This window comes from Vagococcus fluvialis (assembly GCF_048815235.1).
In the GTDB taxonomy this organism is placed as follows: Bacteria; Bacillota; Bacilli; order Lactobacillales; family Vagococcaceae; genus Vagococcus.
In genome coordinates this window covers 1-113,082 of sequence record NZ_JBMEAO010000011.1, presented here as the reverse complement: position 1 = coordinate 113,082, position 113,082 = coordinate 1, and the positions used below count along the sequence as shown (strand labels likewise).

The 113,082-nt window shown below is 31.7% G+C and carries 108 protein-coding genes, 2 tRNA genes and 1 other annotated feature; of the genes, 83 read left to right on the top strand and 27 right to left on the bottom strand.

Features of this window, described 5'->3' with window-relative positions; genetic code table 11:
- Positions 1-155: 155 nt before the first annotated feature.
- The 3 genes from ACODH8_RS08745 to ACODH8_RS08735 all read right to left on the bottom strand — a co-directional run bounded on the left by ACODH8_RS08745 (position 156) and on the right by ACODH8_RS08735 (position 2,611).
- Complete coding sequence (locus ACODH8_RS08745; RefSeq protein WP_332465093.1) at positions 156-767, bottom strand: TetR/AcrR family transcriptional regulator; 612 nt, start codon at positions 765-767, stop codon at positions 156-158.
- Positions 768-849: 82 nt separating this feature from the next.
- Complete coding sequence (locus tag ACODH8_RS08740) at positions 850-1,530, bottom strand: ABC transporter ATP-binding protein (protein ID WP_332465094.1); 681 nt, start codon at positions 1,528-1,530, stop codon at positions 850-852.
- A gap of 4 nt (positions 1,531-1,534) precedes the next feature.
- Complete coding sequence (locus tag ACODH8_RS08735; protein WP_332465095.1) at positions 1,535-2,611, bottom strand: ABC transporter permease; 1,077 nt, start codon at positions 2,609-2,611, stop codon at positions 1,535-1,537.
- A gap of 248 nt (positions 2,612-2,859) precedes the next feature.
- Between ACODH8_RS08735 and ACODH8_RS08730 the strand changes: the two genes are divergently transcribed.
- Entirely contained in the window at positions 2,860-3,597 is a 738-nt protein-coding gene (locus ACODH8_RS08730; RefSeq protein WP_420517678.1) for an MBL fold metallo-hydrolase, read from the top strand.
- A gap of 11 nt (positions 3,598-3,608) precedes the next feature.
- Positions 3,609-4,616: a lipoate--protein ligase gene (locus ACODH8_RS08725; RefSeq protein ID WP_332465097.1), complete on the top strand. Its 1,008-nt coding sequence runs from the start codon at positions 3,609-3,611 to the stop codon at positions 4,614-4,616.
- 24 nt (positions 4,617-4,640) lie between these two features.
- On the opposite strand, the gene ACODH8_RS08720 is transcribed toward ACODH8_RS08725, so the two are convergent.
- A complete protein-coding gene (locus ACODH8_RS08720) occupies positions 4,641-5,231 on the bottom strand; it encodes an FUSC family protein (protein WP_332465098.1) in 591 nt (196 codons plus the stop codon).
- 12 nt (positions 5,232-5,243) lie between these two features.
- Positions 5,244-5,873: a hypothetical protein gene (locus ACODH8_RS08715; protein ID WP_332465099.1), complete on the bottom strand. Its 630-nt coding sequence runs from the start codon at positions 5,871-5,873 to the stop codon at positions 5,244-5,246.
- A 122-nt stretch (positions 5,874-5,995) separates the two neighbouring features.
- Here ACODH8_RS08715 and ACODH8_RS08710 point away from each other — a divergent pair, with 122 nt between their 5' ends.
- The 14 genes from ACODH8_RS08710 to ACODH8_RS08645 all read left to right on the top strand — a co-directional run bounded on the left by ACODH8_RS08710 (position 5,996) and on the right by ACODH8_RS08645 (position 18,064).
- A complete protein-coding gene (locus ACODH8_RS08710) occupies positions 5,996-6,946 on the top strand; it encodes an aromatic acid exporter family protein (RefSeq protein ID WP_332465100.1) in 951 nt (316 codons plus the stop codon).
- Positions 6,947-7,054: 108 nt separating this feature from the next.
- A complete protein-coding gene (locus ACODH8_RS08705; protein ID WP_332465101.1) occupies positions 7,055-7,609 on the top strand; it encodes a hypothetical protein in 555 nt (184 codons plus the stop codon).
- Between the two features lie 24 nt (positions 7,610-7,633).
- Complete coding sequence (locus ACODH8_RS08700) at positions 7,634-8,380, top strand: M15 family metallopeptidase (RefSeq protein ID WP_332465102.1); 747 nt, start codon at positions 7,634-7,636, stop codon at positions 8,378-8,380.
- 7 nt (positions 8,381-8,387) lie between these two features.
- Positions 8,388-9,020 carry a glycoside hydrolase family 73 protein gene (locus ACODH8_RS08695; protein WP_332465103.1) on the top strand — a complete coding sequence of 211 codons (633 nt, stop codon included), beginning with the start codon at positions 8,388-8,390 and terminating at the stop codon, positions 9,018-9,020.
- 56 nt (positions 9,021-9,076) lie between these two features.
- Positions 9,077-9,769 (top strand): hydrolase, encoded by a 693-nt coding sequence (locus ACODH8_RS08690; protein ID WP_332465104.1) that lies wholly within the window; start codon positions 9,077-9,079, stop codon positions 9,767-9,769.
- A gap of 31 nt (positions 9,770-9,800) precedes the next feature.
- Complete coding sequence (gene lepB, locus ACODH8_RS08685; RefSeq protein ID WP_332465105.1) at positions 9,801-10,583, top strand: signal peptidase I; 783 nt, start codon at positions 9,801-9,803, stop codon at positions 10,581-10,583.
- A gap of 13 nt (positions 10,584-10,596) precedes the next feature.
- On the top strand, positions 10,597-11,394 hold the full coding sequence (locus ACODH8_RS08680) for a bifunctional hydroxymethylpyrimidine kinase/phosphomethylpyrimidine kinase (RefSeq protein ID WP_332465106.1): 798 nt from the start codon (positions 10,597-10,599) through the stop codon (positions 11,392-11,394).
- 89 nt (positions 11,395-11,483) lie between these two features.
- Complete coding sequence (locus ACODH8_RS08675; RefSeq protein ID WP_332465107.1) at positions 11,484-11,867, top strand: DUF1149 family protein; 384 nt, start codon at positions 11,484-11,486, stop codon at positions 11,865-11,867.
- 67 nt (positions 11,868-11,934) lie between these two features.
- The gene (locus ACODH8_RS08670; protein ID WP_332465108.1) at positions 11,935-12,666 is read left to right on the top strand and encodes a metallophosphoesterase family protein; all 732 of its coding nucleotides are present in this window, start codon (positions 11,935-11,937) and stop codon (positions 12,664-12,666) included.
- 30 nt (positions 12,667-12,696) lie between these two features.
- Positions 12,697-14,772 (top strand): hypothetical protein, encoded by a 2,076-nt coding sequence (locus tag ACODH8_RS08665; RefSeq protein ID WP_332465109.1) that lies wholly within the window; start codon positions 12,697-12,699, stop codon positions 14,770-14,772.
- A 3-nt stretch (positions 14,773-14,775) separates the two neighbouring features.
- On the top strand, positions 14,776-16,953 hold the full coding sequence (locus ACODH8_RS08660) for a Tex family protein (protein ID WP_332465110.1): 2,178 nt from the start codon (positions 14,776-14,778) through the stop codon (positions 16,951-16,953).
- The gene (locus tag ACODH8_RS08655; RefSeq protein WP_332465111.1) at positions 16,946-17,386 is read left to right on the top strand and encodes a SprT family protein; all 441 of its coding nucleotides are present in this window, start codon (positions 16,946-16,948) and stop codon (positions 17,384-17,386) included. The genes ACODH8_RS08660 and ACODH8_RS08655 overlap by 8 nt, the downstream gene beginning before the upstream one ends.
- Before the next feature lie 54 nt (positions 17,387-17,440).
- Positions 17,441-17,527, top strand: a tRNA-Leu gene (locus ACODH8_RS08650).
- Positions 17,528-17,704: 177 nt separating this feature from the next.
- Positions 17,705-18,064 (top strand): hypothetical protein, encoded by a 360-nt coding sequence (locus tag ACODH8_RS08645; RefSeq protein ID WP_332465112.1) that lies wholly within the window; start codon positions 17,705-17,707, stop codon positions 18,062-18,064.
- 71 nt (positions 18,065-18,135) lie between these two features.
- Here ACODH8_RS08645 and ACODH8_RS08640 read toward each other — a convergent pair whose 3' ends face one another.
- Complete coding sequence (locus ACODH8_RS08640) at positions 18,136-18,372, bottom strand: PF20097 family protein (protein ID WP_332465113.1); 237 nt, start codon at positions 18,370-18,372, stop codon at positions 18,136-18,138.
- A gap of 223 nt (positions 18,373-18,595) precedes the next feature.
- Here ACODH8_RS08640 and ACODH8_RS08635 point away from each other — a divergent pair, with 223 nt between their 5' ends.
- Genes ACODH8_RS08635 through ACODH8_RS08625 form a run of 3 tightly spaced genes read left to right on the top strand, consistent with a single transcriptional unit; the run spans position 18,596 to position 20,800 of the window.
- A complete protein-coding gene (locus ACODH8_RS08635) occupies positions 18,596-19,423 on the top strand; it encodes a DUF72 domain-containing protein (RefSeq protein WP_332465114.1) in 828 nt (275 codons plus the stop codon).
- An 11-nt stretch (positions 19,424-19,434) separates the two neighbouring features.
- The gene (locus ACODH8_RS08630; protein WP_420517677.1) at positions 19,435-20,277 is read left to right on the top strand and encodes a Cof-type HAD-IIB family hydrolase; all 843 of its coding nucleotides are present in this window, start codon (positions 19,435-19,437) and stop codon (positions 20,275-20,277) included.
- Between the two features lie 16 nt (positions 20,278-20,293).
- On the top strand, positions 20,294-20,800 hold the full coding sequence (locus tag ACODH8_RS08625; RefSeq protein ID WP_420504900.1) for an HAD family hydrolase: 507 nt from the start codon (positions 20,294-20,296) through the stop codon (positions 20,798-20,800).
- Positions 20,801-20,843: 43 nt separating this feature from the next.
- Here ACODH8_RS08625 and ACODH8_RS08620 read toward each other — a convergent pair whose 3' ends face one another.
- A complete protein-coding gene (locus ACODH8_RS08620; protein ID WP_332465117.1) occupies positions 20,844-22,199 on the bottom strand; it encodes an aspartate kinase in 1,356 nt (451 codons plus the stop codon).
- A 324-nt stretch (positions 22,200-22,523) separates the two neighbouring features.
- Between ACODH8_RS08620 and ACODH8_RS08615 the strand changes: the two genes are divergently transcribed.
- The 10 genes from ACODH8_RS08615 to ACODH8_RS08570 all read left to right on the top strand — a co-directional run bounded on the left by ACODH8_RS08615 (position 22,524) and on the right by ACODH8_RS08570 (position 34,689).
- Positions 22,524-24,248, top strand: a complete 1,725-nt coding sequence (locus ACODH8_RS08615; protein WP_332465118.1) for a septation ring formation regulator EzrA — start codon at positions 22,524-22,526, stop codon at positions 24,246-24,248.
- A gap of 290 nt (positions 24,249-24,538) precedes the next feature.
- The gene (locus ACODH8_RS08610) at positions 24,539-25,690 is read left to right on the top strand and encodes a cysteine desulfurase family protein (RefSeq protein WP_332465119.1); all 1,152 of its coding nucleotides are present in this window, start codon (positions 24,539-24,541) and stop codon (positions 25,688-25,690) included.
- Between the two features lie 11 nt (positions 25,691-25,701).
- Entirely contained in the window at positions 25,702-26,919 is a 1,218-nt protein-coding gene (gene thiI, locus ACODH8_RS08605) for a tRNA uracil 4-sulfurtransferase ThiI (RefSeq protein ID WP_332465120.1), read from the top strand.
- A gap of 176 nt (positions 26,920-27,095) precedes the next feature.
- Positions 27,096-27,758: a redox-sensing transcriptional repressor Rex gene (locus tag ACODH8_RS08600; RefSeq protein WP_332465121.1), complete on the top strand. Its 663-nt coding sequence runs from the start codon at positions 27,096-27,098 to the stop codon at positions 27,756-27,758.
- 75 nt (positions 27,759-27,833) lie between these two features.
- A complete protein-coding gene (gene tpx / locus ACODH8_RS08595; protein WP_332465122.1) occupies positions 27,834-28,325 on the top strand; it encodes a thiol peroxidase in 492 nt (163 codons plus the stop codon).
- 42 nt (positions 28,326-28,367) lie between these two features.
- Positions 28,368-28,564 (top strand) — a binding site (T-box leader).
- 59 nt (positions 28,565-28,623) lie between these two features.
- On the top strand, positions 28,624-31,266 hold the full coding sequence (locus ACODH8_RS08590; protein ID WP_332465123.1) for a valine--tRNA ligase: 2,643 nt from the start codon (positions 28,624-28,626) through the stop codon (positions 31,264-31,266).
- Positions 31,267-31,622: 356 nt separating this feature from the next.
- Entirely contained in the window at positions 31,623-32,912 is a 1,290-nt protein-coding gene (locus ACODH8_RS08585; RefSeq protein WP_332465124.1) for a folylpolyglutamate synthase/dihydrofolate synthase family protein, read from the top strand.
- Positions 32,913-33,581 carry an HAD family phosphatase gene (locus tag ACODH8_RS08580; protein WP_332465125.1) on the top strand — a complete coding sequence of 223 codons (669 nt, stop codon included), beginning with the start codon at positions 32,913-32,915 and terminating at the stop codon, positions 33,579-33,581. It begins immediately after the preceding gene.
- 56 nt (positions 33,582-33,637) lie between these two features.
- Positions 33,638-34,312 carry a RadC family protein gene (gene radC / locus ACODH8_RS08575; RefSeq protein WP_332465126.1) on the top strand — a complete coding sequence of 225 codons (675 nt, stop codon included), beginning with the start codon at positions 33,638-33,640 and terminating at the stop codon, positions 34,310-34,312.
- A 176-nt stretch (positions 34,313-34,488) separates the two neighbouring features.
- Positions 34,489-34,689: a cold-shock protein gene (locus tag ACODH8_RS08570; protein WP_332465127.1), complete on the top strand. Its 201-nt coding sequence runs from the start codon at positions 34,489-34,491 to the stop codon at positions 34,687-34,689.
- Positions 34,690-34,770: 81 nt separating this feature from the next.
- Here the strand turns inward: ACODH8_RS08570 and ACODH8_RS08565 are convergent, their stop codons facing one another.
- The 5 genes from ACODH8_RS08565 to ACODH8_RS08545 form a co-directional block, all read right to left on the bottom strand.
- Positions 34,771-37,311, bottom strand: coding sequence for a phosphatidylglycerol lysyltransferase domain-containing protein (locus tag ACODH8_RS08565; RefSeq protein WP_332465128.1), 2,541 nt, complete (start codon positions 37,309-37,311; stop codon positions 34,771-34,773).
- Between the two features lie 153 nt (positions 37,312-37,464).
- The gene (rnjA, locus tag ACODH8_RS08560) at positions 37,465-39,138 is read right to left on the bottom strand and encodes a ribonuclease J1 (RefSeq protein ID WP_332465129.1); all 1,674 of its coding nucleotides are present in this window, start codon (positions 39,136-39,138) and stop codon (positions 37,465-37,467) included.
- A gap of 2 nt (positions 39,139-39,140) precedes the next feature.
- The gene (locus ACODH8_RS08555) at positions 39,141-39,356 is read right to left on the bottom strand and encodes a DNA-directed RNA polymerase subunit epsilon (RefSeq protein WP_332465130.1); all 216 of its coding nucleotides are present in this window, start codon (positions 39,354-39,356) and stop codon (positions 39,141-39,143) included.
- A 299-nt stretch (positions 39,357-39,655) separates the two neighbouring features.
- On the bottom strand, positions 39,656-39,928 hold the full coding sequence (locus tag ACODH8_RS08550; protein ID WP_332465131.1) for a GNAT family N-acetyltransferase: 273 nt from the start codon (positions 39,926-39,928) through the stop codon (positions 39,656-39,658).
- A gap of 3 nt (positions 39,929-39,931) precedes the next feature.
- Positions 39,932-40,195, bottom strand: a complete 264-nt coding sequence (locus ACODH8_RS08545; protein ID WP_420504909.1) for a (4Fe-4S)-binding protein — start codon at positions 40,193-40,195, stop codon at positions 39,932-39,934.
- A gap of 217 nt (positions 40,196-40,412) precedes the next feature.
- On the opposite strand from ACODH8_RS08545, the gene ACODH8_RS08540 reads away from it, so the two are divergent.
- Both ACODH8_RS08540 and ACODH8_RS08535 read left to right on the top strand, forming a co-directional pair.
- Positions 40,413-42,143 carry an ABC transporter ATP-binding protein gene (locus tag ACODH8_RS08540; protein ID WP_332465133.1) on the top strand — a complete coding sequence of 577 codons (1,731 nt, stop codon included), beginning with the start codon at positions 40,413-40,415 and terminating at the stop codon, positions 42,141-42,143.
- Complete coding sequence (locus ACODH8_RS08535; protein WP_332465134.1) at positions 42,140-43,900, top strand: ABC transporter ATP-binding protein; 1,761 nt, start codon at positions 42,140-42,142, stop codon at positions 43,898-43,900. The genes ACODH8_RS08540 and ACODH8_RS08535 overlap by 4 nt, the downstream gene beginning before the upstream one ends.
- A gap of 55 nt (positions 43,901-43,955) precedes the next feature.
- Here the strand turns inward: ACODH8_RS08535 and ACODH8_RS08530 are convergent, their stop codons facing one another.
- Positions 43,956-45,596, bottom strand: a complete 1,641-nt coding sequence (locus tag ACODH8_RS08530; RefSeq protein ID WP_332465135.1) for a PucR family transcriptional regulator — start codon at positions 45,594-45,596, stop codon at positions 43,956-43,958.
- A 169-nt stretch (positions 45,597-45,765) separates the two neighbouring features.
- On the opposite strand from ACODH8_RS08530, the gene argF reads away from it, so the two are divergent.
- The 7 genes from argF to ACODH8_RS08495 all read left to right on the top strand — a co-directional run bounded on the left by argF (position 45,766) and on the right by ACODH8_RS08495 (position 52,901).
- Positions 45,766-46,704 carry an ornithine carbamoyltransferase gene (gene argF / locus ACODH8_RS08525; protein ID WP_332465136.1) on the top strand — a complete coding sequence of 313 codons (939 nt, stop codon included), beginning with the start codon at positions 45,766-45,768 and terminating at the stop codon, positions 46,702-46,704.
- A gap of 18 nt (positions 46,705-46,722) precedes the next feature.
- Entirely contained in the window at positions 46,723-47,664 is a 942-nt protein-coding gene (arcC, locus tag ACODH8_RS08520) for a carbamate kinase (RefSeq protein ID WP_332465137.1), read from the top strand.
- Position 47,665: 1 nt separating this feature from the next.
- Positions 47,666-49,171, top strand: coding sequence for a YfcC family protein (locus ACODH8_RS08515; RefSeq protein ID WP_332465226.1), 1,506 nt, complete (start codon positions 47,666-47,668; stop codon positions 49,169-49,171).
- Positions 49,172-49,198: 27 nt separating this feature from the next.
- A complete protein-coding gene (locus tag ACODH8_RS08510; RefSeq protein ID WP_332465138.1) occupies positions 49,199-50,053 on the top strand; it encodes a dimethylarginine dimethylaminohydrolase family protein in 855 nt (284 codons plus the stop codon).
- 31 nt (positions 50,054-50,084) lie between these two features.
- Positions 50,085-51,071, top strand: coding sequence for an NAD(P)-dependent oxidoreductase (locus tag ACODH8_RS08505; RefSeq protein ID WP_332465139.1), 987 nt, complete (start codon positions 50,085-50,087; stop codon positions 51,069-51,071).
- Positions 51,072-51,243: 172 nt separating this feature from the next.
- Entirely contained in the window at positions 51,244-51,696 is a 453-nt protein-coding gene (locus ACODH8_RS08500; RefSeq protein ID WP_332465140.1) for a MarR family winged helix-turn-helix transcriptional regulator, read from the top strand.
- Between the two features lie 32 nt (positions 51,697-51,728).
- Positions 51,729-52,901: a cation:proton antiporter gene (locus tag ACODH8_RS08495; protein ID WP_332465141.1), complete on the top strand. Its 1,173-nt coding sequence runs from the start codon at positions 51,729-51,731 to the stop codon at positions 52,899-52,901.
- Positions 52,902-52,963: 62 nt separating this feature from the next.
- Here the strand turns inward: ACODH8_RS08495 and ACODH8_RS08490 are convergent, their stop codons facing one another.
- Together ACODH8_RS08490 and ACODH8_RS08485 are read right to left on the bottom strand one after the other, a co-directional pair.
- Positions 52,964-53,725, bottom strand: a complete 762-nt coding sequence (locus ACODH8_RS08490) for a class I SAM-dependent methyltransferase (RefSeq protein WP_332465142.1) — start codon at positions 53,723-53,725, stop codon at positions 52,964-52,966.
- Positions 53,726-53,745: 20 nt separating this feature from the next.
- On the bottom strand, positions 53,746-54,192 hold the full coding sequence (locus ACODH8_RS08485) for a DUF4829 domain-containing protein (RefSeq protein WP_420517676.1): 447 nt from the start codon (positions 54,190-54,192) through the stop codon (positions 53,746-53,748).
- A gap of 121 nt (positions 54,193-54,313) precedes the next feature.
- Between ACODH8_RS08485 and sfsA the strand changes: the two genes are divergently transcribed.
- The 11 genes from sfsA to ACODH8_RS08430 all read left to right on the top strand — a co-directional run bounded on the left by sfsA (position 54,314) and on the right by ACODH8_RS08430 (position 62,849).
- On the top strand, positions 54,314-55,021 hold the full coding sequence (gene sfsA, locus ACODH8_RS08480; RefSeq protein WP_332465144.1) for a DNA/RNA nuclease SfsA: 708 nt from the start codon (positions 54,314-54,316) through the stop codon (positions 55,019-55,021).
- A gap of 21 nt (positions 55,022-55,042) precedes the next feature.
- On the top strand, positions 55,043-56,338 hold the full coding sequence (locus ACODH8_RS08475) for a DEAD/DEAH box helicase (protein WP_332465145.1): 1,296 nt from the start codon (positions 55,043-55,045) through the stop codon (positions 56,336-56,338).
- A 17-nt stretch (positions 56,339-56,355) separates the two neighbouring features.
- Positions 56,356-59,031, top strand: coding sequence for a sigma 54-interacting transcriptional regulator (locus ACODH8_RS08470; protein ID WP_332465146.1), 2,676 nt, complete (start codon positions 56,356-56,358; stop codon positions 59,029-59,031).
- Between the two features lie 153 nt (positions 59,032-59,184).
- A complete protein-coding gene (locus tag ACODH8_RS08465) occupies positions 59,185-59,385 on the top strand; it encodes a hypothetical protein (RefSeq protein ID WP_332465147.1) in 201 nt (66 codons plus the stop codon).
- A gap of 262 nt (positions 59,386-59,647) precedes the next feature.
- On the top strand, positions 59,648-61,033 hold the full coding sequence (locus ACODH8_RS08460) for a PTS sugar transporter subunit IIC (protein ID WP_332465148.1): 1,386 nt from the start codon (positions 59,648-59,650) through the stop codon (positions 61,031-61,033).
- A gap of 17 nt (positions 61,034-61,050) precedes the next feature.
- Positions 61,051-61,272: a hypothetical protein gene (locus ACODH8_RS08455; protein ID WP_420517675.1), complete on the top strand. Its 222-nt coding sequence runs from the start codon at positions 61,051-61,053 to the stop codon at positions 61,270-61,272.
- Positions 61,273-61,297: 25 nt separating this feature from the next.
- Positions 61,298-61,480, top strand: a complete 183-nt coding sequence (locus ACODH8_RS08450; RefSeq protein WP_332465150.1) for a DUF3188 domain-containing protein — start codon at positions 61,298-61,300, stop codon at positions 61,478-61,480.
- Complete coding sequence (locus tag ACODH8_RS08445) at positions 61,467-61,880, top strand: DUF3284 domain-containing protein (RefSeq protein WP_420504921.1); 414 nt, start codon at positions 61,467-61,469, stop codon at positions 61,878-61,880. The genes ACODH8_RS08450 and ACODH8_RS08445 overlap by 14 nt, the downstream gene beginning before the upstream one ends.
- Before the next feature lie 145 nt (positions 61,881-62,025).
- Positions 62,026-62,346: a PTS sugar transporter subunit IIB gene (locus ACODH8_RS08440; RefSeq protein ID WP_420504922.1), complete on the top strand. Its 321-nt coding sequence runs from the start codon at positions 62,026-62,028 to the stop codon at positions 62,344-62,346.
- 31 nt (positions 62,347-62,377) lie between these two features.
- A complete protein-coding gene (locus ACODH8_RS08435; protein ID WP_332465153.1) occupies positions 62,378-62,695 on the top strand; it encodes a PTS lactose/cellobiose transporter subunit IIA in 318 nt (105 codons plus the stop codon).
- Between the two features lie 82 nt (positions 62,696-62,777).
- Positions 62,778-62,849: transfer RNA gene (locus tag ACODH8_RS08430), tRNA-Arg, on the top strand.
- Positions 62,850-62,943: 94 nt separating this feature from the next.
- Here the strand turns inward: ACODH8_RS08430 and ACODH8_RS08425 are convergent.
- A complete protein-coding gene (locus tag ACODH8_RS08425; RefSeq protein WP_420517674.1) occupies positions 62,944-64,182 on the bottom strand; it encodes an aminopeptidase in 1,239 nt (412 codons plus the stop codon).
- A 240-nt stretch (positions 64,183-64,422) separates the two neighbouring features.
- On the opposite strand from ACODH8_RS08425, the gene ACODH8_RS08420 reads away from it, so the two are divergent.
- Complete coding sequence (locus ACODH8_RS08420) at positions 64,423-64,992, top strand: TetR/AcrR family transcriptional regulator (protein WP_420517673.1); 570 nt, start codon at positions 64,423-64,425, stop codon at positions 64,990-64,992.
- Positions 64,993-65,134: 142 nt separating this feature from the next.
- Here ACODH8_RS08420 and ACODH8_RS08415 read toward each other — a convergent pair whose 3' ends face one another.
- Positions 65,135-65,584 carry a flavodoxin gene (locus tag ACODH8_RS08415; RefSeq protein ID WP_332465199.1) on the bottom strand — a complete coding sequence of 150 codons (450 nt, stop codon included), beginning with the start codon at positions 65,582-65,584 and terminating at the stop codon, positions 65,135-65,137.
- A gap of 151 nt (positions 65,585-65,735) precedes the next feature.
- On the opposite strand from ACODH8_RS08415, the gene map reads away from it, so the two are divergent.
- Both map and ACODH8_RS08405 read left to right on the top strand, forming a co-directional pair.
- Positions 65,736-66,485 carry a type I methionyl aminopeptidase gene (gene map / locus ACODH8_RS08410; RefSeq protein WP_332465200.1) on the top strand — a complete coding sequence of 250 codons (750 nt, stop codon included), beginning with the start codon at positions 65,736-65,738 and terminating at the stop codon, positions 66,483-66,485.
- 15 nt (positions 66,486-66,500) lie between these two features.
- Positions 66,501-67,433 (top strand): YihY/virulence factor BrkB family protein, encoded by a 933-nt coding sequence (locus ACODH8_RS08405; protein ID WP_420517672.1) that lies wholly within the window; start codon positions 66,501-66,503, stop codon positions 67,431-67,433.
- 19 nt (positions 67,434-67,452) lie between these two features.
- On the opposite strand, the gene ACODH8_RS08400 is transcribed toward ACODH8_RS08405, so the two are convergent.
- The 3 genes from ACODH8_RS08400 to ACODH8_RS08390 all read right to left on the bottom strand — a co-directional run bounded on the left by ACODH8_RS08400 (position 67,453) and on the right by ACODH8_RS08390 (position 69,819).
- Positions 67,453-67,923 carry a MarR family winged helix-turn-helix transcriptional regulator gene (locus ACODH8_RS08400; RefSeq protein ID WP_420517671.1) on the bottom strand — a complete coding sequence of 157 codons (471 nt, stop codon included), beginning with the start codon at positions 67,921-67,923 and terminating at the stop codon, positions 67,453-67,455.
- A 15-nt stretch (positions 67,924-67,938) separates the two neighbouring features.
- Positions 67,939-68,565, bottom strand: coding sequence for an NAD(P)H-dependent oxidoreductase (locus tag ACODH8_RS08395; protein ID WP_420504926.1), 627 nt, complete (start codon positions 68,563-68,565; stop codon positions 67,939-67,941).
- 105 nt (positions 68,566-68,670) lie between these two features.
- Complete coding sequence (locus ACODH8_RS08390) at positions 68,671-69,819, bottom strand: glycosyltransferase family 4 protein (protein ID WP_420504928.1); 1,149 nt, start codon at positions 69,817-69,819, stop codon at positions 68,671-68,673.
- A 176-nt stretch (positions 69,820-69,995) separates the two neighbouring features.
- Here ACODH8_RS08390 and ACODH8_RS08385 point away from each other — a divergent pair, with 176 nt between their 5' ends.
- From ACODH8_RS08385 to ACODH8_RS08285, 21 genes are all read left to right on the top strand, one after another.
- The gene (locus ACODH8_RS08385; protein WP_332465204.1) at positions 69,996-71,144 is read left to right on the top strand and encodes an LCP family protein; all 1,149 of its coding nucleotides are present in this window, start codon (positions 69,996-69,998) and stop codon (positions 71,142-71,144) included.
- A gap of 203 nt (positions 71,145-71,347) precedes the next feature.
- Positions 71,348-72,379 (top strand): ABC transporter ATP-binding protein, encoded by a 1,032-nt coding sequence (locus tag ACODH8_RS08380; protein WP_420504966.1) that lies wholly within the window; start codon positions 71,348-71,350, stop codon positions 72,377-72,379.
- 19 nt (positions 72,380-72,398) lie between these two features.
- A complete protein-coding gene (locus ACODH8_RS08375; RefSeq protein WP_420517670.1) occupies positions 72,399-73,484 on the top strand; it encodes a CDP-glycerol glycerophosphotransferase family protein in 1,086 nt (361 codons plus the stop codon).
- Positions 73,485-73,486: 2 nt separating this feature from the next.
- On the top strand, positions 73,487-74,227 hold the full coding sequence (locus ACODH8_RS08370) for a WecB/TagA/CpsF family glycosyltransferase (RefSeq protein WP_420504930.1): 741 nt from the start codon (positions 73,487-73,489) through the stop codon (positions 74,225-74,227).
- 20 nt (positions 74,228-74,247) lie between these two features.
- The gene (locus tag ACODH8_RS08365) at positions 74,248-75,066 is read left to right on the top strand and encodes an ABC transporter permease (RefSeq protein ID WP_332465207.1); all 819 of its coding nucleotides are present in this window, start codon (positions 74,248-74,250) and stop codon (positions 75,064-75,066) included.
- 23 nt (positions 75,067-75,089) lie between these two features.
- Positions 75,090-76,259: a CDP-glycerol glycerophosphotransferase family protein gene (locus ACODH8_RS08360; RefSeq protein WP_420517669.1), complete on the top strand. Its 1,170-nt coding sequence runs from the start codon at positions 75,090-75,092 to the stop codon at positions 76,257-76,259.
- Between the two features lie 31 nt (positions 76,260-76,290).
- Entirely contained in the window at positions 76,291-77,613 is a 1,323-nt protein-coding gene (locus tag ACODH8_RS08355; protein ID WP_420504933.1) for a glycosyltransferase family A protein, read from the top strand.
- On the top strand, positions 77,600-80,359 hold the full coding sequence (locus ACODH8_RS08350; protein WP_420504934.1) for a bifunctional glycosyltransferase/CDP-glycerol:glycerophosphate glycerophosphotransferase: 2,760 nt from the start codon (positions 77,600-77,602) through the stop codon (positions 80,357-80,359). Before ACODH8_RS08355 ends, ACODH8_RS08350 begins: the two co-directional genes overlap by 14 nt.
- A gap of 20 nt (positions 80,360-80,379) precedes the next feature.
- Positions 80,380-81,333, top strand: coding sequence for an NAD-dependent epimerase/dehydratase family protein (locus ACODH8_RS08345; protein WP_332465211.1), 954 nt, complete (start codon positions 80,380-80,382; stop codon positions 81,331-81,333).
- A 174-nt stretch (positions 81,334-81,507) separates the two neighbouring features.
- Positions 81,508-83,913 carry a GW dipeptide domain-containing protein gene (locus tag ACODH8_RS08340; RefSeq protein ID WP_420504935.1) on the top strand — a complete coding sequence of 802 codons (2,406 nt, stop codon included), beginning with the start codon at positions 81,508-81,510 and terminating at the stop codon, positions 83,911-83,913.
- A gap of 31 nt (positions 83,914-83,944) precedes the next feature.
- Positions 83,945-86,317: a GW dipeptide domain-containing protein gene (locus tag ACODH8_RS08335; RefSeq protein ID WP_420504936.1), complete on the top strand. Its 2,373-nt coding sequence runs from the start codon at positions 83,945-83,947 to the stop codon at positions 86,315-86,317.
- 358 nt (positions 86,318-86,675) lie between these two features.
- Positions 86,676-87,611: a YveK family protein gene (locus ACODH8_RS08330; RefSeq protein ID WP_420517668.1), complete on the top strand. Its 936-nt coding sequence runs from the start codon at positions 86,676-86,678 to the stop codon at positions 87,609-87,611.
- A gap of 20 nt (positions 87,612-87,631) precedes the next feature.
- Positions 87,632-88,333 (top strand): CpsD/CapB family tyrosine-protein kinase, encoded by a 702-nt coding sequence (locus tag ACODH8_RS08325; RefSeq protein ID WP_420504939.1) that lies wholly within the window; start codon positions 87,632-87,634, stop codon positions 88,331-88,333.
- A gap of 20 nt (positions 88,334-88,353) precedes the next feature.
- Positions 88,354-89,121, top strand: a complete 768-nt coding sequence (locus tag ACODH8_RS08320; protein WP_420504940.1) for a tyrosine-protein phosphatase — start codon at positions 88,354-88,356, stop codon at positions 89,119-89,121.
- A 67-nt stretch (positions 89,122-89,188) separates the two neighbouring features.
- A complete protein-coding gene (locus ACODH8_RS08315; protein ID WP_420504941.1) occupies positions 89,189-89,779 on the top strand; it encodes an exopolysaccharide biosynthesis polyprenyl glycosylphosphotransferase in 591 nt (196 codons plus the stop codon).
- Between the two features lie 26 nt (positions 89,780-89,805).
- Positions 89,806-90,567, top strand: a complete 762-nt coding sequence (locus tag ACODH8_RS08310) for a glycosyltransferase family 2 protein (protein ID WP_420504944.1) — start codon at positions 89,806-89,808, stop codon at positions 90,565-90,567.
- Between the two features lie 50 nt (positions 90,568-90,617).
- A complete protein-coding gene (locus ACODH8_RS08305; protein WP_420504945.1) occupies positions 90,618-91,760 on the top strand; it encodes a glycosyltransferase family 4 protein in 1,143 nt (380 codons plus the stop codon).
- Positions 91,760-92,887: a glycosyltransferase family 4 protein gene (locus ACODH8_RS08300; RefSeq protein WP_420504946.1), complete on the top strand. Its 1,128-nt coding sequence runs from the start codon at positions 91,760-91,762 to the stop codon at positions 92,885-92,887. The genes ACODH8_RS08305 and ACODH8_RS08300 overlap by 1 nt, the downstream gene beginning before the upstream one ends.
- Before the next feature lie 4 nt (positions 92,888-92,891).
- Complete coding sequence (locus ACODH8_RS08295) at positions 92,892-94,112, top strand: hypothetical protein (protein ID WP_420504947.1); 1,221 nt, start codon at positions 92,892-92,894, stop codon at positions 94,110-94,112.
- A 1-nt stretch (position 94,113) separates the two neighbouring features.
- A complete protein-coding gene (locus ACODH8_RS08290) occupies positions 94,114-95,295 on the top strand; it encodes a lipopolysaccharide biosynthesis protein (RefSeq protein ID WP_420504948.1) in 1,182 nt (393 codons plus the stop codon).
- A gap of 14 nt (positions 95,296-95,309) precedes the next feature.
- Positions 95,310-96,476: a nucleotide sugar dehydrogenase gene (locus tag ACODH8_RS08285; protein ID WP_420504949.1), complete on the top strand. Its 1,167-nt coding sequence runs from the start codon at positions 95,310-95,312 to the stop codon at positions 96,474-96,476.
- A 40-nt stretch (positions 96,477-96,516) separates the two neighbouring features.
- Here the strand turns inward: ACODH8_RS08285 and ACODH8_RS08280 are convergent, their stop codons facing one another.
- The 4 genes from ACODH8_RS08280 to ACODH8_RS08265 all read right to left on the bottom strand — a co-directional run bounded on the left by ACODH8_RS08280 (position 96,517) and on the right by ACODH8_RS08265 (position 98,429).
- Positions 96,517-97,308, bottom strand: a complete 792-nt coding sequence (locus ACODH8_RS08280; RefSeq protein WP_420504950.1) for a GH25 family lysozyme — start codon at positions 97,306-97,308, stop codon at positions 96,517-96,519.
- Between the two features lie 72 nt (positions 97,309-97,380).
- Positions 97,381-97,599: a DUF2922 domain-containing protein gene (locus ACODH8_RS08275; protein ID WP_332466353.1), complete on the bottom strand. Its 219-nt coding sequence runs from the start codon at positions 97,597-97,599 to the stop codon at positions 97,381-97,383.
- A gap of 20 nt (positions 97,600-97,619) precedes the next feature.
- Positions 97,620-97,829 (bottom strand): hypothetical protein, encoded by a 210-nt coding sequence (locus ACODH8_RS08270; RefSeq protein WP_332466352.1) that lies wholly within the window; start codon positions 97,827-97,829, stop codon positions 97,620-97,622.
- 81 nt (positions 97,830-97,910) lie between these two features.
- Positions 97,911-98,429, bottom strand: coding sequence for a sigma-70 family RNA polymerase sigma factor (locus ACODH8_RS08265; protein WP_420504952.1), 519 nt, complete (start codon positions 98,427-98,429; stop codon positions 97,911-97,913).
- Positions 98,430-98,763: 334 nt separating this feature from the next.
- Here ACODH8_RS08265 and ACODH8_RS08260 point away from each other — a divergent pair, with 334 nt between their 5' ends.
- Both ACODH8_RS08260 and tagD read left to right on the top strand, forming a co-directional pair.
- Positions 98,764-99,528: a hypothetical protein gene (locus ACODH8_RS08260; RefSeq protein WP_420504953.1), complete on the top strand. Its 765-nt coding sequence runs from the start codon at positions 98,764-98,766 to the stop codon at positions 99,526-99,528.
- A gap of 81 nt (positions 99,529-99,609) precedes the next feature.
- Positions 99,610-100,011 (top strand): glycerol-3-phosphate cytidylyltransferase, encoded by a 402-nt coding sequence (tagD, locus tag ACODH8_RS08255; protein ID WP_332466349.1) that lies wholly within the window; start codon positions 99,610-99,612, stop codon positions 100,009-100,011.
- 52 nt (positions 100,012-100,063) lie between these two features.
- Here the strand turns inward: tagD and ACODH8_RS08250 are convergent, their stop codons facing one another.
- Positions 100,064-101,530, bottom strand: a complete 1,467-nt coding sequence (locus tag ACODH8_RS08250; protein WP_420504955.1) for a helix-turn-helix domain-containing protein — start codon at positions 101,528-101,530, stop codon at positions 100,064-100,066.
- Positions 101,531-101,850: 320 nt separating this feature from the next.
- Here ACODH8_RS08250 and ACODH8_RS08245 point away from each other — a divergent pair, with 320 nt between their 5' ends.
- From ACODH8_RS08245 to ACODH8_RS08210, 8 genes are all read left to right on the top strand, one after another.
- On the top strand, positions 101,851-102,393 hold the full coding sequence (locus ACODH8_RS08245) for a recombinase family protein (RefSeq protein WP_420504956.1): 543 nt from the start codon (positions 101,851-101,853) through the stop codon (positions 102,391-102,393).
- A gap of 11 nt (positions 102,394-102,404) precedes the next feature.
- Complete coding sequence (locus ACODH8_RS08240; RefSeq protein WP_420517667.1) at positions 102,405-103,469, top strand: WxL protein peptidoglycan domain-containing protein; 1,065 nt, start codon at positions 102,405-102,407, stop codon at positions 103,467-103,469.
- Positions 103,448-104,080, top strand: a complete 633-nt coding sequence (locus ACODH8_RS08235) for a hypothetical protein (protein WP_420517666.1) — start codon at positions 103,448-103,450, stop codon at positions 104,078-104,080. Before ACODH8_RS08240 ends, ACODH8_RS08235 begins: the two co-directional genes overlap by 22 nt.
- A 30-nt stretch (positions 104,081-104,110) precedes the next feature.
- A complete protein-coding gene (locus tag ACODH8_RS08230; protein WP_420517679.1) occupies positions 104,111-105,187 on the top strand; it encodes a DUF916 and DUF3324 domain-containing protein in 1,077 nt (358 codons plus the stop codon).
- Between the two features lie 24 nt (positions 105,188-105,211).
- Positions 105,212-105,541: a hypothetical protein gene (locus ACODH8_RS08225; protein WP_420517665.1), complete on the top strand. Its 330-nt coding sequence runs from the start codon at positions 105,212-105,214 to the stop codon at positions 105,539-105,541.
- A 2-nt stretch (positions 105,542-105,543) separates the two neighbouring features.
- Positions 105,544-105,768 carry a hypothetical protein gene (locus ACODH8_RS08220; RefSeq protein ID WP_420517664.1) on the top strand — a complete coding sequence of 75 codons (225 nt, stop codon included), beginning with the start codon at positions 105,544-105,546 and terminating at the stop codon, positions 105,766-105,768.
- 70 nt (positions 105,769-105,838) lie between these two features.
- On the top strand, positions 105,839-106,615 hold the full coding sequence (locus tag ACODH8_RS08215) for a WxL domain-containing protein (protein WP_420517663.1): 777 nt from the start codon (positions 105,839-105,841) through the stop codon (positions 106,613-106,615).
- A gap of 92 nt (positions 106,616-106,707) precedes the next feature.
- A complete protein-coding gene (locus tag ACODH8_RS08210) occupies positions 106,708-109,674 on the top strand; it encodes a BspA family leucine-rich repeat surface protein (protein ID WP_332466341.1) in 2,967 nt (988 codons plus the stop codon).
- 56 nt (positions 109,675-109,730) lie between these two features.
- Here ACODH8_RS08210 and ACODH8_RS08205 read toward each other — a convergent pair whose 3' ends face one another.
- Positions 109,731-111,230, bottom strand: coding sequence for a helix-turn-helix domain-containing protein (locus tag ACODH8_RS08205; protein ID WP_332466340.1), 1,500 nt, complete (start codon positions 111,228-111,230; stop codon positions 109,731-109,733).
- A gap of 315 nt (positions 111,231-111,545) precedes the next feature.
- A complete protein-coding gene (locus tag ACODH8_RS08200) occupies positions 111,546-112,751 on the bottom strand; it encodes a class C sortase (RefSeq protein ID WP_332466339.1) in 1,206 nt (401 codons plus the stop codon).
- Positions 112,752-113,082: the final 331 nt, after the last annotated feature.

Here is a 113,082-nt window from a genome sequence, read left to right as displayed (position 1 = left end):
AATTGGCTGTAAATCAGAAAAATAAACCAATAGATAACAAAAAAGAATCGGAATCCAAAAATCTTTTTAAGATTTTCGAATTTCGATTCTTTTATTTAAGAACTGTAACTACTTATGTCACAGCCTCCTTTTATTCATTGAAAATTTAATACTATTTATAGCGATGTTTCAGGGGCTACTCCGTGAGTAATCCATTTAACTCGGAAACGATAATCCGTCACTAATTCTTGCGTGGTCCAATCGTTTGCTATGTAGCCAGTCAAGGAGTTCATAACAAGCTCCATGATGAAGAATAAGAAACTTACTGATTCCTCATGAGAGTCAATAATAATATGACTGGCTTTCAAGATATCTGTCCATTGAGTGACAAGTGGAGAGTCACTAGCAAGTGGAAATCTCTTGTAAGCTGATAAGTCATTTGATTCTGTTAAGAGGCGTAAGCTTTTCCAGTACTCGCTAGAGTGATCAAGCTGACTGCACCAAATGAGATATTTCTCGATTCCTATAAAAAATTGATTTTTATCTTGTTGGATATATTTGATAATATCTTGATGGATGACAACAGAATACTTATTAATAATATAGGTATAAGCATCTTCTAAATCTTCAAAATACTTGTAAAAAGCTCCTCGAGACATTTGCATTTTAGAAACAATTTCTGATACTTTTACTTGGCTAACAGGTTGGTCATAAAAAGTATTTAAAAGGATAGTATCAATGGATTCTTTGCGATTATTTGGTAGGTTTAAAAAGGTATCGTTAGGCATAAACGTTAACCCCTTTCTTTTCTCTCGTCTAAATCTTTCAATCTCATTCTATCATATTTCAAAAAACTAGTTAACCTTCTATTTAGAAGTCTTTTGTTTCAATTAGTTCTCCGTCGTGCATTTCAAACACTCTATCACTCCATTTAATCATTCGGTGATCATGAGTTACCATAACTGTTGCTTTTTGCTTTTCATGAGCTTCTTTGACTAATAATTTAACTACTTCGTAAGCGTGCTCTGTGTCAAGACTGGCAGTAGGTTCATCAGCTAAAATTAAATTTGGTTCGTTGTAAAGCGCGCGTCCAATAGCAACACGTTGTCTTTCACCACCAGATAAGTCTCTTGGGTATTTATCTTTTAAATCGTGTATATCAAGAGATTTTAAAAGAGCATCAATTTCAGTTTCTTTCATTTTATGTTTATTGATTTTGTCCACTAAGAAAAATTGTTCTTTGATTGTTAAAAAAGGAATTAAGTTTGAACTTTGTAAAATAAAACCAATTTCTTTAAAGCGTAATTTCGCACGTTCTTTTTCAGAAAGGTTAGTGAATGAAATATCATTAATTTTTATGTCACCACTTGTTGGACGTTGTAAACCACCAGAGATAGTTAGGAAAGTACTTTTTCCAGAACCAGATGGTCCAATGATACTGATAAATTCACCTTGCTTAACATCTAAATTAATTTTTTTTAGTGCACTGATTTCTTGTTTTCCTTGTTGGAATGTTTTCGTGATATCTTCCATTAATAGCATACTTTTCATTTGATTAACCTCCAATAGCTTTCATAGGATCAACTTTTGTGACAGTTCTGATAGAGAAGAGACTTCCAATAATTGTTACAACTAATAATATAACGCTGTAAATTCCCCATAAATTAAGAGCAACTGCAAAAGGCATCGCCTCTGGTAAAATAAAACTTGTTCCATAAGCTAGTGAGAATCCTAATAGAATTCCGATGAATCCAATGATAAAGGATTGTTTAACGATGGAATTAATAATAAATCCGTTTGAGATACCTTGTGCTTTCATAACACCGAATATACTTGTTTTTTGAAGAGTCATAACGTACATGAAAATACCGATGATAGCAGTCACAATAACAAAAAGGAAATAAATCATTGAGTTAAGTGTTAAATTTTGAGCAGCATAACCGGGTAAGCTATTAATGAACTCTGCTGTATCCATTGCTTGTAATTTAGGAGTGGTATCAGATTTAATTGTATTGTTGGTTGTATTTGTCACGATGGCATTGATTGGTTGACCATCTGTACTTGCTTTGAAATCTTTACCATACTTAATTTTTGCAACGTCTTCTAAAGAAGAATAGATAACAGGTGCTACCGTGTAAAATGTTTCTGGCGAGATGCCAACAACAGTCATTTTTATTTTGTCGCTACCCATTTCAATAGTGTCACCAATAGCAAAGCCTTTATTAGCTAAATTTTCTGAAATAATGATTTCATTTGATTTAGAAAACATTTTTCCATCTACTAATTCAGGAAGTAAAAAAGCGTCTCGATTAGTACCAAATAAAGCCACATCTATTTTTTTATCTTTATTATCAATCGCCCCATTATAAATAGAGATGGGTGCTTTTTTATCACTTTTTACATCATCAAGATTTTTTTCAGTTAGTTGCGAAGCTGATAAGTTTTTATTGCTATCTTCAGATAGCATGACAGATTCACTATTCCAATCAACAATGACTTGTCTAAATTCTGTTGCAAGTCCGTTTGCTAATCCAGAGAGCATAAAAACAGCATATGAAATCAAAAGAATGATTCCGATAACTAATGTGTACCTTAATTTTGAATAACTCATTTCTTTTAGTGCTAGAAACATTTTCATTCTCCTTCGTGTCTATTAATTTTATCAAAGTGACGTTTTGTCACTAAAAGAAGTTTACAACAAAAGTGACATTTTGTCACTAATAAAGTTTTGATTTTTATTGAGAACAAAATTGTTTTAATTTAGGTTGTTTTTTTATATAAAAAGTAAAAATAATCAAAAATAAGTTTTTATTATTGAGAAAAAGTAAGAAGAGAAGTAGAGTAGTAGATGAGAAACTATCTATATAAGGATGTGAGGCAGTGGAAATTACAATTCTTGGTTTTTGGGGAGGTTACCCTTATAATAATGAAGGGACTACATCTTTTCTAATTCAATCTGAAGGATATTCTTTATTACTGGATGCAGGTAGCTCAACGTTAATCCAGTTAGAAAAAGTAATTGACCCACTTGAACTAGATGCTGTTATCTTAACTCATTACCACCATGATCATATTGCTGATTTAGGTGCGTTGCAGTATATGAGACAATTAAAGCCAATCGAAAAAATAGAGAAGTTATCTATTTTTGGACATCAAGAAGATGAATATGCTTTTAAAAGACTAACTTTAGAGGGTGTAACAAAAGGTTATTCATATAATCCTGAAAAAGAATTAGAGATTGGACCATTTCAAATTACCTTTTTAAAAACAGTTCATCCAGTTATCTGTTATGCTATGCGAATTGTGGAGAAAAGAACAGGAAAGGTTTTCGTGTTCACAGGGGATACAGGTTATTTCGATGAGCTTATACCTTTTTCAAAAGAAGCAGATGTTCTGATAACTGATACTTATTTTTTAGAAGGACATGAAAATCATCATGCTCATTTAACAAGCAAAGAAACAGGAAATATTGCTAGAGAAGCCAATGTTAAACGCCTTGTTCTGAGTCACTTAAAACAAGATATTGATTTAGAGCTTTTGTTAAGTCAAACTAAAAAATATCTAAATAAAGATATTCCAGTGGAACTTGCAAAAACACAATTAAAAATAATTATTTAGGAGATGTCACTATGATTTTTGTATCTAACGAAGGAATTACAGACCCAAGAATTAACTTAGCCATTGAAACATATTTGGTGCAAGAAATGCCTCTTGAGGAGCCAATTTTGTTATTTTATATTAATGAGCCATCAATCATTATCGGCCGTAATCAAAACACTATTGAAGAAATTAATACTGAGTATGTAGAAAAACAAGGTATCCATGTAGTCAGACGTTTAAGTGGTGGTGGAGCAGTTTACCATGATGAAGGAAATTTAAACTTTAGCTTTATTATGGAAGATGATGGTGAGTCTTTTAGAAACTTCGGTAAAGTAACACAACCGATTATAGACGCTTTACATGATATGGGCGTTGAAGGTGCTGAATTAAAAGGACGTAATGATTTATTAATTGATGGTAAAAAATTCTCAGGAAATGCTATGTATTCAACTAATGGGCGTATGTTTGCTCATGGAACATTAATGTTTGATAGTGACGTAAACGAAGTTGTAAATGCATTGAAAGTAAGAAAAGATAAAATTGAATCTAAAGGAATTAAGTCAATTAGATCTCGCGTTACTAATATCAAACCCTATTTAACAGATACTCATCAACATATGTCTACTGTTGATTTCAGACAAGAAATTTTATTAAAAATCTTTGAAACAGATAAATTAGAAGATGTAAACGTTTATAAATTAACTGAGCACGATTGGGAAAGAATTAATGCCATTTCTGACAAATTATATCGTAATTGGGATTGGAACTATGGTCGTTCACCTGAATTTGATTTAGTTAGAAGACAACGTTTTGCCATTGGCTCAATTGAAGCTAAAATGAATGTTTCTGAAGGAGAGTTAAAAGAAATTAAGTTATTTGGTGATTTCTTTGGCTTAGGTGAAATTAAAGATGTTGAAACTGTCTTAACAGGCATTAAATACGATAAAGAATCAATTACAGAAGCTGTGAAACAAATTGATGTCAAAAAATATTTTGGTAACATTGAACAAGAAGATTTAATTAACTTAATATATTAAAAACAAAAAAAGAGGAAAATCAACTTAGTGATTTTCCTCTTTTTCTTGTTTTTTTAACTGAATTAATTCTTCTTCTAAAAGTTGTAGCTCTTTTTCTTTTCCCTTAATTCTTTCTTCCACTGATTCTTCCTTTGCTTCTAGTGGTGATTTAATCGCAAAGTTCCAAAATACAGCAATGAAAGTACCAATAAACGTATCTACAACACGGTTAAAGGCGTAAAGGTAAGATTCATTTTTTGGAATAGAAAAGGCAATAAAAAGAAAAGTAGCAATACCACCAATAATCCCTGCTTTATTATCAATCCTAATAGAGTAAGTGATAATAATAGCGACGATTAAAGGGATAAATACGAGCTGTCCAATGTCTTCACTAGGAACCAACTGTAAACAAGCATAATAGACGAAAGCGCCAATACCGCCAACAGTATTACCAATAATACGAGATGTCCCAAAATCAATACTTGAAGACAAATCTTCTCTCAGAGCGAAAACAGCAGCAAGAGTTGCAACGATAGGTGTTCCACGATCTGTTAGTTGAAATATCAAGATACAGCACATAACAGCTAGGGAAGTTTTAAAGGTTCTTAAACCTAAATGATATTTTCCCCAATGCATAAAAAATCACCTCTATTTTTTTTGACTAACAGCTTCCTTTTGATAGGTTTTAACTAAATTTAAAGTATAGTTCATGTTACTAATTGCTTCCTCGCCTACCATAGTGACAGAACCATAAGTTCGGTTGATAACTGATCCTTGATCGTCTAAATTATCGACAGGTAGATTGAGATATAATTCTTTTTCTTGCTCAAACCCAGTCTCTAAATACATGGTTAAAGAATCATAATTATTTAAAATAATTTGAAGACTAGAACTAATCAAATTTAGTTTATTATGATCGACATCAACAGCGTTTTTATCACTAATTCGCTGTACTTCTTTTTGAAGTTTAACTAAGTCTTTTTGTCCACTTTGTAATTCTGTTAATAATTCTTCTCTAGAAGAAAAGTTTTTGTATAGCGCGCCTTCGTCATTTACAAATAATCCCACTTCTGGTTCAGTTTCTAAATCTTTTTCAAAAGAAGGGATAATTCTTTCGACTAGGTTTAACAACTCTTTCATCGTATCTTTTTGTTCTTTAATAGTTGTTTCTAAATTTTTAGCTACTGTGAGAGATTCATCAAGTTCTTGAGTAATTCCACAAGCTGAAACAAAAAGAAGAGTTGATATTAAAAGGATTGTCATTTTTAGTTGTTTCATATCAATACCTCCTTATTTCTCTAATGATATACGAAAGCTGGCAATTCTGCTAGTCTAAGTTACTAATAAATGATTGACGATTAGTCAGAAGTGATTTTTAATAGGGAGAAAGAGGTGTTAAAATGAAAATCGGATTGAGAACGATAAAGACTGTTATTGCAGCTACATTGGGAATTATTATTGCTAATTATATAGGTTTAAAGTTTCCTGCAACGGCAGGAATTATTGCTATTTTAAGTGTGACAAATACTAAGACATCCTCCTTTAAAGTGGGTTTTGGTCGTATTATCGCCTTATTTATTGCTATTGGTATTGCTTTTGTTTGCTACCAGTTGTTAGGATATAATCCAATTGCATTTGGTTGCTTTTTACTAGTGTATATTCCAATAGCTGCTAGGTTTAATATGTCTGAGGCGATTCCAGTTAACTCAGTGTTGATCACTCATTTTTTAAATGAAGGCCAAATGACTATGGAGCTAGTTATTAATGCTATTTCCTTATTATTTATAGGCGTAGGATTAGCTTTGTTAGCTAATTTATATATGCCTAATGAGGAACAAGAAATTCAATTAAAAAAAGAATCAGTCGACTCAATGATAAAAGAAATGTTAAAAATGATGACAGAAGTATTTGAAAAACCGAGTTTAATAAGTGATTTAGAAAACTTGTTATTTGTAATTCAAAAGACCGTAGACGAAGGAGAGTTATACGCTAAAAAGCATCAAGATAACCGTTTACTAATAAAAGATTATTACGATATTAGTTATTTTCAAATGAGGCGGATGCAATTAAATGTTTTAACTGATATGGTTGAATTGATCAAAGAGATAGAAGTTGAGGAAGATATGTCTTATGAAGTAGAAAAACTACTTTATGAGATTCAAGATTCTTATAGTGAGTTGAACGACGGTGTTCAATTAAAAGAAAAAGTACAAAATGTGTATCAATATTATGAAACCAAAGCATTACCTAAGACACGAGAAGAGTTTGAAAATAGAGCTAAATTATATCAATTACTAACAGAAATTCAGACGTTTATTGATATAAAAGTTAACTTCAATTTCACAGAATAGAAGTATGTTAAGATTTTGTATGGATAATAGTTAAAAAGATGCTTTTTTTAAGATAAAAGGTTAAAATAAGCGTAACTATAAAAAATCAAATGTTAGGATGTGACTATTATGCATCAAGCAATTGTCAATATTATTTTAGATCAGATAAAAGATCAATTTATCAGCGAAAAAGTTTGTGTCAATTCCTTTTTAGATATAGAAATGTCAGACTGGAATGATTGGAAAAGAGGGATTAGACCGTTACCAAATGAAAAAATGCAGAAGTTAAAGGGCCTTTTTTCAGATTACGAATGGATGCTTATTCAAAAGATAGCTAGACAGGGCGCTTTGTTTCCAGAAAAAAGAAATTATGTCGTTGTTGAATATAAAAGATTAAAATCTATTATTGCAAAAGAATGGATTAAAACAGGTATGGCTAAAGTTGAATTAATTACGGAACAAAGTATACCAAATCATTCAACTAACATTTACCCTAAAAAACATGTGGTTAACTTAAGAATTTATATGAGTTACGGTGAGTGGGGATACGATGATATTCTAGAATTTTGTATGCCTGGAATTATTCAACAACAAATAGCTGATTCCCAAGTTGATTTATTAGAATGGGTCGATGAAAACTTAACAGATACCTATACTGAGCAAGATGGTAAAGAATCAGAATAAATGTAGGAGGTAACTGAGCTTTTTATGGCAAAAAAAATATTTTTATTAATTACCTCATTGTTCATCGTGATGGTTACTATATTTTACAGTAATCATTTTGGGTTATTAAAAAAAGAGGACACTACTAAAACAACAGAAGAAGTAACAATGACTTCCAATGAAAAAGAGACAAAAAATAATTTGCCAGGCGATGTAAACGATTGGCGCTTGTTACTAGTTAATGAGGACAAAGAGATTAAAGAAGAACCAAAAAATTTAAAAGAACTACCTAATGGCTATCAAGTAGATGAAAGAATCTATAATGATTTTTCTGAGCTTATGGATGGTGCTAAAAAAGATGGCATAGAACTGACTGTTATATCTGCTTTTAGATCAGTAGAAGATCAAACAACTGTTTTATCTTCAGAAATTGCGATGTATGAAAGCCAAGGATATAAAACCGAAGAAGCAACAGATTTAGCTATGAAGTATGTTACTAAACCAGGACATAGTGAACATCATACCGGCCTTGCCTTAGATGTTCTAGAGGTTAATTGGTATAATGATGGGAATATGCTAGAAGAAGGATTTGGTGATACTGAGGCTGGAAAATGGCTTGCTAAAAATGCGTGCCATTATGGTTTTGTTATTCGCTATCAAAAGGGAAAAGAAAAACTCACAGGTATTAACTATGAACCGTGGCATATTCGCTATGTAGGTAAAGAAAATGCAGAATATATGACTACTAATAACATCGTATTAGAAGAATATCTGGATCAATTAAAAAAGTAGGTAAATAATGGCAAATCGAAAAAGAACAAAGAAACATGATGCTTTTAGTATCACTAAAATCCCGATTTTTTTAAGTCTGGTAATAATTATTGTCGGTTTTGTTGTGTTTGTTATAAGTTTAAGTGGATTAAGTCAAACTACTGGGAAACCAGAAACTCATTATGAAGAGGATTATACGAATACTGAATTTATTAATAAGTTGGTTCCAGTAGCAAAAGAACTTCATCAAACTTACGGTATCTTACCTAGTATTATTTTGGGTCAAGCTATTCTTGAATCAGACTGGGGAAAAAGCGAGTTAAGTGCTAAATACAATAATTTATTTGGTATTAAATCATTTAGTCCAAATGACGATTCAGTTAAATTAACCACTAAAGAGTATAAAGATGGAAAATGGATAGAAATACAGGCTAATTTTAAAGTGTATGCAAGCTGGGAGGATTGTATGAGGGACCATACCATGTTATTTGTAAATGGTGTAGATTGGGATCCTTATCTTTATCAGGGGGTATTGTTAGCCTCTGATTATAAAACAGCAGCAAAAGCACTACAGGCATCAGGGTATGCAACAGACCCGACGTATGCCAATAAAGTCATTGAAGTCATTGAAACAAACCAATTGTATCAATACGATCAATAAAAGCCATCAACCAACTTGGTTCCTGGCTTTTTATCTATGTAAGGGGGATAAATATAATGAAAAAAGAAAAAGGATTAGCTCCTGAAATAATGACACATTTAAGAAAAGATACGATTCATGTACCAACGGTGATTAGAGATTGTACCGGGATTAGAATTTTTGGTAAGCGTATCAAGTCAATTTGTTATTCAACTGATATTGCTATAATAAGAAATATTGATGCAGATGCAGTAATCGCAGTCTATCCATTTACACCACACCCAACGATTACAAAAGCAATTATTGAAGCGGCGGATATTCCTGTTTTTTCTGGCGTTGGTGGGGGATTGACGCAAGGAAATCGTTCAGTCAATATGAGTATGTTTGCAGAAGCTAATGGTTCACTTGGCGTTGTTGTGAATGCGCCAACATCTAAAGAGACAATTTATGATATTTCTCAAATGATAGACATTCCAATAATTGGAACAATTACGTCAGAATTTACAGATGTGAAAGAAAAGATAGATGCTGGCGTTAGAATTTTAAATGTTAGTGGTGGTAAACACACAGCAAAGATTGTTAGAGAAATTAGAAAAGACTACCCAGATATTCCAATTATGGCAACTGGTGGACCAACTGATGAATCTATTCGCGAAACAATTGAGGCTGGAGCCAATGCGATTACTTACACACCACCTAGTAATGGCCAGTTATTCAGTAAAAAAATGAACGCTTATCGATTGAAAGAAGAAGAAGAAAATCAAGAGTAAAAAAGACTGGTTTATAAGGAGATTTTTAGACGTGGATAAAAAGAAAAAAGAAAAATTGCCAGAAATGGATATGAATAGTAATCCCGTCTGGAATGTCTTATCAGATGGACCAGTACCTGATAAAAAAGAACCAAAGAAGAAAAAAATTAAAATTAAAAAGAAAAAAGAATTAGACGGTATAGATGAGGATATTGATTATTACTTTTCTGTACTAGAAAAAGATGATTTATCTAAAGACCAAGAGAAAAAAGAAAAGAAATCTTTTTTCTCTTGGTATTATTTACTTATAATAACTTTAGTTTTATTAATTCTTAGTTTTTCTACCTTTATTTTGTATCAGTATGACAAGGTGAAGGTTGTGGGAAATCATATGGGGAACACTTTGATTAATGGAACAGAGGTATTGTATAAAGAAGAAACAGGTATTCATCGTTTTAATGTGGTATTGGTTAATCAAGATGGACATCATGAAGCTTTAAGGGTTATTGGAATGCCAGGTGACAAGGTTGAAATGAAGGATGATGCCTTAAAAATTAATGATGCTATTTATGATGAAGTGTATTTAAAAGAAAATTATGTTGATTTTAAATTAAAGAAAAATCAATTAAAAAAAGTTTATACAGAAGATTTTACTGTTTCTTCAATTGGTAAAATAGACAGTCATTATATTCCAGAGAATAGTTATATTCTTTTAGGGGACGACAGACAAAAAGCAAAAGATAGTCGTCAGACTGGTTTCTATACAAGAGATCAAATAGATGGAGTTATCTTGATGAAAATTAAGCCATTCAAGGAATTAGGACCGGTAGAGTGAGCGGAGGTAACAAATGAAAACAGTTTTAACTATAGCAGGATCAGATTCACTAAGTGGTGGGGGGATTCAAGCAGACATGAGGACATACGAAGAGTTTGATGTATGTGGTTTAAATGTGCTGACTTGTATTGTTACAGTGACACCTCAAACAGATAGTGTTAAGATATATGAAGTCCCAACAGAGTTAATAGAAGAGCAATTACAAACTTGCTTCACGCAAAAAATAGACGTGATTAAAATAGGAATGCTAGCAAGTATAGAAGTAGCAACATTAGTAGTTTCTTATCTCAAAAAGTATCCAAAGATTCCAGTAGTACTTGATCCAGTTTTGGCACTTAAGGAAACAGGATTAACGTCAAGTAAGGAAATTATTACCTTTTTTAAAGAAGAATTGATGCCTTTAGCTACAATTACAACACCTAATTTAAAAGAAGCAGAGTTGTTATCTGGTTTAGAAGGCATTTCAACATTAGCTGAAATGGAATTAGCGGCAAAGAAGATTCATAAAACGGGTGTAAAAAATGTTGTGATAAAAGGTGGCCAAAGACTTCCAGGGGAAAAAGCTTATGATGTCTTTTTTGATGGACAAGAAATACAGATACTAACAGAAAAAAAGTTATCAAATGGTTATAATAATGGAGCAGGTTGCACTTTTGCTTCAGCAATAGCATCTTCTATTGCAAGAGGTGAAACGATACTGAACGCCGTTATGAATGGAAAAAAATTTGTTTACGAAGCTATTAAATATGGTATCCCGTTTTTACCTGATTTAGGGAATGTTTATCAAGGTGGAAAAAATAAAACCTTTTAATATTAGATTCCTTTTAAAGACATAATACTGTAAAATGTAGAGGGATAGGTTAATAAAACGAAAAGATAAGATGAAAGAGGATTAATAATATGGAATTAAAAAGACAAGCAGAATTTGTACAAAGTTATCATTTTGATGCATTACCAGAAGAGCACGCAGAAGAAACATCAATTAATGTTAGTATCAATCCTTTTGAGATAAAAGAAGAAATGAATATTGATGCTGAAAATAATTCAGTATTAGGATTAAGAATTGAATTTAAAATTGTTTTAGAAAAAGTAAAAGTAACTGGAGATGTTGCTCAATTTGTACAAGTTGTTGATCGTAAAATTGAAAAAATTGAAGATTTAACAAAAGATGAAGTAAATGAATTAGTTAGACCGCTATTTGTTTTAATTGAACGCTTAACGTATGAAGTAACAGAAATAGCTCTTGATAAACCAGGTGTTCAACTGAATTTTTCTCAAGACTAAACCCCTTTAAATAAAAGTCGATAGGCTGACACTTTTGTGGTTCAGCCTTTTTCATTAGGAGGTAAACATGAAAAAATATTTATTTGTTATAGGAGATGTTCATGGTGAGTATGATTTGTTTACCTCTTTAGTGAAAGAGTATGATAAAGCTTGTCACCAGTTAGTGCTGATTGGTGATTTAATTGACCGTGGTAGCAGGTCGAAAGAGTGTTTACTCTTAGCAAAGGATTTAGTTGAGAATAATCAAGCGGTATGTTTAAAGGGAAATCATGAGGATATCTTTTTAAGATTTTTAAAAGACCCAGAAGAGCGTTTTGATAATTATATACTAAATGGCGGTGGAGAGACGATTGAAAGTTTACTTCACTCAGGTGCTGTTTTAGAGTATTCTCCCACTGAAATCTCACTAATGATTCAATCAAGGTATAAAGAGCTCCTTATATTTTTAGAAAATCTACCATATTTTTATGAATGGGAGAATTTTTTATGTGTTCATGCAGGTGTTAATTTATCTTTAAGTGATTGGACTAAAACAAGCCATAGAGATTTTTTATGGATTAGAAAAGAATTTCATGAAGAAAAGAATAAGACAAATCGAAAGATTATTTTTGGACATACCCCAACTAGATATTTATATCAGGATATGATTAAGACCAGTTTATGGTTGTCTGATAATAAAATAGGGATAGATGGTGGAGCAGTCTATGGTGGTTCGCTTCATGGTGTTATTTTTAATAAAGAGACTATTATTCAAGATATTGAATTAAAGAATAGTCAAGAGTGGAAACCAGCATTTTAATCATTTGATTTAGCGGAAAGGAGTTGTAACATGTCAAAAAATCTTTTTGAAATAAAAAGTCGTATCTTTAAAAAAGAACGTATACGAGATGATAAAAATGATTTAATTATTATTCCTAATAAAAAAACAGTTAGTAATAGGAATCAATTAGAGCTAAGTTGGCATAACATAGCACTGGAAAGTGCTCATTTAACAATAGTAGGTAAAGTATTTTTAAAAGAATGGGAACGTCGTTTTAATCATTATTCTGTAAGTAGATGTTTTATACAAGAGCCAAGAGCTAATCAACATCGTTTGTATTTAAGCTTTCAAGTATCACAAAGTTTAAATAGTAAAGAAATAAAAGAGCTTCTAAGTGCCTCTTCAATCATATTAGAAGAGTGTTTAGTAAAAATAGTTAATAAATTAGGGATTGAAATAGTCGTCCGAGAGGAAGTTTCTTTAAAACAGACAAAAGAAGAGTCGGTGCCTAAAGTTGAAGAAACAGAAGAAGATAAAATTATTAAAAAGCTTCATCAAGATATTGAGGAACAAGAACAACTTTTAGTACAATTAACTGCTAAACAAACAAGCCAACATAAAAGGCCAAAAAATGAAGAAAAATTAAATCAATTAAAAGAACAAGAAATATTTTTTGACCAACAGGAAAAAAAATATTTAGTTGCTGAATTAAATCGAAAAGACGATATGATTAAATCTTTAAAAGAAGATATCAATTCGTTAACACAAGAAGTATCTGAGCTGACGGATGAAATAAAAACGAATAATCAAGTAAATCGTCAATTAGATAAAGCAAATATAAAGCTCAATGACCGTTTAAATGAGCGTAAAATTGATGCTGAACGATTAGAAAAAGTATCTGAATTAGAGACAACTGTAAGAAATTTACATCAAGAAAATAGTGATTATCGTATCAAAATAAACGAAAGTCAAAGTATGACTGAAAAGTATCGTAATCAAGTGAAGCAGTTAAGTCAATCTCTTGAAAATGGGAAAAAAGCTCAAGAAGAATTACTTGAAAAAGCTCAATTTGATTACGAAAAATTGGATAAAAGCTTATTGGAAGCTGAAAAAAAATTAATACTTGAAATTAATGAGCGACAAAAAGCTGAAATCCAGTTAGAAGAACTAAGAGCCAATTTGGCAGTGGCTAAAAGGCAAAATGAAGAACAGGAAAGAAAAAATAATAAACTTGTACTAGATGTGAGTAATCAACTAGAATTACGAGAAAAAGCTATTAACCAAGAAGAGTTAGTTCAACAACAATTAGATGATACCTTAGAAGAGTTAAAAATGAGCGAAGCTACTAACAAAGTATTGAAAGCTGAAATCTATGAACTAGAGTATCAAAAGGAAAAATGGGATCAATTAGATGAGTGGCAAATTAAATATCAAGAACTAGTTGAACAATTTTCTCATTTAGAAACTGAAAGTTTAAGTTATCGTCAAGAAGTTGGCTTTTTAACGAGTCAGTTAAACATGATGGAAGATAAGCTAGAAGAAAACGAAAAAGAGCTCGATTATTATTTGAGTCAAAGAGTAGCAATAGAACCTGAAGTAAAAAAAGCAAATGAAGAAAAAATAGAGTGGCAAGCAACTATAATAGATGATTACGATATAGAATATGAAGAAGATTTTTATTATGAGGCAGATCCTTTCATAGAAGAAGTTATGGCTGAAGAACTGATAAATGCGCATAAAGAAGATCAAATAGCAGATGAGAAAAAAATAAAAGAACTATTGAAATCATATTATGATGAATATTTTCATGACATAAAAATCTCAAAATCAGATTATAGAAAAGCAGTTTTAGGATTTAAATTTTTAGGGTTTAGATGGAGTCAAGTACTGATTATGGATGATGCAGACAAAAATGCAGATTTCCTAGAGTGGTGTAAGCCTTTCATAAATAAAATGGACGCCTTTGAGGAAGAGTTGTCTCTTGACGTTAAAAAATCATTTTTTTCCAAAAATTATGTTACCATAGATGAGTCAACTTATAACATATTAAAAGGTTATAGTGAATTATCAACGTATTTAGACACTTATTATTTAAAAGTATCCTACTACATTGACAAGTATTTTTTAAATGAGGGGAATCGATAAGCTATGCAAGAAGCACAAGTATTATTGTTATTAAAAAAAGAATTAAACCAATATAAACCAAGCCAAATTGATAAAGTATTGGAACTTTTAGCTGAAGGGAATACAGTTCCTTTTATAGCACGTTATCGAAAAGAGATGACAGGAAGTTTAGATGAAGTAGCTATTCGAGAAATTGAAGAACGTCACGCTTATTTGACTGGCCTTGTTAAAAGAAAAGAAGAAGTCTTACGTATCATTGAAGAACAAGGAAAGCTAACTGACAGTTTAGCTGAAAAAATAAAAAAAGCTGAAAAAATGCAACAAGTTGAGGATTTATATCGTCCATTCAAACAAAAACGTCGTACAAAAGCGACAATTGCCAAAGAAAAAGGTCTAGAACCTTTAGCAACTTGGCTATTAAGTTTACCAACAGAGGGCTCTATTGAAGTTGAAGCTAAAAAATATATTAACTCAGAAGAAGAATTAAATTCTGTTGAAGATTGTTTAGCTGGAGCTCACGAAATTATGGCAGAAGTTATTAGTGATGAGCCTACATACAGAGAGTGGTTAAGAGAATTTGTATGGCAAAATGGTATTTTTGCGACTGAAGAAAAAGATAAATCATTAGATGAAACCTCTGTTTATGAGATGTATTATTCTTTTGAAGAACCTGTAAAAAAAATAGCTTCACACCGTGTTTTAGCAGCTAATCGTGGTGAAAAAGAAGGGGTTGTTAAAGCTGAAATCAAAGTAGATGAAACGCGTGTTTTTGGTTATTTAAACCGTCAATTGATAAAAGAATCAACAAGTTTTGCTGTGGAAGCAGTCGCTCAAGCTTATGAAGATAGCTATAAACGTTTTATTGGGCCGTCAATCGAGCGAGAAATTAGAGCAGAGCTAACTGAAAAAGCAGATGAGCAAGCTATTGCCATTTTTGGCGAGAACTTGAGAAACTTATTATTACAATCACCTTTAAAAGGAAAAGTTGTTTTAGGGTTTGACCCAGCCTATCGTACAGGGTGTAAATTAGCAGTTGTAGATGAGACAGGTAAACTATTGGCCGTTAAAGTCATTTATCCACATAAACCAGCTTCGCAAGCGAGAAGAAGTGAAGCACCAAAAGAATTTATTGAGTTCATTGAAGAATACAAAGTTGAAATGATTGCTATTGGAAATGGAACAGCAAGTCGTGAGTCAGAATTATTTGTTTCTGAAAATCTAAAACAAATAAAACGTGAAGTCTTCTATGTTATTGTTAACGAAGCAGGAGCTTCTGTGTATTCAGCTAGTAAAATTGCTCGTGAAGAATTCCCTGATTTACAAGTGGAAGAAAGAAGTGCAGCTAGTATTGCTAGACGATTACAAGACCCGTTAGCAGAACTTGTTAAGATAGATCCAAAAGCTGTGGGGGTTGGTCAGTACCAACATGACGTTTCTCAAAAGCGTTTGACAGAACAACTAGATTTTGTTGTTGAAACAGCAGTAAACCAGGTTGGTGTTAATGTTAATACAGCAAGTGCTCAGTTGTTACAACATGTGTCTGGGTTAAATAAAACAACCGCTAAAAATGTTGTGATCTATCGTGAAGAAAACGGAACATTCAATAGCCGTACTGAACTTAAAAAAGTACCACGTTTAGGACCTAAAGCTTATGAGCAAGCAATTGGTTTCTTGAGAATACCAGATGGTAAAAACATATTAGATAATACTGGAATTCATCCAGAAAGTTATTCCATTGTAAAAGGCTTATTAAAAGAAATTAATATCTCAGAAAAAGATTTAGGAACTAAAGAGGCAACTGAACGATTAAATCATGTAGCTATTGATCAATTAGCTGATACTTTAGATATTGGTAAAGAAACCCTTGAAGACGTTAGAAAATCTCTGTTACAACCAGGACGCGATATGCGTGATGAAATGCCGGCACCGTTGCTACGACAAGATGTCTTAAGTATGGAAGATTTAAAAGCAGGTATGGAATTGCAAGGAACTGTTAGAAACGTGGTTGATTTTGGAGCCTTTGTTGATATTGGTGTCAAACAAGACGGAATGGTTCATATTTCCAAATTAAGTAACAAGTTTGTTAAACATCCAACTGATGTCGTTGCAGTGGGGGATGTTGTAACCGTATGGATTGATTCAGTTGATTTGAAAAAACAACGAATTGCTTTAACGATGATTCCAGTGGCAACTAATGACTAATCAGGAATTACAGCGTTTGGTGGAAAAGGTTTCTCTTTCTTTTTTTGAGAAACCTTTTTTACATCAAGCAACGTTTAATCAACGATTAAAAACAACTGGAGGACGTTACCATTTAAGTTCTGGCAATCTTGATTTTAATCCATTAGTGCTAAGTTTACATGGGATGGAAGAATTAATAGGTGTCATCAAACATGAATTATGCCATTATCATCTCCACTTAGAGGGAAAAGGTTATCAACATAAAGATGCTGATTTCAAATTGTTATTAAAATCTACTGGTGGAAGCCGTTTTGTGAAACCTCTAAAACAAAGAAAAATGCATCATCACTATAGATGTGCTAGTTGTTCTCAAGACATTTATCGCCAAAGAAGAATTGATACAAAACGTTATGTTTGTAAATGTGGAGGAGTATTAAAGCATTTGACAAACTAAGTAGAAATCGTTATAGTTTTACTTGTTACAAGTAAATGGTTTACATATAGCCAAGCGAGAATGGCGGAATTGGCAGACGCGCAAGACTAAGGATCTTGTGAGGAATAATTCCTCGTGAGGGTTCGAGTCCCTTTTCTCGCATTAAAGACTTTCAGAAGAGAGGATAACTTAAGAGTTATCTTCTTTTTTTATTAAATGACTCCTTTTCAGTTCGATAAACGTGAGTATTTTATAATATTGTGATAATCTATAAGTGAAGAGTAGATAATAAAGAGAAATGACATAGTTTTATAAAGATTAAAACTGGAGGTGTCTATTTTGAAAGAGTTTAGAAGAATAGTAATTGATGGTAAAAAATATTTTTGGAGATTCACTTATTCAAATAAGAAAGATCGAAATTATTCTTATTTATTAGTGACGTCAGATGTTGGAATAAATGCGGAGTTACTTATACGATTTTCTTTAAGAAATCATTCTGTAGATCATCAAATGTTGAAAAATGGCTTTTATGTATTAAGGGATGGAACCCAAAAAATGATTTCTTTAACGCAGCCTCAAGTGGTTGCAGAAATCATCACCTATGCTAATCGAAATAATGTTATCGATTTTGAAAAAAAACGTGGAATTGTTTTGGATAACGGAGAAGAGCTGTTAAAAGAAATGGGTTATCATTTTTAAATAAACAACCTTCTATAGAATCTAGAGGCTTATAGCAATAGATTCTATAGAAGGTTTATTTATTTAAACAGTTATTTAGCTTGTTGTGAATTCAAATCAATCACAAGATGTCCACAGTTATCACAAACAAAGGCTTCATTTCTTGGTCGACCAACTAAACCACTATTCTTTTTTAAGACAATCCCATCAGCAGCGTTAATGAAAGTACCACCTATTAACTTTTTATCGTCAGGCAACCATTTTAAGGCATAACGGTCTCCAAATAAATTTCCTTTAATCATCTCTTTTGAGCATGTACCACAATTCATAAAACTCCTCCTATTTAATGAGTAATAATATAAGAAAAGTTTATCATATTTAAAAGTGATAAGGTAGACTATTATAGCTTTTAAAGTTCAAAAACTATGTATTATAAATCTTTTTATTTTGAAAATGTAAAGTATTGGGAAAGTGGCTATTTGAATTTATTTGAAATATCTCATGTTATTCTGTAAAGTAGATAGAGTAAACATTCTATATTGGAGGAGTAAAATGATAGAAATAGGAATGACAACTTTTCATGAACATGGTAGTTTATTAAATAAAAAGAACTTAACTTTAGAAGAGTATGCAGGCTTTTTTCCAATAATAGAATTAGACACCCTTTTTTATGGTATAAAGGGCCCAGATACTAGTCAAAAATGGGTGGATAAGACGCCAAAGTCTTTTAAATTTATCTTAAAAGCTTACAAAGGAATGACTCGTCATAGACCATTTAATGACTATTATACAAGTGAATTAGAGATGTTTGAGGCATATGAAAAATTTATTCAACCAGTTATAGATTCAAATAAGTTAGCAAGTATTTTATTTCAATTTCCAGCTAATTTTACTTGTAATAGAGAAAATGTTGACTACTTAAGACAAATTAGGAAATATTATCCTAATATCCCAATAAGCATTGAGTTTCGAAATGGCAGTTGGTATCATGAGAAAATGAAGAGTTCGATGATGACTTTTATGAGAAATTATCGTTATACTTTAGTTATGGTTGATCAACCTCAAGTTGCCCTTCATTCAGTTCCATTTGATACAACAGTGACTAATGAAGATTTTGTATTTGTTAGGCTTCATGGTAGAAATAAAGGCAATTGGCTAGACAATAGTGAAGATTGGCGTAAGAAAAGAAATTTGTATTGTTACTCAGAAATAGAACTGCAAGAGCTAGCAGAATCTTTGCGGGGGATAAAAGCAAAAGAAATAGCTGTTATTTTTAACAATAATTCAGCTAAAGATGCCGCACCTAATGGACAACTATTAAAAAAAATACTCGGCGTTTCTTATGAGGGGTTAAATCCTAATCAAACGTCGTTATTCTAAAGGAGAAAATGATGATAAAAGCAGCTTTTTTTGATATTGATGGAACTCTTTTAAGTAGTAACGCTGAAATATTAGACTCAACTAAAAGAGCGATTGAGAAGTTACATCAGGAAAATATACTTTGTTGTATTGCTTCAGGTCGAGGACCAAAGAGTATTCAAAGTTTACTTGGGCAGTTACCAATGGATGCTTATGTTTTATATAACGGTCAATTAGTTTTTTCTCATGATGCTGGTATTTATCAACAACCTTTTCCAAACGAAACATTAGAAAAATTAGCTATATTTGGTGATGAGGAAGAAAGACAAATGCTTTTTGGTGGTCGTAAAGCTTTTTTTGGTAGCCAATCAATGCAGTTAGGTCAGAGAAAATGGATTAAGCAAATCCAACCTTTATTACCTGCTAATTACTCAGCTAAAGAACTACAAAGCTTATTAAAAAAATGGCAATTATTGCCTAAAAGAGAAAATAAATTTATAACGTTACCTATTTTTGAAAATCCGATTTATCAATGTGTCTTATTAAGTCCGGCTAGTGAGCAAGAGCGATTGGAAAATTTATTTTCTGATTGTCATTTTACACGTTCGAATCCTTATTCGGTTGATATTATTGCTAAGGGTGGTTCTAAGATTGTAGGTATTAATGAAGTATTAAAGCATTATGGTATTTCGGCAGATGAAGCTATCGCTTTTGGAGATAGTTGGAATGATACAGAAATGCTAAGGGAAATTGGGATTGGTGTTGCCATGGGAAATGGCAATGATGACATCAAACAATTAGCTGATTATGTAACAGATTCAAACGATGAGGATGGCATATTTAATGCCTTACGTCATTTTAATATTATTAGATAGAAGTGAGGAATTCAGGATGACAACACCTTATCAACAAGTTAAAGAATTTCATGATCATTTTGATCCAATTGAAAAAACTGAAGTTTCAGCTCTTTCAAAAGAAATGGCTGAATTTAGAAGTGGCTTTAAGTTAGAGGAAATTTTAGAATTTCTTTATGCAGCAAATGCAGGAGATGAAGCAGGTTTTAGAAGCAGTGTTGATTATCTTAAAAACAGTTTAGACAAAGAAGCAGATGCTTTAGTAGAGAAAAACAAGCAAGTAGAACCCTTAGTAGATGAAGTAGATGCCTTAATTGACTTACTTTATTTTACTTATGGTTCATTTGTGATGATGAATGTTGATCCGACACCGATTTTTAATTTGGTTCATCAAGCCAATATGGGAAAATTATTTCCTGATGGTCAACCAAGGTATCATGAAGTAACAGGGAAAGTTCTAAAACCAGATAATTGGGAAAAAGATTACGCGCCAGAACAAAAGATATTAAAAGAAATCGAGAAACAAAAAGCAGATTTTAGTTAGTTAGAAATAGAAAAGACATCGAGAAAAATCTCGATGTCTTTTCTTATTGATTTGAGTTGAAAAAAGCGTGGTACAAAGCTTTGATGGCTTCATCTTCTTGTTTTTCATCTATTGCAACAATGATACTCACTTCTGAAGCACCTTGGTTAATCATTTCAAGATTGATGTGCTTATCAGCCAATGCTTTTGTAGCAGTAGCAGCAGCACCAACGCTGTTGACCATCCCTTCACCGACAACAGCAATCATTGAGATGTCATGTTTAATGATTAAATCATCTAGCTCCAATTCTTCTTTGAGCCGTTTACTTAAGGCTAGCAAAATTTCAGGTGTTAATTGTTTTTTTCTAAGAATAATCGTAATGTCATCAATACCAGATGGCATGTGATCATATTGTAGATGGAAATCAGTGAGAATTTTTAAGACATTAAAACCAAAACCAAGCTCTCTATTCATTAAGTACTTACTTAAGTAGATACTACTAAAACCAGAATCAGCAGCAATTCCAGTTACAACTCGTTTGTTAAGGGCTCCCATGGAAGAAATCAATGTACCAGGTGAATTAGGATTGTTGGTGTTTTTTATAACAACAGGAATATCCGCATAAAAAGCTGGAATAAGGGCCTCATCATGGAGAACATTAAAACCAGCATAACTTAGCTCTCGCATTTCTCTAAAAGTTAGTGATTCAATAGCTTGGCAATTTTCAATTAATTTAGGATTAGCCGCATAAATAGCGTCAACATCAGTGAAGTTTTCGTATAAATCAGCTTTAATACCAGCTGAAATAATCGCGCCAGTCACATCTGATCCACCTCTTGAGAATGTACAAATGTCATCATTTTCAGTGACACCAAAAAAGCCTGGGATGACAGCAATAGTATCCATATCAGTTAATAATTTGATTTTTTCATAGGCTTCTTTTTTGATGACAGCATCCCCTGGAATATCTTCAACTAAAAGGCCAGCATCTTTTGGATGAACATAAGTGGCAGGTAAGTTATTTTTTGTTAAAAATTCAGCCACTAACATGGCATGACAATTTTCGCCACTAGATTTGAATAGATCACTTATTTTTTCTTTATCTTTATATGTTGTTTCTTTCAATGAAGAAATATAATCTGAAATAATAGGTAAGGATGATGTTAATTGTAAATTATCACTTATTTCTTTGAAACGTGAAATGATGAGAGATTCAATCGAATGTGTTTCTTTTTTTTCTAAGAATGCCTCACAATAACGAATCAATAAATCAGTTACTTTTATATCTTTATCATCACGTTTGCCAGGCGCTGAAACAATAATGAACCGTCGTTCTGAATCAGCCTTAATAATCTCTAATACTTTTTTTAGTTGAGCGGCGTCAGCTAAAGAACTCCCACCGAATTTAGTTACCTTCATTTTTATTACCCCCTATTAAATATATTAAGTTATACAATACCGAAGTCAAAATGGAATTGCAATAAATAATGAAAAAAATCCAGTAAAATAAAAAATATCTATAAAGGGTCTACAACGTTAAAAAAAGCTTCATTTTAAAATTTTATTAGTGATACGATGATGTGAATGTGATATAATCTTTCTTAGATGTAAATTTTCTAATAGACGATTGATTGTAAAGTAAGACAAGCTATAAGATGTCCAAACAAGGAAAAGTCTTAAAGCTGTTTTTTTCTGGTAATTTGAGGAGGTAGTGGTGACTAACACTTAAATGGAGGAAATGTCATGAATACTAAAATTTGGTTATGGCTATTACTTTTTGTAATAATTTTAGCTGCTGCATCATATTTAGTAGCATTTTTTATGAGACGTAAAAATCAAGACCGACTGGAGGATCTCGAAAAGAGAAAGATTGCTTTATTTGATCTACCAGTACTTGAAGAAGTTGATGATGTTAAAAAAATGCATTTAGTAGGACAAAGTCAAAATACCTTTAGAGAATGGAACCAAAAATGGATCGATATCTCTACCATCTCCTTTGCAGAATTAGAAAGCCTCATTTTTGAAATTGAGAATTTAAATGAAACATTTCGTTTTATCAAAGTAAAAGATGCAATTGAAGAAGCAGAAGGAACACTAAAAAGTATGGAATCTGAGGTTGAAGAAATTCGCCAAGGATTGAAAGACTTAAAGGGTAGTGAAGTAAGAAACTCTGAAGCTGTACAACAAGCTTTAGATGCTTATGAGGCTATTAGTGAATCTGTTACTTCAGACCCTGATAAATACGGGGTTTCTTATAAAGAACTTGAAAAACAAATTCAAAATGTCGAACGTGATTTTACACAATTTGTTGCTTTAAATACGGCTGGTGATCCTATGGAAGCTAGTTCGGTTTTAGAGAAAGCAGAGAAAAGAACATATGAGATTCAAAAAGTAATCGATGAAATCCCACCATTATTCACTGTTTTAAACAAAACGTTTCCTAAACAGCTTAAGGAAATCAAAGAAGGCTATGCCGCATTAATCAAAGACAATTATGTGTTTGAAAATGATGTAGTACAAGTCAATGTTGAAAAACTAGAAGGTAAAGTTCGCTCAACTCTAATGAACTTAGAAAAATTAGAAGTTGAAAATGTGGACAAACTAAATGGTGAAATCGCAAAAGAAATCGATCAATTATATGATGTGATGGAAAAAGAAATTAACGCTCGTCATTATGTTAATGACAACAAAGCAACATTACTTAATTTCTTAGAACATGCGGATAAAAACAATCATTTATTATTAATTGAATTAGACCATGTGTCTCAAAGCTATGTTTTAAATAACAATGAATTAGGTAAAGTTCGAGGTTTCCAAGCTCAAATGCAGGAAATGCGTAAAGAATTCGATGCGACAGAAGAAAAATTAAAAAACAAAGAAGCAATCTTTTCACAAGTTGCTGCCTTTTATCGCGAGAGTCTAGATCAATTAAAAGACATCGAAGAAGACCAAATTGAAACAGGTCAATCTATCAAGGACTTTGCTCCTAGAGAAAGAGATGCTATTAAAAAGATCGATGATTATGAATTAGAGTTGCGTACATTGAAACGACATGTAGAAAAGCAACGTTTACCTGGAATACCAAGCAGTTATTTAGAGTTCTTCTATGTAGCTGGTGAAAGAGTTGAAGAATTAAGCCGTGAGCTTAATAAGATTAGAATAGATATGAATCATATTGATCGTTTAGTAAGTCTGTGCGAAGAAGATATCGCAACTCTTAAAGAGAAGACTAATAACTTAATCGACAGTGCTGCTCTAACAGAGCAAATGATTCAACATGCTAACCGTTACCGCTTCTCTCATCCAGAAATTAAAAACGCGATCGATCGTAGTTTAAGTTTATTCTCAAGAGAGCATCTATACGAAGATGCTTTAGACACAATTAGTTCAGGTATTGAACGAATTGAACCGGGAGTAACTGAGCGCATTAGAAAATATTATTTTGCTAATAAAGATAACATGATCTAAGCAATTAGATTGGAGAAAGAGTGACTCGTTTTAGATGTCACTCTTTTTTATTTTCTTTTTTAAACTTAGAAATTAGAGCAAAACGACTTTTCTATCACCTTGATTAGTCGGGAATAAAAAGTCTGCTCTTTCAGCAATTTCACTTCTAATAAGCAATCAAAACCTGTGATTGTTTATCAGAAGTTCCAATTGTTCAGAGCAAAACGACTTTTTCATCACCTTGATTAGTTGATGGAATGCTTTTAAGACGTTATAATAAACATGAATTTTTAGAAAAGAGTGACGTAAATATGATCTATTTTGATAATAGCGCGACAACGGCTATGGAAAAAAGTGTATTAGAGACTTACAAACGTACTAGTGAACGGTTTATTGGTAATCCTTCAAGTCTTCATCGTTTAGGTGAGCAGGGAGCTGTATTGTTAGATAAATCAAGAGAACAAATTAGTACACAACTTGGTGTTCATAAAGACGAGTTGTATTTTACAAGTGGTGGAACAGAAAGTAATAACTGGGTATTAAAAGGAACTGCTATTGAAAAAAGACCATTTGGTAAACATATTATTATTTCAGCAGTAGAACATCCATCTGTGACAGAATCAGCCAGACAATTAGAGAGTTTAGGCTTTGAAGTTTCAATCGCACCAGTTTTGAAAAATGGTGTTATTGATGTCGCAGCCTTGAAAGATTTAATTAAAGACGATACGATTCTTGTTTCAACTGTTGTTATTAACAGCGAGGTAGGAGTGATTCAACCTATTAAGGAAATCAGTCATATCTTAAAAAATCATCCTTCAATTCATTATCATGTGGATGCAGTTCAGGCAGTTGGAAAAATACCGACTGAAGATTGGTTAACAGATCGTGTAGATTTTGCTAGTTTTTCAGCTCATAAATTCCATGGGCCACGTGGAGTGGGTATGTTGTACTGGAAAAAAGGAAATAAACTAGCTCCATTATTAACAGGTGGAGGACAGGAGAATAATAAGCGCAGTACTACTGAAAATACACCTGGGATTGTTAGTACGGCTCGAGCAACTCGTTTATTATTCGAAGATCGTGATTTAAAAGAACCATACATAAGAAGAATGCGTGATTACTTAGAAGAACATTTAAGTAAGTTTGAAAAAGTAACTGTTTTTTCCCCTGATGAAAAAGAATACCAAGCACCACATATTCTTTGTTTAGGAATTAAAGAAATTAGAGGAGAAGTACTAGTTCATGCTTTAGAAGACAAAGAAATTTTTGTGTCGACAACTAGCGCTTGTTCAAGTAAGAAAAAAATGAGTAGTAGTACGTTAGGGTCAATGGGCGTTCCAATTAAACTATCAGAAACGGCTATTCGCATCAGTTTAGATGAAAAGAATACACTGGCAGAAGCTGAGCAGTTTTTAATTATTTTTAAACAACTTTATGATAAATTTGAGAAAATCAACGGATAAAAGGAGAACTTATGAATTATACAGAAATAATGATTCGTTATGGCGAATTATCAACAAAAGGAAAAAACAGACGTATTTTTATTAGTCAATTAGCACACAATATTAAAAAGAGCTTACACGAATTTGAAGAGGTTAAAATCCAATCAGACCGTGATAGAATGCATTTAGAATTAAATGGTGCTGATAGTGATAAAGTAATGGAAAGATTAACTCCCATTTTTGGTATTCAAAGTTTTTCTCCTGTTATTAAAATTGAAAAAGATACTGATTTAATCTGTCAAACAGCTATTGATATGGTAAAAGAAATTTGGGTAGAAGGTCAAACCTTTAAAGTTCAAAGTCGTCGTTCAGATAAACAATTTATCTGGGATAGCAATGATATGAATAAAGAAGTTGGTGGCGCTATTTATCATGGTGTACCAGGAATTGAAGCAAAAATGATCAAACCTGATATTCGAGTTGATGTTGAAGTAAGAAAAGAAGCAGCCTATCTTTCTTGTCAAACGGTACAAGGCCGTGGGGGCTTACCAGTGGGCTCAAGTGGTAAAGGTATGTTAATGCTCTCAGGTGGAATTGATTCGCCTGTAGCGGGCTATTTAGCGATGAAGAGAGGTCTTGAAATCGAAGCAGTTCATTTCTTCAGTCCTCCTTATACAAGTGAAAAAGCATTAGATAAAGCAAAAGATTTAACTGTGAAACTAACGCCATATGTAGGAGGCATTAAATTCATCACAGTGCCTTTTACAGAAATTCAAGAAGAGATTAAACGCGCAACACCTTCTGGTTACTGGATGACGATTACACGTCGCTTTATGTTACGTCTGACTGATTTGATTAGAGAAAAACGTAATGGATTAGCTATTGTTAACGGAGAATCCCTTGGGCAAGTAGCTTCTCAAACAATGCACAGCATGGTTGCGATTAATGAAGTAACGGCTACACCAATCATTCGTCCTGTTGTAACAATGGATAAAAATGAAATTATTGAAATAGCTGAAAGCATTGATACCTTTGAACTAGCTATTCAACCCTTTGAAGATTGCTGTACAATCTTTGCTCCACCAGAGCCTAAAACACGTCCGAAATTAGAAAAAGTTGAAGAGTATGAGAAACGATTGGACGTTGAAGGAATGATTGAAAGAGCGATGGCAGGTCTTGTCATTGAAGAAATCAAATCAAGTGATAATTTCCTAAATAGTACAACAAAAGAGATGGACGATTTGTTCTAGAACAGATTAAATACAAATAGTTAATTAAGAAGCTAACGATAAAATCGTTAGCTTTTTTTAATAATAGGAGAAGAATAAATTCTTTTTTATAATATTTTCACAAATTCATTGAAAAGTTAAATCTTCCGTGATACACTGAATGTGAAAGTTGTCACAATTTTAAAGAGGTGTTCACAATGGAAAATTTGAAAAAAAACCAAGAAATTCCTAAAGCTACAGCTAAAAGAATTCCACTCTATTTCCGTTATTTGAAAACACTTGATCAAAGTGGAGTTAAACGAATCAAGTCTAAAGAATTTAGCCAAATGATTCAAATCCCATCAGCAACTATTCGTCGTGATTTTTCTCATTTTGGTGAATTAGGACGAAGCGGTTATGGATACGATGTTCCATATTTAATCGAAGTTTTTAGTAATATTTTAAACACGGAAATTGAAAAAAGAATTGCTTTAATTGGTGTAGGAAACTTAGGGAAAGCGTTAATTAATAATAACTTTAGACGAAATGCAAACTTAAACATTGTTGCTGCGTTTGATTCAAATCCTGAATTAATAGGAACTAAAATCAACCAAATCGAAGTCAGTGATATTAATGATTTAAAAGAAGTTATTAAAAAAGAAGGTATTACAACAGTTATTACAACCGTACCTAGTAGTAAAGCACAAGAAGTAATTGATGAAGCAGTAGAAGCTGGTGTCACAGCTATTCTAAACTTTGCTCCAAAACGTTTGAAAGTTCCTCACAATGTTCAAGTCCAATATATTGATTTAACAACAGAGCTTCAAACACTTATCTATTACGATGAAAATTATAACCATCCAAATTTAACTGAATTATAATGAAAGCATCTCTTTTGTCTTTTACTCCGTCTTTATTTATACTGAAGGAGAATAAAGATAAAGGAGTGTTTTTTTATGCAAATTACGTTAAAAGGTAACCCAGTAGATTTAGAAGGTGTTCAACCAATCGTAGGTGACAAAGCACCTAACTTTTCATTACAAGATTTAAAAGATGAGGTTGTTGAGTTATCATCAAGTATTAACCAACCACTTATCATTAGTGTTGTACCAGATATTGATACAAGTGTTTGTGCGCTACAAACAAAACGTTTTAATCAAGAAGCTGCAACAGAAACAGGCCTTAACTTTGTGACAATTTCAAATAATACTAAAGACGAGCAAAGTAACTGGTGTGCTGCTGAAGGTGTTGAGATGACTATGTTACGTGATGCTGATTTAGAATTTGCTAAAAATTATGGTTTATTAATTCCAGCCATTAACCGTTTAGCAAGAGCTATTTTTGTAGTTGATACAAAAGGAACAATCGTTTACGAAGAAATCACACCAGAAGTATCACAAGAGCCTGATTATGTAAAAGCTCTAGAAGCAGCAAAAGCTTTGATTTAAGTTTGACTCGTTGACTCTTTCATTGTAGAATGAAATCAAATAAAAGATGCTTAGATTAAGAGGAGTAGTACTTGGAAGAGACTTAGAAAGAAAATCCGTTGGCTGAAAGATTTTCCTTTGAAGAGTATGAAGGTTGCTTAGGAGCAGAAGTTTTTTCCGTTTAGCATTCGTTAACGTGCTTTTAAGTGACAACTTTTTAGTTGTAATCTAGGTGGTACCGCGAGATATTCGTCCTAAAGTAGAAATACTTTAGGACTTTTTTTATTGCGAAAATTTAAAATCAGGAAGGAAAGATATTATGACAGAAGAAAATAACTTGGCATCAAAATTTGATCCCAAACAAGTCGAACAGGGTCGTTACCAGAAATGGTTAGACACGGATGTATTTAAACCAAGTGGAGATAAAAGTGCGAAACCTTATTCAATCGTTATCCCACCGCCAAACGTAACAGGGAAATTACACTTAGGTCATGCTTGGGATACAACTCTTCAAGATATGATTATTCGTCAAAAGAGAATGCAAGGTTTTGATACTTTATGGGTACCAGGAATGGATCATGCAGGTATTGCGACTCAAGCAAAAGTTGAAGAAAAACTTCGCGCAGAAGGCGTGACACGTTATGATTTAGGCCGTGAAAAATTCTTAGAAACTACAAATGAATGGAAAGAAGAATATGCAGGTCATATTCGTGAGCAATGGGGGAAAATTGGTCTTTCTGTTGACTACTCTCGTGAAAGATTCACTTTAGATAAAGGTCTTTCAGATGCGGTTAAAAAAGTCTTTGTTAAATTATACGAAAAAGATTTAATTTACCGTGGTGAGTATATTATTAACTGGGATCCACAAGCAAAAACTGCTTTATCAGATATTGAAGTTATTCATAAAGATATCGAAGGAGCTTTCTACCACATGTACTATCCATTGGCAGATGGTAGTGGCAAATTAGAAATTGCGACAACTCGTCCAGAAACAATGCTTGGAGATACAGCTGTTGCGGTTCATCCAGAAGACGAAAGATATAAAGATTTAATTGGTAAAAAAGTTATTTTACCTTTAGTTAATAAGGAAATTCCAATTATTGCTGATGAGTACGTTGAGATGGACTTTGGAACTGGTGTGGTTAAAATAACTCCTGCCCATGACCCTAATGACTTTGAGGTTGGTAATCGTCATAATTTACCACGTGTTAACGTAATGGACGCTAGTGCAACTATGAATGAATTAGCTGGTAAATACGCTGGTATGGACCGTTTTGAAGCGCGTAAGGCAGTGATTAAAGATTTAGATGAGTTAGGTTTACTTAAAGAAATCGAAAAACACATTCATAGTGTTGGACACTCTGAAAGAACTGGCGTTGTTGTTGAACCACGTCTTTCAACTCAGTGGTTTGTTAAAATGAAACCTTTAGCTGAAATGGCTATTAAAAATCAAGAAACAGAAGATAAAGTAAACTTCTATCCACCTCGTTTTGACCAAACTTTCTTAACTTGGATGGAAAATGTTCATGATTGGGTAATCTCACGTCAATTATGGTGGGGACATCAAATTCCTGCTTGGTATCACAATGAAACAGGTGAAATGTATGTTGGAGAAACAGCACCTTCTGACATTGAAAACTGGACTCAAGATGACGATGTATTAGATACATGGTTCTCAAGTGCTTTATGGCCATTTTCAACAATGGGTTGGCCAGATGAAGAAAACGAAGACTTCAAACGTTACTTCCCAACAAGTACATTAGTAACTGGTTATGATATTATTTTCTTCTGGGTAAGTCGTATGATTTTCCAAAGTTTAGAATTTACTGGACAACGCCCATTTGAAAATGTGTTAATGCATGGCTTAATTCGTGCTGAAGATGGCCGTAAGATGAGTAAATCTTTAGGTAACGGAATTGACCCAATGGATGTTATTGAAAAATATGGATCAGATGCTTTGCGTTGGTTCTTATCAAATGGTTCAACACCAGGACAAGACATGCGTTTTAGCTACGAAAAAATGGATGCTTCTTGGAACTTTATCAATAAGATTTGGAATGCGTCACGTTTTGTTATTATGAACTTGGAAGGCTTCAATTATGAAGATATTAACTTAGAAGGTCATAAAACAGTCGCTGATAAATGGATTTTAACTCGTTTAAATGAAACGATTGAAAAAGTAACAGTGTTCTTTGACCGTTTTGAGTTTGGTGAAGCAGGACGCGCGTTATACAACTTTATCTGGGATGATTTCTGTGACTGGTATATTGAAATGAGTAAAGAAATTCTTTACGGAGAAGATGAAACTCAGAAAAATATGACTCGTAGTATTTTAACGTACACATTAGATAAAATCTTGAAGTTATTACATCCAATCATGCCATTTGTAACGGAAGAAATTTGGGAGAAAATTCCACATACAGGTGAGTCATTAGTAGTAGCTCCATATCCAGTAGTGGTACCTGAGTACACAGATGAAGCATCAGCAAGAGGAATGGAAGTCTTACAAGAATTAATTCGTTCAGTGCGTAACATTCGTTCTGAGGTGAATACACCAATGTCTAAGCCAATTACTTTATTAATCAAAACAAATGATAAAAAAGTAAACTTATTCTTAAACGAAAATACGAAATACATTGAGCGTTTCTGTAATCCAGAAGAATTAGTGATTGCTGATGCAGTTGATGCACCAGAAACATCAATGAGTGCTGTTATTACAGGTGCAGAAATTTTCTTACCATTAGCTGATTTAATTAATATTGAGGACGAAATTAAACGTCTTGAAAAAGAATTAGATAAATGGGCCAAAGAAGTAGAACGTGTACAGAAAAAATTATCTAACGAAAAATTTGTATCAAGCGCTCCAGAAGCTGTTGTTGAAGGCGAAAAAGCTAAAGAAAAAGATTACTTAGAAAAACAAACAGCTGTAACAGAAAGAATTAATCAACTAAAAAAGGTGTAGTTACAACTGATCTGCTCTGAGTGATTGGAGGGAAGCATAAATAATCTGCGGTTTTCAGATAATTTATACTTCCTGAAATCACCGAAAGAGCAAGTTGAAACTACCCGTCAAGTAAGGTGTAGTAATAAGCGATTAGCTTCAAGTAATTGGAAGATAACTCAAACAATCTGTTTTTAGATTGATTGAGTTATCTGAAATTACCGAAGAAGCTGCTTATTACTGCCCGTCAATAAAATCTGTAAATCTTAGCGTTTAGCTTAAATTAATGTTAGCCATCACAAGTAATCTAATTAATATTGCTTGTTGATGGCTGAAGTTATAAATATGTCAAAAAATAAATAATAGGTGGTTTTAAAATGAATTATGAAGAAACAGTAGCCTGGATTCATGACCGCATTAAATTTGGGATCCGTCCAGGATTAATCAGAATCGATGAAATACTTGAAAGATTAGACAATCCACAACATAAATTAAAAACAGTTCATATTGGCGGAACAAATGGGAAAGGGTCTACGACAACATTTCTTCGTAATTTGTTAGAGCAACAAGGGTTAAGAGTAGGGACTTTTACTTCACCTTATATTGAATGTTTCAATGAAAGAATAGCCATTAATGGGGAACATATTCCAGATGAAAAGCTAGTTGAATTAGTCACTAAAATTAAACCAATTATTGATGACATGGACACTGTGGAAGAATTTAAAAATGCGGTTGAGTTTGAAATACTAACAGCCATTATGTTCCAATATTTTCTTGATGAACAAGTTGATATTGTCATAGTTGAAGTAGGTTTAGGTGGAACTTACGATTGCACAAATGTGATTACTCCTATCGTTTCAGCTATAACAACAATTGGTTTTGACCATACAGATATTTTAGGGGATACGATTGAAGAAATTGCTGCTCAAAAAGCAGGAATCATTAAAGAAAACAAGCCTGTAGTTGTTGGAAAAGTTGACGAAGCTGCTTTAGAAGTGATAAAAGCGAAGGCTGATGAAACAAACAGCAAGCTCTATCACTATCAAGAAGACTTCACAAGTAAATATATTCAGCCAGATGACAATTGGGGAGAAGTCTTTAATTATCGTTCAAACGAACTAGATTTATCTCATGTGACCATCTCTTTATTAGGTCAACATCAAGTCGATAATAGTAGTTTAGCTATCAAATTATACGAAATTATTTGTAAAGAACTAGGCTTACCTATTTTAAGTCGTGATATTCAAAAAGGATTAAAAAATGCTTTTTGGCCTGGAAGAATGGAAAAAGTATCGGATGAGCCTTTAATTGTTTTAGATGGAGCTCATAATGATCATGCTATGAAAGTGATGGTTAATAATCTAAAAACGGAATTTAAAGGTCAACATATACATGCTATCTTTGGTGCGTTATCAACTAAAGATATTAATGCTATGGTAAAAGATTTAAACACTGTTTCTAATCTAGATTTAAAAGTAACTGCTTTTGATTATCCTAAAGCATTCACTAAAGAAGAATATGAAGTAATGGGCTTAGAGGCTTACGGCGATTGGCGTGATGCATTGGCTGATACTTTAACAGAATTAACAGGAGATGACTTGATTTTAATTACAGGTTCTCTGTATTTTATTTCCCAAGTCAGAGAAACACTTTTAGGAGGAAATTGATTGGAAAAAATAAGTGGTATCATTTTTGATATGGATGGGTTGATTCTGGATACAGAAGCAATTTATTGTGAATGTAACGTCTCAACTGCTCCAAAATATGGATTAAAAGGCTTCGATAAAGCATACTACAAAGAAGAAATTGGATTAAGTGAAGAACATGCTTATCAAAAGTATTTATCCGATTTTGATTATGTTAGTAAAGAATCAATAGATGGTTTTTATAAAGAGAGCCGTCAAAAAGTCAAAGATATTTTTGATACATCAGGAGCACCACTAAAACCTGGTGTCATTGAATTGTTAGATTACTTGAAAGAGCAAGATATACCATGTGTGGTGGCTTCAAGTAATACTACTGAGATGATTAATCAATTATTAAGTAAAGCTAATTTATTACCTTATTTTAAAGGGATTGTTTCAGGAGATGAAGTGACACATGCGAAACCTCACCCAGAAATAGTAGAAGTAGCATTAGAAAAATTAGGCTCACCTGCGGCTGAAACTGTTATGTTAGAGGATTCATTAAACGGAATCAGAGCATCTTTCACATCAGGAGTTCCTGTTATTATGGTGCCTGATTTATTAGAACCTACAGAAGAAGCTATCGAGAAAACACATCGCATCAAAGCTGATTTGTTTGAAGTTTTAGCCTATATTCAAAAAACAAAATAAAATAACCTCCTTTCATCGTATTTTAAAAGTATAGGTGAAGGGAGGCTTTTTTAGTAGTGAAATTAAAAGAATATAAAGATGAGATTAAACCTCGTGAACGAGTAGAAAATGAAGGTGTCAATGCTTTATCCTATCAGGAATTATTAGCTATTATTTTAAGAAGTGGTAATCGAGATAAAAACGCTTTGGAATTATCAAACGATGTCTTACTAAATTTTGATAGTGTTTATGATTTAAAAGATGCTAGTTTAAATGAGTTAAGAGAAATAGATGGCATTGGCCCGACTAAGGCAATTGAAATACAGGCTGCTATAGAATTTGGAAAGCGCTTGGTATATGAAACAAAGATAAAAAAAGGAGCTGTATTATCAAGTGCTCAATTAGGAGAAGAGTTCATTTTAGAAATGAAAGATTTAGTACAAGAGCATCTGATTGTGTTATTTTTAAATTCTAAAAACGAAATTATTAAAAAGAAAACCCTTTTTATTGGCTCTTTAAATCAATCTGTAGCTCATCCTAGGGAAATATTTAAGTACGCTGTTAAATACTCCTCTGCTAGGATCATTATCATTCACAATCATCCTTCTGGTGACCCTCAACCGTCTAAGCAAGATCTAGGTTTTACTGATCGAATTATGGCTTGTGGAGATCTAATGGGAATTGAAGTTTTGGACCATCTTATTATTGGTGAAAATAGCTATACGAGTCTAAAAGAAAGAGATCTTTTATAGAAAAAAACGTTTTCTACTCTACTTGCAATTCTAGATTAGTTGCGTTATGATTGATGTGTAATTTGGTTTTTGGATTCAATAGAAGTATGTAACATATCGTTTCAATCACCTCTAGCGACCTTAAAGCAAGTATTACAAAATATCATTTAGTGCTTATGGCACGAGGAGGAAATAAAATGGCTCAAGGAACAGTAAAATGGTTTAACGCTGAAAAAGGATTTGGTTTCATTCAACAAGAAGAAGGAAATGACGTATTCGTACATTTCTCAGCTATCGAAGGTGAAGGATTCAAGTCTTTAGAAGAAGGTCAAGCAGTTACCTTTGAAGTCGAAGATACAGATCGCGGACCTCAAGCTGCTAACGTACATAAAGCTTAATTTAAATTTTAATTAACAAAAGTGTCAGTAGATTTATCTACTGACACTTTTTTCGTTTTATTCGACTAGTTGGAAGAAATATTATTTTTTACGATGTGGATGAATGTTTCTATAGCTAGTCAACAGAGCTTGATACACAGATAATTTTTTTGGATAAATAAGATATCTTGGGTACCAGTTAGGTTTAAATTTATTTTTATATTGTCTGAGACCTTTAAAGGAGTATAGACTAGATGAATTCTGATAAATACTTGTGACAATGGTATCTAAAAAGTCGTTTGATTTATTGTAACTACTTGATAATGGTGCCATGCCTAAATTAAAAATAGTATAGTCATTTTCTTTAGACCAAAGAATCAAATTCAGATAAAGTAAATCCATCATTGGAATATTAGGGTTGTCTAGCCATCTAATTAAATCCACAGATATTTTATTATCCACATAGGTAGGCATGATGGACGCAAAGGCAATCGCTTCTCCATTATTATTTCTCAATGTAGCAATAGCATTTTGAGAAAGATAAGTAGGGTTAAAGTCACCAAGTGAAAAACTCATCTCTTTTTTATCACCTAACCAAGCATCTGAGATTACTTGTAACTCATTGATTAATTCAGGTGTTGATTCTTCAACTTGGAAGGTAATTTCTTCATTTTCTTGTTTATTTATTAATTGTCTAAACACTTTTCCTTTATTTCCTGTTATTTTAAAAGTCGTAACATCAACTTCAGCTTCTTCACCTAAGTTAAAAAGATTATAGTTTAACTGAGTATAAATATGAATAAAGTCAGTAGAGGTTTGGTAGAAAATAAGTTCCTTTCCGATTTGGCTAGCATAGTCATGTAGATTATTAATAAATGGAATAAACTGAGACTGATTACCAACAGGATCCCCTAAAATCAAAATAGTAGTACGATTCTCTTGATAGATACATGACACTTCAAGATTAGTATCATTTAAAACAGTATTTGCTGGTAAGAAACCTAAATGTGCTAGATTATTTCCAGTATGAGTTGTAATAATTTCCTTATATGTCTCTTTTGAATCATTCATGTCATTTTCTAAAGCAAAGGCTGAAAACTTATGGATAGAACGTAAACGATAACGCTTGATACTAATGAATAAGAACCAAAGAAGTGACAAACAAAGAACATAATAGTAAAAGCCTGAATAAACAGGGAGTTCAAGAGAATCAGCTATGTCTAAGATTGTAAGTAAGGTTGAGATAGTGATTACTAAGGTTATTAACCATGTTCCTTTTTCTTTACGAGAGGGTGTCGTTAATTGAAGTGGAAAACTTTTTCTTCCTAAGTAAAGAACAATAAGTAACATAAGTGAAAAAATAAATCCTTCAATAAAATACAATTGATTGAATAACACAATCTGACTCATCACAATTAAAACTAAAAGAATAGCAGTATTTGTCATAGCTTCTTTAGAGCCGTGATACAAACCAATGTAATTTGGAATGAGGTAAAGAGAAGCTAAAAGATAGATACTAGCAAACAGACAAATAAAAAAATTCGTTTCAGAGGAAGGTATCGCGAAAATCCCTAAGAAAGCATCTTGGAAGAAGAAGACATTTCCAATTAAGAATAAAATTATAATGACCCATCTAATTAAAACTTGAATTCTTTTTTTTGTGACATCAACAACAATAGTTCCAAATTCTTTTGTGAAAAGACTGATTTCTTTAACTTCTTTAGGTTCTTGATCTTTTGATTTAGTATCTGTCATTACTTGAAGTTCAGTTACAGAAAGAATTAAACCTAAAATAAAAGGTAGAATATAATAAGTCAAACGATAAAAAACTAAAGATAGAAGAATAGGACCTTCAGATACATGAAATTGTTGAGTCATTCCTAATAAGAAAATGACATCAAAAGCACCTAGACCACCAGGGACCATACTAATTAATCCAGCTAGAGAAGCGATAATAAAAATAATTTCCATTTGCCAAAAATTCACATCAACATCAACAAAACGAAGAGATAAAAACATGACTAGACTGACTGATACGTAATCTAAAACAGAAACTAGAGTGTATTTAAGACTTAAGAAACGATCATGTGAAATAGGAGGCTTTATGGTAGTGGTAATTAAAAATAAAGGAACAGCTATTCCCAAGACTAAAAGACCAGTTTTTAGAAAAGGCTTCTGATTTAATAGAGGGATCGGGTGAAAAAAATTGAATAAAACGGCAATGGATAAAACACCTATTCCGGTTAACATAGAGACTAATAAAAGTGAGATACTTTTTTTAAGTTGATTTTTTTCGTCTTTAGAAGAAGTGAACGCACTAAAGTAGTTGTATCGTATGGTTGAACCGATGATACCACCAAATCCAAGGAGCGCGTTTAAAGAATTAATAATCCAACTCATTTTAATTGTTTTTAATAGAGGTACTTTTAATTTTTGAGAACGAACTAAAACTAAATCATAAAGACTTAGTACCCATATACTTAAAAAGCTAACGAAGATCAAGGTAGCAATAGATAATAAAGATCGTTCCTGAATAACAGTAAAGATATCTTTGAAATTAATTGAAGATAGTTCTGCTTTTAATTTAAACATTGAAAATAAAAAAATAATGGCAGCGATAGCAATTTTAAAAAATTTTTTCATAGTGAAATACTCCTTTTAGATTTATTCATAGAGAGTTCATAAAGCAAAAAGCACTCAGACACGAAAATTGTTTTCAATTTTTGGTGTTTGAGTGCTTTTCTTAGAAAAGTCTATATAACTAATCACATGATAATGGACTAGATGTCGATTGTCTTAATTTGCTTCTAGAACAACTGGTAAAATCATCGGATGTCGTTCTGTTTTTTCTACTAAGAAAGGTTGGATTGTATTAACAATAGCTTCATTAAGAATAGCTTCGTTACAATCTTTTTGTTTAAGTGCTTTACGAATAGTATTAAATAGTAGTCGTTGTGATTCTTGAATCAACTCACCAGACTCTCTCATATAAATAAATCCGCGAGATAGAATATCAGGACCAGCAACAATTGTTTGTGTTTTGTAGTCAACAGTTGCCACAGCTAAAACTAAACCATCCTCAGAAAGAATACGTCGGTCTTTTAAGACGATATTGCCAATATCCCCAATGCCATTTCCATCTACATAGACGTCATCAGCATTGAAATGTCCAGCACGTCTTGCTGAATCAGGAGTTAATGCTAAAACATCACCATTTTCTAAGATAAAACAATTTTCTTTTGGAATACCTGTTGCTTGAGCTGATTGAGCATGAACATTTAACATGCGGTACTCACCGTGTACAGGAATAAAGAATTTTGGTTTAAGTAGACGTAATAATAATTTTTGCTCTTGTTGTCCACCATGACCAGAAGTATGAATATTATTTACTTTTCCGTGAATAACATTAGCACCAGCTTCTGATAGCAGGTTAATTAAACGGTTAACACTAGTTGTGTTTCCTGGAATTGGAGAACTTGAAAAGATAACAGTATCATCTGGCTGAATCGAGATTTGACGATGAGTTCCATTAGCAATACGGCTAAGGGCAGCCATCGGTTCACCTTGAGAACCAGTACATAAAATCATAATTTCGTTAGCTGGGTATTGATTAATTTCGCGACTATCAATAAATGTTTCATCAGGAACATTTATATAGCCTAATGCGCGACCATTAACCATAGCGTTTTCCATGCTACGACCAAAGACTGCAATTTTACGACCAGTTTTAACAGCAGCTTCAGCTGTTTGTTGTAAACGGAAAATATTAGAAGCAAAAGTTGCAAATATCACACGACCTTCAACTTTTTCAATAATACGTAAAATAGATTCGCCAATTAGTTTTTCTGATTTAGTAAATTCAGGTACTTCAGCATTTGTACTGTCAGAAAGTAAACAAAGAACGCCTTCTTCACCAAGTTTAGCCATTTTGTGTAAATCAGCAGGCTCACCAACTGGAGTGAAGTCAAACTTAAAGTCACCAGAGTAAACAACATTACCAGAAGGCGTTTTAACAATAACACCATTGGCTTCTGGAATACTATGAGTTGTACGATAGAAGCTGACACTTGTTTTTCTAAATTTAATAACTGAATCTTCGTTTACTTCATGAAGTTCAGCATCTCTTAATAGACCATGTTCATCAAGTTTATTTCTGATTAAAGCCATAGCTAATGGTCCAGCATAAATTGGAATATTAGCTTGTTTTAAAAGAAAAGGAATGCCACCAATGTGGTCTTCGTGTCCATGAGTAATAATTAATGCTTTAACTTTACTTAAATTTTTAAGGATGTATTGATAGTCAGGGATGACATAGTCGATACCTAATAAATCATCTTCTGGAAATTTAATTCCAGCATCAATCATGATGATTTCATCTTGGAACTGAACACCGTAAGTATTCTTTCCGATTTCTCCAAGTCCACCGATGCCAAATACACCTGTTTCATTGTTTTTTATTTGAACTTTCATAATTACTCAAACTCCACAAGTTTGAAATCAGCGTGTTCTTTTTCGTATTCTAAATGATTGCCATCAAGTTCTTGAATTAATTCAATATTGTAGATTGTTTTTTCTTCAATAATTTTTCTGGCTTCAACTGGAGAAGAAGCTTCAATGTATAATGAAACTGTTTTTTCTCTTTGTGGGCTGCGTGCTTTGTCTTCTTGATAATATACTTTATAGATCATAATAATATCCCCTTTAATAAATGTATTTAGTGAGTTATTTATTTTTAAACACAACAAACTGAGGTGTTCTTTACACCTGGTTTGAAGTATAGTTACAATTAAACTTGCTTTAATATGTAACATGAAACGCTTTTTTTCGTTTCAATATAAGATAAAAATTCACCGTCTTGAGGTTGGAAAAAATTCCAACATTTAGATTTATTCTATCATAATCATAACAAGATGTATAGAAACATTAACCCATAAAGAAAGAGACTATCGTATAAGGGGATAATCTTATATGATAGTCTCTTAATCTCTTATTTTAAGACATCGTGGTATTCTGTTTTTTGGTCAAATTCTTTTTTAGCAAAAGGACATAAAGGTAAGACTTTTACTTGGTTAACTCTTGCAAAATCAACACTTAAAGCGACTAATTTTTCAGCAATTCCTTGTCCTCGGTAGTCATTTTCAACAAATGTATGATCTATTATTATGAGGGATTCCCCTGCATTAGTCCAAGTGATTTCACCAATTTCTTCTTTTTTTTCATTTAAAACTGTAATTCGTTTATTTCCTTGAATATACTCCATTTGTTAATTCTCCTTTAATAAATATTTTAAAGCACCAGTAGGGCATTGATTTAGGACGTGTTCATTCTCTGCTATTGTTCCATTATCAGTAATAATCCAAGGACGTCGACCGACTTCAAAAACATCTGGATTGCCTTGCACACACTTAGCCGCGTGTTGGCATTTTTCTTTATTGTAAAAGATGTCCATTTTTTCACCAGAATATTTACGGTAATTTTGTTCTGTTAGCTGTTCTTCTGACAAGTCACTTTTATTAATTTTAGACATGTGATTCATTCCTTCCAGTAGAATTTTTGTTAATTTAATTATAGCACGTTTATTATTGTTTTTATTACTATCTATTTATTTATTGTTGTCTAATTTTAAGAGAAATCTACTCTGAAAAAACTCTATCAAAAAGTAAGGATATCATAGGAAAAAAAATAAAAAGTATGTTATGTTAGTCTGTAGCATATAAAAAAATCAAATGTAAGGAGCCGATTAAATGAAAACAATGTGGCACTATGCCATGCGCCAAAAAGGACTCTTATTTCTTAATATGATTTGTGTCTTTGGGTTCGTGATAATTGAGTTAGGTTTACCAACTTTACTCGCAAAAATGTTAGACGTTGGAATTGTGAATAACGATTTTGAATACGTTAAAAAAATAGGTGGCTATATGATTGTAACAATTGCAGTAGGGATTGTACTGTATCTAGGATTAGCCGTTGTAGGGGCAAGACTTAACACAAGACTTGTTCAACACATGAGAAATGACATGATGGAAAATATTCAACGTTTTTCTCACCAAGAATATGAAAAAATTGGAATGTCCTCATTAATCACTCGAACAACAAATGATGCTTTTCAAGTTATGACTTTTATGGGAATGATTCTTAGAATGGGATTTATTACACCAATTATGTTCATTTCAAGTATTATTATGATTGTTAGAACAAGTCCTTCCTTAACTGTATTTGTTATTGGAGCTCTTCCGTTACTTTTAGGTGGTATCCTGATTATTGGAAAACGTTCAGAGCCATTATCTAATAAACAACAAGGAAATCTTGATAATATCAACATGATATTAAGAGAAAACCTGACAGGACTTCGAGTAATTAGAGCCTTTGTCAATGAACCTTTTGAAGAGGAACGCTTTGATAAAGTAAACCAGGACTATACCTCAAGTTCTAAAAAATTATTTAAATTAATGGCGACTGCTCAACCAGCTTTCTTTTTCCTGTTTAACTTAGTAATGGTCTTAGTAATTTGGTTTGGAAGTATTCAAATTGATGCTGGTAGTTTAGAAGTAGGGAATTTAATTGCCTTCATTGAATATATTTTTCATGCTCTATTTTCATTCTTATTATTTTCATCTGTATTTATGATGTACCCAAGAGCAGCTGTTTCTGCTAGACGTGTGCAAGAAGTTCTAGATATGGAACCAGCTATTAAAAACCCTGATAATGGTGTAAAAGAAACAAAAACTAATGGGGTTATTGAATTTAAAGATGTTAGCTTTGCTTATCCTGGTAATTCTGAAAGTCCTGTTATTAGAAATGTGTCTTTTACTGCTAAACCAGGTGAAACGATTGCTTTTATTGGGAGTACTGGTAGTGGTAAATCAACCTTGATTCAATTAATTCCTAGATTTTATGATGTCTCTCGTGGAAGTATCACTATTGATGGAGTCGATGTTAGAGAATATGATTTAGCTTCTTTACGTCAAAAAATAGGATACATTCCACAAAAAGCCTTATTATTCTCAGGAACAATTGAAGAAAACTTAAGATACGGGAAACCAGATGCCACAGAAGAAGAGATGAGAGAAGCTCTTGATATTGCCCAAGCAACAGATTTTATTGCTCAAAAAGAAAAAGGCCTACACGAGCCAATTTCTGAGGGAGGCTCTAACTTCTCAGGAGGACAAAAACAAAGACTAGCAATGGCTAGAGCTTTAATTAGAAAACCTGCTATTTATGTTTTTGATGACAGTTTTTCAGCCCTAGATTACAAAACGGATGCAACTCTTCGAGCAAGATTAAAACATGAAACAACAGAATCAACGGTTTTAATTGTCGCGCAACGAGTGAGCACCATTATGCACGCTGATAAAATAGTTGTCCTTAATGAAGGAGAAGTTATCGGAACAGGAACTCACCGTGAGTTATTGAAGAATTGTTCTATTTACTATGATATTGCGTCATCTCAATTAACAGAGGAGGAACTAGCATGAAAAAATCATTAAAAACAATGACTAGATTATATGCCTATATCTCTCCTTATAAAGGAACTTTCTTTTTTGCTATTTTTATGGCTATTGCAGCAGTTGCGTTAAACGCGGTATTACCTTTTGTTACTGGGCTACCAACTACAAGAATTGCTCAAAACATAAAAAATGGTGAATCTGTGGATTTCAATTACATCTTCAAAATTTTGGTTATTTTATTTATTATTGGTGCAATATGGAGTGTAACTAACTTCTTATCACAGATGTTTATGACAAATGTTGTTCAACATTCAATGAGAGATTTAAGACATGATTTAGACCAAAAAATAAATCGTCTACCTGTTTCTTATTTTGATAAAAATCAATTTGGCGATGTGTTATCTCGTGTAACAAATGATGTAGATGCTGTAAGTAATGCTATGCAACAAAGTTTTATAGCTATTATTAATGCGCTATTAGGAATTGTGATGGCTATTACAGCCATGTTATTAATTGATAAAAAATTAGCAGTAATCGTGATGTTGATCATCCCTTTATCAATTATTATTTCTAAAATTGTTGTGAATATCTCTCAAAAATATTTCAAGAAACAACAAGAATCTTTAGGTAATCTAAATGGTTTTGTTCAAGAAAATTTAACAGGTTTTAGTGTATTGAAACTTTATGGGCGTGAAGAACAGACGTTAACTGATTTTAAAGAGGTAAATGGTAAGTTAGCGCATAATGGTTTCAGAGCAGCAGCTATTTCAGGCTTAATGATGCCATTAGTTAACTTAACAGCTTACAGTGCTTATATTGGAGTGGCAGTTGCGGGTTCTTTTTACATTATTCAAGGAACACTTTTATTAGGAAACTTACAAGCCTTTATCCAATATGTTTGGCAAGTCAGTCAACCAATGGGGCAAATTACTCAGTTATCATCTGTGATTCAAAGTGCGTCAGCAGCTACAAAACGTGTCTTTGAAATATTAGATGAAGACGAGGAAGTGGTGAACGAAGTTGATATTCCACTTCCAGAAGTAATTGAAGGCAACGTTAGTTTTGAAAATGTGTCATTTAGTTATGATCCAGAAAAACCTTTAATCCAAAACTTCAATGTTGAAGTTAAAGCAGGTCAAACGGTGGCAGTTGTTGGTCCGACTGGGGCTGGGAAAACGACATTGATTAATCTATTGATGCGTTTTTATGATGTAACTGAAGGAGCTATCAAAATTGATGGCATTGATACCAAAGAGATGAATCGAAGTGATGTTCGTTCTTTATTCGGTATGGTGCTTCAAGATGCTTGGTTGTACAATGATACAATTGGTGAGAATATTAGATTTGGTAAATTGGATGCAACTGATTATGAAGTTGTTGATGCAGCCAAAACTGCTAATGTGGACCACTTTATCAGAACGATGCCAGATGGGTACAGTATGTTAATCAATGAGGAAGGAGATAACGTTTCCTTAGGTCAAAAGCAATTGTTAACAATTGCCAGAGCAGTTATCTCTGATCCTAAAATTTTAATTTTAGACGAAGCAACAAGTTCTGTGGATACTAGGTTAGAAGGTTTGATTCAAAAAGCGATGGATAGAGTAATGGAAGGCAGAACAAGTTTTGTTATTGCCCATAGATTATCAACCATTCGTGATGCTGACTTGATCTTAGTAATGGATCAAGGGCGAATTATTGAACAAGGAACCCATGAAACCTTACTTGCTAAAGAAGGATTTTATGAAAAACTATATAATAGCCAGTTTCAAGAAGAAGCAGAATAGAAGATGATTAAATAAAAAGGATGAAGGATGACTGAAAAGTCATCCTTTTTTTAGATTAACGTATTAATTGAGATACTTTTAAAGCAATATATAGATTCATTAATTGATCTGTCTGTTTCAAATTAATATCTAGAATTTCTTCAATTCGTCCCAGTCTCGCTCTAAGAGTATTTTTGTGAATATATAAGATATCACTAGTTTTTATATGGGAGAAGCCTGTATCAAAGTAAATTTCTAATGTATGGAATAACTCAGTATGATTTACTTCGTCACTCTCTTTAAGAGGAGTGATGTATGTTTCAAGCATTTGATTAATAAATAAGTGATTCATATTACCTTGTTCGTCTGTAAACATCTTTAAAATACCAATATTATCATAAAGTAAAGTTCGGTCCTCAGAATGATTAGATTCGATAAAACGAACAGCTTGTTTGGCTTCTTGCCATCCAGCGGCTATTTGCCAATAAGGATGAGCATTACTAACACCAATAGCAAAAGCATGGTGATTAAAAAAATCTTCCATAAATAAGTTAAGAGAAGTTAAAAAATTTTGTGGATACTTAAATGGAGTAGGGATTAAAAGAACCCAATATTTTTTTCTAGTAAAAATTAAACAGTTAGGTTTGATAAAACTCTGCTCTTTTAAAGCTGCTTTAAAACGAATGAATAAATCATTTTTTTCAGTAAAAGATAAATGACATTTGTTTAAGATATCTTTTATCAAGAGAACATGATAATTATTTTCTAAATCAGCACCTAAACTAAGACTATATTGCTTTTTTTCTTCCTCATTTGGTTCTTTCATATGCATGATTTCTTCGAAAACTAGATTTTGGTAATGGTTACTAGATTTTTGAAATTCGTCGTAAAAAGCTTTTTTTAAAAGATAAACTGATTGAAAAACATCAATTTTTTCAAGTAATTCAGGGGTTAAAGAATTAACTGAAAGAGGTTGCTTAATGACTAAATAATTAACTAGTTTTTGTTGCTGATAAACAGGTAATATAAATAATTGAATTTGCTGTTCTGTCCATTCCTTTTGTTTTTCAATGAATCCATCCTTCATATGGCCTTGGGAAGTTTCTCCAAGTGTTTTCCAATTTCTAGGTGGATTTAAATGTAAATGTTCAGTGAATTCAGGCCAAGAAAAATCATCAGAGTATTCCAGTAAGTGGTAGTTGGTATCTAAAATAGCAATGGAAATACCCATTATTTTATAAAGAGCCGTACAGAGATCGTGGAAAGAATGCTCATTAGATAGTGATTTAAAAATAACTTTTTGAAATTCCCTTGTTTCTTTTAATACTGATGTTTGTTGGTCAATAATTAATTTCTGAATAGGTGTCATGACATCACTCCAACTAAACTTATCTTCAATAATTAATAAGGGAATATGGTTAAAGTGTAAAACTTTGACCAGTTCAGGTGTGATATTTTTTTTGAATTTTTTTTTGGTTATTAAACCGGCTATTTGTTTTTCAGCCATTTTTTCAATAAAAGAAGCATCAAAAATAGTTTCCATATAGAAACCAACTATAAGAAGTTCTTTTTCTTTAACCCAGTCTTCGATATGTGGCATATCCATGACAGTGACAATAGATACTTCTCTAATAAGAGATTCTTGGGTACCGATAATATCAGCTGTTTGAAATTCCGTTAATTTAAGTAAGTCTTTAATCGTAATAGTTTGACTCATATTCAAACTCCTTTCAAATAGGACCTTATATTAATTATCATAGATTGTGAAAAGATATCAATTGTTTTTTCACACAATGTAATCGCTTTCTTTTTAGGCTTTTATACAATTCATTTTACGCTAGATTCTATCTAAAATGAAGTCATCAAATGAAAAAGGAGCTATTACAATGAGAAACCGATTTAAAGGAAAAGATTATTTAGCATTTAAAGATATGGACCGTGAGGAGTTAGAGTTCATAACTGACTTATCGTTAGATTTTAAGAGAAAATGGACAGCTAGAGAACCTCACGAATATTTTAAAGGTCAGGTATGGGCTGGTCTATTTGAAAAAAATAGTACAAGAACAAGAAATGCTTTAGAAAGAGCGGCAGCTGATTTAGGAATCAAGTTAGTTTATTTACGACCTGACGAAATGCAGATGACAAGAGGAGAACCTTTAAAAGATACATGCCGTATTTTAGATCGCTATTTTGATGGTTTGTTTATTAGAACATTTGGTCATGAAATCGTAGAAGAATGTGCTAAGTGGATGGAAAATCCTGTTATTAACGGATTAACTGCTTTGGAGCATCCGACTCAAGGGATTGCAGATATGATGACGATTAAAGAAAAATTTGGCAAATATGAAGGGTTAAAAATGTGTTACTCAGGTAATCTGTACAATGTTTGTTATACAACTATGATTTTCTGTGCCACTTTAGGAATTGATATGTATATTGCTTGTCCAGCAAGTTTAGTTCCAGATCCAGACATTTTAGCAGAAGCAAATAAACGAGCTGAAATATCAGGTGCCAAAATTGTCTTTACTCAAGACTTTGATGAAGCATTAAAAGACGCAGATATCGTTTACGGCATGTCTCAATATAGCATGGGACAATCAGATGAAGAAGTAGCATATTTGAAAGAAGCCTTCAAACCTTACCAAATTACTATGGAAGCAATGGCTAAAGCTAAACCGACTGCTATTTTCATGCACTGTTTACCAGCTCACAGAGGAGAAGAAGTGACTGATGAAGTAATGGAATGTCCACAATCAGTTATTTTTGATGAAGGTGAGAACCGTATGCACTCGATTAAAGGAATTATTGCAGCCATAGCAGATTAATAAAGGAGAACAAACAAAATGGGAAAAATCGTAATTGCATTAGGTGGAAATGCCTTAGGAAATAATGTTGAAGAACAAAAAGAAGCGATTAACCAGATTGTTCCTTCTTTAATAGACTTAATTGAATCAGGTCACCAACTAATTATTAGTCATGGAAATGGTCCCCAAGTTGGTATGATTAATTTAGCTTTTACAGAATACTTTGCTGCTGAAGACTCAGGAAATGACATGCCGTTTCCTGAGTGTACAGCAATGAGTGAAGGATATATTGGTTATCATTTACAAAATAAACTAACAAATGAATGTACCAAAAGAAAGAATGGATTGAAAGCTTGTACGGTTCTAACTCAGGTGTTAGTTTCAGAAAAAGATCCAGCTTTTATTAATTTACAAAAACCAATTGGTAAATTTTATACTCAAGAAGAAGCACAAATTATTGCTGAAGAAAAAGGTTTTACGATGAAAGAAGATTCAGGTAGAGGATATAGGAGAGTTGTGGCGTCCCCTCTACCATTAGATATTTTGGAGAAAAAAGCAATTAAGACATTGTTTGATAGTGGTGAGATTGTTATTGCTTGTGGTGGAGGCGGAATTCCTGTTATTGAAACAACTGAAGGATACGAGGGAGTACCAGCAGTAATAGATAAAGATTTTGCTACAGAATGTTTAGCGGAATTAGTTGATGCAGATACTTTAATCGTTCTGACAGCAGTCCCAGTAGCTTATGTTAATTATGGTACAGAAAATCAAAAAGAACTCAGAAATATATCTGTATTTGAAATGAAAAAGTATCAAGAAGAAGGTCAATTTAGTGCAGGTTCAATGATGCCGAAAGTTGAAGCCGTTGTAAAATTTGTTGAATCTGGTAAAGGTAAAAAAGGAATTATTACTTCTTTTGAATGTTTAGTAGATGCATTGAAAGGAGAAGCAGGAACGATTATCGAAAGTGAGGGAAAATAAAATGGAAGCCGCTCCAAAGAAAAAGTTTAAGTCGCCCAATACGTATGTCATTATTTTCTTTGTATTAGTTATAGTCGCTATTATGACTTGGTTTATTCCTGGTGGAATGTATGAAGTGGACGAAGCAGGGAGAAATATAGCAGGTACTTATGCAAGGATTGAATCTAATCGTCAAGGCTTGTGGGATGTTATCATGGCACCAATCATTGGAATGGTTGGAAATAAGGAAGTAACTGGTGCTATTGCGATTTCTTTAAATGTCATGTTATTTGGTAGTTTTTTAGAAATGATGGATACAGTTGGTGCTATTAACATAGGGTTAAAAAACGTTGCTAAAAAATATCAAAATAATCATACTGTTTTAATTACTGTTTTGACTTTCATCATGGGAGTTTTTGGAACTGTACAAGGATCTTATGAAGAAGGTTTTGTGTATCTGTTAATGTTTTTACCGATTATTCTTTCTTTAAATTTAGATACGATTGTTGCATTGATGATTGTTATTTTTGGTACCCAAGCTGGGTGTGCTGCTTCCATTGTAAACCCATTCTCAACTGGTATAGCTTCGGGTATAGCAGGTATTAGCCCTGGTGAAGGTATTATTTTTAGAGCAATATCTTTTGTTGTTCTAATGAGTTTGACTTCGTTTTTAATTTGTAGTTACGCTAAAAAAATTAAAAAGAATCCGGAAAAATCTGTTCAGTATTATCGTCACCAACAAGATATTGAAGAGTTTGTAAGTATTGGAGATGGTAATGAAACATTAGATAAACGTCAAAGAAAAGTGTTTTACATTTTCATTGCAACGTTTGCTATTATGATTGTGTCACTTATCCCTTGGACATCATTAAATGAAAATTTTACACTATTTGAAACGATGACTGATTGGTTAAATACTAATACGATTACAAGTGCTTTACTTGGAAATGATTTGGTGCCCTTTGGTAGTTGGTACTTCAATGAAATCAATGGATTATTAATTATTATGACTGTTGCTTCAGGTTTTATTATGGGCTACAGCATTGATAAAACCATCAATATTTTAATTAAGGGCGCAGCAGGATTAGTATCTACAGCCTTTATAGTTCCATTAGCAAGAGGGATTCAAGTTATTATGAATGATGGAAATATTACTGCAACTATTTTAAATGCGTGTGAGAAAACATTAGGTAGTTTACCAACCATTGTTTTTATCATTGTATGTTTCTTGGTTTATATTTTATTAGCCACTTTTATTCCAAGTTCAACTGGATTAGCAGCGGCAACAATGTCAATTATGGCACCATTAGCAATCTTTGGTGGAATAGAAGAGTCAGCTATGATTATGATTTATAATTTTGCGTTAGGTTTTGTTAAAATATTTGCTCCAACTTCGATAATTGTTATGACTTGTACTCAAGCAGTTCACGTTAATTATGGAACGTGGTTAAAAGCTTCATCAAAATATATTTTCATATTCTTTATTGCTTATGTTGCTTTGTTATTAGTAAACGTATTTGTATTCTAAACTATTTTTAAATAAGGAGAAAAAATCATGAATAAAACAACTTATGTAAAAAATGCCACAAATGAGTTAAAGGAAGTTATTGTCTGCTCGCCAAAATATTATGTCTTTAATGCGATTAATGAGATTACAAAGTCTTGGATGGAAAAAGGTGAAACAGAACAAAATGAACAAATGGTAGCTGAATGGGAAACATTAGTTAATGCTTATCGTGAAAATGGAGTGGTTGTTCATGAAGTCGAAGCGTTTAAAGAACTTGAAGTTCAAACCTTTGCCAGAGACTTTGGTGGAATGATTAAAGAAGGTGCAATTATTGGGAAATTCCGTCACCCAGCTAGACAAAAAGAAACTGAAATTTATGAAGCAAAACTAAAAGAGTTAGGTGTTCCAATTGTAGCTCGTGTTAATGCTGGTTGTTTTGAAGGTGGAGACTTCTGGATGATCGATGAACATACAATAGCTTTTGGTTTAGTAGATAGAACTGACCAAGCTGGTGTTGACAATTTAAGAGAGCAATTAGCTAAATTTGGCTACACCGTAGTTGGTGTACCAGCTTCTCCAGCCAATTTACATTTAGATATGATATTTAATATCGTTGCTGAAAAAGTGTGTATTGCAGCGACTGATGAGTTACCATTTGAATTTTTAGAAATGCTAAAACGCCGTGATTTTAAAATTATTCATGTTCCAAGTGAGTTAGTCTTTAAACATGGATGTAATGTTCAAGCTTTGGGGAACGGTAAAGTATTAGGTATAGAAAATAATAAATCAGTTAATGAAGCCATGGAAGCTGAAGGAATTGAAGTTATAAAACTACCATTAGAGCAAATTTTAAAAGCTGGTGGAGGTCCGCATTGTATGACATTCCCAGTTAAACGTGCTTAAATAAAGGTATGTAGGAACAAGGAGGATTCAAATGAAGGTAGTTATTGCAGATTATAAAGATTCTATGATGCCAGTTCATGATTATGAGAAAGAGATTTTAATTAATGGGCTAGCTGAGTGTGAAGTAGTTATTTACGAATATAAGGATAACAAACGTGAAGAGTTTTTTGATATCATTAAAGACGCAGATGCTATCTTAACAGCTTATATAAAAATTGATAAAGAAGCGATGGAACATGCGCCTAAATTAAAAGTTATTTCAATGAATGCTACTGGATATGATAATGTAGACTTAGACGAAGCTAATAAAAGAGGTATTGGAGTTTGTCCGGTTGGTGAGTATTGCACAATTGATGTAGCAGAATTTACAATTGCAATGATGTTAAGTTTGGTTAAAAATCTTAAAATTTATGGTAATGATATCGACTTAAATCATAATTGGCGATATGAGATTGGAACAGCAAATAAACGAATTGAAGATATGACAGTAGGTATTTTTGGATTTGGAAAAATCGGTAAAGCAGTTGGGAAAAGAGCAAAAGCGTTAGGACTGACTGTAATTGCTTGTGATCCTTTTATACCAGAAGATAGTGGTGAAGCTTACCACATAGAATTAGTTACTCCTGACCAAATCTATGAAAAAGCAGATGTTGTGTTGAATCATATGAATTTAAATGAAACGAACTATGGCTACTTTAGTTTAGAAAAATTTCGACTTATGGAGAAAAGACCTTATTTTATCAATATGGGGCGAGGAGCTTGCGTGGTTGAATCAGATTTAATTATTGCTTTAGAAAATCATTATTTAAAAGGAGCAGCATTAGATGTGTTAGTAGATGAAACGCCCGACTTAAAAGAGCATCCACTAGTAGGTCGACCAAATGTTATCCTTACACCTCATGCAGCGTTTTATACAACAACTTCAATTACAGAATTACAACGTATTTCTACTGAAAACATTGTTCATTATTTATTAGATGAAAAAGATAAAGTTTTTAGATTGGTTAGTCAACAATAACCAAAGGAGAGTTCAATTGAGCTCTCCTTTTTTTGCATTATTTATAAACTTCATTTGTAATTTTTCATGAGTTAGTTTAAAGAAAAAGAGTAAGTAAATAGTTTTGATTTGACAATTATGAATTATATATATAAAGTATATGTATATTGTTTTTGCAAAGGAGAGATTTAAAGTGAATGAATTAAATAATTGGCATCAAGCTTTAATTGATGGAGCAATTACAAGAGTTAAATTGCAAAAAATATTAGATCAACTAGCTGAAACAGAAGGATTAACTGGCCAACAAATGGCTGTTTTACTAGGGTTACGACATAATGATGTTTCTAATGTTGGCCAAATTTCGGATACTTTTTTACTAAAACAAACTAATGTCTCATCATTAATAAAAAAATTGGAAACAATGGAATTGCTTACGAGACAACGAAATGGAGAGGATGTCAGAATTGTGGATCTATCTTTAACAGAAGTAGGAATTCAAAAGGTTGATCGACTAATAGAAAGAATTGAAAAAAGTTATCAGCATTTGACTAATGATAATAGCGTTAAATTTGATTTTGATGAATTAAGAAAAAGTTTTTTAGAGATGTCTCAAATTATTGATTATTTGTATAAACAAAAATTTTAAGTTAAAAAAATTGTTGAGAAAGGGTAGATCCTATGAATATATTATTAATGTTTGCAGTGATTATTTTAGCAACTAAGCTTTTTGACAGCATAGCGATACGAATGAAGTTACCAGCAGTTGTGGGGAGTTTGATAGCAGGTATTTTGATTGGTCCATCAGGATTTAATATTATTCAAACAAATAGTGGGATTGAAATTTTTGCGCATATTGGAGTTATTTTACTGATGTTTTTGGCAGGCTTAGAGTGTGATCTAAAAATATTAAGAAAATACTTTAAACCTTCTTTAATCGTTGGAACACTTGGAGTTTTTGTACCGTTTATTCTATTTAGTGTTGTTTCTATGTTCTTTAAATTCTCAGCACCTGAAGCTCTAGCTATTGGATTGGTTTTTGGAGCGACTTCTTTAAGTATCACTATTCAAGTGCTAAAGGAGTTAGATTATGTCCAAACAAAAGAAGGAGCAGTTATCATAGGAGCAGCAGTTCTAGATGATATCATTGTTATCATTTTGTTAAATATTATGTTAAATGTTTTTGCTGATGGTTCAACATTAAAAGCTCTTGTTCCACTGTTAGTCGGGAATGTCTTTTTCTTTATTCTAATTTTCTTGATTCACAAATTCGTTATGCCAGTACTAGTTAAGCTAATTAAAACAATGGAAGCGCCAGAAGTACAAATGGGCTTATCTTTAGTTTTATGTTTAGCTTTAAGTGCGTTTGCAGAAACAATCGGCATGTCTGATATTATCGGAGCTTTTTTTGCAGGTATTTTAATTTCTCAAACAGATGTGGCGCATATGATTGAAGAAAAAACCAATAGTTTAGCACAATCAATATTTGCCCCAGTATTCTTTGTCAGTATTGGTCTAAAACTGACATTATCAGGTTTGAGTAGTCATTTCTGGTTAATTTCAGTCTTTACTTTACTTGCGATTCTTTCAAAATTTATTGGAGGATTCCTAGGTGCACGAATGAATGGGTTTAATCCAATGAGTAGTGCAATTATAGGAACAAGTATGGAGTCAAGAGGGGAAATGGCTTTAATATTACTCAGCTTAGGTTTAGAAACAGGTTCTATTCAATCTGAAATATATGGTGCTTTGGTTATTGTAATTATTGCAAGTACCATTATAGCTCCGATCATGTTAAAAGCACTTATCATAAAAAGTCGCGAAAAATACGGCATTGAAGATCTGGCTATTTAATACTAAACTAGCAGATAAAAAAATAAGGTTCTCTATAAAATGAGAACCTTATTTTTTATTGCCTAATTTTTATAAGCTTCAACAGTAATCGTTTGATTGCTGTCAGTAGGTTTTTCTAAATATTCATAGTCAGCTGAAATAGAGACGTTTGTAAAACCTATTTTTTCAAGTATTAGAGTTATTTCAGTTAGTCCGTACCAGCGAAGTAAGAAAGGCTGTAACTCGGTTTTCACTAAGACTCCTTCTAACCACTCAGAATAAGTTAAATGAGAAATAATATGTTGTTTCAACCAATCAATCTCAGTTATTTTTCTTTCTAAAGTGATAAATTCATTATCGTTGACTTTAAATGTGCTAGTAGAGGTTTCATTAAGCTCAGGATAAAAGGGCAAGTCTAAATCAAAAATAAGTTTTCCCTTACTTGTTAAATGATTATAAAAGTTTGTTAAGACTTTTATGGCTAACTCTTCAGTATCGATTAAACAAAAAGTGGATGTCGGTAAAATAATAGCTTCGTAATCTTTAGTTGGAAGATCAAAAGTTGCCAAGTCCCCAACATGAAGTTTACTAGCTAAAGAGTGTTTTTCTAAGTTAGACTGACATGTCTTTAACATGTCTTTTGATAAATCTAAACCTTCTACACTGTAGCCTTCTTCTAGTAGAGGAATCATCATTCTACCAGTTCCAACACCAGCTTCAAGAATCTTACCTGTGATACCGTCTAATCTTTCGCTATAATAATCAACATCCCCGTTTAGTGATGAACCAACAGGCTTAGTCAATTCGTAAACTTTCGTAGCTAAAGAGCCATAAGTATTATACAAAAAATCATCTCCTTCTATCTTTAGACACCTTGGTCAATGACTTGCCAAGAGCTATTTTTATTTTGTCTAATTAAAATAAATTGCCATGGTCCCATTTCAGTATGTGGTGAAACGCTGCCATCTGTTTTATTTCCAGTCTTAAAATAAGTTGTAAAAATCAAGATATTTTCTTTAGAATAATCGCTAAATGAACGAGCCCCTTCATCTTTTGTGGCTATTTCATTTTGATATAAGTTATTATCGAACTCAATGGCCTTCAAAGTAGATTCTTGCCAGTTAGTATTGAAAAAGTTAACAACGACCTCAACACCTTGATTAAGTTCGTCTGTCGTAAAATCAGATGTTTTATCCAATTGAATGTTGATGTCTGAGCAGGTTTGCTTGCGAGGTGTTACTAAATAAAGAATGACTCCACATAGAATAATACCAACGCTACTTATTATAAGCCATTTCTTTTTATTAATCATAGTTAAGACTCCTTTTTTTAACGAGAGTTTTTTGTTATTATACCTTAATAAATATCAGGAACAAAGGAGAAAGACAAAAAAGCATGTTATACTTTACTCGAATAGAAATAGGGAGAGTTGTATGGCAAAATATGAAGCAATTGAAATAGTGACGTTTAAAGAAAGACAAAACCGTTTTATTGCAACCTGCATTAATCAAAAAGGTGAAGAAATAATCACTCATGTTAAAAATACAGGTCGCTGTAAAGAACTGTTGATTCCTGGTGTTGAAGTAGCAGTTAATTTTCAAGATAAACCGACACGTAAAACGAAATACGATTTGGTAGCAGTGAAAAAAGAAGATGCGTGGTTCAATATTGATAGTCAATTACCTAATCAACTAGTAGAAGAAGGAATCAAGCAAAAAATCATAAATTTTGCTATACTAAAGGGCAATATTAAAAAGTATCAGCGAGAGTTTACATATGGTGATTCTAGATTTGATTTTTTTATTGAAACAGATCAAGATGAAAAGTTATTAGTAGAAGTAAAAGGGATGACTTTAGAAACAGAAAGAATTGGTTCTTTTCCAGATGCCCCAAGTATTAGAGCATTAAAACATGTTGCAGGATTAGAAAAAGCGCAAGAAGCTGGCTACCTAGGAGCTGTTCTTTTTGTCGTTCAATTTGAGCAAATCGATTTTGCGACAATTAATAAAGAGATGCAACCAGCACTACAAGACACCTTTGCAAGTAGTATAGCGTCAGGTGTTGAGGTGCAAGCTTATAACTGTGTAGTAACACCGGATAACGTGGAGATAAATCAAAAGATTCCCTTTAAACTAATCTAAAAAAGAAATAGGAGTACAGAAATGACAATAGTAAATGAATTTCCAACAGAATGGCAAGAAAAATGGGAGCAAGAATCATTTAAAGCCCCAACTAAAATCCAAGAGCAAATGTTTGAGCCGCTAAGAAATAAAGAAAGTGTCTTAGGTATCTCACCAACAGGCTCAGGTAAAACGTTAGCTTTCTTATTACCCTTATTATTAAATGTGGAAAAAGGAGAAGGAAACCAATTACTGATTTTATTACCTTCTCAAGAATTAGCTTCTCAAGTCGCAGAAGTTGTCCGAGAGTGGATTAAACCATTGGACTTAAAAATTCAAACAATTATTGGTGGAGCAAATGTGTCACGCCAAATTGAACGATTAAAAAAACGCCCAGAAGTATTAGTAGGAACGCCAGGACGTGTATTAGAGTTAATCAAAGCTAAAAAAATTAAAGCTCATTTAATTAATGCCTTAGTATTAGATGAAGTGGATGATTTGGTTTCTCAAGAAGATTACAATGCTGCTAAAAGTGTTATGAAAAGTGTCTTAGCTGATACACAAGTCGTTGCAGTTTCTGCGACAGGGCAAGTAATTTTACCAGAATTAGATAATATTTTTAGACAAGAACCTAAAGTGATTGATGTAACTGAGATAGATGATACTAAAGGATTAATCAAACATCATTACTTGTTAACACCAACAAGAAAACGTTCAGATGATTTAAGACGTCTAGCTCACGTTGAAGGTTTTAAGGGGTTAGTATTCTTTAATCAGTTAAGCGAATTAGGTGTCGCCTCAGAAAGGTTAGACTTTTTAGGTATTAGACATAGAACCCTAGCTTCTGACCAACATCAAACGGAAAGAAAAAAAGCAATTGAAGATTTTGAAAGCAATAAAGTATCGTTACTCTTAACAACCGATATTGGAGCAAGAGGATTAGATTTTTCAGATCTTTATTATGTGATTCAATACGATATGTCGATTAATGCTGAAAATTATGTTCACCGTTCAGGTCGTGTTGGTCGTATGGGAAAACCTGGTGAGGTAATCACTTTGGTGAACGACCGTGATGTGAGAGATTTACGTAAAATGATGCGTCAATTAGATAATGAATTAACTGAAATATTCATTAGTCATGGTCAAATTGTGGAAGAAAGAATTATTGTTGAAGAACAAGAAAAAACAGCAACTAGTAATAAAGTAGAAAAGAAAAAATCAGAGCCTAAAATCAAAAAAGAAAATCACTCAAGTAAGCCAGTAGCTGAAAAAACAAAACCAAAGAAAAAGAAAAATAGAACAAATCGTAACAAGAATAAGGGAGCAAGCTGGAAATAGGCATTAGGGGGAAGAGTATGTCTAGTCGAAAAAAACAGATTTATCAAATTTTAGAACAAGCAACTGAGCCATTAAGTGCCTCAGACATTTCAGAGAAGTTGGTAATAGATAGAAGTAATGCTAGTCGATTGTTATCAGAGTTAGCAAAAGAAAATAAAATCGAACGTATTGAAGGAAGACCTGTTTTATATCGTATAAAAAAAAGTAATCAGGTGAAACCTGTATCTAATCTTGTTTCTTTTGACCATTTAGTGGGAAAAGAAGAATCTTTAAAACTATCCATTCAGCAAGCTAAAGCGGCTATGCTTTATCCACCAAGAGGGCTACATACTATTCTTTTTGGTGAAAGTGGAACAGGTAAATCTTTATTTGCAGAATGTATGTATGAATTTGGTTTATCATCAGAGAGTTTGCCTGCAGAAGCTCCCTTTATTTCTTTTAACTGTGCTGATTATGCACAAACACCTCAACTATTATTTAGCCATATTTTTGGGGTAAAAAAAGGAGCATTTACAGGAGCGGATGAAGACAAACCAGGACTTATTGAAAAAGCAGACGGAGGCATTCTTTTCTTAGATGAGATTCATCGTTTACCTCCAGAAGGACAAGAGATGCTGTTTACCTTTATTGATAAAGGAACGTATCGTCCTTTAGGGGAAAGTGCTAAAACTTATGACGCATCCGTTCAAATCATTGGAGCGACAACGGAAAGTTCAGATGTCTTTTTAGCCACATTCAATCGTCGTATCCCAATGAGTATCACGCTACCGTCTTTAAATGATCGAACACTAGATGAGCGTTTTGAGATTGTGTCACTCTTTTTAAGTCAAGAAGCTAATCGGTTAAACAATAAAATTGTTGTTGAGCGTGATGTGATTTTAGCCTTTATGCTATATGATACAGAAGGAAATATTGGCCAGGTTAAAAGAGATTTAAAACTTGTTTGTGCTAAAGCCTTTCTTCATTATCGAACCAATGAGACAGACTATCTATCAGTTAGTATGTCAGATTTACCTTTATCAGTTCAAAAGGGATTACTTAAAATTAAAGAAGTTGGCGAAAGGACAGACCGTTTCTTTGATAGTTCAATGAGTCAACTTACTTTTGAACCTGGTATTGATCAAGTGGTGTGGACTCAAGATAAAACCCAAAGTATGGATGTTTATACAACCATTGATGATAAAGTTTCGTCTTTATCAGAACTTGATTTAGAAGGTATTGATTTAGAAAAGCTAATTGAAAATAATCTAAATCAATATTTTGAGGTTTATGTCAATGAGTTATCACGTAATGATATCCACAAAGAATTGATTGATCCCAAAATTTGGCAGTTAACTGATAAGTTGTATGACATAGCAGAAGAAAAACTAAATCGTGTTTTTAATGAACGTACTCGTTTTACTTTCTCTATGCATCTTCAAAGTACAATAGAGCGAATAAAAAACAAAAAAACGATTATTCATCCGAACTTAAATGATGTTCGTAAGAAATATCTAGTTGAATTTCAAGTAGCTATTGAATTGTCTAGTATGATTGAAAAAGAATTTAATATTGAGATTCCTTTTGATGAAATCGGCTTTTTAACCATGTTTTTAACTTTAGATATTAGTGATGATATCGAAAAACAGGATAATAAAGTAAAAGTATTCCTACTGATGCATGGTAAATCAACAGCTTCTAGTATGCTTGAAGCTGTACAAGATTTATTGGGCATTGAGTCTGGTGTTGCCTTTAATATGCCATTGACTATGGAAGTAACCCAAATGTATGAAACGGTTAAACGATATGTTCTTCAAAATAAAGAAGAATTATCGAGTGGTGTGTTGATATTAACTGACATGGGTTCTTTAAATTCATTTAGTCATATGCTAATGGAAGAAACAGGGATCATGACTAAAACAATTTCCATGGTGACAACATTAGTTGTATTAGAGTCAGTTCGTATGGCCAGTGTGGGTCGAAGCTTAAAAGAAATCTACCAAAATATTCAATTATCCTTTGAATCAGCCGTTCACAGTCAATTCAGACAAGAAAAATCACTGAAAAAAGCAGTCGTTGTGACTTGTTTTACTGGTGAAGGAGTTTCTAATAAGTTAGCTGAAAGAATTAAACCAGTTATGGAAGCTGAAAATATTCAAATAATTCAAATGCAATTTTTAGAAAAAGCTGCTTTTCGTATGAGAATCGATGATTTGATGGATACCTATGAAATCAAAGCTGTTGTAGGAACTGTCGACATTGATTATCAAAATATTCCGTTCTTCTCAGCCTACGATATCTTTAAGGATGAGCAACTAACTAGATTACGACAATTAGTGAGTAAAGAAATATCTGTTGAAGAATTATCCATTTCTTTAGATGGAGCGATTAAAAGCGTGCCATCATTATATGATTTAATCGATGAAACCAAACAAGCGACTGAGAAAATTGAAAATGATTTGTCATTAGTATTAGAACCAGGAGTTGATATGGGGATTATCTTGCATTTAAGTTTCTTAATAGATAACTTGCTGACTGATAAACATCAACGGCTATTTAATGACTTAGAAAATTTCAAAAAAGGTAATCGTTATGAGATGGATATCGTTAAAATGAGTTTAATTAGGCTAGAAAAAAAATACAACGTGGATATTCCAGAAGATGAAATAGCTTATATTACTGAAATGTATTTGAAAAATAAGATTGAAAACTAATCGAAAGATAACAAACATTACATAAATTGTAACGTTTGTTATCTTTTTTTATTAGACTTAATAAAACTTAAGAAATAAAACATAAGTTGTTAATAGTTTAGTGACATTATTTCGTTATACTAGATTTACGTTAAAAGAAAAAGGAGAGGAAAAATGATTAGTCCAAGAAGCGAGAGAAAACATAAACTGGCAACAAGTGATATTGTAGTTACTATAGCTCTAATTATTACGACTATCTTTATCATTTTTTCCAATCAAGACTTAGCAATGATCTGCCTTTTATTATTAATTGTTGTCTTACCAATTAGTTGTGTCTTGTATTGGTTAGATTTTAGAAAGCAGAATAAAAATTAAATAGATGAAATACATATCAAGCTTATGAGAGACTAAATAGTTTTCATAAGCTTTTTTATTTATGATAAAATAACTTTTGTTACACACTTAATTAGTGTGTAATGTCAAAATGACACAAATTTAAGTTGTTATAACATTATAATGTAAGGGTTTTTAAAGAAATGAAAGTTGGCACGACACTTGCTTATATAAAAGTAAGTAAAATAAAAAGGAGGAAAGTGTTAGTTTTTGTAGGTAAACATTAAAAGGGGGATTATAAGGAATGAATGGTTTAGCAAATTGGATGGAAAAGTATATTCTACCAACAGCAGCAAAGATTGGGTCGGAAAAACATTTAGTAGCACTTAGAGATGCATTTATTAGCATGATGCCAGCAACAATGGCTGGAGCAATTGCAACGTTACTTAATGCTTTTATGAGAGATTTTCCAAATACGTATTTAGGGCCAGAAAATGCGATTACGACGTTTTTCCAACCAGTAATTGGTATTAATGGAATTGTTTGGACAGGAACGTTAGCGATTATGGCGGTTGTTTTCTCCGTGTCGTTTGGTTACAACTTAGCAAAAGCTTATGAAGTTGATCCATTATCTGGAGCAATTGTTTCATTAGTAGCATTTATTATGGGGATTCCACAATCAGCTTCATTAGCAATGAAATTAGAGGGAACTTTAGCAAAAGATGCGATTGAAGTTTTAACTAATTCAGGTGCAACAGTTACAACAGTTGACGGAGCTCAAACGCTTAATACTGCAGGTTGGGGTTACTTCAAATTTAGTCAATACATGGGAGCATCAAGTTTATTCACAGCTATTATCTTTGGATTTATTTCAGTATTGATTTTTGCTTTCTTAATGAAGAAAAACATTATTATCAAAATGCCTGAAAGTGTGCCACCAGCTGTAGCAAAAGCATTTGCTGCGATTATTCCAGGTGCAGTAGCATTATATGCTTCAGGAACAGTTTACTTCTTATTTGAGAAATTTGTTGGTATGCCAATCATTGACTGGGTTTCTGAAAGTATCCAAAAACCATTAATTGGTCTTTCTCAAGGTTACGGAGCAGTCTTTATTATTGTATTATTAGTTCACGTGTTATGGTTCTTTGGTTTACATGGTACAAATATCATGGGTCCAGTGTTACAATCAGTTTATGGAGTAGCAATGGTAGAAAATACAAACGCTTTCCAACAAGGTTTAGAAGTACCTTACAAATGGGTAGCAGGATCATTTGAAGCATTCGTTTGGCCAGGTGGAGCAGGCGTAACATTAGTTTTATTAGTTACGATTTTAATGTTCTCAAAACGTGCAGACTACAAAACAGTTGGTAAACTAGGAATTGGACCTGGTTTGTTTAACATTAACGAGCCTGTTATGTTTGGTTTACCAGTCGTATTAAACCCAATCTTAGGAATTCCGTTTATCTTAGCACCACTTGCAACAGCAACAATTGCTTACTTTGCAACAATGGCAGGCCTTGTTAAACCTGTTGTAGTTAACGTTATTTGGGTAATGCCAACAATGTTAAGTGGTTTCTTAGCAACTGGTGGAGACTGGAGAGCGATTGTGTTAACAGCGGTTAACTTAGTTGTCGCATTTATTATCTGGGCACCATTTGTTATTGCAGCAAATAAAACACAAATAGATTAAAAAAAGAGGTTTTTAAAATGATTAAAATTAGTTCAGCTATGCAACAAGATGCGATTAAAGAGTTACTTGATGGGAAAGAACTTGAAGGTGTGACGTTTGGTTTTGAATCAAAACAAGGAATCAAATTAATCTTTAATACAAACACAGACGACAACGATGCAGCAGCAAAAATTGCTAAAGAAGCAATAAAAAATGAAACTTGGGGTAAAGTATTATACTTCCAAGCCGTAGCAAAATAAAGCAGTAAGAAAGGGAAGAAGTAGGATGGAAAAGAATGGATTACTACTAATTAGTATTGGCTTAATTATTTTTGTCGTAAGTGCTAATGCAGTTCAAGGAACTTACGACTTTCTAAGTATGATAACAGCAGTATCATTTATGGCTGTTGGGGGATTTGTATTTAGAAAAGGAAAAAAGAAAAGAGGCATAACTCATGAAGATAAGTAAAGAATTAAATATCCCAGCTACTTATTTTTATAATAAATTAGTAGAATCTGTTCTTTTTGATGTCCGTAAAAGTACTGGTGAAGGAATTAATGAATCTAATTTAGCTGGAACAGAATATGTTAAACAGTTTGGCAGTAAAGATTTTGCCAAAATAAAAATAGAAACATTAGAAAAAAATCAAAAGTATGCTTATTCCACTTCAACAACCCGTAACGATTTTAATGCCACTTATGATATTAAGCAAATTGGTGAGACCAAGTGTTTAGTTGAGTATGAAGAAAAAATTATTTCTCATGGCACATTACAAAAATTTAATGATGGACTCTTTCAATTTCTTCTTGGTAAAATGAAGAAGAAGCGTTTCATAAAAATGCTGCAACAAATGGAAGAATCGTATTAATCATTACACACTAGATGAAGTGTGTAATGACCAAAAAAAGTCATGAAAGACTAAAAAAGCTTGATAAGGCACAATTGTTAGAACTTGAAACTTGGCACGACAATTGCTTATATATAAGTGTAAATTAAAAATAGGAGTGATCGATATGTCGAAGAAAAAAATTATGTTAGTATGTTCAGCAGGAATGAGCACTAGTTTATTAGTAACCAAAATGGAAAAAGCAGCAGAAGAAAAAGGTATGGATGCAGAAATTTTTGCAGTATCAGCATCTGAAGCAGATTCACACATTGATAATGATGAACTTGACGTAATTCTTTTAGGTCCTCAAATTAGATTCATGAAAGCTCAATTTGAAAAGAAATTAGATGGCACAAATATTCCATTTGATGTTATCAACATGGCTGATTATGGCATGATGAATGGCGAAAATGTATTAAACGCAGCAATTAAATTAATGGGTGAATAATCACTCTTATAGTAAATAAGGGGTAATTACGATGGATGAACAAAACTTAGAAGCTATCATGGGCTTAATCATGAATTCAGGAAATGCAAAAAGTGATGCAATGGAAGCTATCCAAGCAGCTAAGGATGGAGATTTTGAATTAGCAGATGCAAAAATTGTTTCTGCTGGTGAAGCACTAACATTAGCACATAAATCTCAAACCGGTCTTTTAACGAAAGAAGCGCAAGGAGATAACATGACAGTGACTCTATTAACAGTTCACTCTCAAGATCACCTAATGACAGCAATTGCTTTTAAAGATATCGCCGTTGAGATTATTGAGTTACACCGTCGCTTAAGTGCAAAATAAAGCTGACTAATTGCAAACAAGAGGTTAACGTCATGTTAGCCTCTTGTTTTTTTGATTGAAAAGAGTAGAATAAAATAGGTAAGTCCCCTTAGTTTAATGGATAAAACAAGGGCCTCCTAAGCTCTAGATGTAGGTTCGATTCCTACAGGGGACGTAATAAGTATTTAGTCTATTGTAAAATCAAAAAACTCATGGGATCAACTGTTTTTAGACAATTGATTTCATGAGTTTTTATATTTCAAACAGATTTATGCCCATTCACCGTTTCTAAAGATAGGAACGATAGAACCGTCTTTTTTGATTCCGTCAACATTCATTTCTTTTGAACCAATCATGAAGTCAACATGTGTTTGGCTGCGATTTAATCCAGCCGCTTTTAATTCTTCTTCACTCATTTCAGTTCCACCTTGTAAACTAAAGGCATAAGCTGAACCAAGTGCTAAATGGTTAGAAGCATTTTCATCAAATAATGTGTTGTAGAAAGTGATACCTGATTGTGAGATAGGAGAGCTATCTGGAACAAGAGCCACTTCACCTAAACTTTTAGCACCTTCGTCAGTTTCTAATAATTTACGTAAAACTTCTTCACCTTGCTCAGCTTTTACATCAATTACTTTTCCATCTTTAAAAGTGAAAGTCATGTTCTCAATTGTGTTTCCTGAGTAACTTAATGGTTTGGTACTAGTAACAACACCATCAATACGACGGTTGTCTGGAGCTGTAAAAACTTCCTCAGTTGGCATGTTAGCGATAAATCGTTCACCACGAGCGTTAATGCTTCCAGCACCTTCCCAGTTGTGATTTTCAGGTAAACCAATTACTAAATCAGTTCCTGGAGCAGTATAGTGTAGTGAATCAAATTGTTCAGCATTTAATTCATCAGCTTTACTAGTTAATAAAGCGTCATGAGCGTACCATGTAGCAACAGGGTCAGCTTCATACATACGAGTAGCTTTAAAAATAGCATCCCATAAAGCATCAACTTGTTTTTCACCAGCTTCAACTTCTGGGAAAACTTTTTTAGCCCAGTCGGCCCCTGCTGCAGCAACTACTAACCAACTTACTTTGTTAGATTGCGTTGCTTGGCGAAGAGGCATCATTGCTTTACCCATTGCTAATTGGTAAGTAGATAAGCGGTCATTGTCAACACCGGCATAAGCGTCAGGATTTTGAGAAACAACGCTAATACGGCTTGCACCAGCTTCAACCCATTCATTCATTTCAGCAATTTTAGATTCTGGAACGTTTGAAAGAACGCTATCGTCAGCATGAATAAACGTTTCACGACTTACAATATCATCAGTCCACTGAACAATAACTTGTTTAGCCCCTAATTTGTAAGCTTCCTTAACGATATGACGAGCTAGTGGAGCTTGCTCTACTTGAATTTGAACAACAACTGTGTGTGATTTTTGGACATTCACACCTACCTCAGTAATTAACTGAGCGTATTTTTTTAATAACGAATCAAAATTTGGTAACACCATGTATATTTCCTCCTAATTAAAAGTTATTTGTTTAAATACTAGCATAAGAAGCCTATTATAGCAATGAAGACAAAATTAGGAGATTAGACTTTAAAGTATGAAAAAAAACTTAAAAAATTACAAAAATATCATAAAATAATTTGTATTATCTAAAAATCATGATACAATTACTTGTAAATAGAAGAACAAAAAAGTTTTTTTATTATAAATATTGTGGATAAAAAAGGAAGGTGGATCTAGATGGCTAGACGGAAAACAATTACACGCGAGCACATTTTAAATGCAGCTCATGAAGTGGTCTCCACAGAAGGTTTCTCAGGTTTCACAGCACGAAATATTGCCAGCAAGATGAAAAGCTCGACACAACCGATTTATTTAGAATTTAAAAACATGGATGAGTTACGTGAAGCTTTTTTCCAAGAAGTAGAAACGTATCTTAGAGATGAAATTTTTAGTAAGGAAATTTCAGGTGACACAATCATTGATTTAACTTTAAACTATGTAGCGTTTGCTAAGAAAGAAAAAATGTTATTTAGAGCATTATTTGTAGAAGATCATGCTGATGGTAAGTTATTAAATGAATTTGGTTTTGAGATGTTTTTAGATCGAGCTAAAGGACGTCCTGAGTATGAAGGTATGAACGAAGAAACGCTGCACACAGCATTTTTAGGAAACTGGATTACAGCAACAGGATTAGCTTCATTAGCTACAAGTGGTCGTATGAATGCAACTGAGGAAGAAATGGTTCAAATTGTTAAATTAGTAAACAAGTCATTAAAGAACAATCCAAACTTTACTATTACAATGTAATAATAAATTTTAGGAATAATAATGTTCAATTAATGATGCATATATATGAGCGTTTGTTAATATATATATAACTAAAAAGTCGAATAAGTTATAATAAAAACAAAAAAGCCTCACTAGGTAGGCTTTTTTTGTTGCTTATTATTTATAATTTACTATGAGCGTCAATTAATTGTTGAGTGAAATTTTCTAAAGAAACAATATCATCTTCTTCAGCAGCTAATTCGATTTTAACAGAGTCAGCTCCCTTAGTAGCACCTGTTGAGGCAAAAGCCTTATCGAATTGATCAACTACTTGACAGAAGTACTCGTAGAAAGTATCGCCACTACCAACAACGCCATAAACTTTTCCAGTTAAATCAAGTTCTAATAGCTCCTCATGAAAATCAATAATTTCATCAGGTAACTCAAAATCATCATATGTATAAGAGGCAACAATACAAATATCAGCCTCTAAAAAATCCTCAGCATCTACTTGAGTACACTCGTTAACTTCTACTTCAATACCTTGTTCTTCCAAGCTTTCTGCAACAATATCCGCAATTTCTTCTGTATTACCAGTGAGGCTTGCGTAGACAATTTTAGCAACAGTCATAAAAAAGCTCCCTTCATAAGTCGATAGACTATGAAAATTATATCAAATAACTCAAAATTTTCAATGGATTTTGATTAGAGATAATTTGTTGTAACTAGAGCATTGTGCTAAAATAGGAGTGCTATTTAAGAGAAAGTGGGGAAATATAAATATGATTACATTAAAATCACCTAGAGAAATTGAAATGATGGCTGATTCAGGAGCTGTCTTAGCAAGTGTTCATCGCGCATTACGCGATTTTATTAAACCAGGAATTACAAGTTGGGATATTGAATTATTCGTTCACGATATCATTAAGAAAAATGATGCTATTGCCGCTCAAATTGGTTTTGAAGGCTATAAATATGCAACTTGTTGTAGTATTAATGACGAAATTTGTCACGGCTTCCCGAGAAAAGAAGTTTTAAAAGATGGAGATTTAATAAAAGTTGATATGTGTGTTGAGTATAAAGGGGCTATGAGTGACTCTTGTTGGTCATATGTAGTTGGAAAATCAACTCCAGAGATTGACCGTTTAATGGAAGTAACTGAAAAAGCATTGTACTTAGGAATTGAGCAAGCACAAGTAGGCAATCGTATTGGTGACATTGGTCATGCTATCCAAACTTATGTAGAAGGTGAAAACCTATCAGTTGTAAGAGATTTCATCGGTCACGGTATTGGACCAACGATTCACGAAGCACCACAAGTTCCTCATTACGGGGAAAAAGGTAAAGGATTACGCCTGAAGGAAGGTATGGTTATTACTATTGAACCAATGGTAAATACTGGTACTTGGCAAATGAAGATGGACAACAATGGTTGGACAGCTCGTACAAAAGACGGTGGATTATCTTGTCAATATGAGCATACATTAGCTATCACAAAAGAAGGTCCAAAAATCTTAACGTTACAAGACTAATAAAGGAGTAAAGAGATGCAAGCAAAGCAAGAAGAAAAAAGGCCCGATTGGAAAGAGTCTTTTAAAATTTTTATAGAGACTTTTCAACAGGCCGAAGTAAATATTTATGCGATAGTTATCACTTATTATTTACTTCTATCCTTTTTTCCCTTGCTAATTGCCTTGGGAAATATTTTACCCTTTTTAAATTTAAACACTGAAAATGTTTTACCTTATATTCAAGAATTGTTACCAGAAAAAGTTTATACAACCTTAAGTGAAACTATTACAAGTTTACTGACCACAAGTAGTGGTGGATTATTATCTATTTCTGCTTTAGGTACTTTCTGGGCAGTAAGTAAAGGGATCAACGGGATTCGAATTAGTTTGGATAAAGCTTACGGAGTTCAAAAAGAAAAACTCCAATTCTTAAGAAGATTGTTTTCATTCTTGATGGTATTTTTACTAATTCTAAGTATTTTTTTCCTATTATTAATCATGGGATTTGGTCAAACGATCCTTGAATATGTCTTACCGATTTTTGGTTTACCAGAAGAAATTTTAGTAACCTTTAAAACGTTAAGATGGCCATTAACATCTGCTGTCTTATTAGTAATTTTGATTATGTTATATTATTTTGTCCCCAGTGCGAAAGTACATTTTAGAACGATTTTGCCAGGTGCTATTTTTACCACGATTAGCTGGATGACAGTTACTCAATTTTACAGTATTTACATTAGTTATTTTTCAAAACGAATTAATAGCTACGGGGTGATTGGAAGTTTTATCTTCTTTATCTTATGGCTAAACATTGCATCGACTTTAATCATTGTTGGTGGGGTAATTAATGTCACTATTGAAAAATTAGTATATGGAGATATCTGTTCTAAGAGAAGTGTTTTAGGGGATTACATCGAATCTAAAATGAATGCAAGAGAACAAAAAGAAAAAGACGAGACGGACTCATAAGAGTTCGTCTCGTCTTTTGTTATTCAATCGATAATTGACTAACTTGTTTTAAATACTTGGCAATGGTTAGTTGTTCTTCTTTGGAAAAGGAATGAATAATTTTGAGATGCTCATTATTAATTTTTTCAATTAAATTGATTTGTACTTTATAAATAGCCTGTCCCTTAGGCGTTAACCGATAATTCACTTCTTTTAAATTTTCTTTTTTTCGAATTTCTTTAATTAAGTCTTCTTGAATAAGTCTTTTAGCGATACGAGAAACACCGCCTCGTGTCACATTCAAAGTATTGGCGATATCTGTTGCGTTTTGATTTAAGTCTTTAGCTATTTCAATTAATACCTGAATACTTAAAATAGAAAGTTTCTTAGCTGTTTCTTGTAGTTCAACTGATTCAATTTGATTGAGTAGCCACTGTTGGTTTCTTTCAAGAGGATCACCGTATCTTAAAAAGGTCATAGTTTCCATAATTGTATGTTCTGTTTGTTCCATGTGTGTCCACGTCCTTTAAAAAGTTGCTGCGAGTGTTGTTGCTTTACTTATTGCCGCATTTAGAATGTCCGTTGCCTTCTCAGGTGTTTCACTCATACCTTCAATATAAATACTTTCAATAGGTGTCACGCCGAAACGAAGCATGGTGTCATTTAAATATTGAGACCCTAAGTCAACTTTAATGTCAGGTTGATAATAACCGCCAGCTGCTTGAATATGTAAAGATTTTTTTCCTTTTAATAGACCAACTAGGCCATTTTCAGTGTACTTAAATGTTTTTCTCGCTACCGAAACTAAATCGATGTATTGTTTCATTTCAGCAGGAATAAAGTGATTGTACATAGGGTTAACAAATACATATTTATCATGATTAATAAATTCTTCCAACCAAGTATCATGTTTATCTATTAAGTGTTGTTGCTCAGAACTTAAAGTGTGGGTATCCGCTTTTTTCACTTTTAGCCAAGCATCAAGAGTTAAATCATTGATAGGTGGAACTTCATCTGTAAAAACATCTCTAACGGTAATAGTATCTGTTGGGTGTTCTTGTTGATAGGTATTCATAAAATGTTTTGCTACTTCAAGAGAGTAGGAAAATTGATTAGTTTTAGGGTGAGCTTGTATTAGTAGTAATTTAGCCATAAAATCCTCCTTAGTGAGAATTGCTCTCAATTAATAATAGCTAAACAATAGCTATATTTTGTTTACTTGTCAACAAAATATGAAAGAAAATAAAAAAGACTAACACTATTGTTTAGTCTTTTTGTTTTCTTTTTTTTGTTTTCTCTCTTTTAATACTTGTTCACGATATGCTTTATTTCCTATAAACTTAAATGAATCTAATAAGGGTTGTTTATCAACGCCAGTTAATCCAATTAATTCAATGAATATTTGAAGACCAAATAAACAAGCAATAGTTAAAAGAATCGTAGCTATGGTGTTAGTAAACATATAAAGCAGTGCAATCATTGAAAAAATCATAGCTAATGAATAGATGGTTAAAACAGCACCACGATGAGTAAATCCTAAAGAAAGTAATCGGTGATGTAAATGCATCTTATCAGCTGATGAAATTGGTCGATTGTTTAACCAACGACGAATCATTGCAAAAATTGTATCTGTGATTGGCACACCTAAAATAATTAAAGGTGTAATCAATGTGATTAAAGTGGCATTTTTTAACCCTTGAATGGATAAAACAGAAATTAAAAATCCAAGTAACAAGGCCCCAGTATCCCCTAAGAAAATTTTTGCGGGATAAAAGTTGAATGGGAAAAATCCTAACACACTCATTAATAAAATAAAAATAGTTAAAGGAACTTGTAGTTTAACGGCGCCAGTTGCTGAAGCAACGTACCCCACAATACCAATTGTCCCTAAAGCGATGATAGAAATACCAGAAGCTAGACCATCTAAACCATCAACTAAGTTAATCGCATTAGTTAAGGCTAAAATCCACAATATTGTAAATGGATAACTAAGCCACTCTAAAGGAATAGCACCAATATGAGGTAAGCTAATTGTACTGACGGTTATGTCAAAAACAAAACAGACATAGAGTGCAGCTAGAAGGACTCCAATAAGTTTTTGTTTTGGCTTTAATTCAAAAATATCATCAATTAATCCTGTTATAACGACTATTCCAGATGAAACAACTAGATGTAGTGCATATTTAAATGGAATTAAATCAGGAAAAAAGAATAAAACTGATATAGAAAAGGCAATATAGATTGCTAAGCCACCAGCCGTTGGCATAGATACTTTATTTACCCTTCTTGAATTAGGTTTATCTACAGCGCCTATTTTTAAGGCTAATTTCTTTATTAAAGGAGTTATTAAAAAAGCTAGGATCATTGTTAAAAATAAACGAAAAGCTACTTTTAAAATGAAATCCATAATATTTTACCTACTTTCGTAATTCATTGAACATTATACACGAATTGAATGTACCAAACAACGCCAAACTTATTAAGGAATTCTTTAAAGTCATTAAAAAAATGGATATTTACTATTTTTGAAAGATTCACTATGTTATACTAGCAAAGATAATTGAAAACGTAGGAGTTTTGACATTGGATAGAAATAAAGAACATAATAAAACAGAATCAGATGTAACTAATGAAGAAAGCTATAGTCAGCTGAATAACCGTAAAAAAAGAAGAAACAAACAAAAGAAAAGTAATTCAGTCTTAGGTGTTGTAGGCAAAACAGTAACGATTGTTGTACTAGTAGCGATTTTGTCAGGTATTGTATATTTTGTAAAAGGTCTAATGGATACGAATGACTTTTTAAATAATTCATATGCCCCAAGAAAATCTGCAAATGCTGAAAACGATAATATTGATGTTCAGAAAGATCCTATATCTATATTAATTTTAGGATTGGATGACAATAGTGAGAGAGAACTAGGGAGTGCTAGAACAGACTCAATGCTTCTTTTAACGATTAACCCATTAGATGAGTTAGTTAATATTGTCAGCATACCTCGTGATACGTATACAGATATTGTTTCAGAGGACTATACAGGAAAAGATAAAATCAACTCTGCATTTGCTTATGGTGGTATTGATTCCACGATAGACTCAGTGGAGAAGTTACTAAATGTGCCAATTAATTATTATGCGACAGCAGATTTTAAAGCCTTTGAAGACATAGTAGATGCATTAGGTGGTGTTGAAATTGACGTGCCATTTACTTTAACGGAGCAAAACGCTAAAGGGAAAAAAGTAGTTGAATTAAAAGAAGGGCGTCACAACTTAAATGGTGAAGAAGCTCTTGCTTTTGCTAGAACGAGATACGTTGATAACGATATCGAACGTGGTAAACGTCAGCAACAAGTATTGGAAGCTATTGCTAAGAAAGCGATGGACATTGGAACAATTACCAAATACAAACGTATCTTAGAAGCTTTAGATGGCCATATTAAAACAGACATGCCTTCTAATAAAATTTTATCAGTGGCTCAATCTGGTTTAACGAAAGATTATAAGTTTAATTCATATGCTTTTTCTTGGATGAGTTATGATTATGCACCTTACGGAGAAGCAATTAGTATGGTTGGTTTACATCAAGATAGTGTAGAGTACATCTCTCATAAATTACGCTTGTCATTAGGATTAGACGAAGAGGATGAGCGAGATAAGCCTGGTTTTAAATTTGAAACAAATGGTATTGTAGATCCACGAACATTTCCAAATGATGGAATGGCCTACATAAATTAAAATTAAAAAGACAAAAGGGAGGAAGCAAGTTGGTTTGTTTTTCTCCCTTTTGATGCATATTAAAGACTAAGAATCTTATAAAAATATCAGAGAATTTTGAAAAAAAGTGAAAATTAGTGTAAAATCTCTATGAGGTTTCAATGAAAGAAAGATAGGATGAGACAATTTTGAAACAAGAAGAAAATGTAAAAGTTGAACTTAAAATGATTACAAAAGAATTTGATCTTTATAAAAAGAAATCAGATAAAGTAAAATCTTTATTCAGGTTTTCTGGTAAGAATATCCCTCATTTTTGGGGATTAAAAGGAATCGATTTAAAGGTTTATTCTGGAGAAGCAGTTGGTTTAATTGGAATTAATGGTTCTGGTAAATCAACATTATCAAATATCTTAGCAGGGATTATTCCACAAACAACAGGCCAAATGACAATTAATGGTGAAACTTCGATTATTGCCATCGGAGCTGGATTAAAACCACAATTAACAGGTCTTGAAAATATTCGTTTAAAATGTTTAATGAGTGGCTTTACTAATGAAGAAATTGATGACATGTTAGATGATATTAAAGCCTTTGCTGATTTAGGAGATTTTATCGACCAGCCAGTAAAAAACTATTCAAGTGGTATGAGGTCACGTTTGGGATTTGCTATTGCAGTCCATCACAATCCAGATGTCCTAATAATAGATGAGGCATTATCAGTAGGTGATGATACTTTCTACCAAAAATGTGTGGAGCGTATCTTCCAATTTAAAGAGCAAGGAAAAACAATTTTCTTTGTATCCCACTCATTGCCCCAAATCCAATCACTATGTGATAAGGTAGCTTGGATTCATTATGGAGACTTAAGAGAATACGGTGAAACAGAAGAAGTAGTAAAACATTACAATGAATTTATTAGTTGGTTTAGAACGCAATCAGCAGCTGAGAAAAAGAAATATCAGGACGATTATAAAAAACAGCAAAAAGACTTTAATTTAGATAAATTAAAGGAATCAGCAGAAGCTAAAGGTCATTCACCTGAAGTGATTAAAGGACCTAAGATTGGTAAGATGTCAATTTTTACTAAAGCATTATTAGTGCTTATTATTATTTCAATGGGATTTTTAGGAACTATTAGTGTCAAAAATAAATCCTTTAAATCATTCTTTGCAAGTGATGATGTGAAAATTGAACAAGTTCAAAAGAGTCAAGATAACCATTTAACAGCAAAGGTAAATGATGGATTTGATAACTAGTTTATTAAAAAGTGGTTATATGTCATTTTTACAAATGTGGTCATCTATCTTTGTAAAAAGTAAAACAAAAAAACAAGTTGTTTTTTTAATGAGTTTTCCTAATAATAATACGTATCTTTTGGATGAACTGAGTAAAGAATTTGATGTAATTGTGTATTACTCAAAGACAAGTCAATTGACTGATGAATTTATTAGTCAGCGCAAAGAAGTAATCTTTAAGAATCTGTCCACATTTTCAGGATTGCTTAAAGGAGTTCAAGACATTACACGAAGTCAAATAACTATATGTGATAATTACTTTCCGTTGCTAGGTGCTGTAAAAAAAGCAGAGGATAGATATATTTTCCAAATTTGGCATGCCACTGGTGCGATAAAAAACTTTGGTATGTTAGATAAACAATATGATAGTAAAAGTGAGCAGGATAAAAGGCGGTTCTTGTCAGTGTATCACTCGCTTGATTATTATGTTGTAGCATCACCTAAAATGGGTGAGGTTTTTATGAATTGTTATGGGGCAAAAGAAAATCAAATGCTTCATTTGGGTTTTCCAAGAACGGATTCTTTATTCGATTTGCAACTTAAAGAAATCAAAAACAAGAAAAGAATTGTTTATTTACCCACTTATAGAGAAAATCAGCAAACCTTATTTCCTTTAGAAATTAATTCTTTAGAAAACGAATTTGCTAAAGAATATGAGTTGTTAATTAAAGTTCATCCTCATATTGAAGAGTTAGTTCAAAATCAAGATAATTCAGATTTTGTAAAATGGCAGCCGATTGAAACGACAGAAGAGTTAATTGCTACTGCAGATATACTGATTACTGATTATTCGTCAGTTGCTTTTGACTATTCGTTAATACATGACAAAGGAAAGTTGCTTTTTTATTGGTATGATGAAGAAGAGTACCAAAAAGTAACGGGCATCCAATCTGGGGTAAAAGAAAGTTTACCAGGAGAAATTTGTTATACAACAGAGTCAATCATTGAAGCAATTAAGAAAGATGACTATATGGATTTTTCTGATTTTAACAAACAGTGGAATACATTCAACAATGGTCAATCAAGTGAGAGGCTTATCAGATATTTGAAAAAGTTAGGTGATTAATATTGTCTAGTAAGACAGAAACAATTTTGGGTGTTCCAATTGATTTGATTTCAGAAGATGAGATTATTAATCAATTACCAGTCTATATAAAAGAGAAGAAAAAAATGACTCTAACGAGTATCAATCCACAAATTCTTTTAGTTTCAGAAAAAAATGCAAACGTGAGAAATTTTTTAGTGAATTCTACACATCGTTTTCCTGATGGCATAGGTGTTGTGAAAATATCAAAGTGGTCCAAAGGAAATATCAAGAAGCGAATTGCAGGTATTGATATTATGACTCGTGTGTTGGAGTATGCAGATAAAGAAAATGAAGTGGTTTATTTCTACGGTGCAAGTAAAAAAGTTTTAGAACAAGCTGTTACTAACATTTCTAAATCGTACCCTGGAATAGTAGTTGGTGGATACTTAGACGGTTATACCAAATATAGTGATCAAGAGATGATTAAGAACATTAATAACTCTGAAGCTGAAATACTATTTGTTGCTCTTGGTTCTCCAAAGCAAGAAGAATGGCTAAGTAAAAACATGGATCAATTAAATTGTCATGTTTTTCAAACAGTCGGAGGCAGTTTAGATGTCTTTAGTGGCTATGTCAAAAGAGCACCTGATTTTTGGATTAAATTAAATTTAGAGTGGGTGTATCGCTCATTAAGCAATCCAAAGAGAATGTATCGAATTCTTCAAATTCCGCAGTTTGTTGTGCGAGCTTTACATTGGAATTTGAAAAACAATAAACAATAAAAGTTGAGAGGTAATTTAAAGTGAACGATGTAAAAACAATATTGTTAGAACAAGTAAATAACTTCGGAATCATTCGTCGTATTTCAAAATATGAAGAGAAGTCAACATATCAAAGTCATTATTTAGGACTTATTTGGCAGTTTTTAAATCCTGCTATTCAGATTGGAATTTATTATGTTGTATTTGGTTTAGTTGTAAACCAAGGAAGAGAAATGGAAGGTGTGCCATTTATTGCGTGGATGTTAATGGGGTTAGTTCCATGGTTCTTCATCAACAGCTCAATTTTAGGAACATCTAATAGTATTTATGCACAAATTGGAATGGTTTCAAAAATGAAATTTCCAGTGAGTATTTTGCCATCTATCAACATGTCGAGTAACTTTGTTAGTTATCGTGCAATGATGCTATTATTGATTGGTATGCTATTTTATTATGATGTACCTGTTACTATTTATTGGTTACAGTTTTTCTATTATTTTGCTTGTATGATTATCTTCTTATTTGCATTTGGTATTTTAAATGCAACTATTACTGTTTTGGTAAGAGATTATCATATTATGCTTCAATCAATTCTTAGATTATTATTTTATTTCTCTGGAGCTATTTGGGATATTGAAACAATGACTCAATTCCAAGGAATGCAAACATTTACTAAAATATTACAATTAAATCCAATGTATTATATTATCAGTGGATTTAGAGATACTTTCTTATCTAAACAATGGTTCTGGGAAAAAGGAACTCATACAATGTTCTTTTGGTTAGTTGTATCATTATTATTAATAGTTGGTTCACATCTACATATGAAATTTAGAACAAGATTTGTTGATTTTATTTAATTAAGAAAATAAGGAAGAGACTAATGGTAAAAAAAATAGCGATAAAGATCTTTCATATAATCTGCCAAATAGTTTATAAGGTATCAGGTTGGTTTGTAAAAGATAACAGAATTTACTTTGAAAGTTTTCATGGTAAACAATATAGTGATAGTCCTCGTGCTATTTATGAGTATATGAAAAAAAATCATCCTGAATATGAATTAATTTGGGGAGTTAAAAAAGGGTTTGAAAGTATCTTTATTGAAGAGGATGTTCCTTACGTTCATCGTTTAACCTTACAAGGTATGTATCTAATGGGGAGTTCAAAACATTGGGTGATTAATACAAGGATGCCAGATTGGATGATTAAGAGTAAAAAAACAACTTACATTCAAACTTGGCATGGAACGCCTTTAAAAAAATTAGGATTGGATATTGAAAATGTCAAAATGCCAGGCATTTCTACAACAGAGTACCGCAATAATTTTTCTAAAGAAACAGCAAGATGGGATTATCTGATTAGTGCTAACTCTTACTCAAGTCAAATTTTTAAAAGAGCGTTTAACTTCCCTAATACAATGTTAGAATCAGGATATCCTAGAAATGATGATCTGCTTAATATAACTGATACAGAATATTTAAGGGAAAAACTAAAAATTGACGCATCCAAAAAAATTATTTTATATGCACCGACTTGGCGAGATAATCAATTTTATAAACAAGGATCATATAAATTTGAGTTACCTTTTTCAATTACAGATTTTACTAAAAAATTTGGTGAAGATGCAGTTCTGTTAATAAGAATGCATTATTTAGTTTCTGAGAGTTTAGATTTCAGTCAATTCGATGGTAAGGTACTTGATGTCTCAACTTACCCAGATATGAGAGAGTTACTTTTAGTTTCTGATTTACTAATAACTGATTATTCTAGTAGTTTCTTTGATTACGCTCTTAGAAATCAACCGATTTTATTTTATATGTTTGATAAAAAAGAGTATGAAGATGTTACACGAGGAATGTATTTTGATGTAAAAGATAGATTACCTTGGCCAATTGTAGTGAGAGAAAAAGAACTATTCAATTACATTTCTTCATTCTTGAAAGGTTCAAATAGAATCAACGAAGAGAAATTAGTTCAATTTAAAACTGATTTTAATGATTTTGAAAAAGGAACTGCTTGTCAGCAAGTTGCTGATATTATAACTAAGAAATAAAAATAAGTTAACTTTATAAAGGATGGAAAAAATGATAAGTGTTGTAATTCCTTGCTATAACTCTGAGAAATATTTAAAGGAGTGTTTAAATAGTATTAAAGAGCAATCTAATAAAGATGTGTTAAAATTAATCGAAGTTATCATCGTAAATGATGGTAGTATTGATATGACAGAGCAGATTGCTAAACAATATGTAAATGAAGCACCTGAATTATTTAAATATTACTCTATTGAAAACAGTGGTGTTTCTAGAGCAAGGAATTATGGTTTATCCAAAATTTCAACCGAATCTAAGTGGATTTCTTTTATTGATTCAGACGATAAAGTAAGTGAGTCTTATTTTGAAGAAAGTATCAATTTTTTTGAGAATCATCCAGATATCAAAATAGCTGTTACGCCAATTCAGTATTTTGGGATAGATAATAAAGAACATTCTCTTAATTGGCGCTTTAAAAAAGAGTTGTCAGTTATTAATATAGAAGATAACCCAACGTTTCTTCACTATAATATAGGTGGTTCATTCGTTAGTAAAAGATTATTAGAGTCTGAAAAAATGAAATTTTCAGAAAAACTATCCTTTTGGGAAGACGCCTTATTTTTGAATACGATTATCTTAAAAACACAACAATATGGTTTAATTGCCAAAGGAATGTATTACTACCGAAAAGAAGAAAATGACTCTCTTGTAAATACATCTTGGCAAACTTCAGCCAGATATGATGAATTATTTACAGAAGGGTATCTTTTATTGTTTAAGAAGAGTAAAGTTAAATCTGGTTATGTTCAAAGATATTTCCAGTATTTAATTTCTTACCATCTGAAACTTTTTTTTATTGAAAAAAATAAAGAAGTTGTATCAGAATTTCTACTAACTCATCAAACAAATTTTGATGAGTTAGTAAATGAATCGTTAAAAGAAATTGAAAACGAAGTTTTAATAGAACCAATTGAAACTAAGTTCAATGATGTTTATTGGTATCTATATAGTAAAAAAAATGGCAGTCCAAATAAATTGATAATGCATGACTCCTTTGTAGAAAAGAATAATAAAATCATTATTGAACATAAACAGCATTACGAATTATATGTTTCAGTAGCTTCTAAAGAAGAAGTTACTGATATAACAATTACTTATTCTTTTTTATTAGGATTTAAACGACATGTTAAGGTTACAGATCACTTAAATCAATACGGACTAGATAAAATTACTAACTTCGTTATGTTGAGACAAACAATGCCTAAATATTATTTGGGTACAATTATGAATATAGCAGTAAAAACTAATGAAGTGGTCTTTTCAAGACGACTTGGAATTGGTAAATATTTAGGAGGTTTTACTTTTGGAAAAAATTAATTATCAGGTATCGATAATTATACCAATATACAATGTAGAGGATTATTTAGCTGAGTGTATTGACTCAGTCATTAAACAAACAGAATTCAAAAAAAGTAAGGTGCTATTAATTAATGATGGTTCTCCTGATAAAAGTGGAGAGATAGCTAAATCTTATGCAGATAAATATGACAACATTTTTTATTATGAAAAACAAAATGGAGGACTATCTTCTGCAAGAAACTACGGTATGAAGTATGTTGATACAGATTTTGTTATGTTCTTAGATTCAGATGATTTGTTACCTCATGATGCAGTTGCTAATTTATTAGGTATGATTAAATCTGATCCTGAATTAGAAATCGTTATGGGTGATTTAGAAATGTTCCCAGTTAAAACACCTAAATATCTATGGAAGTTTAGCTTTGGTTACGGGGATTTTATTATGGATGATTTATCTAATAATCCAGAAATACTATCAGCTCCATCTGCATGTAATAAAATTTTTAGAGTATCTTCGTTTTTAGAGCATGATGTTATGTTCCCAGAAGGGTTACATTTTGAAGATGCCTATGCCATTATCCCGATGATGTTAAAAGTGAAAAAAATAGGTATCTGCGATAAAGTTGTTTATTTATATCGTGAAAGAGAAGACAACAGCTCAATTATGGATGGAATATTCCAACGTAAAAAATCTTATCTTGACCATTTAACCGTCAATGAGCATATCAAAGAAATTTTAGATGAAAACAGTTCAGAAGAATTAACTCACATGATTTATAATTTTATAGTTAGAACTTATACTGGTTTTTTAATTCGTATTCCAAGTTCATCTCTTTTCACTATTGAGGAAAAGAAGGACTTATTTGAACGTTTAAAAAAACTGTTTGCAGGAATACCTCAAGTTGTAGAGGAACGTTATTTAGATACTGGAATTAAACGAATTTTGTTAATATCATTGTTAATCAATGATTTTGAGTTATTCTTAAATCCAAGAGTGACAGATCCAGGAGTTAATATATTAAAAAATAAAGCAAGTACATATTTTGATAATAAATACCCAGTTGAATTTACTTATAATTTTATGGTAGAAGAGTTGGAATTTAAAGATAACCATATTGAGTTATTAGGACAACTAAACTCAAATATGTATTACCCAGATGATGAGCTTGGTAATCGTGTTAACTTTAAACTAAATACTGGAGAAAATACAATACCTTTAAAAGCAACTTATTATAAACGCTTTGATAAAAAAGTATTAACTAAAGATGAGTTTTATTGGGGAATTAAGCTTGAAATTCCATATGATAAAATTAAAAATGAATTGGCTGAGTACACAGTTATCTCAGAAGTAAGAGATTTATACTCTGGAGATAAAATGGTTTCTAAAGTGTCAGGTGGCCCATACTTAAATAAACGTCAGGGTTTCCGTGATTTAGGAAACGGAAGAAGAGTTCGTTTCACAACTTTTGGTGGATCTAACTTTGTCAGATTTAATATTACTAAGAGTTCTAAAATTGAAACATTTAAATATAATATGGAAAAGATATTTAAATCTAAAACGGAACTTCAAGTCGGTGCTAAAATGCGTTTAATGTATTGGGCATCAAGACCATTCTTAAAACATAAAGATATTGTGTTGATAGCAGAAAGAACCGATACCTATCAAGATAACTCGTCTGTTTTATTTGATTATGTTTCTGAGAAGCATCCCAATTTACCTATCTATTATTTAATAGACAAAAAAACAGAAGCTTACAAAAAAATAAAAAATAAAAAAAATGTCATTGAAATTGATTCCTTAAAACACTATATGTATTTATTAAATGCTAATGTTTTAGTCAATGCTTATGATATTGACACGTATATGATTCCAACATCATATACTAAATCAGCCTATTACCGTTTATTTGGAGATTTGCTAAACTATAAACGATTGTTCTTACAACATGGTATCTCTTACAATGATGTTTCTTGGGGATTAAGTAAACCAAGAGTAGGTAACGATAAAGTAGTAGTCTCAAATAAAAATGAAGAAAACTTTTTTATTGAAAAAGCAGGTTACCAACCTGAAAATATGTTACGAACTGGTTTTACAAGATATGATCGTTTAACACCTCATATTGAGAAGTTTAATGAAGAAAAAGTTATTTTATTAATGCCAACATGGCGTGATGATTTCGCTAAAAAATCATACTTAAAAAATGATGTCGGTATTTCAAATAAAGATTTTGTTCAAACTGCGTATTATAATTTTTATAATGACTTAATGAATGATGACCGTCTAGTTGCTTACCTAGAAGAAAACAATGTCACTTTAAAAGTTTACTTACATTATGAGTTAAATGACAAATTAAACTTATTTAAAGTAACTTCTGATCGTGTGAAAATAATTCCAAATGGACAAGAAAGTGTCCAAAAATTATTAATCACATCTGACCTGTTAATTACAGATTATTCATCTGTATTCTATGATTTCTTATATATGAGAAAACCAGTTGTATTTACACCTTTTGACTACGAAGAATTTTATAGTAAGCATTACAAACATGGTTACTTAAATATCTTAGATGAAAGACTTGGAAGAGCAGTAAATCAAGTAGACGATGCTGTTACAGAGGTTATTAAAACATTGGATAATGGTTGTCAATTATCACCAGAAGTTCAAAGAAATATTGCGGAAGACTTTATTTATAAAGTTAATAATAGCAATGAAGCAATATTAGAAGAAATTCAAAATCTTATAAAAGAATCAAAAAAAAAATAAGCTAACAAGGAGGATAAAAAATGTCAAAAATATTAATCACTGGTGGAGCTGGATTTATCGGTTCTAACTTAGCCAAAGAATTAAACGAAGGTAATGAAATTATTGTAGTTGATGATTTAAGCATGGGGGCAGTGGCAAATATTGCTACCTTATCAAATGTTAGATTTATTGAGGAAAATATCTTAAATAAAGAATTTATGGATGATCTGTTGGTGAAAGAAAACTTTGACTATATTTATCATCTAGCAGCTGTAGCTAGCGTAGCTGACTCAATTGAGAGACCAATTGAAACTCATGAGGTTAACTTTACAGCAACATTAAACATTTTAGAGTGTTTAAGACAAATGGAAAATAGAAACTTAAAGAGATTGGTATTCGCTTCATCAGCTGCAGTATATGGTGATGAAGAAACGTTACCAAAGGAAGAGTTTTCGGTTATTAAACCTTTAACACCTTATGCAATCGACAAGTTTGCCTCTGAAAAATTTGTTTTAGCATATAATAACTTATACGGTGTTCCAACAAGTGCCGTAAGATTCTTTAACGTTTTTGGACCTAATCAAAACCCAGCATCACCTTATTCAGGTGTTATTTCAATTGTTGTAGATCGTTTTGAAAGAAAAATCAAAGGGGAATCTTCAACCTTTACATTGTTTGGAGATGGCATGCAATCTAGAGATTTTATCTATGTTAAAGATGTGGTAAATGCTCTTCAAACAGTAGCCAACTCAGAAAATTCTTTAGGTGAAGTCTTTAATGTTGGAAATGGGAAAGAAACAACATTGAACGACTTAATTTCAGGTGTTTCTTCTATTCTAGAAACAGAAGTTGAAATTATAAAAGAAGCAGAACGTGAAGGCGATATTAAGCGTTCAGTAGCAAATGTAGAACGTTTATTAGGTTTAGGATTTAAGTCAAAATATACAGTGAATGAAGGTTTAAGAGAGTATTTAGTTAGTTTAAACTTAATTTAATCAAAATGAAGAGGTTGGCCATAAGGTTAACCTCTTTATTTTTATTTTTTTTATTTTTTTGAAGATTTTTATATTTATTAGGTTATTTATTAAATAAAAAAAGAAGATGAGTATTGTAATTAATCTATGTTAAAATGTAATAGGATAAAAAAGAGTGATGAGGAGAATAAACAATTGAAAAAGAAAAAGAGAATTAGTGTTTTAGTTCTAGCTATGCTGTCTTTAGGACTAACTAACATATCTTACGCAGAAGATGTAACTGAATTACTAAAAATACCAGATGAGTTAGTCAGTGATTTAACTCAAGAAGATTTAGAAAAAGCAGTAGGAGCTGATGGGTTAGGTGAGAGAAAGCAAGAAGTTGAGTACGGCCCAGTAGCTCCATTTGGTTTCAAACAAAGAGCGTCATTTGAAAATGTAAATGCTTATATCTTAAAAAATAAATTTTCTAATCCTCCAATTGTACGAGATTCTAGATATGGTTCTACCTATGTATCTAACTATAAACATAATCGTCCAATTGGAGTAGTTGTTCATGAAACAGCGAATCCTGGTTCTACTATTGAAGGTGAAGTAAATTTTATGTTTAATAATCAACATAATGCTTTTGTTCATGCTTTTACAGATAATCGTAAAGTTATTGAAACAGCACCAACAGAATATCTTGCGTGGGGAGCTGGACCAAAAGCTAATCCATATTACATGCATATTGAATTAGTTGAAGAAAATACTTTTGATAAATTTGCTCGTTCAGTAAATAATGATGCGTTTTGGATTGCCAAGCAATTATTTGAGTGGGGACTACCTGTTATTAGTGCTGAAAAAGACGGTGTTGGAACAGTTATAAGCCATTATTCAGTATCTATGTTTTTAGGTGGAACAAACCATGTAGACCCAATTGGTTATTTTGCTCAATGGGGATACACAATGGATGAATTTATTGAATTAATAAATATTAAATATAATGAGATTCAGCGTAATAATAAACAAAATGCGAAAGTTATTGAAGAAACCGATTTAGATCAAACAAGAAAGATTGTTAACAACAGTTATTCAATGTACACATTACCTTACAATACGCCAGGTTCGACTTATGTGAAACCTGTAAGTGCAGCACATAATGTGGGAGATACTGTAAAACTAACTAAATTAGTTAAAACAAATGAAAATGTAAGAGCTTATCAAATTGATAACGGACTTTATGTTGATTATCGTGCTTTCCAAATGCCAGCTGACATTGTAGTTGATGAAAAAATGAATGAAATCTTTAAAGTCAAAGATGCTGGTTATTCGATTTATAGTGCACCTTATGGCACTGAGTACAGTACTTATCTAGGAGTATTAAATAGTAAAGTAAAAGTTAATGATGAAGTGAGAGTTACAAGATATGTAGAAACTTCTGAAAAGGTTAAAACTTACTATATTGAGTCAATTGGTTGGGTTAATACTCAGGCGTTAAGAACACCTGCTGATATTATTCAAAATCAACCCCTTAACCAAACAATGAAAGTCAAAGATAGTGGCTATTCAGTTTATAGTAAACCATATGGCACTAAAGGAGCGACTCATCAAGGAGCACTAAGCAAATATCATAATACAAACTCATCAGTTAATATTATTGGTTACGCTGAAACAAGTGAAGGTGTTAAAGTCTATCAAGTCAAAAATGTTGGTTGGGTAGATACAAGAGCCTTTTCAGAATTTGCAACTATTACAAGTGAAACACCAATGAATCAAACTCTACAAGTGAGAGATGGCGGCTACTCAGTTTATACAACACCATACAATACGCCGAACTCTGAAAGAAAAGGAAGTTTAAATCAATTCCATAAAAATGGCAGCCATGTAGTTGTTTCAAAATATGCAGAAACAAGTGAAGGTGTGAAAGTCTATTATATTAATGGAACAGGTTGGATAGATACACGAGCGTTTAGTGAAGTTGATCAAGTAGTTGAACAAGAAGAGTACACAGATAAATTATTTAAAGTCAAAGATGCAGGTTATTCAGTATACACAGAACCATACGGTACGTTAAACGCAACTCGTAAAGGTGCTTTGTCTAATTTTTATAAAAAAGATAGTGTTGTTGAAGTAACTAAATTCGCAAAAACAAGTGCTGATGTAAATGTTTACTATATTACTGGTGTAGGTTGGGTAGATATTAGAGCTTTAGAAGAACTCGATACAATCACTCGAAAAGAAATATATGATCATGAAATGACGGTTACGATTAAAGATGCAGGTTACTCAGTTTACAGCGAACCATACGGCACAGCTGGTGCAGAATTTAAGGGAGCATTATCTAAATTTGAATCAACAGGAACTAAGGTCGTTGTGACAGAATATGTTGAGACAAGTGCTAATGTCAAAGTTTATCATGTTTATGGTATAGGTTGGGTAGATATCAGAGCTTTTGAAAAAGAGTTACCTGTATTAGAAAATATCATGACTGAAGAATCAACTAGTATAGAAGAAACTAGTGAAATGACTTTTGAAACACAAGAAAAGATAACAGAACAAACTGAAGCAGAAATTCATGAAAGTAATGAAACACAAGCTTCAATTTCAAGTGCTGAATAAAATGATTAGTCTATAGATGGAGGGTTTAGAGATGAAAAAGAAAATGTTAAATGTTTTTGCTTTAAGTTTCAGTGCTCTTTTATTAGCTTCATATCCTGTAAAAGCTAGTGAAACGACAAGTAGTACAACTAGTTTTGACGAGGTATTAAGTCCTAATCTAGAAGTTGAAGAAATTAATCAACAGATGAGAGTTGTTGACACTGATTATTCTGTTTATAAAGAACTAGACTTTAATGAGGAAAATATACTTCCAACTAAATTAGAGTTAGATGCTATTTTTGACGTTGATCAAAAATATATTAATTTAGCAGAAAATAAAGTTTATTATCATATCAAAGACTTAGGTTGGTTAGTGGAAGATGCGCTGAAAGAGGAATTAGTAATAGATTCTATTTCTGAAGAAGAGGAAGAAATAACATCTGAGGAAGAAAACTTTGCTCAAATTATTCACGAAGAAGTAAAAGATGAGCTATTAAAAGTAACAGACACTGGTTATTCAGTCTATTCAGAACCATATAATACCAAAGGGGCTGAATATAAAGGGACAGTTGCTAATAAATTTAAGCTAAATGATACAGCTCGTATTATAAAGTATGTAGAGACTAGTGATGATGTAAAAGTTTATTTAGTTGAAGGTTTAGGTTGGGTTAATACTAATGCTTTTACAGAATTTGCAACGATAACTTACGAAGAAGAATTATCAAAATATATGAATATTAAGGATGGTGGTTACTCGGTCTTTTCACAGCCGAGTAACACTGCCAATGCTAAACGAGAAGGAACTTTAAGGGAGTTACATCCTAATACAACAGCCAAAATCACTAAGTATGCTGAAACAAGTGAAGGCGTAAAAGTCTACTTAGTAGAGAATATTGGCTGGGTAAGTACTAATGCTTTTACAGAGTTTGCTACAATTACGCATGAGGAAGTCATTTCTAAAAAAATGAGAATCGTTGATGGCGGTTATTCAGTCTTTTCAGAGCCAAGTAACACACCTTTTTCAATTAGAAAAGGAAGCCTTAAAGAATTAAAAGGCTCAAACGGAACAGTTGAATTAACTAAGTATGTTGAAACTAGTGAAGGTGCAACCGTTTATTTGGTAAAAGATGTTGGATATGTTCACATCAATGCTTTTGATGATTTTGCTGAAATAGCCACAAAAACCAATATGAACCAAACGTTAAAAGTAACAGATGGAGGTTATTCAGTATATAGTCAACCTTATAATACTGTTGATTATATGTATAAGGGAAGTTTAGGACAGTTTAAACCAGTTACAAGTGCGGCTAAGATAACTAGTTATGTGAAGACAAGTGAAGGTGTAGAAGTTTATTTTGTAGAAGGAGTCGGGTGGGTAGACACAAGAGCCTTTGGAGAATTTGCGACTATTAGTAAACAAAATGCAATGAATAAACAAATGTCTGTTTTAGATCCGGGTTACTCAGTTTATACAGAACCTTATAATGTTGAAAACTTTAAGCGAAAGGGAAGTTTAGGTCAGTTTAAAGCTAAAAATAGTCAAGTTAAAGTGACGAGCTATGCTGAAACAAGTGAAGGCGTAAAAGTCTACTTTGTAGAAGGAATTGGCTGGGTAGATACAAGAGCGTTAACAGACAGAACTGTCATTACTAAAGAAATCATTAAACTTGAGCGTGCCAAAGTAATTGATGCGGGTTACTCAGTTTATTCAAAACCTTATGGAACAGAAGGAGCGAAATACTTAGGTACTCTTAATCAATTCCATAAAAAAAATAAAATGGTAAATCTAACTCGCTATGTTGAAACATCACAAGGTGTCAAAACTTATTATGTTAGCGGGGCAGGTTGGGTAGATTATCGTGCTGTGAGAGTTCAACCAGGTGTTGCAGAGTATCTAGGAACAAGCAAAGATAAATTACTAAGAGAACTAACCTCTCAAGAGCATACTAATTACTATTTGGGAACTCCATATAAATCATTGTCATCTTCACCTTACAATTCGAATGGAATTATGAGTCCTAACGGAGATATCAAACCAGGATTTGGCCCAGGAATGAATTGTACAGGATTTGTAGCCTATCCACTTAAAAAAGTCGGTGGTGATATGAACCGAATTACTAATGTTGCAAATGCTTGGGGTGGAATTGGAAATGGTTATAACTGGCGAGATGCTTTAATGCAAAATACCTCATATTATGAATTTGGTTCAATAAGTGCTTTATTGAACAGTGGTCAAGCAAGTAAAGGTGATATAATTTACTTCGAACCTGTCTATACAGATCCTTATTTTGATTGTCATTTAGGTTACTTCTGGGGTAATAATCCAAGAGAAAATCGTATTTGGCACTCAACAGGACCAGGAAACAATATTTCTCATATCTATTCAGGAACGCGTTTTAGTAAAATTATGTTGTTTAAAATGTAATTTTATCATTACCACTTAAATTAAGGGACATATTGATAAAAAACATGTAAATAAACATAAAAAATATTTTGTTTATTATAATAGCTGTAAAAATGTAATTCTGAGTGTTTTTTAATTTGAAAAATGCTATAATAATCAAAGTACACAAAAATATAAATAACTAAAACTTACTACTTTTAAGATAGTATCATGTTAAATATGAGTGAGTGTTTCTGTTTGTTTTGTTAATAAATAGAGCATAAATTGAGAAAAATATAATAGTTAAGAGAAAAACGTTGAAGAAGAACAAGTTTAGTTATTATATATTTTCAAATGGTCAAATAAGCCTTTTGTACAAATACTGTTTTTGGAGGAAATGATGGAAGAGACAATTAGTTTACAGGAAATATTTAGTTTATTAAAAAAGAAAGCAGCATTAATTATATCAATGTTTTTTATCGGGATTGGAATCTCAGCTATTATTACATTTTTAGTTATTACGCCTAAATATAGTGCGACTTCACAATTAATTGCCACTTCGCAAAATAAAGATAATAATGTCAGTACTGATAACATTAATAGTAACTTAATGATGATTAATACCTATAAAGACTTTATTAAAAGTAGTGTTGTAACGGAAGCGGCTAAGGAACAATTGGCGGAAGACATTGCTTTTAATGGGTCAGCAGAAGATGTTAAAAATATGATTAGTATTGAACAAGCTCAAAGCTCTCAAATGTTTTCAATTGTTGTGACATCTGAAAACCCTAATGAAGCAGCTATTGTTGCTAACGTAGTTGCAGATATTTTTAAAGAAAAAGCTAAAGATTACACAGAAGCAGATAAAGTATCGATTATTTCAGCAGCGGAGCCATCAAAAAATCCGGTATCACCTAATAAAAAAGTGAACTTGGCTATTGGTGGTGTTTTAGGGCTGATTGTGGGAGTTGGTTTAGCATTACTTTCACAATTATTTAACAGAACTGTTAAATCAATGGAATTTGTGTCTGAAACCATGAATTTACCTATATTAGGTCATATTCCAATTGTTGTAGCCAAAGAATTAAAAGATTTACAAAAACATCAATTAAAAGCATTAGAGGAAATCAATTTAGTAACTGAATCTGTTGAAACAGAGTTTAGCTTTGATGATGAGGAAGATGGATTAAATCAAGATTTATCACTTCTAAATGCAGATGGAGACCTAGAAGAAACAATTGATTTAACTGAAATTGCTATCAACCATATCGATTTATCCAATATGGAAAAAAATAACACGACATCTGGATTAAGTCGTTGTGATCGTGTTAAATAAGACTTGTAAGGAGAGTTTAGATGAGTAAAAAAAATAAACAAAAATCAAAATTACTAAATCCAGAAGCAGCAACTCTGTTTACTGTGGTTGATCCGATGTCTAATATTTCGGAGCAATTTAGAACAATTAGAACTAATATTTTATATTCAAGTGTTGAAAAGAAAACTCAGAGTATGATTGTCACATCATCTGGTTCTTCAGAAGGTAAATCAACAACTTCAGCCAATTTAGCAATTACTTTTGCTCAATCAGGTATGAAAACTTTATTAGTAGATGCTGATTTAAGAAGACCTACTGTGCACAAAACTTTTGACTTTGAAAACTCTAAAGGCTTAAGTAGTTTGCTAAGTATCAAACGCATGTCTTTAGGAGACGTTATTCAACCAAGTGATGTGCGTAATTTAGACGTTATCACAAGTGGTCCGATATCACCGAATCCGTCAGAGTTATTATCATCGTCAAGAATGAAAAAAGTAATTCATATTTTGCATAAACAATATGACGTTATTATTTTTGATGTGCCACCAGTTAGTACAGTGACAGATGCTCAGTTAATTGCTTCTCAAGTAGATGGAGCTATTTTAGTAGTAAGAGAAGAACAAACAGAGAAAGCTAGTCTTGAAAGAGCTGTTAGTTTGTTACAACAAGTAGATTCACATATTCTTGGTACCATTTACTTCGGTGAAATTAAAGAACAAGGATATGGCTATTACCAAGCATAAAAAAGAAGGGACGTGAGTAAATGCTTGTAGATGTACATTGTCATCTATTACCAGGAATCGATGATGGCGCGCAAACAATCGAAGATTCATTAGCGATGGCTAGATTAGCTGTAGCTGAGGGCATAACTCATATTCTATGTACGCCACATCATAATAATGGCACTTATTTAAATCCAAAGGGACAAGTGATTGAAGCTGTATCGAAACTCCAAGCTGAGTTAGATGCAGCTGATATTCCGTTGACCCTTTTTGAAGGTCAAGAGGTCAGATTATCTCATGACTTAATGAAACGAATCGCTCAAAATGAAATCTTGTTTACTGATTTAGAGGATACTTATATATTAATTGAATTTCCAACGATGGAGATTCCAATGTATGCTCACCGAGTGTTATTTGAGTTATGTGCTAATGGCTATACACCAATTATTGTGCATCCAGAGCGTAACGTTCAGATTATGAAAAATCCGAATTTACTAATCCCGTTCATTGAAATGGGCTGTTTAACACAAGTAACGTGTGCTAGTTATGTAGGTCAATTTGGTAAACCAATTCAAAAAGCGGCTAAAATTATGATTCGTCATAATTTAACCCATATGCTAGCGTCGGACGCGCACAATGTTAATGGCCGCAAGTTTTACACTGATGAAGCTTACCGTAAATTATTTAAAGAGTTTGGTGAGGATAAGGTAACGGAATTTCAACAAACGACTAAAGATATTGTTAATGGAGAATCAATTTCAAAGCCGCCGCCTGAAGAGTATCATAAGAAGTTTGGCTTGTTTGGCTAAACAAAACAGTAGGCTACAACAGCTGTAGCAAGTGTCACTATAATTGTTTGTTAGGTGGGAGTTTGAAATGTCAAAAAAGAAAGGTTACCAAATTACGAAGAGATTATTTGATATCTTTATGAGTTCTCTAATCTTAATCGTAACTTTTCCAATAATATTGATTGTTTGTATTTGTATAAGAGTGGAATCTAAAGGAAATCCATTCTATAAGCAAGAACGAGTAGGATTGAATGGAAAGAAGATAAATATTTATAAACTTCGATCAATGTATTTAGATGCCGAAGCGGGTGGTCCTAAATGGGCAGATAAAGACGATGATAGAATTACATGTGTTGGGAAAATAATTAGAAAAACGAGAATTGATGAGTTACCACAATTAATTAATGTTTTAAATGGGGATATGAGTTTAATAGGCCCAAGACCTGAACGAGAAGTTTTTATTAACGAGTTTTTAAAAGAAAATGAAAATTTTAATGATAGACTACAAGTTTTACCTGGATTGAGCGGTTATGCCCAAGTTAACGGTGGTTATGATATAACACATCATGAAAAATTTGAACTAGACATGTATTATATTAATAACATGTCTTTATTATTGGATATCAAGATAGTAATGAAAACAATTCTCGTAGTATTTACAGGTAGTGGAGCTAGATAGTAAAAAAATATAAAAGGGTGAACAAGGTGGCTTTAGATTTAGTTTCAATTATTATGCCTACATTTAATTCAATTGAATTTGTAGAGGAAACAATTATTAGTATTTTAAATCAAACCTATGAAAATTGGGAACTATTAATATGCGATGATATGTCAACTGATGGAACAGTTGAATTTATAGAGAATAGTTTTAAAAGTGAAAACAGAATTAAAATTTACTCAACAAAAAAAAATAGTGGAGCCGCTGTTGCTAGAAATATTTCATTGGATAATGCTTTAGGTAGATATATTGCTTTTATAGATAGTGATGATATCTGGCTGTCGACAAAATTAGAAAAGCAAATTAAATTTATGGAAAAAAATGGGTATGCTGTGACAGCAACTTCATATAATAAGATTGATGAAAATTCTGATAATTTGAAAAAAGATATTATTGTAAAGGAAAAGTATGATATGGATATATTACTTAAAAGTAATGTTGGAAATCTTACGGTGATGTATGACTCTAGTATAATTGGGAAACCAAGAATACCAGATATAAGAAAGCGAAATGATTATTTATATTGGTTAACTATAATGGAAACTAAGAAGGTTTGTATTTATGGTTTTGATGAGATATTATCCTCATATAGAATTAGAGTTGGTAGTCTTTCTAGTAACAAAATAGGCTTGGTTAAGTATCATTGGATCATATACCGAACACATTTTCAATTAAGTCTGACAAAATCAACTTATCTTTGTTTTTATTGGATTTCTAAAGGAGTAAGAAATTTATTATCAGATAAATGAGGTGTCGTTTTTTTACACAATAATTTAGTGATTTTATTTAAGGAGATAAAATGAAAAAAATATTAGTAGCTACAAACTCTAGAGGCTTTTTGACCAATTTATTTAACTATAATTTTAATAATTATAGTTTTATTTATGAAGAAAAAAAAATGTATGAAACCAAATCAATAAAGAGAAAATTATTATCTAAAATAATAAAATTAAGATTATTTGATTTTTTAGGAGTAATTCAAGTGATAAATTGTTTGAATTATCAAGGTGATGAAGACATAATATTCAGTTTTAATAGATTTACAAAAACTAAAAAACCCTACTTTATTTATTTGGAAAATCCTTTAGCCTTGGTTCATTATTCAATAGGTAGGCCTCATACATACCTTTCAAAAAAAAAATTAAGGAAATTATTTAGTGATAAAAACTTAAAAGGTATTATCTGTATGTCAAAAGCATGTTATGAAACTTTAGGAAATATTTATGATATTCCAAAGGAGTTAGAAATAAGTCAAGTGTATCCTTTAATACCTGATGCAAAATTAAATAAAGTTCAAAGAGATTATATTCATTGTTTATATGTAAGTTCTAATTTCTATTTAAAGAGTGGTAGAGAAATATTAGAAAGCCATAAGCATCTAATGAATAAAGGACTAAAAGTTAAATTTACTATAATAACAAAAATAGCTGAAATAAAATCAGATGATCTACTTTATATAAAATCAAATAAAAACAGTATTAAGTTGGTAGAATTTAACCTTAATAAGAGTGAATTAAGTAATATATATAATGAATCCGATATACTAATAAATGTTTCAAGACAAGAAAGTTTTGGTTTATCTATCTTAGAAGCAATGAAATATGGAAATGTTATATTATCAACAGATTTATATGCTCAAAAAGAAATGGTAATAGATAAATTTAATGGATATCGAATAGCACCTAAATATTATTTTTTTACTCAAGATAATATGCCTAATCCAAAAGTGTGGAATAATCGTAGAAATACAATTTATTCAGAATATGTTGATGATAGAATAATTCAATTTTTATTTGAAAAAATAATGAAATTAGAATTAGATAGAGAACTTTTAGCCAAAATGGCTTTTAATTCTTTTGAAAAAGCTAATTCATATAAATTTAGTTCAGAAATTATAAGTAAAGAATGGGAACATCTATTTGAAAGAATTGAGGAATATTAATGAAAATATGTCATATATGCTCAAATTTTGATAAGTTTTTTATTGATTTTATGGAAGAAGAAAAAAAACAAGGAGTAGATTTCAGAGTCTTTTATTTTCGTGGTAAAGAGCGTGGCATACCTGATGTAGAAGCTCCTAACTTAGATATAAGATTAAATCACAATCAATGGATGAGATATATATTCTTTTTAAAAGAGTATAAAGTGTATAAAGATTATTTAGAGTTATATAAAAATGAATCGTTTAATATATTACATGCTCACACATTGTTTACTAATGGTTATATAGCCTATAAAAATTATAAAAAAACAGGAATTCCATATATTGTTGCTGTACGAGATACTGATATAAACACTTTTTTCAAATATCGTTTTTATTTGCGATCATTAGGAAAAAAGATACTATTAAATGCAAGTAGAGTTATATTTATCTCCGAAAGTTATCGTATTAAATTATTAACTAATCATTTGAAAAAAGAAGATGCTGAAAAAATTTTGCTTAAAAGTGAGATAATCCCCAATGGAATACATCAAGATTTTTTTGAAAATATAAATACAGTAAGAAAGAATAAGATAAATAAAAACGTTATTAGGTTTATTACAGTGGGCCATGTTATGAAAAGGAAAAATCAATTAATTGTATGTAAAGCTCTGGAAAAACTAGCTTCTGAAGGATATGAAGTTGAATATCTTATTGTTGGAAAGATTTTAGATAATACTTATTTCAAAAAAATAGAGAAGTACTCTTTTGTAAAATATCATGAATTTGTGGATAGAGAGAAATTGATATTATTATATAGAATTTCAGATATCTTTATCATGCCTTCAATCACTGAAACTTTTGGCTTAACTTACATTGAGGCGCTCACTCAGAAACTTCCAATAATATACACAAAAGGTGAAGGAGTAGACTCGTACTTCAAACCAGGTGATGTTGGTGAGCCTGTTGATAGTAGTGATATAAGTGATATTATATGTAAAATAAAAAAAATGTTATCTATGTATGAGGATTATGGAAGGAATAATGAAAGGTATTTAATCGATTTTCAATGGGAGAAAATTATCAATAACTATGTGAATATATATAATTCAATCCTAACAGAGCCACAAGAAAGTTTTAGGAAGTGATTGTATGCTAATGTTAAACAATGATTATAAAAAATATTTTGAAAATACAGATTTAGATAAACAAGATAGTAAACTTTCGTTATCAATATCATTTTCTTTTTTTTCCATATTTCTCGTGAATTTATTCAATAATCTATCATTTATTGAGACTAATTCACCAATACTCCTAATTCCTAAAATGATAAGCATGTTAATATTTTTATTTGCAATACCTGCATTTATTCAAAGATTGACTTTAAAGAATACCTTAATTATTTTAGCATTGTTATTTTTTATGATTATCAATTTTTATTTCACAACAAACATTGGTGAGTTTAGAAATACTTTTAAGAGTTTTTTTTTAATGTGTCTTCCCGTTTTTCTATTTGGCTTATGTATATCTAATTTTGAAAAATTATTAAAATATCTAGTTTTTTTTGCTAAGTTATCTGCTTTTTTAGTTTTTTCTTTTTATTTATTTAATCTAATTGATATGAAAGATAAATTATATTTAATGGGATTTGGTTACTCATTAATTTTTTTTGTATTATTATTAATTGATGATTTTAGACTAAATAAAAATAAAATATCAATGATATCAATACTATTTTTAATACCATTTCTTTTGGTAACTGCTTCAAGAGGGGTTTTTGCATGTATTATTAGTTATATTCTTCTTTTCTTATATCAAAATATTATTTTTCGTAAAAACATTAAGAAAACGATAGTTCTATTGTTAAGTACTGCTTCCATCTATTTACTAAGAGAAAAATTACTACTATATATCTTTTTATTTTTTGAAAGGAGAGGAATCTATTCTAGAACTTTAAATTCATTAGTAAATGGAACTATTACTCAAAGTTCAGGAAGAGAATATATATATAAACCTATAATATTAGAAATAATGCAAGAACCATTCAAGATAAGAGGTATAAATGCGGAATATAATTTAGTTGGAATTTATGCACATAATTTTATATTAGAAATAATCTATCAATTCGGTATAATAATAGGAATAATAATTATAGGGTATTTGTTTTATTTAATAATTAAAGGAGTTAGTCTAAAAAAAAGAAGTAGAAATATAAATAGCATATTGCTTTGTCTAATTGCAACATGGGTTCCCTATTTACTAATTAGCAGTTCAATATGGGTCACAGCGTATTTTTGGTTATTTTTAGGTTTAATGGTAAATGTGAGTTCAAGAATAAAAATATATGAAAGATTGAGTAAAATAGGTGAATAAAATGAAAAAAAAGATAGTTTTTGACTCTTTTTTTAATATTATTGCTACAGCGATTCCTATCATTGCTCTTCAATTAGTTATCTTACCAATAATAGGGTTGAGACTAGGCCAAAATGAATATGGACTGGTAATTACTTTTATTAGTATTACTACAGTTTTTAGTATACCATTTGGAAATGTTTTAAATAATTTAAGGTTATTGGTTGAAGATGAATATCAAGAGAATAGAATAGTTGGAGATTTTAACTATTTATTATTAGTTAGCCTTATGATCAATAGTATTTTAGTGATAATTATTTTATTTTTTATGAAAAATAAAATTGATATTATTGATTTTTCTTTATTGTTATTAATGTCAGGATTAAATATAATAAGGGAGTACTTTCTAGTTAGCTTTAGACTGGAACTTAATTACAGAAAAATACTCGAAAATAATTTTTATCAAGCAATAGGATATTTAATAGGAGTTTTGATTTTTTTTATAATTCCATACTGGGAATTGATATATATATCAGGATTTTTATTAAGTATATATTTTATATTAAAAAATTCTAAATTACATAAAGAATCATTATCTAAAACAATCTATTTTAAAAGCACATTAAAAAAATCAGTAGTACTTTTTATTTCTACATTTTTAAAAACATTTATTACATATGCAGATAGATTGCTCTTATTTCCATTACTTGGTGCTACAGCAGTATCTATTTATTATTCTTCATCAGTTGTTGGAAAAATTCTAGGTATGGCAATTATGCCAATAAGCGGAGTATTATTGAGTTATTTAAGAAATTCAAAAGAATTGAGTAATAAAAAATTTTTTAAAATGTGTGGAATACTAATTATTATTTCTATAATAGGTTATTTTATTATCAATTGGGTTAGTATACCAGTTTTAAAGATATTGTATCCAAAATGGTACTTAGAATCACAAAAATTGATATCTATTAACACTGCGACAGCGTTAATAATAACGATGACAAGCATTATCCATCCATTTATTTTGAAGTTTAGAGATATCAAGTGGCAAATGATAATAAATATAGTCAATCTGATATCGTATATGCTTTTTATTTATATTTTTTATTATTATTTCGGGTTATTAGGTTTTTGTGTAGGAATTTTATTAAGTAATTTTTTGAAGTTACTATTAATGGTTTATATTTATACTTGTAAAAAATAGAATTGGAGAAAAAAATGAAAATATCAATTTTTGGATTAGGTTACGTAGGTTTAGCAAATGCTTTACTTCTTTCTCAAAATGAAGAGGTATTAGCCTACGATGTAGTAAAAGAAAAAGTAGATAAACTTAATAAAAAAGAATCTACATTAATTGATAAAGAAATCGAAGAATTTATCAAAAAAGATAATTTGAAGATTAAATTTACAACAGATTTTGAAAAAGCAGTAAAACATGCTGAATATTGCATCATAGCAACACCTACTGATTATGATGAGAAGAAAAATTATTTTGATACATCAACTGTAGAGGATGTGATTGAAAAAGCGTTGGCTATTAATCCTGATAGTTTATTTATTATTAAATCAACAATACCGGTTGGTTATACAAAAGAGTTAAAAGAGAAGTTTGGCACAGATAATATTATTTTCTCACCAGAGTTCTTAAGAGAAGGAAAAGCTTTATATGATAATTTACATCCTTCAAGAATTGTTGTGGGAGAAAAATCAGAACGAGCGGAAAAATTTGCTAATGCTTTACTAGCAAATTCTTATGAAGAAGAAGTTCCATTGTTATTTACGGATTCAACAGAAGCAGAAGCTATTAAATTATTCGCAAATACCTATCTAGCTCTTCGAGTATCTTATTTCAATGAGTTAGATACTTATGCTGAATCACGTGGCTTAGACGCAAAACAAATCATTGATGGAGTGAGTTTAGACCCACGCATTGGCTCCCACTACAATAACCCATCATTTGGGTATGGTGGTTATTGTCTACCTAAAGATACTAAACAACTTTTAGCCAACTATGATCAAGTACCTAATAATATTATTGGGGCTATAGTGGATTCAAACCGTACTAGAAAAGATTTTGTGGCAGATCAAGTATTAGCTAGAAATCCTAGGATAGTCGGAATTCATCGTCTAACAATGAAAGCTAATTCAGATAACTTTAGATATTCTTCGATTCAAGGAATTATGAAACGAATTAAAGCTAAAGGAATTGAAGTAGTAGTTTACGAACCAACTTTAGAAGATGATACTTTCTACAATTCCAACGTTGTTAGAGATTTAGATTCTTTTAAAGAGATGTCAGATGTGATTGTGACAAATCGTTTTGAAGAAGAGTTGGAAGATGTTGTTGAAAAAGTTTATACAAGAGATATATTTAAAAGAGACTAACACCAAAAACGGTTAACCTTCAAGGCTAACCGTTTTCTTTTTATTCTACTTTATCCACATAATCCTGATGAAGTGTAATAAATACCTCACGATGATTATACTCAATAAGACCATGCGTTGTTGTTTGGGTGTGGCATATCCTTTTAATATCCAAGATAGTGCCCTGGCAAAATATCATACCAGTGTCTTTTTTGAATGTTTCATCTGCTTTAACAATTAAATCTTTTAGAACTTTAAAGCGTGTTCCTTTAGTATGATAGATGTTACTGTCTTTGGTTTCAATTTGAGCGTATTTTTGCCAAGCAAACGTATCGCCATAAAAAAAGTTGGTGTCATAAGGCGTATTGGTGTATTGCCACATGGCGTATTCAGGCCATTGTGTGAGTCTTGGTAAGTTACTGGAGTATTTAGCTACCCATAAGCCGTAATCTGCTTGAATGACCTCTGACCAGTCCTCGTTGTTGGCGTCAGATTCATTCATGTAGATTAGTGGCTTAACTTTTGTTTTCTCATAAACTAAATCAAGAAATTCTTTAGCTTTTTGAGCTCCGATGCGACCGTATTCTTCATAGTCTAAAGCAAGGATTGCTTCACCGATGTAGGGATTAGCATAGCTTAAAAAGAAATCGACTTGCTCGTTGACGGGACTGTTATCTAAAAAGTGATACAAGCCAAATGGTTTCTTTAATGCTTTAGCTTGTTTGATGAAATCAGGAGCAGCAGTATCCTCAAAGTAGTTACCTTCAGTGAGTTTAAACATAAAAGCATCGGCATGTAGATTAGCGAGATTCAAGCCTTTTTGATGATTGGATAAATCAATTACTGTTAACATAGTATTCCCTCCTAAAAGTTAAAAGAAAAAGAGGCAACCAAAGGGTAACCTCTTTTAATTGGGAAACAAGCATTAGTCTTTAAATAACTCAGTTGTAATAGTTTCAGTGTATTTGGCAGATTTTGTTTCAACATACATTTTGTTTCCTGATTTTTCAAAGATGTCTAATTCAGTAATGTTATCCATAACTTCTCTAACTTCTTCAGCACCTAAATTTTCTTTGGCCACTTTTGGTTTTAATTGCGTGTTATTTCCAGCTTCGTTTTTAAATGTCATAATTAGTTTTTTCATGTGTTTTTCTCTCCTTTTTATTAAAGATCAATACGTTGTTTTTCAACAATAACGACAGAGTTAATACTTTCACTAGATGGAGCAAGTGAGCCCATTAATTGACCAAATTCAGCGATATCATCATTTGTAGCGTTAGGTGTTACGTTGTTTAGAGCTTGACGTTGTCCTCGTTCTCCATCAATTCCGTTGTAAACTAATTCTAATTTTTTACTTTCAAAAATACTTTCCATGTTTGTCACGTCCTTTATTGTTTTAGTAAGTTGCGCGCCTTACACTACTAGTAACGAAAAAAATCAGCAAAGTTTGAACCTTTATTTTAAAAAAAGTAAATATTTTATGGCGACCTTGTCTCGCCAATTGTACACAGATCGCTTAGAAACCTTGTGTTTACTAGCGATTTCACTGATAGTTAAATCATTTAAAAAAGATTCTTCTAAATAAATTTTTTCTTGAGGAGTTAGTACTTTTTGAAGTTGTGAGAGTAATACTTTGATTTCGACAGTATCTTCTAGAGTTGTATCTGCTAGCATATGTTCTAATTCTGAAATATCAATTTCATCTTCCGTAGTACTTTCATCATAAAGATTTTTATCTTTTCTAATTTCATCAGTTATCTTCCAGTAAATGCGTTGATAGACATAGTTGTGGAAGGACTCAAGTGATTTTCCTTCACGAATAAATTGGCGATGAGTATCAATCAAAACCCAACGAGCTATTTGTAAATAATCCTCAAACATGGGATGAAAGTTAGTAATATGACATTTTTTGAGTGCTCCAAGTATTAGGACATGATGTTTTGTGATGAGTTTATCTTCATAGTTGATTTCCATAAGCTTCTCCTTGGTAGGTGTTTTAGACCGGCCAGTCGAGAAGAGTATAAGAAAGATGATTGATTTTTGCGAATCGCAAATTAAGGGAAATCAAGGCAAATTTAGTTGGAAATGAGTAAATTATCTATCTATTTAAATTATTTTAAGAATTTGCTTATTTTTAGACGAATTTGATAAATATATCGAATAATTAAAAATTGACACTGTTGTCTAATACAGTTAGGTTAAATAGTTGTTACAAAGTAATAACAATAATTTATGAAAATCGCTTACATGTTATCATTTAAGCAAAAATAACCGTTTTAGAAAAATCTAAAACATTAAGGATGATAATATGTGTATAAGTTCAGAAAACAATGATCGTTATGAGCAGTGTGTCTTAGGTGAAGAATTTCATATTTTTGATGTAGACGATATTTTTTTAGATATCTCAAAATCTTATTTTTCTGCTGAGTTACAAGATACAGATTTTTTGCTGCATAACATTGGATCAAATTCTGGTTTCACAGGTTCCCTTATTTTAAGTTTAGATGAAGCACCAACTAGAACTAAAAGAAGTACGATAGAAATAATGAGTGAATTTAAGCAGGAAAATGGTATTAATTATCGTTTTGCTAAAGAATTATCTATCGAGTATTTTGATAAAAGGCATTATTGTAGTCCTTACATGACAAAGAGTAGTTTATGGGCCCCGTTGGAAGGTGAATCAAAAGGTAATGTTGATTTTGTTAATGTGAGTTTATTAAATTCTGTGAAACCCTATTATTCTAATGAAACAATCCTATCTGTTATTAATGGAGCTGAAATAGTATTACCTAGAGGTTATGCTTCTGCTAGCGAAAGACTAGAAAGATATCTTGAAAATTATGTTGTTTTTTCTTATGCTATGTTTCTTCTAAACAATGAAGAAGGAGTGTTTACCCCGTTTTCTAAGTGGCGCGGTAATTGTTGGAAAAAATATGAGTATTTAATTCAAAAAGTACAAAGTAGTTTGAGGAAAGAAAGGATGATTGACTTAAAGATGGAGTCTGATATTAGAAATGAAAAATCAGAGTCAAGAGTAGGAGAGTTGCTTAACATCCATTACAACCATAACTAACTAGTACAGAAGTATTTCTTTTTCTGGGTTATTGTGATAACTTAGTTAGTAGAGATAAGTATGCTAAAAGGTGGAAGAATAATGAGAAAAGTTATTACGTATGGGACATTTGATTTGTTACATTATGGGCATATTAATTTATTGAAACGAGCGAAAGAACAAGGAGATTACCTAATTGTGGCTCTTTCAACAGATGAATTTAACTGGAATGAAAAACAAAAAAAATGTTATTTTTCATATGAAAAAAGAAAAATGTTACTTGAAGCGATTCGCTATGTGGATTTAGTGATTCCAGAAAATAATTGGGATCAAAAAGTAACAGATGTAGATGAGTTTAAAGTAGATGTCTTTGTTATGGGAGACGATTGGAAAGGCGAGTTTGATTTTGTAAAGGAAGCTGGCGCAGAAGTTGTTTACTTAGAGCGTACTCCTGAGATTTCAACAACCCAAATCAAAAAAGATTTAAACGATAAAAAAATCTAAACAGAAAATCCAGTATGGAGAATTAATAAATAATTCTTCATACTGGATTTTTTTAGATACCTAAACAAAGTTCATCATACATGTGATTGAGTTTAGCAATGTCTTGTTTGGAAGGGTAAAGATCGATACAGATAACAGGAAATTCAAATTCTTTTGTAGTAGAAATATTAGTTAAGATCAAATCAAATTGACTAAATTTCTCAAATGCTTCTTCGTTTGTCAAAAAAACAATAGGTGAAAAAGTATAGCGACTGTAGAACTTTTTGTTCAATATATTAGCCAAAAATTGAGTGTGCTCCGTATCTGAATTCATAAACAAGCCAACTTTAAATTCAGAGTATGAAAACTGGATAGCAGGTAGTAACGCCTCCCAATGAGTGACTAAAACGTAGATAAGAGCTTCGTATTCATCTTCTTTCAAAGAGCCAAAATAGTCATGTTCGATTATGTGATGATGTAAAAAACGATAGGCTAAAGGAAAATCTCTAGCTAAGTTGGTTAAAAAATAATGATGTTTGTCATAAATTAAGTAACTTGTTTCAATGGTAAAAAGTCTGATATTCATTAGTGCTAAAATAAGTCGTTCTTTTTTCTTTCTTGAAAGGAGAATTTCAAGTGACACTTCTATATCCGTTACTAATTGAGTTATCTCTATTAAGTCGGTTTGGTGAGGAGTAGACTCAGAACAAATGACATCAAGTTCTTCTTGATTAAAAGCAAAATGATTACTTAAAAAAGGATAAGCTAACTCAATCACATGTGTTTTGTTTAGCTCTATTTGAAAAATACCTTTAAAGGCTTGAAGAAAGATACTATTGGTTAGAATGGGGAACTCATAGCGGTTCTCTATTTTTTTGACCTGTTTTTCAGTATAGTGATGACCATTTTGAAGTCTTATTAAGGAAACATAAAGAATCAGTCTTAATTTTTCTAAATCAGGATAGTTTAACACTCTTTTTTCTAAATCAACGTAGCTCATGACAAGTTGTTCAAACAATTTTTTCTGAACATTATTTAAAGGATAAGGTCGCTCTAAATATTTTTCACTGAAGTAATTAACGAAAATATTTCTAATTTGGCATTCATCTCCAACAATTTTTATAGGATTTGTGGTGATTTCAAAACCAAGGGGCTTCATTTCTTTGTTCATTTTAGAAATGATCCTTTTTAGAGTAGAGACACTGATAAACAGTGAATCTGCATAGTCTTCAAGGCGATTATGGGGTTCAAAAAAAACTTTTTCTAATAAATAAAATTCAGTGCTATTTTTTAAAATGTTCGAATAAATAAAATCCATAGCAAGCTTTTTGTGATGGATTAGGTGGCAGTGATGGTTGCCATCTAACTCAATAGAAAGAGGAGCAATGAAATCATTTATTTTTTTAATATCGTCTATAACTGTTGTTATAGACACATTTGATAAGTTAGCTAGATGTGAAATAGTACTTGATTGATGGTGGAACAAATAGTCTAAAGTTGTTAAAAAACGACTACTTTGTTTAGATAAAATATTTTTCATTTTGTGCCTCCGTGTTTTATAAATTACAGTTCAAATTTTATTTTCAATAAAGTTATTTTGAGCTGTCGGCAAATGAAAAATTGATTAACATGAGTGTTGTAAGTGATTGAATATTTTTTATTAGACAATAATTTAGTTTCAAAATCAAGCCTATCTTCATAAATTAAAGTAATTTATGATAATTATTTAATTTATGAGTTATTTAATATTTATCCGTTCAAATAAGAAAGGTTAAATAAGACAGATAGGTTTGCTGTTGGCAAAAAACATGAGTTTAAAAAAGATAGTGTTTCCATTAGAAAATGAAGGGAGTTTTTGAAATGAACACGCTAGCTTATATCAATGGGGAAGTAACAACTGAGCGATACAATGAATTGCTCAAAAAAAATGTCACAAAAATATTAATAGATGTGCCTAGGGGAAAACCAAATGACGAAGAGGTAACAGATTCTTTAGATTATATTGTCAAAAATCTTAGTGCAGGAGATCAGTTAATCATTTATGATTTATCAAATCTTCACCGCACTTTGTCCGAATTATCTAAGTTTTTTATACAAGTTAAAGAAAAGGAAATAGATTTAATTATTTTAAACAAAGAAGAAATATTTAATTCTATGACTGACAAAGAGTTTGTTGATTTTATATTTGATTTGAATGAAGAGAATCAGAGAGTGGTTCAAGAAAAAGTCAAAAAATCAATTAAGAACCCACAAGCTGTAGGAAGACCAAAACTATCTGAAGAAAACATCAAAAGAATTCGTCACTTAAGATTAGACAAACATTATACGTTAAAAGATACTGCTGAACTTTGTGGTGTCTCAGTGGGGACTGTTTATAAGTATGCTGATTGTCAACAAGCTTAGTGGTGGCACTTATGATTAATAAAAAAATGTTAATTAGTAGTCTGTTGTTTGTAATAGGTGGATTTATTTTTTTTGGTGCTATCCATGCTTCAGCAGAAAGCATGGAGCCTAAAGTTTCAATTAAACCAGTTATTCCAGAAAATCAACAAAATAAAGAAGCTAAGTATTTTGATTCAAGAATGAAACCAAATCAAAAAGAACAAGTAGTCATTCAGCTAACGAATCAAACGAAAGAGCAAGTTCATTTAAAAGTAGCTTTTGCTGATGCTAAAACAACGAGTCAAGGTGTCATTGATTATTCAGATAATCAGCATTTACGTAGTAAGGCTCCTCAAGAGTTATTGTTTACTCAAATGATCAGTGGCCCAAGTGATATTGTTTTAAAAGCGCAGGAAACCAAAGAAGTTGTATTTGAACTTCTAATGCCAGAGGATGTCTTTGATGGATTTGTTTTAGGTGGTATTGAGTTTATTGAAGAGATAAGTGAACAAAAAGAATCAAGTACATTAATGACTCAAATGTCTTATCTAGTAGGCTTTAAGTTGAGTGAAACAGATAATGAATTGCCCTACGATCTTGTTTTAGAAGAGCCACGTGTTGGGATGAAAGACTATAAAAATGCTATTTTAGTTTCTTTAGCTAATCAGAATGGTCGATTAATCAATGAGTTAAAGTTATCTATTCAAGTGATAAAAAAAGAGGAAGAAACAGTTATCTTACAAAGTCATCTTGAATCTGCTCGTATAGCTCCTTACTCAATTATGGAAATACCCGTTTACATAGAGGATGATTTGTTAGATCCAGGAAATTATGAGATACACATTCAAGCAAAATCAGATGAAGGTTTTCAAAAAGAATGGGTCGAAATGTTTGAAGTGACTAAAAAAGATCATGAACTTTTTAAAGAAAACGATACACTATGGATTGAGGATACAACGACTAATAATAAATTAATTTTTTTTATTACGGTGATAACTTTAGTTATCCTAACTGTCATGTTAATTATTATCTATAAATATGTGTTAAATAAAAAAAGAAAAAAAGGTGTTAAGCAATGGAAAAAAAGAAAAAAATGATGCCTCTTTTGATAGGGGTGGGCGTAGGGCTTGTGTTATTTTGGAGTATTTACAGTTTCTTCTTTTATCAGGTCTATCAAGAAGCAGCCGTTTTTGCAACTGAGGGAGCACAACCTATTGTCCAAATACTAGAAATACTAAATTACCGCGCAGATGTGTTACTACCGTTTTTTATTATCTTTTTTATGCTTGTTTCTACTAGTTTATTTTATATTATGTATTTATTTTTAATCCTTAAACAAACAACAAGTAATTATATTCCACTAGTTGTTGTTAGTTTAATTATCTTCTTATTTATAGGATTTAATGTGATAAATAAATTAGGTTTGTTTCTTGGTTTATTAGTAGTGATAGCCATTTTGATTATGACATCAATTGCTTTAACAGTTAAGCATCTCTATATTGAGAAAACAGATTATGAAGCAGGAGATATTGTTCGAAAAAAAGGACCATTTGATAAGTTGAGTGAAGCTCATTTATATGAAGAGCGTGAAATAAAAAAAATGAAAAAGCTATCGTGGGCAGAAGGATTAGTCATTAATTCGATCATTTACTTGGAAGATAATAAAGGTCATTATGTTGAAATATTTTTAGAGGATAGTACCAAATAATTGAAATACATGGGGAAAGTAGTGAAAAGAATGAAAAAATACTTGAGTAAAATAGGCTTGATGTTAATCGGATTTGTCATGATTAATTTAGTAGGACAAACCGTATCAGCTAATGAAACTGGTGGGGGAATTGGTTTTTCAGTAGCGCCTGTTTTACCAACAACTCAAATAGATCAAAATTTAGGTTATTACTATTTAAAAACAGAACCTGGTAAAGAACAGACTTTCGAAGTTAAATTATCTAGTCAAAAAAAAGAAAATCAAACGATTAAAATGTTTGTCCAAGATGCTTATACAGGTGTAAATGGTGGTTTAACTTATGGTGTTGATGGTCAAGATGGGTTTAGTCAAGATAAAACGTTGGAAAATCCAACCAGTGAATTAGTAACGCCAATGACCGAGACAGTTGAACTAGCTCCAGGAGAAGAAAAAGTAGTTACTTTTAAAGTGTCACCTCCTAAAAATTCTTATGAAGGAGCCAAAATAGGTCGGTTAGTTTTTAAATCAAGCAATGATGAAGAAAACAAAGAGAAAGAAGCCATTATTGAAGAATACCAGTACGCAGTAAGTCTTGTTTTATCAGAGACAGGTGACGAGTATACAAATGGTGACTTACAAGCCTTAGCGCTCAATGAAGTCAAACCAACGATAAAAAGAGGAAAGAGATTAGTCACAGCCAACTTACAAAACCCAGAGCCAAAACGACTAATGAATCTTGAATTAAGCGCAACAATTACTCAAAAAAATAGTGACAAAGTAATCAAAGAAACTAAAATCCCAGATTTTCAGTTTGCTCCAAATAGTAACGTTGATTTAGAGATTGATTGGGGCTTAAGTGAACTTGTTGCAGGAGAGTACACCATAAATATTTCTGCTAAAAACTCATACGACAATATTCATTTAACGAAAGATTTTCGAATAACTGGAGATGATGCCAATAAAATTAATAAAGATAGTGCCTTTAAGATTAAAACACCAAATTGGGTCAAAGCAGTAACGATTTTTAATGGCGTTTTAGTATTAGTTGTTTCAATAGTAGTCATTATTAGAAATAAAAAATGGACAATCCTTTCTAAAAAGAAGAGAAAAAATAGAAGGAAAAAATAATAGAGCTAAAAGGATGTGTGATTTATGAGGAAAAGTTTGTTAGTGGTAATTAGTACATTAGTGACACTCTCTTTTCTATTACTTTCTTTTACCGTAAATCAAGCGGAAGAAGTAAATAAAAAAGAGTCGCCTGTTGGTATTCAGTTTGAAAAAGAGAGAAAAAAAGATTCTGGAGAAGGGAAACCACCATTAATAAATGGTGGAAGTAACAAACCGCCAGTCAGATTATTACCTGAAACTGGTGAACTTTTAACGTCACTAATCTTTATTTTATTAGGTATTTCAATTGTCATTTTTAGTTTAGGAGTCTTGACAATTAAACAATTATATCAAAAAACAAGTTGGGAGGTTTAAAGATGAAAGATTATTTATGGGTATTTATATTAAGCATTATTGCCCTGTTTTCTGCAGGCGTGTTCTTAGGCACAATTAGTAAATCATCTGGACTAGTCAAAAAATTAAAATTACCTAAGTCTAGTTTGTTACTAAATTTTGTTTTATTAATTATTTCACTAGTAAACATTGGGCTAATTGTTTATGTCTTTATATTAGTGAAAGATCAAATCAGTTTATTAGTGTAATCCAATTGAATAGTTGTACAACTTATAACAATAACACCATCCATAATAAAAAAAATCGGAGGAAATTATTATGAAAAAATTTATTTTATCAAGTGTATTAGTATCGGGAATGGTATTAGGAGGAGTTCAGTTTGTATCAGCTGATGAAACAACACCAGAATATGATCCGATAGTGAAGAAAGACGAAACAACTTTAGGTATTTCATTTGACACAGATGGAGCTACTAAACCAGTTGAAGGACCATACAAAGGGGTACTTTCATTAATCTACGTGCCGAGTGCATTTGAATTTGGTAAGCATGCTGCTACAGGAGCTCTTTTAGATTATCAAGGACTTGGATATGGAGAGAACGATGAAAAACAATGGGTAGTTGTTAATGATGACCGTGAGAATGATAAACTTGCTACAGGCGTAAAAGACCCTAATAGTAAAAAAGGTGATCCTTGGAAATTAACAGCAACAATGGCTGAGCTAAAAAGTGATAATGAAGTATTACCAGCAACTTTAGTAATGAGCTTTGATGATGTGAAGAAATATGACATGGGTCAAGAATCAGATGGTAAGGGCGATATTAAACCTAATCCTGCGACAGATGACCATATTACTGCATTTGATGAATCAGAAAAACACGGTGTAGAACTTAACAAAGCTGTCACATTAGAATCAGGAAAAGCAATTGAAGAGCAAATATTCTTTAGATCTGAAAAAGCTGAAGGTGAAACTAGAGGTAAGATTGGGGTAGCCAGTCAAGTAACGGGTACTCAATTAACAGTTCAAGCACCAAAAACAGCTGCAGGGAAAACATATAGTTCGAAAGTAACTTGGACTTTATCAACGGGTCTATAATTTTTTAAACAAACAATAACGTAACTATGGATGGTTTTTGTTATTGTTATAAGTTGTATAGCTATTTATTAATAAAAGGGAGGGAGAGATGAATGAAAAAACAAAAAGACTTTTTATTTGTATTAGAATGTTTTGTTTTTATTTTATTTCTTGTAGGCCTACAAAGAACAGTAGTTGCTGAAAAAGTAATTGAGGATAACTTATATGTGGCATATTCAAAAGTAAATCCATCATTCGCGATTGATATATCACGAAACGATCAAGCCAGTCACTATGAACATCTAATTATGTATGGAGCTCATGGCAGAGGAAATCAATTATTAGGTTATCAGTATCGCCCTGAAAAAGATGGATATATTATATATGCAAGCGAGAACGAACAACGAATATTACAGGCTCAACAAAATAATTTAGTAAAAGCAATAAACTTTCAAGAACCAATTAATAACTACACGGAGTTTTCAGATGACTATATTTGGGATATAAAAAAAGATGATAAAGCTGGCTATTATAAAATAGCCAGTCGTTCCAATAAAGGATATATTACAGCTAAATCTATTAGTAATAATGGAGAAGTTAGACTTGAAAGTGAACGAAGTAGTTCCTATCAATCATTTAGATTAGAAACAATAAATGGTATGTATCAAATACGTTCAGTTTCAGAGAGAAGCAAAGGCTGGGATATTGAAGGCGGAACTGCGGCTAACAAACAAGTTATTGCTTATGATTTATACAATCAAAATAATCAAAAATGGCTTATTTTGTTCAAGCCAAATGATGATGGTTATGTTATTTCTAATAATGATAGTAGGAATTTAATAACGAACCATAGGGCAGGGGCAACTAACCCGACTGTAATTAATAACAAATTAACATTTGATCAAAAGTATCCTGATGACAGCATTTTTTATTTTCAATCATTAGGATTTGATATTGACGGAAAAAATATTAAGGTGAAAATTCAAAATAAGAGAGCGCCAACTAGCTTTTATCAAAAAGACAATCAAATTGCAACGAATACTGTTAGTAGACTTTTTTTACAGGGATCAAGCACTAGTTACCCTAATAGACAGCAATGGATTCTAGATAAAATTGATGATATACCAGTTCCTAAAATAGATAATCTGATTATTACGAGTCAAAGACCAGAAGCTAAAGATTTCTTTTATATAGGAGAAAAATTAACTCTTACAGGAGATTATATAGGGACAGGTTTTTCTAGTTATGATTTGTATTCTAAATTTGATATTGCTGAGCCAACACTCTTACAGAAAGGTAACCCAATTCCTTCTAGTGGTGTTTCTCATTTTAAAACAGAGATTGACACATCAGAGTATGCCAAAGAAGGTGAAAGGTATATTGAAATATTTGCTCGGGCAGACTCCATGTTTCAATCTAATCGAGTTGCACAAAAATATAACATGATTTTCCCAACACCAACCGGTAAACCAGTTCCTCAAGCTATCAAGCAAGGAACAGCTTTAAGTACACTTAAAGCTACTGATTTTGTTACGGATCTAAATGATGAAATGTCTAACAACATTACAGTAGATAAAGAAATAAAAGAATTAGATCCGAATAAAGTTGGTGTGCAGATGGCTAAAATTACGATTCGCAATCAATACAAAGAAACAGTGATTGAAGTTCCTGTTACAGTTGGGTTGTACTGGGGGGAAGTTCCAGGTTATTTTGATGAGACTACAGGGGAATTGATTTTTACTGGAAGTGGCACACTTGGTGAGAGTATAGTGGCTCCTTGGAATAATGGAAATATACAAAAAGCTACGGATGTTAAGTCAATAACTTTTACTCAGCCAGTAAAAGCACCTGAAAATAGTAGCTATTTGTTTAGTTCTAATCAGTTGAATAAATTGATTAATGTAGAGAGTATTAATGGTTTGAACTTACTGGATACATCTAGTGTGAAAAAAATGGATAGTATGTTTTTTTACTTAGCAAAATTAAAGGAGATTGATGTAAGTCACTTTGATACTTCTAAAGTAACTACAATGAATAGAATGTTTGCTAATGTATCTAATATATCTGAAATAAACTTAGAATCATTTGATACTGTCAGCAGTAAAACGGATACGAGCTTTATGTTTTCTGGTTCCTCTAACATTAAACAAATTAGCCTAGGTAAGAAAACGAAACTTTCTAAATCTGATTTAGTCCAACCTAAAAAAGTTGCAAATAACTATACAGGTAACTGGCAAGGAGTAGGGGAAGGGACCATTGAGAAACCAACGGGTGAGTTTGTTGGATCTGTAGCAGAATTAGAAACATTAACACAAGATACTGATAAAAGAATTAACGAAACCTATGTTTGGGAACCAGTGACTATAAGCAATGTCACGATTAATTATTATCAAAAAGGGACGCAAAAAAAGATTGTTGAGAAGCTAGATGAAGGTAGTCGTAAAGAGCCAGAGACTAAAAATGATATTGTCTATGAGCATAAACAAATTGCTGATATGCTAGAATCTTTAGGAATAGACATAGAGCCCACTTATGATGGGTATTCATTTTTAGAAAAAGAAACCAAGATTCAAGTAACAAATACGAAAGAAGAGTTGGATCTGGTAAGTAAATTTCCTAGAGAAGATATAGTAATTGATTTTTACTTTGATTCTACAGTTCAATTTTCATATCCTGAGAGCATTGATTTTGGTAATCGACCACAAAGTAAATATGAAAATATCTACCAGATGAAACCAAGTGATGTGGAAGAAGAGAATTACCTTTCTATTATTGATACGATCGAAACTAATCAAGATGAACCTGATTGGACTTTGTCTATGTCGACAACTGGCTTTTATCATGCTGATTCTGGTGTAAGGTTATTAGCAGATTTGATGTTAACTTTACCTGATAATCAGCAACCAATCATGATTACTAGTGAGGGAATACCGATTGTTGAGAATAGTAATAACTATAAGAAGGATATTAGTTTAAGTAGTGGTAAAAAAAATGAAGGACTAGCTGTCAGAGTATCAAAGGTTGATAAGTTAGGGCAATATAATGGTGTCTTAAAATACCAATTACAAGTAGTACCATAAAAAAGCCCAAGTATCGAGTATAATTGATACTTGGGTTTGCTTTTGTAAGGATTTCTTTATAAGGAATCCTTTTTATTTATGTTTTTTTTGATATGTTCAGCACATAACTCGTAATACATTTTATATAATTTTTGAAAGCCATTTTTGGAAGGGTACAAATCAACACTAACGATTCTGTATGTCTCGTTTTTAGGTTGTGAGATATTGGATAAAATTAAATCATAATTACCAAATTGTTGAACGCCTTCCTCATGAGTTAGAAATGAGATAGGTTCAAATGTAAAACGACTATAGTGTTTTCTATTTAAAATATTAGCTAAAAAATGAGTGTGCTCTTCATCTGAATTCATAAACATACCAACAGTAAATTTTGGATAAGAAAATTGAATTTTATACAGTAATGACTCCCAGTGAGTTAATAAAGCATAAATCAAAACGTCTATTTCATGTTCTTCGTATTGACTAAAAAAGTCATCGCCAATGATGTGTTGGTAAAGAAATTCGTAGACTAAAGGAAAATCATTTTTTAAATTCATTAAGAAATTATGTTTAAAGTTATAGATTAAATAAGTTTCTCCAATAGTTGAAAGACGTGTGTTCATCAATTCTAGTAATAAGGAGTCAAATTTTTCAGGAGGTAATTCTTCCCCCACTACTTCTGAAATACTGGTTAATAGAGCTTTCATATGATGATATTCATTATCTAACTTTGGAGATTTACTACAAAATTCGAGCAACTCTTTTTGATCTAGAGCAAAATTTTCACTTACGATAGGATAAGCTAAATCAACCACATTTTCTCTATTTAATTCAAATTGGAAAAGGCTTTTCACTGCTTGCTGGAACAAAGGATTTCTTAACATCGGATAGTTGTAACGATGTTTAATTTCATCAATTAGATGTGCTTCATATTTGTGACCGTTTTGTAATCTAATAAGGGAGACAAAAAGAGTGACACGAATCGTCTCAATATCTGGATAATTTTTGAAACTAGGTCGAGGTTCAACGTAACTCATTAACATCTGTTCAAAAACTTTACGCTCAATATCAGAGAAATTGTAATTTCGTTCTAAATATTTTTCTCTAAAATAATTAACGAACATGTTGCGAATAAGTCCTTCGTCTCCAACTATGCCGATAGGGTTCGTGGCAATATGAAATCCGTATTTTTTAGTTTGCTTGTTAATTTTGTTTAAAATTCTTTTTAGTGTGGAAAGGCTGATAAAAAGCGAGTCAGCATAATCCTCTAATCGATCATGCCGTTCAAAAAAAACTTTTTCAAGAAATCTGAACTCAATACTATTTCTTAAAATACAAGAATAAATGAAATCAATTGAAATTTCATATTGATGATTTAATCGACACTCATATTGAGAATAAGATTCGATATGAAGTGGTTCAATAAAATCATTAATCTTATTGATATCCTCATGAATAGTTTGGAGTGAGACATCTGAAATTTGTGCTAGTTTTTCAAAAGAACTGTCATTATTATAGTAAAGATACTCCAATGTTTTTAGATATCTTATACTTTGTTTGGATAGAATAGCTCTCATATTTTAACCCTCATTAAATTTTATAATATTTTTTTGGTTGTTTCAAAAAAATTATATTTCACGAATATGAATAACTTTTTTGGCTAACAACTTAATTTTAAATACAACTAAGTGTGTTCGAAAATATGAAAATTAGCTGTATATTCTTAATTCTATTCTATCATCTAACGGCCAGTATGAGGGAGAAAAATAAAAAACACAGTGTTTTTTATTCAATAATTTACCAAATTTTAATAACAGGGTTAGTAAAAGAGTAGGCTTTATATACCGTGGCTACTAATGATTGATTATCTCTAGAAAAAGAGGTTGACCTTTTTATAGGTCAACCTCTTTTCTATTTTTTTTGTATAGTAGCTGTGTTGTTTTGTTATTTTTTATTATCTTGATATGATATTTTTGCTTCTTATTTTTTGAAATTAGTGAAAAATGAGTATTTTTAACTTTTTTTATTCTTAATTGAACAGGTTGCGCATTTTGATATTTTCCAGAAGTTACTTGGAGTGAGTATTTTCCTCCAGAAATAGAAGAATTAGTAATTTTACCTGACGCATCTAATTTAAATGTTAATTCATTTTTTTTCTTTGAATTCGGGATAAGAACGATTGATTCGTAAGCTAAGGGCTTTTGCTTTTTATTTAAGAGCTGGATATCTAAGGTATATAGTCGATTAGATATTAGTTTTCTTTTTAGCCATGTAAATAGTGTGAAAGCTGTAATTAGAAAAACTGTAATAGTTAACAAAATAAGAAACATGAAACGGTATTTTTCCCAAGTAGAAATAGAAGAAATATCATCATCATTTTTTTTAGGAATATAAGGAACTTGTTTTCCTGTTACGAGTAAGCGATGAGTATTAATCATATAGGGTGTACAGGTTAAAAGAGTGACCAAGTTTTTATCTTCTCTAATTTTGAGGGAGTCAGTATCTGTAGGCTCAACCACATTTGTTTCAATTACTTCATAGGCCAATTTTTCCCCATTGATTTCAATGAAAAAAGAATCACCGATATTTAATTTAGGTAAGTCAGTAAATAATTTGGCTTCTGGTAGCCCTCGATGAGCGGAAATAACTGAGTGAACATTATTATCTTTAGAAGGATAACTGGAACCTTCTAATAAAGATGCTCCTTTTTGAAGTAAGGTATCATTTGTCGTATCAAAAATTGGTAATCTAAGTTTGATAGATGGGATATAGAGAACACCTAATGTGTGTTGTTTGTAATAATCTAAAGGTTGTTTTTTAGCTTTATTTGAGTCTTCCTCAGTAGCTGCATTAAAAGCAGTTAAACCAGGATTAGATTTTTCTTTAGCTAAATTATGATTTTCTTTTTGTTGTTCTTTTATTATTTTTTCCCTTTCTTCCTTATTTTCTTTATTGGCTTGTTCTTGGTAATGATTAATCACCTTTTGATCTAAAAACGTATTAAGTTGATTTTGAACGAAAGGATAGAGAAAAACAAGAATACTACCTAATAAAATAGTAATCATAATAACGTCTAAGAGTTTTATTTTATGTTTCATGAGAACCTCCATATTTATATATTATTGGGAGTAAATAAAAATTTGTTGACTAAAATCCTATTATTTTTTTGATTTTAAATAAATGAAATTTATTTGATAGGATGTCTTTTATAATAAAACTTTTCTACGTTATATAAAAGGTCATTTATTTTTTTAAAAATATTTTTTTTGAACTGTCAAAGATAAAAAAATTATTTATTATAACCTGAATAATTCATACTTTTAATTAAAACCATGTGAAACTGCCTCACGGCAGCTTACAATTACTTTTTCATCTTCACCCGTTAAGTGATGAAAAAAGAACCCCTTTCTGCTATGGTTAAAGTGACTA

What these genes read in the sequence shown, in the direction of transcription:
- ACODH8_RS08745 (WP_332465093.1), bottom strand. Translation starts at nt 767, where the DNA reads ATGCCTAACGATACCTTTTTAAACCTACCAAATAATCGCAAAGAATCC.
- ACODH8_RS08740 (WP_332465094.1), bottom strand. Translation starts at nt 1,530, where the DNA reads ATGAAAAGTATGCTATTAATGGAAGATATCACGAAAACATTCCAACAA.
- ACODH8_RS08735 (WP_332465095.1), bottom strand. Translation starts at nt 2,611, where the DNA reads ATGTTTCTAGCACTAAAAGAAATGAGTTATTCAAAATTAAGGTACACA.
- ACODH8_RS08725 (WP_332465097.1), top strand. Translation starts at nt 3,609, where the DNA reads ATGATTTTTGTATCTAACGAAGGAATTACAGACCCAAGAATTAACTTA.
- ACODH8_RS08720 (WP_332465098.1), bottom strand. Translation starts at nt 5,231, where the DNA reads ATGCATTGGGGAAAATATCATTTAGGTTTAAGAACCTTTAAAACTTCC.
- ACODH8_RS08715 (WP_332465099.1), bottom strand. Translation starts at nt 5,873, where the DNA reads ATGAAACAACTAAAAATGACAATCCTTTTAATATCAACTCTTCTTTTT.
- ACODH8_RS08710 (WP_332465100.1), top strand. Translation starts at nt 5,996, where the DNA reads ATGAAAATCGGATTGAGAACGATAAAGACTGTTATTGCAGCTACATTG.
- ACODH8_RS08705 (WP_332465101.1), top strand. Translation starts at nt 7,055, where the DNA reads ATGCATCAAGCAATTGTCAATATTATTTTAGATCAGATAAAAGATCAA.
- ACODH8_RS08700 (WP_332465102.1), top strand. Translation starts at nt 7,634, where the DNA reads ATGGCAAAAAAAATATTTTTATTAATTACCTCATTGTTCATCGTGATG.
- ACODH8_RS08695 (WP_332465103.1), top strand. Translation starts at nt 8,388, where the DNA reads ATGGCAAATCGAAAAAGAACAAAGAAACATGATGCTTTTAGTATCACT.
- ACODH8_RS08690 (WP_332465104.1), top strand. Translation starts at nt 9,077, where the DNA reads ATGAAAAAAGAAAAAGGATTAGCTCCTGAAATAATGACACATTTAAGA.
- ACODH8_RS08680 (WP_332465106.1), top strand. Translation starts at nt 10,597, where the DNA reads ATGAAAACAGTTTTAACTATAGCAGGATCAGATTCACTAAGTGGTGGG.
- ACODH8_RS08675 (WP_332465107.1), top strand. Translation starts at nt 11,484, where the DNA reads ATGGAATTAAAAAGACAAGCAGAATTTGTACAAAGTTATCATTTTGAT.
- ACODH8_RS08670 (WP_332465108.1), top strand. Translation starts at nt 11,935, where the DNA reads ATGAAAAAATATTTATTTGTTATAGGAGATGTTCATGGTGAGTATGAT.
- ACODH8_RS08665 (WP_332465109.1), top strand. Translation starts at nt 12,697, where the DNA reads ATGTCAAAAAATCTTTTTGAAATAAAAAGTCGTATCTTTAAAAAAGAA.
- ACODH8_RS08660 (WP_332465110.1), top strand. Translation starts at nt 14,776, where the DNA reads ATGCAAGAAGCACAAGTATTATTGTTATTAAAAAAAGAATTAAACCAA.
- ACODH8_RS08655 (WP_332465111.1), top strand. Translation starts at nt 16,946, where the DNA reads ATGACTAATCAGGAATTACAGCGTTTGGTGGAAAAGGTTTCTCTTTCT.
- ACODH8_RS08640 (WP_332465113.1), bottom strand. Translation starts at nt 18,372, where the DNA reads ATGAATTGTGGTACATGCTCAAAAGAGATGATTAAAGGAAATTTATTT.
- ACODH8_RS08635 (WP_332465114.1), top strand. Translation starts at nt 18,596, where the DNA reads ATGATAGAAATAGGAATGACAACTTTTCATGAACATGGTAGTTTATTA.
- ACODH8_RS08630 (WP_420517677.1), top strand. Translation starts at nt 19,435, where the DNA reads ATGATAAAAGCAGCTTTTTTTGATATTGATGGAACTCTTTTAAGTAGT.
- ACODH8_RS08625 (WP_420504900.1), top strand. Translation starts at nt 20,294, where the DNA reads ATGACAACACCTTATCAACAAGTTAAAGAATTTCATGATCATTTTGAT.
- ACODH8_RS08620 (WP_332465117.1), bottom strand. Translation starts at nt 22,199, where the DNA reads ATGAAGGTAACTAAATTCGGTGGGAGTTCTTTAGCTGACGCCGCTCAA.
- ACODH8_RS08615 (WP_332465118.1), top strand. Translation starts at nt 22,524, where the DNA reads ATGAATACTAAAATTTGGTTATGGCTATTACTTTTTGTAATAATTTTA.
- ACODH8_RS08610 (WP_332465119.1), top strand. Translation starts at nt 24,539, where the DNA reads ATGATCTATTTTGATAATAGCGCGACAACGGCTATGGAAAAAAGTGTA.
- thiI (WP_332465120.1), top strand. Translation starts at nt 25,702, where the DNA reads ATGAATTATACAGAAATAATGATTCGTTATGGCGAATTATCAACAAAA.
- ACODH8_RS08600 (WP_332465121.1), top strand. Translation starts at nt 27,096, where the DNA reads ATGGAAAATTTGAAAAAAAACCAAGAAATTCCTAAAGCTACAGCTAAA.
- tpx (WP_332465122.1), top strand. Translation starts at nt 27,834, where the DNA reads ATGCAAATTACGTTAAAAGGTAACCCAGTAGATTTAGAAGGTGTTCAA.
- ACODH8_RS08590 (WP_332465123.1), top strand. Translation starts at nt 28,624, where the DNA reads ATGACAGAAGAAAATAACTTGGCATCAAAATTTGATCCCAAACAAGTC.
- ACODH8_RS08585 (WP_332465124.1), top strand. Translation starts at nt 31,623, where the DNA reads ATGAATTATGAAGAAACAGTAGCCTGGATTCATGACCGCATTAAATTT.
- ACODH8_RS08570 (WP_332465127.1), top strand. Translation starts at nt 34,489, where the DNA reads ATGGCTCAAGGAACAGTAAAATGGTTTAACGCTGAAAAAGGATTTGGT.
- ACODH8_RS08565 (WP_332465128.1), bottom strand. Translation starts at nt 37,311, where the DNA reads ATGAAAAAATTTTTTAAAATTGCTATCGCTGCCATTATTTTTTTATTT.
- rnjA (WP_332465129.1), bottom strand. Translation starts at nt 39,138, where the DNA reads ATGAAAGTTCAAATAAAAAACAATGAAACAGGTGTATTTGGCATCGGT.
- ACODH8_RS08555 (WP_332465130.1), bottom strand. Translation starts at nt 39,356, where the DNA reads ATGATCTATAAAGTATATTATCAAGAAGACAAAGCACGCAGCCCACAA.
- ACODH8_RS08550 (WP_332465131.1), bottom strand. Translation starts at nt 39,928, where the DNA reads ATGGAGTATATTCAAGGAAATAAACGAATTACAGTTTTAAATGAAAAA.
- ACODH8_RS08545 (WP_420504909.1), bottom strand. Translation starts at nt 40,195, where the DNA reads ATGTCTAAAATTAATAAAAGTGACTTGTCAGAAGAACAGCTAACAGAA.
- ACODH8_RS08540 (WP_332465133.1), top strand. Translation starts at nt 40,413, where the DNA reads ATGAAAACAATGTGGCACTATGCCATGCGCCAAAAAGGACTCTTATTT.
- ACODH8_RS08535 (WP_332465134.1), top strand. Translation starts at nt 42,140, where the DNA reads ATGAAAAAATCATTAAAAACAATGACTAGATTATATGCCTATATCTCT.
- ACODH8_RS08530 (WP_332465135.1), bottom strand. Translation starts at nt 45,596, where the DNA reads ATGAGTCAAACTATTACGATTAAAGACTTACTTAAATTAACGGAATTT.
- argF (WP_332465136.1), top strand. Translation starts at nt 45,766, where the DNA reads ATGAGAAACCGATTTAAAGGAAAAGATTATTTAGCATTTAAAGATATG.
- arcC (WP_332465137.1), top strand. Translation starts at nt 46,723, where the DNA reads ATGGGAAAAATCGTAATTGCATTAGGTGGAAATGCCTTAGGAAATAAT.
- ACODH8_RS08515 (WP_332465226.1), top strand. Translation starts at nt 47,666, where the DNA reads ATGGAAGCCGCTCCAAAGAAAAAGTTTAAGTCGCCCAATACGTATGTC.
- ACODH8_RS08510 (WP_332465138.1), top strand. Translation starts at nt 49,199, where the DNA reads ATGAATAAAACAACTTATGTAAAAAATGCCACAAATGAGTTAAAGGAA.
- ACODH8_RS08505 (WP_332465139.1), top strand. Translation starts at nt 50,085, where the DNA reads ATGAAGGTAGTTATTGCAGATTATAAAGATTCTATGATGCCAGTTCAT.
- ACODH8_RS08495 (WP_332465141.1), top strand. Translation starts at nt 51,729, where the DNA reads ATGAATATATTATTAATGTTTGCAGTGATTATTTTAGCAACTAAGCTT.
- ACODH8_RS08485 (WP_420517676.1), bottom strand. Translation starts at nt 54,192, where the DNA reads ATGATTAATAAAAAGAAATGGCTTATAATAAGTAGCGTTGGTATTATT.
- sfsA (WP_332465144.1), top strand. Translation starts at nt 54,314, where the DNA reads ATGGCAAAATATGAAGCAATTGAAATAGTGACGTTTAAAGAAAGACAA.
- ACODH8_RS08475 (WP_332465145.1), top strand. Translation starts at nt 55,043, where the DNA reads ATGACAATAGTAAATGAATTTCCAACAGAATGGCAAGAAAAATGGGAG.
- ACODH8_RS08470 (WP_332465146.1), top strand. Translation starts at nt 56,356, where the DNA reads ATGTCTAGTCGAAAAAAACAGATTTATCAAATTTTAGAACAAGCAACT.
- ACODH8_RS08465 (WP_332465147.1), top strand. Translation starts at nt 59,185, where the DNA reads ATGATTAGTCCAAGAAGCGAGAGAAAACATAAACTGGCAACAAGTGAT.
- ACODH8_RS08460 (WP_332465148.1), top strand. Translation starts at nt 59,648, where the DNA reads ATGAATGGTTTAGCAAATTGGATGGAAAAGTATATTCTACCAACAGCA.
- ACODH8_RS08455 (WP_420517675.1), top strand. Translation starts at nt 61,051, where the DNA reads ATGATTAAAATTAGTTCAGCTATGCAACAAGATGCGATTAAAGAGTTA.
- ACODH8_RS08450 (WP_332465150.1), top strand. Translation starts at nt 61,298, where the DNA reads ATGGAAAAGAATGGATTACTACTAATTAGTATTGGCTTAATTATTTTT.
- ACODH8_RS08445 (WP_420504921.1), top strand. Translation starts at nt 61,467, where the DNA reads ATGAAGATAAGTAAAGAATTAAATATCCCAGCTACTTATTTTTATAAT.
- ACODH8_RS08440 (WP_420504922.1), top strand. Translation starts at nt 62,026, where the DNA reads ATGTCGAAGAAAAAAATTATGTTAGTATGTTCAGCAGGAATGAGCACT.
- ACODH8_RS08435 (WP_332465153.1), top strand. Translation starts at nt 62,378, where the DNA reads ATGGATGAACAAAACTTAGAAGCTATCATGGGCTTAATCATGAATTCA.
- ACODH8_RS08425 (WP_420517674.1), bottom strand. Translation starts at nt 64,182, where the DNA reads ATGGTGTTACCAAATTTTGATTCGTTATTAAAAAAATACGCTCAGTTA.
- ACODH8_RS08420 (WP_420517673.1), top strand. Translation starts at nt 64,423, where the DNA reads ATGGCTAGACGGAAAACAATTACACGCGAGCACATTTTAAATGCAGCT.
- ACODH8_RS08415 (WP_332465199.1), bottom strand. Translation starts at nt 65,584, where the DNA reads ATGACTGTTGCTAAAATTGTCTACGCAAGCCTCACTGGTAATACAGAA.
- map (WP_332465200.1), top strand. Translation starts at nt 65,736, where the DNA reads ATGATTACATTAAAATCACCTAGAGAAATTGAAATGATGGCTGATTCA.
- ACODH8_RS08405 (WP_420517672.1), top strand. Translation starts at nt 66,501, where the DNA reads ATGCAAGCAAAGCAAGAAGAAAAAAGGCCCGATTGGAAAGAGTCTTTT.
- ACODH8_RS08400 (WP_420517671.1), bottom strand. Translation starts at nt 67,923, where the DNA reads ATGGAACAAACAGAACATACAATTATGGAAACTATGACCTTTTTAAGA.
- ACODH8_RS08395 (WP_420504926.1), bottom strand. Translation starts at nt 68,565, where the DNA reads ATGGCTAAATTACTACTAATACAAGCTCACCCTAAAACTAATCAATTT.
- ACODH8_RS08390 (WP_420504928.1), bottom strand. Translation starts at nt 69,819, where the DNA reads ATGGATTTCATTTTAAAAGTAGCTTTTCGTTTATTTTTAACAATGATC.
- ACODH8_RS08380 (WP_420504966.1), top strand. Translation starts at nt 71,348, where the DNA reads ATGATTACAAAAGAATTTGATCTTTATAAAAAGAAATCAGATAAAGTA.
- ACODH8_RS08375 (WP_420517670.1), top strand. Translation starts at nt 72,399, where the DNA reads ATGTCATTTTTACAAATGTGGTCATCTATCTTTGTAAAAAGTAAAACA.
- ACODH8_RS08360 (WP_420517669.1), top strand. Translation starts at nt 75,090, where the DNA reads ATGGTAAAAAAAATAGCGATAAAGATCTTTCATATAATCTGCCAAATA.
- ACODH8_RS08355 (WP_420504933.1), top strand. Translation starts at nt 76,291, where the DNA reads ATGATAAGTGTTGTAATTCCTTGCTATAACTCTGAGAAATATTTAAAG.
- ACODH8_RS08345 (WP_332465211.1), top strand. Translation starts at nt 80,380, where the DNA reads ATGTCAAAAATATTAATCACTGGTGGAGCTGGATTTATCGGTTCTAAC.
- ACODH8_RS08335 (WP_420504936.1), top strand. Translation starts at nt 83,945, where the DNA reads ATGAAAAAGAAAATGTTAAATGTTTTTGCTTTAAGTTTCAGTGCTCTT.
- ACODH8_RS08330 (WP_420517668.1), top strand. Translation starts at nt 86,676, where the DNA reads ATGGAAGAGACAATTAGTTTACAGGAAATATTTAGTTTATTAAAAAAG.
- ACODH8_RS08325 (WP_420504939.1), top strand. Translation starts at nt 87,632, where the DNA reads ATGAGTAAAAAAAATAAACAAAAATCAAAATTACTAAATCCAGAAGCA.
- ACODH8_RS08320 (WP_420504940.1), top strand. Translation starts at nt 88,354, where the DNA reads ATGCTTGTAGATGTACATTGTCATCTATTACCAGGAATCGATGATGGC.
- ACODH8_RS08315 (WP_420504941.1), top strand. Translation starts at nt 89,189, where the DNA reads ATGTCAAAAAAGAAAGGTTACCAAATTACGAAGAGATTATTTGATATC.
- ACODH8_RS08305 (WP_420504945.1), top strand. Translation starts at nt 90,618, where the DNA reads ATGAAAAAAATATTAGTAGCTACAAACTCTAGAGGCTTTTTGACCAAT.
- ACODH8_RS08300 (WP_420504946.1), top strand. Translation starts at nt 91,760, where the DNA reads ATGAAAATATGTCATATATGCTCAAATTTTGATAAGTTTTTTATTGAT.
- ACODH8_RS08295 (WP_420504947.1), top strand. Translation starts at nt 92,892, where the DNA reads ATGCTAATGTTAAACAATGATTATAAAAAATATTTTGAAAATACAGAT.
- ACODH8_RS08290 (WP_420504948.1), top strand. Translation starts at nt 94,114, where the DNA reads ATGAAAAAAAAGATAGTTTTTGACTCTTTTTTTAATATTATTGCTACA.
- ACODH8_RS08285 (WP_420504949.1), top strand. Translation starts at nt 95,310, where the DNA reads ATGAAAATATCAATTTTTGGATTAGGTTACGTAGGTTTAGCAAATGCT.
- ACODH8_RS08280 (WP_420504950.1), bottom strand. Translation starts at nt 97,308, where the DNA reads ATGTTAACAGTAATTGATTTATCCAATCATCAAAAAGGCTTGAATCTC.
- ACODH8_RS08275 (WP_332466353.1), bottom strand. Translation starts at nt 97,599, where the DNA reads ATGAAAAAACTAATTATGACATTTAAAAACGAAGCTGGAAATAACACG.
- ACODH8_RS08270 (WP_332466352.1), bottom strand. Translation starts at nt 97,829, where the DNA reads ATGGAAAGTATTTTTGAAAGTAAAAAATTAGAATTAGTTTACAACGGA.
- ACODH8_RS08265 (WP_420504952.1), bottom strand. Translation starts at nt 98,429, where the DNA reads ATGGAAATCAACTATGAAGATAAACTCATCACAAAACATCATGTCCTA.
- ACODH8_RS08260 (WP_420504953.1), top strand. Translation starts at nt 98,764, where the DNA reads ATGTGTATAAGTTCAGAAAACAATGATCGTTATGAGCAGTGTGTCTTA.
- tagD (WP_332466349.1), top strand. Translation starts at nt 99,610, where the DNA reads ATGAGAAAAGTTATTACGTATGGGACATTTGATTTGTTACATTATGGG.
- ACODH8_RS08250 (WP_420504955.1), bottom strand. Translation starts at nt 101,530, where the DNA reads ATGAAAAATATTTTATCTAAACAAAGTAGTCGTTTTTTAACAACTTTA.
- ACODH8_RS08245 (WP_420504956.1), top strand. Translation starts at nt 101,851, where the DNA reads ATGAACACGCTAGCTTATATCAATGGGGAAGTAACAACTGAGCGATAC.
- ACODH8_RS08240 (WP_420517667.1), top strand. Translation starts at nt 102,405, where the DNA reads ATGATTAATAAAAAAATGTTAATTAGTAGTCTGTTGTTTGTAATAGGT.
- ACODH8_RS08235 (WP_420517666.1), top strand. Translation starts at nt 103,448, where the DNA reads ATGGAAAAAAAGAAAAAAATGATGCCTCTTTTGATAGGGGTGGGCGTA.
- ACODH8_RS08230 (WP_420517679.1), top strand. Translation starts at nt 104,111, where the DNA reads ATGAAAAAATACTTGAGTAAAATAGGCTTGATGTTAATCGGATTTGTC.
- ACODH8_RS08225 (WP_420517665.1), top strand. Translation starts at nt 105,212, where the DNA reads ATGAGGAAAAGTTTGTTAGTGGTAATTAGTACATTAGTGACACTCTCT.
- ACODH8_RS08220 (WP_420517664.1), top strand. Translation starts at nt 105,544, where the DNA reads ATGAAAGATTATTTATGGGTATTTATATTAAGCATTATTGCCCTGTTT.
- ACODH8_RS08215 (WP_420517663.1), top strand. Translation starts at nt 105,839, where the DNA reads ATGAAAAAATTTATTTTATCAAGTGTATTAGTATCGGGAATGGTATTA.
- ACODH8_RS08210 (WP_332466341.1), top strand. Translation starts at nt 106,708, where the DNA reads ATGAAAAAACAAAAAGACTTTTTATTTGTATTAGAATGTTTTGTTTTT.
- ACODH8_RS08205 (WP_332466340.1), bottom strand. Translation starts at nt 111,230, where the DNA reads ATGAGAGCTATTCTATCCAAACAAAGTATAAGATATCTAAAAACATTG.
- ACODH8_RS08200 (WP_332466339.1), bottom strand. Translation starts at nt 112,751, where the DNA reads ATGAAACATAAAATAAAACTCTTAGACGTTATTATGATTACTATTTTA.